General features: G+C 64.0%; 111 protein-coding genes and 5 tRNA genes (2 of these 116 only partly in view). 90 read left to right on the forward strand and 26 right to left on the reverse strand.

From position 1 onward, the window contains the following. The 12 genes from astD to mgtE form a co-directional block, all read left to right on the forward strand. Window positions 1-281, forward strand: partial view of a succinylglutamate-semialdehyde dehydrogenase gene (gene astD, locus ACSMEV_RS10250; protein WP_459205089.1) — the 3' portion only. 1,183 nt of this gene lie to the left of the window's left edge; the window shows 281 of its 1,464 coding nt (coding positions 1,184-1,464); the start codon falls outside the window, past its left edge; it ends in the stop codon at window positions 279-281. A gap of 22 nt (window positions 282-303) precedes the next feature. After that, the gene (gene astB / locus ACSMEV_RS10255) at window positions 304-1,653 is read left to right on the forward strand and encodes an N-succinylarginine dihydrolase (RefSeq protein WP_459205090.1); all 1,350 of its coding nucleotides are present in this window, start codon (window positions 304-306) and stop codon (window positions 1,651-1,653) included. A gap of 15 nt (window positions 1,654-1,668) precedes the next feature. Beyond that, a complete protein-coding gene (locus tag ACSMEV_RS10260) occupies window positions 1,669-1,959 on the forward strand; it encodes a topoisomerase II (RefSeq protein ID WP_459205091.1) in 291 nt (96 codons plus the stop codon). Window positions 1,960-1,972: 13 nt separating this feature from the next. Then, window positions 1,973-2,980 carry a succinylglutamate desuccinylase gene (gene astE / locus ACSMEV_RS10265; RefSeq protein ID WP_459205092.1) on the forward strand — a complete coding sequence of 336 codons (1,008 nt, stop codon included), beginning with the start codon at window positions 1,973-1,975 and terminating at the stop codon, window positions 2,978-2,980. 319 nt (window positions 2,981-3,299) lie between these two features. Next, the gene (alaS, locus tag ACSMEV_RS10270; RefSeq protein WP_459205093.1) at window positions 3,300-5,924 is read left to right on the forward strand and encodes an alanine--tRNA ligase; all 2,625 of its coding nucleotides are present in this window, start codon (window positions 3,300-3,302) and stop codon (window positions 5,922-5,924) included. 129 nt (window positions 5,925-6,053) lie between these two features. Then, the gene (locus tag ACSMEV_RS10275; protein ID WP_459205094.1) at window positions 6,054-7,289 is read left to right on the forward strand and encodes an aspartate kinase; all 1,236 of its coding nucleotides are present in this window, start codon (window positions 6,054-6,056) and stop codon (window positions 7,287-7,289) included. 165 nt (window positions 7,290-7,454) lie between these two features. After that, window positions 7,455-7,643, forward strand: coding sequence for a carbon storage regulator CsrA (csrA, locus tag ACSMEV_RS10280; RefSeq protein ID WP_028694590.1), 189 nt, complete (start codon window positions 7,455-7,457; stop codon window positions 7,641-7,643). A 72-nt stretch (window positions 7,644-7,715) separates the two neighbouring features. Further along, window positions 7,716-7,806: transfer RNA gene (locus ACSMEV_RS10285), tRNA-Ser, on the forward strand. A gap of 107 nt (window positions 7,807-7,913) precedes the next feature. After that, window positions 7,914-7,990 (forward strand) — tRNA-Arg (locus ACSMEV_RS10290). A 71-nt stretch (window positions 7,991-8,061) separates the two neighbouring features. Then, window positions 8,062-8,138, forward strand: a tRNA-Arg gene (locus ACSMEV_RS10295). Window positions 8,139-8,209: 71 nt separating this feature from the next. Continuing rightward, a tRNA-Arg gene (locus ACSMEV_RS10300) sits at window positions 8,210-8,286 on the forward strand. A 351-nt stretch (window positions 8,287-8,637) separates the two neighbouring features. Then, window positions 8,638-10,080, forward strand: coding sequence for a magnesium transporter (mgtE, locus tag ACSMEV_RS10305; RefSeq protein WP_413046702.1), 1,443 nt, complete (start codon window positions 8,638-8,640; stop codon window positions 10,078-10,080). Window positions 10,081-10,144: 64 nt separating this feature from the next. Here mgtE and ACSMEV_RS10310 read toward each other — a convergent pair whose 3' ends face one another. Continuing rightward, entirely contained in the window at window positions 10,145-10,471 is a 327-nt protein-coding gene (locus ACSMEV_RS10310; protein ID WP_413046703.1) for an Arc family DNA-binding protein, read from the reverse strand. Window positions 10,472-10,813: 342 nt separating this feature from the next. On the opposite strand from ACSMEV_RS10310, the gene phnN reads away from it, so the two are divergent. Together phnN and ACSMEV_RS10320 are read left to right on the forward strand one after the other, a co-directional pair. Then, window positions 10,814-11,422, forward strand: a complete 609-nt coding sequence (gene phnN / locus ACSMEV_RS10315; RefSeq protein ID WP_459205095.1) for a phosphonate metabolism protein/1,5-bisphosphokinase (PRPP-forming) PhnN — start codon at window positions 10,814-10,816, stop codon at window positions 11,420-11,422. Between the two features lie 103 nt (window positions 11,423-11,525). Then, window positions 11,526-11,602: transfer RNA gene (locus tag ACSMEV_RS10320), tRNA-Arg, on the forward strand. Between the two features lie 157 nt (window positions 11,603-11,759). Here the strand turns inward: ACSMEV_RS10320 and ACSMEV_RS10325 are convergent. From ACSMEV_RS10325 to ACSMEV_RS10335, 3 genes are all read right to left on the reverse strand, one after another. Further along, a complete protein-coding gene (locus ACSMEV_RS10325) occupies window positions 11,760-12,284 on the reverse strand; it encodes a hypothetical protein (protein WP_459205096.1) in 525 nt (174 codons plus the stop codon). A gap of 153 nt (window positions 12,285-12,437) precedes the next feature. Beyond that, window positions 12,438-13,331, reverse strand: coding sequence for a hypothetical protein (locus tag ACSMEV_RS10330; RefSeq protein WP_459205097.1), 894 nt, complete (start codon window positions 13,329-13,331; stop codon window positions 12,438-12,440). Next, window positions 13,324-13,653, reverse strand: a complete 330-nt coding sequence (locus tag ACSMEV_RS10335; RefSeq protein ID WP_459205098.1) for a 2OG-Fe(II) oxygenase — start codon at window positions 13,651-13,653, stop codon at window positions 13,324-13,326. The genes ACSMEV_RS10330 and ACSMEV_RS10335 overlap by 8 nt, the downstream gene beginning before the upstream one ends. Before the next feature lie 969 nt (window positions 13,654-14,622). Between ACSMEV_RS10335 and ACSMEV_RS10340 the strand changes: the two genes are divergently transcribed. Next, window positions 14,623-15,153, forward strand: a complete 531-nt coding sequence (locus ACSMEV_RS10340) for a hypothetical protein (protein WP_296264390.1) — start codon at window positions 14,623-14,625, stop codon at window positions 15,151-15,153. A gap of 44 nt (window positions 15,154-15,197) precedes the next feature. On the opposite strand, the gene ACSMEV_RS10345 is transcribed toward ACSMEV_RS10340, so the two are convergent. Then, a complete protein-coding gene (locus ACSMEV_RS10345; RefSeq protein ID WP_459205099.1) occupies window positions 15,198-15,890 on the reverse strand; it encodes a DUF421 domain-containing protein in 693 nt (230 codons plus the stop codon). Between the two features lie 309 nt (window positions 15,891-16,199). On the opposite strand from ACSMEV_RS10345, the gene ACSMEV_RS10350 reads away from it, so the two are divergent. The 4 genes from ACSMEV_RS10350 to ACSMEV_RS10365 all read left to right on the forward strand — a co-directional run bounded on the left by ACSMEV_RS10350 (window position 16,200) and on the right by ACSMEV_RS10365 (window position 20,313). Continuing rightward, window positions 16,200-17,081, forward strand: a complete 882-nt coding sequence (locus ACSMEV_RS10350; protein ID WP_314494625.1) for a manganese catalase family protein — start codon at window positions 16,200-16,202, stop codon at window positions 17,079-17,081. 102 nt (window positions 17,082-17,183) lie between these two features. Continuing rightward, window positions 17,184-17,681 carry a YciE/YciF ferroxidase family protein gene (locus tag ACSMEV_RS10355; RefSeq protein WP_459205100.1) on the forward strand — a complete coding sequence of 166 codons (498 nt, stop codon included), beginning with the start codon at window positions 17,184-17,186 and terminating at the stop codon, window positions 17,679-17,681. A gap of 303 nt (window positions 17,682-17,984) precedes the next feature. Further along, window positions 17,985-19,172 (forward strand): MFS transporter, encoded by a 1,188-nt coding sequence (locus tag ACSMEV_RS10360; RefSeq protein ID WP_459205101.1) that lies wholly within the window; start codon window positions 17,985-17,987, stop codon window positions 19,170-19,172. Window positions 19,173-19,308: 136 nt separating this feature from the next. Further along, window positions 19,309-20,313 carry a bile acid:sodium symporter family protein gene (locus tag ACSMEV_RS10365; protein WP_459205102.1) on the forward strand — a complete coding sequence of 335 codons (1,005 nt, stop codon included), beginning with the start codon at window positions 19,309-19,311 and terminating at the stop codon, window positions 20,311-20,313. A 6-nt stretch (window positions 20,314-20,319) separates the two neighbouring features. Here the strand turns inward: ACSMEV_RS10365 and ACSMEV_RS10370 are convergent, their stop codons facing one another. Next, window positions 20,320-21,024, reverse strand: a complete 705-nt coding sequence (locus ACSMEV_RS10370; protein WP_459205103.1) for a GNAT family N-acetyltransferase — start codon at window positions 21,022-21,024, stop codon at window positions 20,320-20,322. 211 nt (window positions 21,025-21,235) lie between these two features. On the opposite strand from ACSMEV_RS10370, the gene ACSMEV_RS10375 reads away from it, so the two are divergent. Beyond that, entirely contained in the window at window positions 21,236-21,544 is a 309-nt protein-coding gene (locus tag ACSMEV_RS10375; protein WP_296264376.1) for a DUF6555 family protein, read from the forward strand. Between the two features lie 135 nt (window positions 21,545-21,679). On the opposite strand, the gene lpdA is transcribed toward ACSMEV_RS10375, so the two are convergent. From lpdA to ACSMEV_RS10395, 4 genes are read right to left on the reverse strand one after another with little or no spacing between them, the layout of a single operon-like run. Beyond that, on the reverse strand, window positions 21,680-23,059 hold the full coding sequence (lpdA, locus tag ACSMEV_RS10380) for a dihydrolipoyl dehydrogenase (protein WP_459205104.1): 1,380 nt from the start codon (window positions 23,057-23,059) through the stop codon (window positions 21,680-21,682). 2 nt (window positions 23,060-23,061) lie between these two features. Continuing rightward, a complete protein-coding gene (locus tag ACSMEV_RS10385; RefSeq protein ID WP_459205105.1) occupies window positions 23,062-24,435 on the reverse strand; it encodes a dihydrolipoamide acetyltransferase family protein in 1,374 nt (457 codons plus the stop codon). Continuing rightward, a complete protein-coding gene (locus ACSMEV_RS10390) occupies window positions 24,436-25,473 on the reverse strand; it encodes an alpha-ketoacid dehydrogenase subunit beta (protein ID WP_459208324.1) in 1,038 nt (345 codons plus the stop codon). A 22-nt stretch (window positions 25,474-25,495) separates the two neighbouring features. After that, entirely contained in the window at window positions 25,496-26,728 is a 1,233-nt protein-coding gene (locus tag ACSMEV_RS10395; protein ID WP_296264370.1) for a 3-methyl-2-oxobutanoate dehydrogenase (2-methylpropanoyl-transferring) subunit alpha, read from the reverse strand. A gap of 302 nt (window positions 26,729-27,030) precedes the next feature. Between ACSMEV_RS10395 and bkdR the strand changes: the two genes are divergently transcribed. Then, window positions 27,031-27,516 (forward strand): Bkd operon transcriptional regulator BkdR, encoded by a 486-nt coding sequence (bkdR, locus tag ACSMEV_RS10400; RefSeq protein WP_459205106.1) that lies wholly within the window; start codon window positions 27,031-27,033, stop codon window positions 27,514-27,516. Window positions 27,517-27,889: 373 nt separating this feature from the next. Next, window positions 27,890-29,236, forward strand: a complete 1,347-nt coding sequence (locus ACSMEV_RS10405; RefSeq protein ID WP_459205107.1) for an MFS transporter — start codon at window positions 27,890-27,892, stop codon at window positions 29,234-29,236. Between the two features lie 459 nt (window positions 29,237-29,695). Here ACSMEV_RS10405 and ACSMEV_RS10410 read toward each other — a convergent pair whose 3' ends face one another. From ACSMEV_RS10410 to flgA, 4 genes are all read right to left on the reverse strand, one after another. Next, the gene (locus ACSMEV_RS10410; RefSeq protein WP_459205108.1) at window positions 29,696-30,439 is read right to left on the reverse strand and encodes a flagellar brake protein; all 744 of its coding nucleotides are present in this window, start codon (window positions 30,437-30,439) and stop codon (window positions 29,696-29,698) included. Between the two features lie 83 nt (window positions 30,440-30,522). Next, window positions 30,523-30,990, reverse strand: a complete 468-nt coding sequence (locus tag ACSMEV_RS10415) for a flagella synthesis protein FlgN (protein WP_459205109.1) — start codon at window positions 30,988-30,990, stop codon at window positions 30,523-30,525. 170 nt (window positions 30,991-31,160) lie between these two features. Beyond that, the gene (gene flgM / locus ACSMEV_RS10420; protein WP_459205110.1) at window positions 31,161-31,472 is read right to left on the reverse strand and encodes a flagellar biosynthesis anti-sigma factor FlgM; all 312 of its coding nucleotides are present in this window, start codon (window positions 31,470-31,472) and stop codon (window positions 31,161-31,163) included. Window positions 31,473-31,660: 188 nt separating this feature from the next. Beyond that, window positions 31,661-32,410, reverse strand: a complete 750-nt coding sequence (gene flgA, locus ACSMEV_RS10425; protein WP_459205111.1) for a flagellar basal body P-ring formation chaperone FlgA — start codon at window positions 32,408-32,410, stop codon at window positions 31,661-31,663. Between the two features lie 65 nt (window positions 32,411-32,475). Between flgA and ACSMEV_RS10430 the strand changes: the two genes are divergently transcribed. From ACSMEV_RS10430 to ACSMEV_RS10690, 53 genes are all read left to right on the forward strand, one after another. Further along, complete coding sequence (locus ACSMEV_RS10430) at window positions 32,476-33,405, forward strand: chemotaxis protein CheV (RefSeq protein WP_296264357.1); 930 nt, start codon at window positions 32,476-32,478, stop codon at window positions 33,403-33,405. A gap of 53 nt (window positions 33,406-33,458) precedes the next feature. Next, window positions 33,459-34,286, forward strand: coding sequence for a protein-glutamate O-methyltransferase CheR (gene cheR / locus ACSMEV_RS10435; protein WP_459205112.1), 828 nt, complete (start codon window positions 33,459-33,461; stop codon window positions 34,284-34,286). A 294-nt stretch (window positions 34,287-34,580) separates the two neighbouring features. Then, window positions 34,581-34,988, forward strand: coding sequence for a flagellar basal body rod protein FlgB (gene flgB, locus ACSMEV_RS10440; protein ID WP_459205113.1), 408 nt, complete (start codon window positions 34,581-34,583; stop codon window positions 34,986-34,988). Window positions 34,989-34,990: 2 nt separating this feature from the next. Then, the gene (gene flgC / locus ACSMEV_RS10445) at window positions 34,991-35,434 is read left to right on the forward strand and encodes a flagellar basal body rod protein FlgC (RefSeq protein WP_296264351.1); all 444 of its coding nucleotides are present in this window, start codon (window positions 34,991-34,993) and stop codon (window positions 35,432-35,434) included. Between the two features lie 13 nt (window positions 35,435-35,447). After that, a complete protein-coding gene (locus tag ACSMEV_RS10450) occupies window positions 35,448-36,143 on the forward strand; it encodes a flagellar hook assembly protein FlgD (protein ID WP_459205114.1) in 696 nt (231 codons plus the stop codon). Between the two features lie 29 nt (window positions 36,144-36,172). Further along, the gene (flgE, locus tag ACSMEV_RS10455) at window positions 36,173-37,492 is read left to right on the forward strand and encodes a flagellar hook protein FlgE (protein ID WP_459205115.1); all 1,320 of its coding nucleotides are present in this window, start codon (window positions 36,173-36,175) and stop codon (window positions 37,490-37,492) included. Window positions 37,493-37,795: 303 nt separating this feature from the next. Then, window positions 37,796-37,987 carry a hypothetical protein gene (locus ACSMEV_RS10460; RefSeq protein WP_314489366.1) on the forward strand — a complete coding sequence of 64 codons (192 nt, stop codon included), beginning with the start codon at window positions 37,796-37,798 and terminating at the stop codon, window positions 37,985-37,987. Between the two features lie 339 nt (window positions 37,988-38,326). After that, entirely contained in the window at window positions 38,327-39,067 is a 741-nt protein-coding gene (locus tag ACSMEV_RS10465; protein ID WP_296264343.1) for a flagellar basal body rod protein FlgF, read from the forward strand. A 46-nt stretch (window positions 39,068-39,113) separates the two neighbouring features. Then, window positions 39,114-39,899, forward strand: a complete 786-nt coding sequence (gene flgG, locus ACSMEV_RS10470) for a flagellar basal-body rod protein FlgG (RefSeq protein ID WP_296264340.1) — start codon at window positions 39,114-39,116, stop codon at window positions 39,897-39,899. Between the two features lie 44 nt (window positions 39,900-39,943). Then, window positions 39,944-40,639: a flagellar basal body L-ring protein FlgH gene (gene flgH, locus ACSMEV_RS10475; RefSeq protein ID WP_296264338.1), complete on the forward strand. Its 696-nt coding sequence runs from the start codon at window positions 39,944-39,946 to the stop codon at window positions 40,637-40,639. 11 nt (window positions 40,640-40,650) lie between these two features. Beyond that, window positions 40,651-41,760: a flagellar basal body P-ring protein FlgI gene (locus ACSMEV_RS10480; RefSeq protein WP_459205116.1), complete on the forward strand. Its 1,110-nt coding sequence runs from the start codon at window positions 40,651-40,653 to the stop codon at window positions 41,758-41,760. Between the two features lie 10 nt (window positions 41,761-41,770). After that, window positions 41,771-42,988: a flagellar assembly peptidoglycan hydrolase FlgJ gene (gene flgJ, locus ACSMEV_RS10485; protein WP_459205117.1), complete on the forward strand. Its 1,218-nt coding sequence runs from the start codon at window positions 41,771-41,773 to the stop codon at window positions 42,986-42,988. Window positions 42,989-42,998: 10 nt separating this feature from the next. Beyond that, on the forward strand, window positions 42,999-45,041 hold the full coding sequence (gene flgK / locus ACSMEV_RS10490) for a flagellar hook-associated protein FlgK (RefSeq protein WP_459205118.1): 2,043 nt from the start codon (window positions 42,999-43,001) through the stop codon (window positions 45,039-45,041). Between the two features lie 13 nt (window positions 45,042-45,054). Then, the gene (locus tag ACSMEV_RS10495) at window positions 45,055-46,617 is read left to right on the forward strand and encodes a flagellar hook-associated protein 3 (protein WP_459205119.1); all 1,563 of its coding nucleotides are present in this window, start codon (window positions 45,055-45,057) and stop codon (window positions 46,615-46,617) included. Window positions 46,618-47,181: 564 nt separating this feature from the next. Further along, the gene (locus ACSMEV_RS10500; RefSeq protein WP_459205120.1) at window positions 47,182-48,123 is read left to right on the forward strand and encodes a ketoacyl-ACP synthase III; all 942 of its coding nucleotides are present in this window, start codon (window positions 47,182-47,184) and stop codon (window positions 48,121-48,123) included. A gap of 245 nt (window positions 48,124-48,368) precedes the next feature. Further along, window positions 48,369-49,790: a flagellin N-terminal helical domain-containing protein gene (locus tag ACSMEV_RS10505; RefSeq protein ID WP_459205121.1), complete on the forward strand. Its 1,422-nt coding sequence runs from the start codon at window positions 48,369-48,371 to the stop codon at window positions 49,788-49,790. Between the two features lie 75 nt (window positions 49,791-49,865). Beyond that, window positions 49,866-50,228 carry a flagellar protein FlaG gene (locus tag ACSMEV_RS10510; RefSeq protein ID WP_459205122.1) on the forward strand — a complete coding sequence of 121 codons (363 nt, stop codon included), beginning with the start codon at window positions 49,866-49,868 and terminating at the stop codon, window positions 50,226-50,228. An 83-nt stretch (window positions 50,229-50,311) separates the two neighbouring features. Continuing rightward, entirely contained in the window at window positions 50,312-51,697 is a 1,386-nt protein-coding gene (gene fliD / locus ACSMEV_RS10515) for a flagellar filament capping protein FliD (RefSeq protein ID WP_459205123.1), read from the forward strand. A 79-nt stretch (window positions 51,698-51,776) separates the two neighbouring features. After that, entirely contained in the window at window positions 51,777-52,178 is a 402-nt protein-coding gene (gene fliS / locus ACSMEV_RS10520) for a flagellar export chaperone FliS (RefSeq protein WP_296264320.1), read from the forward strand. 18 nt (window positions 52,179-52,196) lie between these two features. Further along, a complete protein-coding gene (locus tag ACSMEV_RS10525; protein WP_459205124.1) occupies window positions 52,197-52,493 on the forward strand; it encodes a flagellar protein FliT in 297 nt (98 codons plus the stop codon). 166 nt (window positions 52,494-52,659) lie between these two features. Next, on the forward strand, window positions 52,660-54,135 hold the full coding sequence (locus tag ACSMEV_RS10530) for a sigma-54 dependent transcriptional regulator (RefSeq protein WP_459205125.1): 1,476 nt from the start codon (window positions 52,660-52,662) through the stop codon (window positions 54,133-54,135). A 222-nt stretch (window positions 54,136-54,357) separates the two neighbouring features. After that, window positions 54,358-55,578: a sensor histidine kinase gene (locus ACSMEV_RS10535; RefSeq protein ID WP_459205126.1), complete on the forward strand. Its 1,221-nt coding sequence runs from the start codon at window positions 54,358-54,360 to the stop codon at window positions 55,576-55,578. Continuing rightward, entirely contained in the window at window positions 55,575-56,936 is a 1,362-nt protein-coding gene (locus tag ACSMEV_RS10540; protein WP_459205127.1) for a sigma-54-dependent transcriptional regulator, read from the forward strand. Before ACSMEV_RS10535 ends, ACSMEV_RS10540 begins: the two co-directional genes overlap by 4 nt. 416 nt (window positions 56,937-57,352) lie before the next feature. Continuing rightward, on the forward strand, window positions 57,353-57,679 hold the full coding sequence (gene fliE, locus ACSMEV_RS10545) for a flagellar hook-basal body complex protein FliE (RefSeq protein ID WP_296264311.1): 327 nt from the start codon (window positions 57,353-57,355) through the stop codon (window positions 57,677-57,679). 11 nt (window positions 57,680-57,690) lie between these two features. Continuing rightward, complete coding sequence (gene fliF, locus ACSMEV_RS10550; RefSeq protein WP_459205128.1) at window positions 57,691-59,469, forward strand: flagellar basal-body MS-ring/collar protein FliF; 1,779 nt, start codon at window positions 57,691-57,693, stop codon at window positions 59,467-59,469. Next, the gene (fliG, locus tag ACSMEV_RS10555; RefSeq protein WP_296264307.1) at window positions 59,462-60,481 is read left to right on the forward strand and encodes a flagellar motor switch protein FliG; all 1,020 of its coding nucleotides are present in this window, start codon (window positions 59,462-59,464) and stop codon (window positions 60,479-60,481) included. The genes fliF and fliG overlap by 8 nt, the downstream gene beginning before the upstream one ends. Before the next feature lie 356 nt (window positions 60,482-60,837). Beyond that, a complete protein-coding gene (fliH, locus tag ACSMEV_RS10560) occupies window positions 60,838-61,626 on the forward strand; it encodes a flagellar assembly protein FliH (protein ID WP_459205129.1) in 789 nt (262 codons plus the stop codon). Next, a complete protein-coding gene (gene fliI, locus ACSMEV_RS10565) occupies window positions 61,616-62,977 on the forward strand; it encodes a flagellar protein export ATPase FliI (RefSeq protein ID WP_459205130.1) in 1,362 nt (453 codons plus the stop codon). The genes fliH and fliI overlap by 11 nt, the downstream gene beginning before the upstream one ends. 3 nt (window positions 62,978-62,980) lie before the next feature. Further along, window positions 62,981-63,433, forward strand: coding sequence for a flagellar export protein FliJ (fliJ, locus tag ACSMEV_RS10570; protein ID WP_313741192.1), 453 nt, complete (start codon window positions 62,981-62,983; stop codon window positions 63,431-63,433). Window positions 63,434-63,655: 222 nt separating this feature from the next. Beyond that, on the forward strand, window positions 63,656-64,003 hold the full coding sequence (locus ACSMEV_RS10575) for an Hpt domain-containing protein (protein ID WP_413046751.1): 348 nt from the start codon (window positions 63,656-63,658) through the stop codon (window positions 64,001-64,003). A 67-nt stretch (window positions 64,004-64,070) separates the two neighbouring features. Then, complete coding sequence (locus tag ACSMEV_RS10580; protein WP_459205131.1) at window positions 64,071-65,321, forward strand: flagellar hook-length control protein FliK; 1,251 nt, start codon at window positions 64,071-64,073, stop codon at window positions 65,319-65,321. Window positions 65,322-65,406: 85 nt separating this feature from the next. Beyond that, a complete protein-coding gene (fliL, locus tag ACSMEV_RS10585; protein WP_459205132.1) occupies window positions 65,407-65,907 on the forward strand; it encodes a flagellar basal body-associated protein FliL in 501 nt (166 codons plus the stop codon). A 9-nt stretch (window positions 65,908-65,916) separates the two neighbouring features. Then, a complete protein-coding gene (gene fliM, locus ACSMEV_RS10590) occupies window positions 65,917-66,885 on the forward strand; it encodes a flagellar motor switch protein FliM (protein ID WP_296264293.1) in 969 nt (322 codons plus the stop codon). A 48-nt stretch (window positions 66,886-66,933) separates the two neighbouring features. Next, a complete protein-coding gene (gene fliN, locus ACSMEV_RS10595; RefSeq protein ID WP_313731845.1) occupies window positions 66,934-67,392 on the forward strand; it encodes a flagellar motor switch protein FliN in 459 nt (152 codons plus the stop codon). A gap of 9 nt (window positions 67,393-67,401) precedes the next feature. Then, window positions 67,402-67,905, forward strand: coding sequence for a flagellar biosynthetic protein FliO (gene fliO, locus ACSMEV_RS10600; protein WP_459205133.1), 504 nt, complete (start codon window positions 67,402-67,404; stop codon window positions 67,903-67,905). Next, window positions 67,902-68,657: a flagellar type III secretion system pore protein FliP gene (gene fliP / locus ACSMEV_RS10605; protein ID WP_313741615.1), complete on the forward strand. Its 756-nt coding sequence runs from the start codon at window positions 67,902-67,904 to the stop codon at window positions 68,655-68,657. The genes fliO and fliP overlap by 4 nt, the downstream gene beginning before the upstream one ends. 19 nt (window positions 68,658-68,676) lie before the next feature. Then, a complete protein-coding gene (gene fliQ / locus ACSMEV_RS10610; RefSeq protein WP_296264287.1) occupies window positions 68,677-68,946 on the forward strand; it encodes a flagellar biosynthesis protein FliQ in 270 nt (89 codons plus the stop codon). A 7-nt stretch (window positions 68,947-68,953) separates the two neighbouring features. Continuing rightward, window positions 68,954-69,730 carry a flagellar biosynthetic protein FliR gene (fliR, locus tag ACSMEV_RS10615; RefSeq protein ID WP_459208325.1) on the forward strand — a complete coding sequence of 259 codons (777 nt, stop codon included), beginning with the start codon at window positions 68,954-68,956 and terminating at the stop codon, window positions 69,728-69,730. After that, on the forward strand, window positions 69,730-70,872 hold the full coding sequence (gene flhB, locus ACSMEV_RS10620; protein WP_459205134.1) for a flagellar biosynthesis protein FlhB: 1,143 nt from the start codon (window positions 69,730-69,732) through the stop codon (window positions 70,870-70,872). Before fliR ends, flhB begins: the two co-directional genes overlap by 1 nt. Window positions 70,873-71,159: 287 nt before the next feature. Then, the gene (flhA, locus tag ACSMEV_RS10625) at window positions 71,160-73,289 is read left to right on the forward strand and encodes a flagellar biosynthesis protein FlhA (RefSeq protein WP_314489431.1); all 2,130 of its coding nucleotides are present in this window, start codon (window positions 71,160-71,162) and stop codon (window positions 73,287-73,289) included. Between the two features lie 11 nt (window positions 73,290-73,300). Further along, the gene (gene flhF / locus ACSMEV_RS10630) at window positions 73,301-74,608 is read left to right on the forward strand and encodes a flagellar biosynthesis protein FlhF (RefSeq protein WP_459205135.1); all 1,308 of its coding nucleotides are present in this window, start codon (window positions 73,301-73,303) and stop codon (window positions 74,606-74,608) included. A gap of 91 nt (window positions 74,609-74,699) precedes the next feature. Further along, window positions 74,700-75,533: a flagellar synthesis regulator FleN gene (gene fleN / locus ACSMEV_RS10635; protein WP_296264272.1), complete on the forward strand. Its 834-nt coding sequence runs from the start codon at window positions 74,700-74,702 to the stop codon at window positions 75,531-75,533. Next, window positions 75,530-76,270 (forward strand): RNA polymerase sigma factor FliA, encoded by a 741-nt coding sequence (gene fliA, locus ACSMEV_RS10640; RefSeq protein WP_413046761.1) that lies wholly within the window; start codon window positions 75,530-75,532, stop codon window positions 76,268-76,270. Before fleN ends, fliA begins: the two co-directional genes overlap by 4 nt. Before the next feature lie 200 nt (window positions 76,271-76,470). Continuing rightward, window positions 76,471-76,845, forward strand: a complete 375-nt coding sequence (locus ACSMEV_RS10645) for a chemotaxis response regulator CheY (RefSeq protein ID WP_296264269.1) — start codon at window positions 76,471-76,473, stop codon at window positions 76,843-76,845. A gap of 16 nt (window positions 76,846-76,861) precedes the next feature. Next, a complete protein-coding gene (locus ACSMEV_RS10650) occupies window positions 76,862-77,650 on the forward strand; it encodes a protein phosphatase CheZ (RefSeq protein WP_296264267.1) in 789 nt (262 codons plus the stop codon). Window positions 77,651-77,662: 12 nt separating this feature from the next. After that, window positions 77,663-80,005 carry a chemotaxis protein CheA gene (locus tag ACSMEV_RS10655; protein WP_459205136.1) on the forward strand — a complete coding sequence of 781 codons (2,343 nt, stop codon included), beginning with the start codon at window positions 77,663-77,665 and terminating at the stop codon, window positions 80,003-80,005. A 45-nt stretch (window positions 80,006-80,050) separates the two neighbouring features. Continuing rightward, window positions 80,051-81,214, forward strand: a complete 1,164-nt coding sequence (locus ACSMEV_RS10660) for a protein-glutamate methylesterase/protein-glutamine glutaminase (protein WP_459205137.1) — start codon at window positions 80,051-80,053, stop codon at window positions 81,212-81,214. Then, complete coding sequence (locus ACSMEV_RS10665; protein ID WP_459205138.1) at window positions 81,214-81,954, forward strand: flagellar motor protein; 741 nt, start codon at window positions 81,214-81,216, stop codon at window positions 81,952-81,954. The genes ACSMEV_RS10660 and ACSMEV_RS10665 overlap by 1 nt, the downstream gene beginning before the upstream one ends. 2 nt (window positions 81,955-81,956) lie before the next feature. Further along, window positions 81,957-82,814 carry a flagellar motor protein MotD gene (gene motD / locus ACSMEV_RS10670; protein ID WP_459205139.1) on the forward strand — a complete coding sequence of 286 codons (858 nt, stop codon included), beginning with the start codon at window positions 81,957-81,959 and terminating at the stop codon, window positions 82,812-82,814. A gap of 78 nt (window positions 82,815-82,892) precedes the next feature. Next, window positions 82,893-83,681: a ParA family protein gene (locus ACSMEV_RS10675; RefSeq protein ID WP_459205140.1), complete on the forward strand. Its 789-nt coding sequence runs from the start codon at window positions 82,893-82,895 to the stop codon at window positions 83,679-83,681. Next, on the forward strand, window positions 83,681-84,574 hold the full coding sequence (locus ACSMEV_RS10680) for a CheW domain-containing protein (RefSeq protein WP_459205141.1): 894 nt from the start codon (window positions 83,681-83,683) through the stop codon (window positions 84,572-84,574). Before ACSMEV_RS10675 ends, ACSMEV_RS10680 begins: the two co-directional genes overlap by 1 nt. A 44-nt stretch (window positions 84,575-84,618) precedes the next feature. Further along, on the forward strand, window positions 84,619-85,098 hold the full coding sequence (locus tag ACSMEV_RS10685) for a chemotaxis protein CheW (protein ID WP_296264255.1): 480 nt from the start codon (window positions 84,619-84,621) through the stop codon (window positions 85,096-85,098). A gap of 1 nt (window position 85,099) precedes the next feature. Beyond that, window positions 85,100-85,495, forward strand: a complete 396-nt coding sequence (locus ACSMEV_RS10690; RefSeq protein WP_459205142.1) for a DUF2802 domain-containing protein — start codon at window positions 85,100-85,102, stop codon at window positions 85,493-85,495. Between the two features lie 128 nt (window positions 85,496-85,623). Here ACSMEV_RS10690 and ACSMEV_RS10695 read toward each other — a convergent pair whose 3' ends face one another. The 3 genes from ACSMEV_RS10695 to fliK all read right to left on the reverse strand — a co-directional run bounded on the left by ACSMEV_RS10695 (window position 85,624) and on the right by fliK (window position 90,373). Continuing rightward, on the reverse strand, window positions 85,624-88,362 hold the full coding sequence (locus tag ACSMEV_RS10695; RefSeq protein ID WP_459205143.1) for a dermonecrotic toxin domain-containing protein: 2,739 nt from the start codon (window positions 88,360-88,362) through the stop codon (window positions 85,624-85,626). 101 nt (window positions 88,363-88,463) lie between these two features. Beyond that, window positions 88,464-88,805 (reverse strand): EscU/YscU/HrcU family type III secretion system export apparatus switch protein, encoded by a 342-nt coding sequence (locus tag ACSMEV_RS10700; protein WP_459205144.1) that lies wholly within the window; start codon window positions 88,803-88,805, stop codon window positions 88,464-88,466. Beyond that, the gene (gene fliK / locus ACSMEV_RS10705; RefSeq protein ID WP_459205145.1) at window positions 88,802-90,373 is read right to left on the reverse strand and encodes a flagellar hook-length control protein FliK; all 1,572 of its coding nucleotides are present in this window, start codon (window positions 90,371-90,373) and stop codon (window positions 88,802-88,804) included. The genes ACSMEV_RS10700 and fliK overlap by 4 nt, the downstream gene beginning before the upstream one ends. A 207-nt stretch (window positions 90,374-90,580) precedes the next feature. Here fliK and ccmA point away from each other — a divergent pair, with 207 nt between their 5' ends. Genes ccmA through ACSMEV_RS10755 form a run of 10 tightly spaced genes read left to right on the forward strand, consistent with a single transcriptional unit; the run spans window position 90,581 to window position 97,916 of the window. Further along, complete coding sequence (gene ccmA / locus ACSMEV_RS10710) at window positions 90,581-91,213, forward strand: cytochrome c biogenesis heme-transporting ATPase CcmA (RefSeq protein WP_459205146.1); 633 nt, start codon at window positions 90,581-90,583, stop codon at window positions 91,211-91,213. After that, window positions 91,210-91,878, forward strand: a complete 669-nt coding sequence (ccmB, locus tag ACSMEV_RS10715) for a heme exporter protein CcmB (RefSeq protein WP_459205147.1) — start codon at window positions 91,210-91,212, stop codon at window positions 91,876-91,878. The genes ccmA and ccmB overlap by 4 nt, the downstream gene beginning before the upstream one ends. A 46-nt stretch (window positions 91,879-91,924) precedes the next feature. Then, entirely contained in the window at window positions 91,925-92,692 is a 768-nt protein-coding gene (locus ACSMEV_RS10720; RefSeq protein WP_459205148.1) for a heme ABC transporter permease, read from the forward strand. Then, complete coding sequence (gene ccmD / locus ACSMEV_RS10725; RefSeq protein ID WP_459205149.1) at window positions 92,689-92,865, forward strand: heme exporter protein CcmD; 177 nt, start codon at window positions 92,689-92,691, stop codon at window positions 92,863-92,865. The genes ACSMEV_RS10720 and ccmD overlap by 4 nt, the downstream gene beginning before the upstream one ends. Further along, entirely contained in the window at window positions 92,862-93,317 is a 456-nt protein-coding gene (ccmE, locus tag ACSMEV_RS10730; RefSeq protein WP_459205150.1) for a cytochrome c maturation protein CcmE, read from the forward strand. The genes ccmD and ccmE overlap by 4 nt, the downstream gene beginning before the upstream one ends. An 11-nt stretch (window positions 93,318-93,328) precedes the next feature. Next, a complete protein-coding gene (locus ACSMEV_RS10735; protein WP_459208326.1) occupies window positions 93,329-95,302 on the forward strand; it encodes a heme lyase CcmF/NrfE family subunit in 1,974 nt (657 codons plus the stop codon). After that, the gene (locus ACSMEV_RS10740) at window positions 95,299-95,835 is read left to right on the forward strand and encodes a DsbE family thiol:disulfide interchange protein (protein ID WP_459205151.1); all 537 of its coding nucleotides are present in this window, start codon (window positions 95,299-95,301) and stop codon (window positions 95,833-95,835) included. The genes ACSMEV_RS10735 and ACSMEV_RS10740 overlap by 4 nt, the downstream gene beginning before the upstream one ends. Beyond that, entirely contained in the window at window positions 95,832-96,308 is a 477-nt protein-coding gene (locus ACSMEV_RS10745) for a cytochrome c-type biogenesis protein (RefSeq protein ID WP_459205152.1), read from the forward strand. The genes ACSMEV_RS10740 and ACSMEV_RS10745 overlap by 4 nt, the downstream gene beginning before the upstream one ends. Continuing rightward, on the forward strand, window positions 96,301-97,485 hold the full coding sequence (gene ccmI, locus ACSMEV_RS10750; protein WP_459205153.1) for a c-type cytochrome biogenesis protein CcmI: 1,185 nt from the start codon (window positions 96,301-96,303) through the stop codon (window positions 97,483-97,485). Before ACSMEV_RS10745 ends, ccmI begins: the two co-directional genes overlap by 8 nt. 11 nt (window positions 97,486-97,496) lie before the next feature. Further along, window positions 97,497-97,916: a hypothetical protein gene (locus tag ACSMEV_RS10755; protein WP_459205154.1), complete on the forward strand. Its 420-nt coding sequence runs from the start codon at window positions 97,497-97,499 to the stop codon at window positions 97,914-97,916. A 238-nt stretch (window positions 97,917-98,154) separates the two neighbouring features. Here the strand turns inward: ACSMEV_RS10755 and dacB are convergent, their stop codons facing one another. Beyond that, window positions 98,155-99,618: a D-alanyl-D-alanine carboxypeptidase/D-alanyl-D-alanine endopeptidase gene (gene dacB / locus ACSMEV_RS10760; protein ID WP_459205155.1), complete on the reverse strand. Its 1,464-nt coding sequence runs from the start codon at window positions 99,616-99,618 to the stop codon at window positions 98,155-98,157. Window positions 99,619-99,802: 184 nt separating this feature from the next. Here dacB and ACSMEV_RS10765 point away from each other — a divergent pair, with 184 nt between their 5' ends. Beyond that, entirely contained in the window at window positions 99,803-100,147 is a 345-nt protein-coding gene (locus tag ACSMEV_RS10765) for a YggL family protein (RefSeq protein WP_296264224.1), read from the forward strand. A 39-nt stretch (window positions 100,148-100,186) separates the two neighbouring features. Here ACSMEV_RS10765 and ACSMEV_RS10770 read toward each other — a convergent pair whose 3' ends face one another. From ACSMEV_RS10770 to ACSMEV_RS10795, 6 genes are all read right to left on the reverse strand, one after another. Beyond that, window positions 100,187-103,801, reverse strand: a complete 3,615-nt coding sequence (locus ACSMEV_RS10770) for a transporter substrate-binding domain-containing protein (RefSeq protein ID WP_459205156.1) — start codon at window positions 103,799-103,801, stop codon at window positions 100,187-100,189. A 9-nt stretch (window positions 103,802-103,810) separates the two neighbouring features. Further along, window positions 103,811-104,431: a response regulator gene (locus ACSMEV_RS10775; protein ID WP_413046784.1), complete on the reverse strand. Its 621-nt coding sequence runs from the start codon at window positions 104,429-104,431 to the stop codon at window positions 103,811-103,813. Window positions 104,432-104,717: 286 nt separating this feature from the next. Further along, window positions 104,718-106,049, reverse strand: coding sequence for a deoxyguanosinetriphosphate triphosphohydrolase (locus ACSMEV_RS10780; RefSeq protein ID WP_296264219.1), 1,332 nt, complete (start codon window positions 106,047-106,049; stop codon window positions 104,718-104,720). Window positions 106,050-106,261: 212 nt separating this feature from the next. After that, window positions 106,262-106,588 (reverse strand): hypothetical protein, encoded by a 327-nt coding sequence (locus ACSMEV_RS10785; protein WP_296264217.1) that lies wholly within the window; start codon window positions 106,586-106,588, stop codon window positions 106,262-106,264. Beyond that, window positions 106,585-106,959: a phage holin family protein gene (locus tag ACSMEV_RS10790; protein ID WP_296264213.1), complete on the reverse strand. Its 375-nt coding sequence runs from the start codon at window positions 106,957-106,959 to the stop codon at window positions 106,585-106,587. The genes ACSMEV_RS10785 and ACSMEV_RS10790 overlap by 4 nt, the downstream gene beginning before the upstream one ends. 10 nt (window positions 106,960-106,969) lie before the next feature. Further along, the gene (locus ACSMEV_RS10795) at window positions 106,970-107,284 is read right to left on the reverse strand and encodes an ElaB/YgaM/YqjD family protein (RefSeq protein WP_296264211.1); all 315 of its coding nucleotides are present in this window, start codon (window positions 107,282-107,284) and stop codon (window positions 106,970-106,972) included. Between the two features lie 290 nt (window positions 107,285-107,574). On the opposite strand from ACSMEV_RS10795, the gene ACSMEV_RS10800 reads away from it, so the two are divergent. The 3 genes from ACSMEV_RS10800 to ACSMEV_RS10810 are packed head-to-tail and all read left to right on the forward strand — an operon-like array spanning window position 107,575 to window position 109,119. Next, window positions 107,575-107,823 (forward strand): glutaredoxin family protein, encoded by a 249-nt coding sequence (locus tag ACSMEV_RS10800; protein WP_459205157.1) that lies wholly within the window; start codon window positions 107,575-107,577, stop codon window positions 107,821-107,823. Window positions 107,824-107,876: 53 nt separating this feature from the next. After that, window positions 107,877-108,185, forward strand: a complete 309-nt coding sequence (locus ACSMEV_RS10805) for a transcriptional regulator (protein ID WP_459205158.1) — start codon at window positions 107,877-107,879, stop codon at window positions 108,183-108,185. A gap of 49 nt (window positions 108,186-108,234) precedes the next feature. Further along, entirely contained in the window at window positions 108,235-109,119 is an 885-nt protein-coding gene (locus ACSMEV_RS10810) for a pseudouridine synthase (protein WP_459205159.1), read from the forward strand. Between the two features lie 40 nt (window positions 109,120-109,159). Here ACSMEV_RS10810 and ACSMEV_RS10815 read toward each other — a convergent pair whose 3' ends face one another. Then, the gene (locus ACSMEV_RS10815; protein WP_459205160.1) at window positions 109,160-110,725 is read right to left on the reverse strand and encodes a methyl-accepting chemotaxis protein; all 1,566 of its coding nucleotides are present in this window, start codon (window positions 110,723-110,725) and stop codon (window positions 109,160-109,162) included. Window positions 110,726-110,895: 170 nt separating this feature from the next. Next, the gene (ppsR, locus tag ACSMEV_RS10820; protein ID WP_313740440.1) at window positions 110,896-111,714 is read right to left on the reverse strand and encodes a posphoenolpyruvate synthetase regulatory kinase/phosphorylase PpsR; all 819 of its coding nucleotides are present in this window, start codon (window positions 111,712-111,714) and stop codon (window positions 110,896-110,898) included. A gap of 180 nt (window positions 111,715-111,894) precedes the next feature. Between ppsR and ppsA the strand changes: the two genes are divergently transcribed. Beyond that, window positions 111,895-112,872: the beginning of a phosphoenolpyruvate synthase gene (gene ppsA, locus ACSMEV_RS10825; RefSeq protein ID WP_459205161.1), read on the forward strand. The gene runs 1,398 nt beyond the window's last position; only the first 978 of its 2,376 coding nucleotides appear in the window; it begins with the start codon at window positions 111,895-111,897; the stop codon falls past the right edge of the window.

A 112,872-nucleotide genomic window follows, 5' to 3' on the forward strand; every position in this document is an offset into this window, starting at 1 on the left:
CCCAGGCCAACGCCACCCGCTACGGTCTGGCCGCAGGCCTGCTGTCCGATTCCCAAGCGCGCTACGAGCAGTTCTGGCTGCACAGCCGCGCCGGCATCGTCAACTGGAACAAGCCGCTGACCGGTGCCGCCAGCAGCGCGCCGTTCGGTGGGGTGGGCGCCAGTGGCAACCACCGCGCCAGCGCCTACTACGCGGCCGATTACTGCGCCTACCCGGTGGCCTCCCTGGAGACCGCCAGCCTGGCCCTGCCGAGCACCCTGACGCCGGGCGTCAGCCTATGAGCCATCGACCTGGAGCCCTGTCATGAATGCGTTCGAAGTCAATTTCGACGGCTTGGTCGGCCCCACCCACAACTACGGCGGGCTGTCGTACGGCAACGTCGCTTCGCAAAGCAACGGCCAGCAGGGTTCGAACCCACGCGAAGCGGCACGTCAGGGCCTGGCGAAGATGAAGGCCTTGGCCGACCTGGGTTTCAAGCAGGGCGTGCTGGCGCCGCAGGAACGGCCGGACGTGGCCGGCCTGCGCCGCCTGGGCTTCACCGGCAGCGACGCCGAGGTCATTCTTCAGGCCGCCCGTGAGGCCATGCCGTTGTTGGTCGCCAGTTGCTCGGCCTCGAGCATGTGGGTGGCCAATGCCGCGACCGTCAGCCCCAGCGCCGATACCGCCGACGGCCGCGTGCACTTCACCGCCGCCAACCTCAATTGCAAATACCACCGCAGCATCGAGCACCCCACCACCAGCCGGGTGTTGCAGGCCATGTTCGACGACCCCCGTCATTTCGCCCACCACCCGGCACTGCCGGCGGTGATGCAGTTCGGCGACGAAGGCGCGGCCAACCACACACGGTTGTGCCGCGACCATGGCGCGGCCGGGGTGGAGTTCTTCGTCTATGGCCGCAGCGCCTTCGACAACCGTTTGCCGGCGCCGACCAAGTTCCCGGCGCGGCAGACCCTCGAAGCCTCCCAGGCCGTGGCCCGTCTGCACGGCCTGGGTGCCGATGGCGTGGTCTTCGCGCAGCAGAACCCGACGGTGATCGACCAGGGCGTGTTCCATAACGATGTGATCGCGGTGGGCAACGGCGAGGTGCTGTTCCACCACCAGGACGCTTTCTTGGACAGCGATGCCGTGCTGGACGAACTGCGCAGCAAGCTCGCCGCCAGGGGCGGGTGCTTGCAGGCCATCGGCGTGCCGCGCGCGCAGGTGTCGGTCGAGGACGCGGTGCGTTCCTACCTGTTCAACAGCCAGTTGCTCAGCCGCGCCGACGGTTCGATGCTGCTGGTGGTGCCCGAGGAGTGCCGCAACCATCCGCGCGTGTGGCATTACCTGCAGGAGCTGACCACCCGAGGCGAGCCGGTGCGCGAGGTCAAGGCCTTCGACCTCAAGCAGAGCATGCAGAACGGCGGTGGCCCGGCCTGTCTACGGCTGCGCGTGGCACTGAACGCGACCGAACTGGCGGCGGTGAACCCAGGAGTGCTGCTCGACGACGCGCTGCATGCCACGTTGTTGCAATGGGTCGAGCGGCATTATCGTGATCGCCTGACCGACGCGGACCTGGCCGACCCGCAACTGCTCGACGAGTCGCGCATCGCTCTCGACGAGCTGACCCGGATTCTAAAGTTGGGCGCGGTCTATCCGTTCCAACGCCAACCCTGAAAGAGAGAACCTGTAATGTCCGAAGCCTTGAGCCTGTTGCTGGAAGATGACGACGGTACCCAACTGCAAACCTCCTGCACCCGCTTTGCCGTGCTCTGGCAAGGCAAGGAAGTGTGGATCCAGCAGGATGGCCGCGGCCAGTTGCTGATCGGCGTCGACGTCGCCGAGGGCGACAGCGAATACGCCAACCTGTTGCTGCGCCCGATGGCCACCAACCTGGTGAGCCTGCAACTGGAAATGGAAGCCGCCGAACTCGACGACGAAGACGACCACGTGCACGGCCCCGACTGCGGCCACCACCACTAAAAGGACGCGCGCCATGCTCTCGCTCGGTAGATTGCTTGAACTGACCTTGGTCGGGCGTGAACCGGCCGACAAGACCCAAGTGACCGTCGAGGGCGTGCGCCTGCGTTGGCTCGGCGAGGGCGCGCTCGAAGTGCGTCCTCCCGAGGCCCTGGACAATGGTCTGGACCTGCTGCTGTCGGCAGGCATCCATGGCAACGAAACGGCCCCCATCGAACTGCTCGACGCGCTGATCGCCGCCATCGCCGGCGGCATCCTCAAGCCGCGCGCAAGGGTGCTGTTCCTGTTCGGCAATCCCCCGGCGATCCGTCGCGGCGAGCGCTATCTGGAACAGGACATCAACCGTCTGTTCAACGGTCGGCATGCCGCCGCCAGCGGGGCCGAGGCCCTGCGCGCGGCAGAGCTGGAGCAGTTCGCCCGGGTGTTCTTCAGCCTGCCGGGGCGGACCCGTCTGCATTACGACCTGCACACGGCCATTCGCGGCTCGAAGATCGAGCAGTTCGCCTTGTACCCCTTCAAGGCGGGGCGCCGGCATTCGCGCCGCGAGCTGGCCCGGCTGGAGGCCGCCGGGGTCGAGGCGGTGCTGTTGCAGCGCAAGCCGTCGACCACCTTCAGTGCCTTCACCTACGAGCAGCTCGAGGCCGAGGCCTTCACCCTGGAACTGGGCAAGGCCAGGCCTTTCGGGCACAACGGCCAGGTCAACCTCGATCGCCTGCGCCAGCGGCTGTGGCAGCTTGTCGAAGGCTGCGAACCCTCTCTGGACACTGCTCTGCAAGGCTTGCAGCTGTTCGGCGTGGCCCGTGAGATCATCAAGCACAGCGAGCATTTCCGCCTGCACCTGCCCGACGACATCGAGAACTTCGCCGAGCTGGCGCCCGGCTATCTGCTGGCCGAAGACCTGGCGCAGACGCGCTGGGTGGTGGAGGAGCAGGGCGCGCGCATCATCTTCCCCAACCCCCATGTGAAGAACGGCCTGCGCGCCGGTTTGCTGATCGTGCCGGAGGCGGGGGAGGGGCTCGAATAGGGCGCCATCGCGCGGCAACGGCTGCCGTGTGCGGCGAAGCGGGCTGTCGCAACGGCTGAATGAAAACCTTTTAACGGGCTTGCCGTCCTCTTTTCCCACAAGCTGCGTCGTCAATGGGCTTGCCAGTGGCGAGAAGCTGCATTTAGCATCCGGGCCAGTCGTTTTTGTCCGCATCCACTTCAAAAGCCGTGTCTGCGACGCTTGCTAACGCACAAAACACACTGCACCGAGCTTGCAGGACCGATATAATGCGGCCCTTTGCCGTCGTTTCGTCGACGCGTTTGCCCCCAAGCGGGCCGCCGTTTCCGTGGAAGAACCTATGAAAAGCGCAGAAATCCGTGAAGCCTTCCTTCGCTTCTTCGAAGAGCAGGGCCACACCCGAGTTGCCTCCAGCTCGTTGATCCCGGGCAATGACCCCACCTTGCTGTTCACCAACGCCGGTATGAACCAGTTCAAGGATTGCTTCCTCGGCCAGGAAAAGCGCGCCTATACCCGTGCTACCAGCAGCCAGAAATGCGTACGTGCCGGCGGCAAGCACAATGACCTGGAGAACGTCGGCTACACCGCGCGTCACCATACCTTCTTCGAGATGCTCGGCAACTTCAGCTTCGGTGACTACTTCAAGCGCGACGCCATCACCTTCGCCTGGACCTTCCTGACTTCGCCGCAGTGGCTGAACCTGCCCAAGGAAAAGCTCTGGGTCACCGTCTATGCCACCGACGACGAAGCCTACGACATCTGGACCCAGGAAGTCGGCGTGCCGGCCGAGCGCATGGTACGCATCGGCGACAACAAAGGCGCGCCTTACGCTTCCGACAACTTCTGGACCATGGGCGACACCGGCCCATGCGGTCCGTGCACCGAGATCTTCTACGACCACGGCGCCGACATCTGGGGCGGCCCACCCGGCTCCCCGGAAGAAGACGGCGACCGCTACATCGAGATCTGGAACAACGTCTTCATGCAGTTCAACCGCACCGCCGACGGCGTGCTGCATCCGTTGCCGGCACCGTCGGTGGACACCGGCATGGGCCTGGAACGGATCAGCGCCGTGCTGCAGCACGTGCACTCGAACTACGAGATCGACCTGTTCCAGAGCCTGCTCGACGCCTCCGCCAAGGCCATCGGCTGCAGCAACGAGGCCCAGGCCTCGCTCAAGGTGGTGGCCGACCACATTCGTTCCTGCGGCTTCCTCATCGCCGACGGCGTGCTGCCGTCCAACGAAGGCCGCGGCTACGTGCTGCGCCGCATCGTGCGTCGCGCCTGCCGCCACGGCAACAAGCTGGGCGCCAAGGGCAGCTTCTTCTACCAGATCGTCGCGGCCCTGGTGGCCGAGATGGGCGAGGCCTTCCCCGAACTGAAGAGCCAACAGGCGCACATCGAGCGCGTGCTCAAGGCCGAAGAGGAGCAGTTCGCCAAGACCCTGGAGCAGGGCTTGCGCATCCTCGAACAGGACCTGGCGCAGCTCGACGGCAACGTCGTGCCGGGCGACGTGGTGTTCAAGCTGTACGACACCTACGGCTTCCCCATGGACCTGACCGCCGACATCGCCCGTGAGCGCGAGCTGACCATCGACGAAGCCGGCTTCGAGCGCGAAATGAACGCCCAGCGCGAGCGCGCCCGTTCGGCCAGCGCCTTCGGCATGGACTACAACAGCCTGGTCAAGGTCGACACCGCCACCGAATTCCTCGGTTACGCCGCCACCGAAGGCGAGGCCAAGGTCGTGGCCCTGTACCGCGACGGCGTTGCGGTCGAGCACCTGGCCGAAGGGCATGAGGGTGTGGTCATCCTCGACCGCACGCCGTTCTATGGCGAGTCTGGCGGGCAGATCGGCGACGTCGGCGTGATCAAAGTCGACGGGGCGCGTTTCGAAGTGCAAGACACCACCAAGACCGGCGGCGCCTTCCTGCACCACGGCGTGATGGCCAGCGGCGCGCTGGAGCGCGGCGCCCAGGTCCAGGCGCGGGTCGAGGCCCAGGTGCAACAGGCCACCTCGCTGAACCACTCGGCCACCCACCTGCTGCACGAAGCGTTGCGCCAGGTGCTGGGCGAGCACGTGCAGCAGAAGGGCTCGCTGGTCGACAGCCAGCGCCTGCGTTTCGACTTCAGCCACTTCGAGGCGGTCAAGCCGGAGCAGATCAAGGCGCTGGAGGACATCGTCAACCGCGAGATCCGCCGCAACACCGAGATCCTCACCGAAGAGACCGACATCGAGACCGCCAAGCGCAAAGGCGCCATGGCGCTGTTCGGCGAGAAGTACGGCGAGACCGTGCGCGTGCTGAGCATGGGCGGCGATTTCTCGGTAGAGCTGTGCGGCGGCATCCATGCCAAGCGCACCGGCGACATCAGCCTGTTCAAGATCGTCAGCGAAGGCGGCGTGGCCTCCGGCGTGCGCCGCATCGAAGCGGTCACCGGCGCTGCGGCCCTGGCCTACCTGAACGCTGCCGAAGAGCAGGTCAAGGAAGTGGCCCAGCTGGTCAAGGGCAACCGCGACAACCTCATCGACAAGCTGGCGGCGGTGCTCGAGCGCAACCGTCAGCTGGAAAAACAACTGGAGCAGTTGCAGGCCAAGGCCGCCAGCGCCGCAGGGGACGATCTCTCCAGCGCGGCCGTTGAGGTCAAAGGCGCCAAGGTGCTCGCCGCCCGCCTGGATGGGCAGGATGGCAAGGCACTGCTGGCGCTGGTCGACCAGTTGAAGAACAAGCTCGGCCACGCAGTGATCCTGCTGGGCAGCGAGCATGAAGGCCGGGTCGTGCTGGTAGCCGGCGTGACCAAGGACCTCTCCAGCCAACTCAAGGCTGGCGACCTGATGAAGCAAGCCGCCGCGGCGGTAGGCGGCAAAGGCGGCGGTCGTCCGGACATGGCTCAGGGTGGCGGCATCGATGTCGCTGCCCTGGACAAGGCCCTGGCCCTGGCCGTGCCGTTCGCCGAGCAGGGACTTTGAGATGCCGCGGGCGGTGAATCGCTGAGCCCGGTCTGCCTGCCCGTCGAGGGAGGCGGGTCGGGCGGCGCTCCGCTCGCCGGCAGGATGGATTGTTTACTGGGGCCCCTCGGGGGCCGAGGCACCTTTGAAATGGCGTTGATCGTACAGAAATTTGGCGGCACCTCTGTCGGTTCCATCGAGCGGATCCAGCAGGTCGCCGACAAGGTCAAGAAATTCCGCGAGGCGGGCGATGATCTGGTGGTCGTGCTGTCGGCCATGAGCGGCGAAACCAACCGCCTGATCGAGCTGGCCAAGCAAATCAGCGACAAGCCCGATCCGCGCGAGCTGGACGTGATCGTGTCCACCGGCGAGCAGGTCACCATCGCTCTTTTGGTGATGGCCTTGCTCGAACGTGGCGTGCCGGCGGTGTCGTACACCGGCAATCAGGTGCGCATCCTTACCGATAGCGCGCACAACAAGGCGCGCATCCTGCAGATCGACGACCAGAAGATCCGCACCGACCTGCAAGCCGGTCGTGTCGTCGTGGTCGCCGGTTTCCAGGGCGTGGACGAGCACGGCAACATCACCACCCTCGGCCGCGGCGGCTCGGACACCACGGGCGTGGCCCTGGCGGCGGCGCTCAAAGCCGAGGAGTGCCAGATCTACACCGATGTGGATGGCGTCTACACCACCGATCCGCGCGTGGTGCCGCAAGCCCAGCGCCTGGAAAAGATCACCTTCGAGGAGATGCTGGAAATGGCCAGCCTCGGCTCCAAGGTGCTGCAGATCCGTTCGGTGGAGTTCGCCGGCAAGTACAACGTCCCGCTGCGCGTGCTGCACAGCTTCAAGGAGGGTCCGGGCACCCTCATCACCATTGACGAAGAGGAATCCATGGAACAGCCGATCATTTCCGGTATCGCGTTCAACCGCGATGAGGCCAAGCTGACCATTCGCGGCGTTCCGGACACCCCGGGCGTGGCGTTCAAGATCCTCGGCCCGATCAGCGCTTCGAACATCGAAGTGGACATGATCGTGCAGAATGTGGCGCACGATAACACCACCGATTTCACCTTCACCGTGCACCGCAACGAGTACGATCAGGCGCTGTCTGTGCTGCAGAACACGGCCCGCGAGATCGGTGCGCGCGAAGTCATCGGTGACATCAAGATCGCCAAGGTGTCCATCGTAGGTGTCGGCATGCGTTCCCACGCGGGCGTTGCCAGCCGTATGTTCGAAGCGCTGGCCAAGGAGAGCATCAACATCCAGATGATCTCCACCTCCGAGATCAAGGTTTCGGTGGTGCTGGAAGAGAAGTACCTGGAGCTGGCCGTGCGTGCGTTGCACACCGCGTTCGAGCTCGACGCGCCCGCGCGTCAGGGCGAGTAACACGCTGCAGGGAAGGGCGCGGCTTGCCGCGCCCTTTCGCGTTTCTGGCAATCGCGCACGCTCCTGTCCTTGCGAGCGCGGTCGCAAGGCTCTTCATGCAGAGCCTGGGGGCCATGGCCCCACCACTAGACTGTTATCCCTGATGAATTGTTTGAGGAGTAAATTATGTTGATTCTGACTCGTCGGTGCGCCGAGAGCCTGATCATTGGCGATGGTGAAATCACCGTCACGGTCCTGGGCGTCAAAGGCAATCAGGTGCGCATTGGTGTCAGCGCCCCTAAGGAAGTGGCCGTTCACCGCGAAGAAATCTACCTGCGGATCAAGAAAGAGAAGGACGACGAACCAAGCCTTTAATTTTTATCGAGTTTTTTTCAAAAAAAGGTTTGCAAACGGGGAGGGGTCTGGTTAATATACGCCCCGTGTTGCGGTGAGGTGGCCGAGTGGCCGAAGGCGCTCCCCTGCTAAGGGAGTATACCTCACAAGGGTATCGGGGGTTCGAATCCCCCCCTCACCGCCATTATTTCGCGATGTAGGTTGTTATCGCTCAAGTGGTTAAGTCGTTGAAATCTAACGAAAAATAACTTGGCAAACGTTTTAATCGACCTATAATGCGCTGCAAAACACGGACCCATAGCTCAGCTGGATAGAGTACTCGGCTACGAACCGAGCGGTCAGAGGTTCGAATCCTCTTGGGTCCGCCACTTTTGAAGTGGCTTTGTACATCAAGGCAGCTTCATCAGCCAGTGGTAATCTGGTCTAAAACTACCGTCACGGACCCATAGCTCAGCTGGATAGAGTACTCGGCTACGAACCGAGCGGTCAGAGGTTCGAATCCTCTTGGGTCCGCCACTTTTGAAGTGGCTTTGCATATCAAGGCAGCTTCATCAGCCAGTGGTAACCTGGCCTAAAACTACCATCCCGGACCCATAGCTCAGCTGGATAGAGTACTCGGCTACGAACCGAGCGGTCAGAGGTTCGAATCCTCTTGGGTCCGCCATATCAGGAAAGCCCGCTTTTAAAGCGGGCTTTTTGCTGTCTGCGATTCGCGAAACTCTCTAAATCAATTGCTCGTCCGTTCCTGCTCGAGACCGGCCAAGCCCAGCATCCTGCGGTCGCACGTAACCCTGCGCCCGTTGTCATAGACACATCGCGGCAACGTTCACCCTTGACAAAAATTTAAGCGAACCAATCGCTTGGGCAGTGTATGATTGCGCCCGTCAGCCCCGCCGGGGCTTGTGGAATGCCACCATGGACTTACCCAGTAGTTACTTATTCCTACGCTTGTTCAAGCTTGAACTGACCGATTGATTCCCCCGGCGTGCTCCGCTGCTGGGAGTGGAGTTCGCCTATGACCGAAATCGAAGTAAAGAAAAGCCAAGACAGCCTGCAGGACCGTCTGGCCCAGGTAATCGAGCTGCTGCAGCGTCAGCGTGTCGTCGAAGACCTCACCCATCGCCAAGAAGGTCAGCACCACGATCTGGTGGAGAATCTCGTCCACCGGCAGAACCTTGTCGAACTGCAACGCAAACTCGACGACCTGCACCCCGCCGATACCGCCTACATCCTAGAAGCCTTGCCGCTGGAAGACCGTCTTTCGGTCTGGCAGCTGGTGCGCTCGGACCGCGACGGCGACATCCTTCTCGAAGTCTCCGATGCCGTCCGCGAAACGCTCATCGCCGACATGGACGACCACGAGCTGCTGGCCGCCGCCAAGGAGATGGACGCCGACGAACTGGCCGACCTGGCGCCTGAGCTGCCCCGCGACGTCGTCCACGAGCTGATGGAAACCCTCGATGCCCAGCAGCGCGAGCGTGTGCGCTCCGCGCTGAGCTATGACGAGGAGCAGATCGGCGCGCTGATGGACTTCGAGATGGTCACCATCCGCGAAGACGTCAGCCTGGAAGTGGTGTTGCGCTATCTGCGCCGCCTCAAGGAGCTGCCCAACCACACAGACAAGCTGTTCGTGGTCGACAACGGCGGCATCCTCAAGGGTGTGCTGCCGATCAAGCGTCTGTTGGTCAACGACCCGGAGAAGCAGGTGGCGGAGGTCATGGCGACCGACCCCGTCAGCTTCCGTCCCGAGGAAGATGGCTACGACGCCGCCCAGGCCTTCGAGCGTTACGACTTGGTTTCGGCGCCGGTGGTGGACAAGAGCGATCGCCTGATCGGCCGTTTGACCATCGACGAGATGGTCGACCTGATTCGTGAGGAAAGCGAATCCGAAGTGCTCAACATGGCCGGTTTGCGCGAAGAGGAAGACATCTTCGCTTCGGTCTGGCGTTCGCTGCGCAACCGCTGGGCGTGGCTGGCGATCAACCTGATCACCGCGTTCCTGGCCTCGCGGGTGATCGGCCTGTTCGAAGGCTCCATCGAGAAACTGGTCGCCCTGGCCGCCCTCATGCCCATCGTGGCCGGCATTGGTGGCAACTCAGGCAACCAGACCATCACCATGATCGTGCGCGCCATGGCGTTGGACCAGGTGAGCCCTGGCAACACCGTGCGCTTGATGCGCAAGGAGCTGGCGGTTGCCTTGATCAATGGCCTGGTGTGGGGTGGGGTGATCGGCGCGGTTGCCTACTGGCTGTACGGCAGTTGGTCGTTGGGGGTGGTGATGACCGGCGCCATGACGCTCAACCTGCTGCTCGCGGCACTGATGGGGGTGCTGATCCCCATGACCTTGATGCGCATGGGCAGAGATCCAGCCATGGGCGCCAGCGTGATGATCACTGCCGTGACCGACAGCGGCGGCTTCTTCATCTTCCTCGGCCTGGCCACGTTGTTCCTGCTCTGATGGCGTGTGTTCAGCGCACAAAAAAGCCAGCGTAAGCTGGCTTTTTGCTGAGCGATTGGCCGGATCAGGAAGCGTCGGCAGCCATTTCCGCGTCGTGTGCGATCAGTGACACCAGCGCATTCTGCTGGCGGTGGGAGAGCTGGCGGAAACGTTGCAGCAGCTCGCGTTCGTGCAGGGTCAGCTCAGGGCTGTCCATGCGCATGCTCAGCTCGTCACCCAGGGCCCCTTCCTGGATCAGGGTCTGTTCGAGGCGAGCGATGATTTCGGAATTCATACTGCGGTGATGGTTGCGCGACACTTCGGCGATACGCTCACGCATGCCGTCTGGCAAGCGGACGACGAATTTGTCAGCGGTGCGGCTCGAGTAGATAGCCTGTTTCAATGGGCGCATATAAATTAACCGGTTCTTCTGGTTCAGGGGGAGCGGTTCGCAGATTGCCCGCACGGTGAAGGTACGACCGTTATTGCGGCAAAATGTTCAACCGCTGCTGTGACAAGGACCGTATATTGCCTGAGGGTAGTCGGTTCCTTGACGTCAAATCTGTGACAAATAGTGAGCTGGGTGAAGGCTTTTTGCCAGCACCGATTATCAGAAATGTGTACTGGTTTGAAAAGTGAGAGGCCGGCAGGGCATTTTCATCTGTAAAGAATGAGCCAAAGCCGGAATAGCACAGGTCTCAAGGTCTGAGTCGCCCTTGAGCACATCGTGCGCTTAATCGTCGAGGATCCTGACATGACCCTTGTGAACGCTCCGTCAAATGACCAGGGTCGGCTCATCCTGGTGATAGGCCCATCGGGCTCTGGCAAGGATTCGCTGTTGCAGGCGGCCCGACCCGTGCTGGAAGAGCAGGGCATGAGGATCGCCCGGCGTATCATTACCCGTTCGCCAGAGTCGATAGGGGAGGAGGCGCTTAGTGTGTCTGCGCAGACGTTCCAGCGTATGCAGGCGCAGGGCGAGTTCGCCCTACACTGGCAAGCCAATGGCTTGAGCTACGGCATTGCGCGGGAAATGGACGATTGGCTGGCAGCGGGTGAGTCGGTCATGGTCAACGGTTCGCGCGGCCATCTGGAGCAAGCGCGCACGTTGTACCCGGATCTGCTTGCCATCTGTCTCGACGTTGAGCCCAGAGTGCTGCGCGAACGCCTGCTTAGCCGGGGGCGAGAGAGCCCTGAGGAAGTGGAGCAACGTCTGGTGCGCAGTGCTCAACTAAGCGGCTCCCTGCCCAAGGATGTGCGGCATTTGGATAATTCAGGCGCTCTAGGGGAGACGGTCAGTGCGCTGTTGGCGGTTTTGGAGGAGGAAGGCATCATCTCAGCCGGTCGCCTTTCACAGCATCCGTAAACAAAGCCTGCGCTCGTATAGCCTGATTCCTACATGACAAACGGCCGAGCGCTGGTTAACATGCACGCCTTCCTTGCCGCCGGCGCCCGCCGACGGCCTCAGGGTCTCAGTAGCTCAATTGGATAGAGCATCCCCCTCCTAAGGGGAAGGTTGCAGGTTCAAATCCTGCCTGGGACGCCATACCTTTCAAAATCCCGAAGACGCCAATGCCTCAGAGATACTGATCCGTGGGTACGTATTTTATGCGCAGGTACATTGACCGGCTGCTGAGGGTTCTATGATGACCACGCCATATGGACTTGGACTCTGACGAAATCGATGCGCTATTTTGAATAGCTTATGGCGCGCTACGTTTGCAAGGCGATGCGTTGAATCGGTAATGCTGCCAATACATGAAGCAGGCTCCAATGAGGAAGCCGCTGCCCATTGTGCCGAAAATCGTCATGGCCGCTAATCCGAGTCGATCATTCTCGTCATGTATCATTTGCCTGATCGATGTGTCATAGAGGGTCTCGTTTTCAGTGTAAAGGCGCACGATCATGGGCTCGGATTGCAAGTAACCAACATCCACAAATAATTCCGTATTTTTATCGATCTGGGCAGTATCGAAAGTTATTTTATATGCATACGCCGAATGCCTCAACTTATTTCCTTTCGGGTCTCTGTAGGTCACATGGAACCGGTAAATCGAGCGATCTCGTTCCCACGTCTCGGTTTTGGATGTGATCACAGCGGGTACGCCAGTGGCTGCCACTGTGAGCGTGCTTAGGTCAGAGCTCGGTAATATGATGAAGATTGATGCGACTGCAATATTCAAAATGCCGGACCAAGCAAGCAGTCTGGCTGCTTCGATGGGTCTCATGCTTTGTATCAATAGGATGATGTCTCTCAGACTCATCATGACGTATGCCTATTTTCTTGCGGGGTACAGGGATTTATCATGAATTTTTCTTCTGCATGCATTGAATGGCCAGATTGGATCTGGCCTAGTCGTGAGGTATTACTTAAGCTCGGGCTAATTTTTATAGCTGTCCTGTGTGCCTCCACTTGAGCAGACATATTGATCTTGCTGGTTTCCTATGGGAACCGTTATCGTAGGCGGCGGCCCGGCGGGAGGTGTGCCATTGATGCTTTCTATACCAATCGTTACTGTCGCGCCTCCATTAGGGTGAGGCGGTAACGGGGTGATTGCAGGTGTATTGTAATTTTCAGGCGGTGAAGCGGGCTCAAGAAAATACGTAGGATTAGCCGGTATTGGATATATCAGAGGGTACAAAGGCAGGTGCTCAATCTTTATCTCGTCTGATGCAGGATGCCAAGTGAAAGCTAGTACCCGGCCTGCAAATAGTTGGTTTATCGAAGGCACATCCTTGATGGTCAAGTCTGGCGCTATGAACGACTCAGGTGGTTCTTGAGCGATGTCGTTTTTAACGAGCATTTCAAACAATGGTTTAATTTTTTCATTGATATCCTGTGCCAGTTGGGATTTGTAAGCCCCAAATAACGTAGCACCTAGAGCAATAGCGGTGAAAGCGGTAGCTGCTGCAGGAAAACCTGCTAGCACGACGAAACCAGCGACGATGCCTGCCACATTGCCGACAAGACTCACAATGTCCCCATGGTTTAATTTTTTGTCAGATTTGTATTCCGCCACTATTTTTAAAAAAGTCACGCTCCCTGCCAAGGTGTTCGTTGCGATGTTGATGAACGGCACTGCACCGTGAGTCATCTCCTCCACTGCTAACACAGCTGCAATCGCACCTGCAGTTTGTGACCCCTGCACGACCAAGGAAAAGCCCTGGTTGTCGATTTTGAATTGATCGTGTATCGCCGCCGCTGCCCCAGCTTGAAACCCGGGCTTCTCAACTTTGTTGACGATGGCCACGAAAATCTCGAATTTATTACTCATCTCTTATATCCTGATCTACTGTTTTGAACGCAATGGTCATGCGCAGGCGGTCGCAACTCATGAACGGCGAATTGGCACGGTGTGGAATGTTGCCGTTGAACACGACGACGCGATTGGGTTTAGGCAGTACGGTCGCAATGACGTCTGTCTTCATAGGGTTGAAAAAGGTGAGTTCTCCGCCCCATGCCATTGCCCAGTAATCGTTGCAGAACAGCACCGCAGTGCGTCCTGGCTCAAACAAATCGTTGTCTCGATGAATGGGACCATCCTGTCCTGCGGTCTGGCCGTTCGCATAAACGCCGATGAGTCTCGAGTTTTTCATGGACGAACTGCGTAGGCGTCTCCAGACATTTATGAGAAACCCCCACTGCTCATGATCGGCTAACTCCCGCTCACAGCAGTCCAAAGAGCTTCGCCCGCTTCCCGCGATGAAGATGTGCCAGCATGGGCGCGAAAATGGGTTTGGGTGTACTGGCCAACCATATCGCCAGTGGACTTCGGATAATGTTTCACTTAGTTGACACCGTTCTGCGTCGGTTAATACGTTTTCTACGATTTCCAAATCGTCAATCTTAGAATATTTTTCCATGGGTGCCCCCGTGTAATTGCGCTGTCCATATTCATTCAGGCTTAGGGTAAAACCGTCGAGAAAAAGATTGAGCGCTAATTGAAAACCAAGCTACGGGGTAAAGTTAACGTCCAGTGAAAGATTCTTCCGATCTATGTGTAATCTGTTTGCCGATGTCTGGTAGGAGATTTCTATTTGCAAATTATTGGCGCAAAATTTTCCCAGTAGGTTACCCACCATCAAGCAAAAATCTTATCGAAGGATTTATTCAAACTTGCGATTGTTGCGGTCACAATCTTTATCCTGTGCAGTCGAATAGGCGCCGATCGGTTCTCGAAACCAATGCAGCTGGGTGACAGAAAGGTGCAGCCGGACCTTGCCAAGTTAGGCTTGCTTACAAACGGAGATTTGCGATTCAGATGTTCGAATCAGCGAAGGCAGGGCCTCGCCTTTCCGATAATGGGCGTTGGCAGTTTTCCTGGAGACGGGTCGTTGCCTTCCATCCAGGCACAAGCCCATCGACCGAGTGGTCTGGGCTCCTCTACGGATATTGCGCGGGCTATTCAGGCACTGTCATGGCTGATTTTTGCACTATTACGGAATGAACATTCCTCTCTAGCCAACCTCGAATTTCTATTGATAGACGAAAAGCACATAAGCAGTCCTGCGACTTGGAACACGCTGAGGCATGCCTCATAAAGGCCACATTAAGAGGTAATGATGATGAAAATCGGTTGTTTGGCCTGGGGCTCGTTGATCTGGAAACCCGGCGATCTACAACTCGCCGGCCAATGGCATGCCGACGGGCCCGCAGTGCCGGTGGAGTTCTGCCGCGTAGCCGACGGCGGCGAGCTGTCCACCGCCATCTGCCTGGGCGCCAACTGCGTCGATGTGCTGTGGGCCCGTCTGGCTACACTGTCGCTCGAAGAGGCGTGCGCCCAATTGGCAGAGCGCGAGGCCATACCTGCCGGTCGCCACGATGGCGTGGGCACGCTGCTGGTGCATGAAGACGACGGCGTCGACGGCCTCAATCGCTGGGCGTTGCGCCAGGGCCTGGACGCGGTGATCTGGACCGCGTTGCCGCCGCGCTATCTGAACATCGAGAGCCGCATTCCCACGGCAGTGCAGGCCATCACCTACCTCGACGGACTCGAAGCGGACACCCGGACGCATGCGCGCGACTACATCCAGCAGGTACCGGCGCAAATCGCCACCGGATATCGCCCTTTGTTCGCAGACAAGCTGGGGTGGTGAGGTAACCGTGCAGGCCGTTCATGGGCGAACGGCCCGGTAAAGGTCTAGCGGCTGCGTGGCGTATCCAGCGCCGGCGACCAGACATGATGCCCGCAACGTTCGCAAACACTCTTCTCCTGCGCCTCGTGATAAGCCCCGAAACCGCAGCTCACGCAGCTGTACAGACCTGCAACCGGCGGCAGCGCGTATTCGGCGCGATGCTCGTCTGGCAGAACCGACAGGCCCGGGCGCGTGTTTTCCAGGTCATAGAAGTACAGGCTCAGATCGCCGTCGGTTTCCAATAGCCCCAACCGAACCTGACCCAGGTGCTCGACGCCTTGCTGACGCAGTTCCATGAACAGTTCGTTCGAAGAAATGTTCAAGTTACGCAGCGAGTGAATTTCATACATGCCGTCCTTGACCACGGTGATGGGCAGCCCGTCGATCCAGGCTTCGCAGGTCTTGCTGCGTTTCATGGCGTAGATCGTGCCGCGGTAGAGCAACAACAGGGTCACGAACACCAACAATACCGGCAAGATGGGCACGTCTTCGTAGAAAGTGACGTCGCCGGCGGCCGAGCCCAGCGTGAGGATGACCACCAGTTCGAAGCGCGACAGCTGCTTGATGCCCCGTCGGCCGCTGAACTTGAGGAAACAGAACACCGCCAGGAAAGCCACCAACACTCGGGCGGAGACTTCCCAGAGAAACGACAGGGGCAGTTCGCCGAGCAGCATGCGTTGTGCTTCAAACGCGACCATTTACAGATTCCTTGATAGTCGGCCTACAGCCGTTGATCGATGCCACGGGTATTCCTCTGCTTCAGCGTTGGGCCAACGTCGGATTCATCGCCCAAAGAAAGAACACCGATAGTACACCGCCCGTTAATGAGCACTCCAAGCATTGGCCATCCTTTATTTAAAGGCGGTTTATCTGAGTATTCATATTGTTTTCCATTCGTCAGGCAAGGCCTGATCCGTTCCAACCTTTCTCCGCGCACCTCACTCCCAATCATGGGCGGCGTCAACATACCTACATTCAGGCGCTCTCCCAACCGTGAGGAAACCGTCATGTTTATTCACAACAAGCGTTTGCAGTACACCGTGCGTGTTGCCCAGCCCAATCCCGGCCTGGCCAACCTGCTGTTGGAACAATTCGGTGGGGCGCAGGGCGAACTGGCAGCGGCCGGTCGCTACTTCACCCAGGCGCTGGCCGAAGACGATCCGGGCCGCAAAGACCTGCTGATGGACATCGCCACCGAAGAGTTGAGCCATCTGGAGATCGTCGGTTCGATCATCGTGATGCTCAACAAAGGCGCCAAAGGGCGTCTGGCCGAGGGCGTGGAGGAGGAGGGCGCGTTATATCGCTCCATCAACGGCGCCGGCAATGACTCGCACATCACCAGCATCCTGTACGGAGCTGGCGCGCCGCTGACCAATTCGGCGGGCGTGCCTTGGAGCGCTGCCTACATCGACACCATCGGTGAGCCGACCGCCGACTTCCGTTCCAACATCGCCGCCGAAGCGCGGGCGAAGATCGTGTATGAGCGATTGATGAACGTGACGGACGATCCTGGCGTCAAGGAAGCCCTAGGCTTCCTGATGACCCGCGAAATTGCGCACCAGTTGTCGTTCGAAAAAGCACTGCATTCGATCCAGCCCAACTTCCCCCAAGGCAAGTTGCCCGGCATGCCCGAGTTCACCAACAAGTACTTCAACATGTCGGGTGAACCCAATGTAAGGGGGCCCTGGAACGAAGGTGAGGAATGGGAATATGTCGAGCATCCCACGGCTGCCGTGGACGGCGGTGATGGCAGTGCCTCGGTGATGTTGTCCGCCGAAGAACTCCAAGTTGTCGAGGCCATGCGCCTGCGCACCCAGTCCAACCCGGCCAGCGACCCCGTCACCGGTGCCGATCTCGGCTCGGGCGTGGTCAACGATCTGGACAAGTGAGCGATCGAGCGCCGAGTGTCTCGCCTAACCAAGACCCAGGCCTCGGCGCTCACGCCCAAACTTTGAACAAGTATGTGTTTTCCTACCTTTGGAGAGATAGCGATGGCTCGCAAGACGCTCGAAGACCTGTTCATCCACGAACTGTCGGACATGTACAGCGCCGAGAAGCAAATCGCCAAAGCCCTGCCACGTTTGGCGAGGGCGGCCACCAATCCGCAGTTGGCCGAAGCCTTCAAGATCCATTTGGAAGAAACCCATGGTCAGATCGAGCGTATCGACCAGTTGGTGGAAGCTGAGGGTTTGAAACTCAAGCGCATGAAATGCGCGGCCATGGAAGGGCTGGTCGAAGAAGGCAAAGAGCTGCTGGACGAGATCGAGAAAGGCGAAGTGCTCGATGCGGGCATGATCGGCGCCAGCCAAAAGATCGAGCACTACGAAATCGCCGGTTATGGCACCCTGATTGCGCTGGCCAAGCACCTGGGCATGAAGACCGCCGCCAAGCTGTTGGCTGAAACCCTGAAGGAAGAAAAGGCGACCGATGAAAAGTTGTCGGCCATCGCCGAGCAGGGCGGCGATCAGGCTGCCACCCTGGAAAAATGAAGGTGCATGCCCGGCATCTCGTGTGCCGGGCGTCGCTCGCATGCTTCCCCCCGCATGTCTCCCTAGTCTTCTTGCCAAGCCTTGTCGCCTCACAAGACGCCTGGTGCTTCACAGCGCGCGCTTCGCTACTGCAAGGCGGCCAAGCGAATGCCCCACATAGGTGGAAGTTGCCCGCCTATGCAGTCTGAACGCGTATCCGACTGTCTTATCGGCGAGTATCCACGCAACCTCCCATCCCACAAGATTTGACCTGAAGGTCAAATCTGCCTAGGGTATCGCCCCCGTTTTTTGCTTGAGACCACCATGACCGACCGTGCTTCAATCCCCGTTGCCGTCTACCTACTGGGGTTGACGATCTTTTCCCTGGTCACCGCCGAATTCATGGTCGCCGGCATCATGCCTGCCTTGGCCGCGGAGTTTTCCGTGAGCCTGGCCCAGGTCGGCAACCTGATCGCGTTCTATGCCCTGGGCATGGCCCTTGGCGGCCCGCCAGTGACCATGCTGCTGATAGCCCGCGGCGTCAGCAACAAGCGTGCGCTGCTGGGGCTGTTGGCGGTGTACGTACTGGCCGGCGCCCTGGGAGCGGTGGCTACCGACTACTCGGTATTGCTCCTGGCCCGCGTGCTGATGGGTGTCACCAGTTCGGCCTGCCTAGGCCTGTGCATGACCCTCTGCGCAGGCCTTGTACCTGCCGCGCAGCGCGGACGGGCGATCGCCATCGTGCTGGCGGGGCTGATGATGTCGCCGGTCGCCGGTGTGCCGATGATCAACCTGGTCGAGCACAGCTTCGGCTGGCGCGCCAGCGCCTGGGCGATCGTGCTGCTGTCGCTGCTGTGCACGCTGCTGGTGGCGACGTGCCTGAAGCAGGACCCGGCCGACCGGCAACCGCCGCTGTCCCGGCAATGGGCGGCGTTGGGCAACCCCAGCCTGTGGGGCGCGTACCTCACCAGCGGCCTGATCATCGGCGCGACCTTCGCCGGCTTCAGCTACATCACACCGATCCTGATCGAGGAAGTAGGCGTACTGCCCAGCCATGTGGCGCCGCTGCTGGCGTTGTACGGCGTGGCCAACCTGCTCGGCAACATGCTGGTGGGGCGCGTCGCCGATCGGCATACCTTCGCCGCCTTGGGCTGGGGGCTGGTGCTGTTGACGGTGGCGATGGCCGGCTTTGCCATGGCCGGCCAGACGGTGTGGCTGAACCTGGCCTGCTTCCTGGCCATCGGCCTGACCGGCGTGGCGCTGAACCCGGCGATGGTGGCACGGGTGATGAAAGCAGCCGAACCCGGCGCGCTGGTCAATGCCCTGCACACCTCGGTGATCACCGCCGGCCTGGCGCTGGGCAGTTGGGCGGGCGGCGAAGCCATCGACGCCGGCTTCGGCCTGCGTGCGCCGTTGTGGGTCGGTTCGGCCATGGCGGCGGTGGGCCTGCTGAGCGTGGTGCGCCCGTGGCTCGCGCGTACGCCGGTGTCCTTGGCCAAACCCTGCGTCTAGCCCCAAGCCGGGCCGTGCGCAGACATTCGGTTACTTTCACCGGCTACGGCTGTGCGTGTATCGTCCGCTCTTGCGTTCGGGCTGCCGTGCTGGCGCCCGAACGCTGGTAACTCCGACAACAACAGGATGTCCTTCCATGGCCCGCTCGCGTTTCCTGCCCGACAACTTCACCCTCATGCTGGTCGCCGTGGTGCTGACCGCGACCCTGCTGCCGGCCGCAGGTCAGGTGGCGGTGGCCTTTGACTGGATCACCAACATCGCCATCGGCCTGCTGTTCTTCCTGCATGGCGCCAAGCTGTCGCGCGAGGCGATTCTGGCCGGGGCCGGGCACTGGCGGCTGCATGGGCTGGTGTTCATCTGCACCTTCGTGCTGTTCCCCTTGCTCGGCCTGGCCCTGCGCCCGCTGCTGCTGCCGCTGGTGGGCAAGGACCTGTACATGGGCTTTCTCTACCTGTGCACGCTGCCGGCCACGGTGCAGTCGGCCATCGCCTTCACCTCGCTGGCCCGTGGCAACGTGCCGGCGGCCATCTGCAGCGCGGCGGCGTCGAGCCTGATCGGCATCTTCATCACCCCGCTGCTGGTCACCTTGCTGATGGGCGTGCACGGCGACAGCGGCTCGACCCTCGAAGCGATCCGCAAGATCAGCCTGCAGCTGCTGGTGCCCTTCGTGGCCGGGCAGATCGCGCGGCGCTGGATCGGCGAGTGGGTAGGGCGCAACCGCAACTGGCTGAAGGTGGTCGACCAAGGCTCGATCCTGCTGGTGGTGTATTCGGCCTTCAGCGCGGCGGTGATTGGTGGCCTGTGGCAGCAAGTGCCGCCGCTGCTGCTCGGCTGGCTGGTGCTGGGCTGCTGCGTGCTGCTGGCGCTGTCGCTGGGCGTCACGGCGCTGCTGGGCCGGGTGCTGGGCTTCAGCGTCGAAGACCGCATCACCATCCTGTTCTGCGGCTCGAAGAAAAGCCTCGCCACCGGTGTGCCGATGGCCCAGGTGCTGTTCGCCGGCAGCACCATCGGCCTGCTGATCCTGCCGCTGATGCTGTTCCACCAGATCCAGCTGATGGTCTGCGCCGCCTTGGCGCAGCGCTATGCCCGTCGTCCGGAAGCGCCGTTGCCCGCTGTCGAGGTGGCCAAGGCCGCCAAGTGACCTTTTTCAGCCTCTGAACGCGCCCAGGGGCTGACGCTGGCGACCCTGTTCGTCGAAGTTGCTCGGCGCCAGCCAGGCGCCGAACGCCGCCTTGAGCACCGGCCATTGGCTGTCGATGATCGCGTACCAGGCCGTGTCGCGGCTGCGGCCCTTGTACAGCACCGCCTGACGGAACGTGCCCTCGTAGACGAACCCCAGCCGCTCGGCCGCCCGCCGCGATGGCAGGTTGAGATCGTCGCACTTCCATTCGTAACGCCGGTAACCGAGTGCGTCGAAGGCGTAGGCCATCAGCAGGTACTGCGCTTCGGTCGACAGCGCCGACTGCTGCAGCGCCGGTGAAAAGACCACGTACCCCACCTCGATCACGGCATTGGCGGGATCGATGCGCATCAGCGCCAAGGTGCCAACGGCCTTGCCGCTGGCCAGGTCGATCACCGCGAAGTGCAACGGGTCGCTGCTGCGCGCCGCCGCTTCGGCATGGGCCTGGTACTGCGCCAGTGTGTCGAAAGGCCCGATGGGCAGGTACGTCCAGTGGCGTGCGTCGCTGGCGGCGGCATAGGCAGCGTAAAGATCGGCGGCGTGCCGCGCGGCATCCAGCGGCTCCAGCCGGCAGTGGCGACCGGCCAGGGTGATGGCAGCGGGACGTGGTCGCGGCGAGCAGTCGGCGATTGCCGGGCCGATGGGTTGGGCGTACTCGTTGAGGCGGGTCATGGACGAAATTCCTGCGCGGAAGGGGTTAGCACTGTAGCGCGTCGGCGCTCTGACGAAAGGGCCATTGGCCCGTGTTTGCGGGGCACCAATCGCCTGCTTCGGCACAGGCCGCATACCGCGTGGCAGACGCTGTGCAAACAGCTGCCAATTGGAATGAATCTTTCCCGCGGCCCACCGCTCCCATAACCATGTAACGATCAGGGAGGCCGAAATGGCAGGTCAGCAGCTGTATGTAATCGAGTATGCGCTCCACGCGCAGCCGCGCACGTTCATCATCCGTCTAGAGCGCATGGACAACGCCCAAGCTTGGCATTGGGCCAGTTGCGATGCGGGTGTGGGGATCATTCCCCGGTTTGGTCAGCACCAAATCAAGCGGGTCAGCCGGCCCATGGCCGAGCGCTACGGCATCACCGAGGTTAAGTGGCGTCTGGCCGGGCAGGGTCCGGAATTCGTCGCGCCGCCGATCGACCTCAAAGGCATGGGTGATTCCGCCTCGCAGCGCTGCACCACCGGCGCGTGAAGGGTACAAAGGCCATCTCCGTGGAAGCACGGAGATGGCCTTTGTTGTGTGCGGAGCATCTTTGCCAGCCGTTAACGGCCTCTTAAGAGCAAAGTCCCAGTCCACAGCGGTTTGCAGGGTCCATGCACCGCGCCGCTAGATGTGCAACGCCCGTCCCAATGCTTTCAATGCCGCCTCCTGCACCGCCTCGCCCAATGTCGGGTGGGCGTGGATGGTGCCCGCCACATCCTCCAGGCACGCGCCCATTTCCAACGACTGGGCAAACGCCGTGGAAAGCTCGGAAACCCCCACACCCACCGCCTGCCAGCCCAGGATCAGGTGGTTGTCACGCCGCGCTACCACCCGCACGAAACCGCTGCGGCTTTCCAAGGTCATGGCCCGTCCGTTGGCGGCGAAGGGGAACTGCGCCACCAGGCAATCGAGGCCTTGGTCACGGGCCTGCTCGGGGGTAAGCCCCGCCACCACCAACTCCGGGTCGGTGAAACACACCGCCGCGATCGCCGCCGGCTGGAAGCGCCGGCTGTGACCGGCGACCAGCTCGGCGACCATTTCGCCCTGGGCCATGGCCCGGTGCGCCAGCATCGGTTCGCCGGTCAGGTCGCCGATGGCCCAGACGTTGCGCATGCTGGTCTGGCAACGCTCGTCGACCTTGACCGCCGCGCCGTGCATGGTCAGTTGCAGCGCCTCGAGATTGAAGCCCTCGCTGCGCGGGCGCCGACCGGCCGCCACCAGCACCCGGTCGCAGCCCAGGCGCAGCGCTTCCCCCTCAGGGGTGCGCACGTGCAGGCCTGCGGTATCGTGGCCCTCGACGCGATGACCCAGATAGAGCTCGATGCCCAGTGCCTTCATGGCCTCCAGTACTGGCGCGGTCAGTTCGGCGTCATAGCTGGGCAGCACGCGCTCGCGGGCTTCCACCACGCTGACCCGCGCGCCGAGCTTGCGGTAGGCGATGCCCAGCTCCAGGCCGATGTAACCGCCGCCGACTACCACCAGGTGCTGCGGCAGTGTCTGCGGCGACAAGGCCTCGGTCGACGACACCACTGCACCGCCCTGCGGCAGCATCGGCAACTCGACGCTGGTCGAACCGGTGGCTAGCAGCAGATGCTCGCAGCGGACGCGCTGCTCGCCGACCTGCACGGTCTTGCCGTCGACGATCTGCGCCCAGCCATGGACGACGGTGACCCGGTGCTTTTTCAGCAGGCCGGCCACGCCGCTGGTGAGGCGATCGACGATGCCGTCCTTCCACGCCACGCTGCGGCCGATGTCCAGGCTGGGCGCGCTGGTGCTGATGCCCAAACCGGCATCGCTGGCATGCTTGCCGGCCTGGTGGAACTGTTCGGCCACATGGATCAGCGCTTTGGACGGAATGCAGCCCACGTTCAAACAAGTGCCGCCCAGGGCCTGGCCCTCGACCAGCACCGTAGGGATGCCCAGTTGCCCGGCGCGAATGGCGGCGATGTAACCCCCGGGGCCGCCGCCCAGGATCAGCAGGGTGGTGTTCAAGGTTTCGGGCATGCTCACTCCACGAACAGGCAGGCGGGTTGTTCGAGCAGGCCGCGTACGGCCTGGATGAACAAGGCGGCGTCCATGCCATCGACCACACGATGGTCGAACGAGCTGGACAGGTTCATCATCTTGCGCACCACGATCTGGCCATCGACCACCACCGGCCGCTCGACCATGCGGTTGACGCCGACGATGGCCACTTCCGGGGTGTTGACCACCGGCGTGCTGGCGATACCGCCCAGGGCCCCGAGGCTGGTCAGGGTGATGGTCGAGCCCGACAGCTCTTCACGCGTGGCTTTGTTGCCGCGCGCGGCCTGGGCCAGGCGGGTGATCTCACGGGCGTTGTGCCACAGGCCGGCCGCTTCGGCATGGCGCAGCACCGGTACCATCAGGCCGTTGTCGCCCTGGGTGGCGATGCCCACGTGCACGGCGCCGTGGCGGGTGATCAGTTGCGCCTCGTCGTCGTAGGTGGCGTTGATCTGCGGGAAGTCGCGCAGCGCCACTACCAGGGCCCGTACCAGGAACGGCAGCAAGGTCAGCTTGCCGCGCTGCTCGCCATGCTGGCGGTTGAGTTGCTGGCGCAAGGCTTCGAGCTGGGTGACGTCGATTTCCTCGATGTAGCTGAAATGGGCGACGCGACGCTTGGCGTCCTGCATGCGCTGGGCGATCTTGCGGCGCAGGCCGATGACCGGGATTTGCTCGCTGTCGGTGCGCCGGGCCTGGCCGGTCGCTGCCGGTTCGCTGCGCTGCGGCGCCTGGAGGAAGGTGTCGAGGTCTTCGTGCAGGATGCGCCCGGCCGGGCCGCTGCCGTGTACGTAGCGCAGTTCGATGCCGGCATCCAGCGCACGCTTGCGCACGGCGGGGGAGGCCAGGGGCTTGTCGCCGGGCTGGCGCGGCACCAGGGGCGCGGCAGGCTGTTGGGCATGTGCCGATGGCCCAACGGGCGCGCCGTCGGCTTTGGCGCCATGTGCCGATTGTGCGGTGAGTGCGCCGTTGGCACTCGACGCCGAAGCGGTGTCGGCAGGTACCGTCGTCGGCGGCGGGGTCGGTGCGTTGGCGACCGGCGCCGTCGGCTCGGGCTGCGACGCGGCAGCATGCGACGCCGGCTTGGCGGCGTGCGCCACGTCGGTATGGTTGCCGCTGCCCTCGACCTCGATGCGGATCAGCTCGCTGCCCACGGCCATGACTTCACCGGGCTGCCCGCCCAGTGCGACCACGGTGCCGCTGACCGGCGACGGGATTTCCACCGTGGCCTTGTCGGTCATGACATCGGCCACCACCTGGTCTTCGCCGATCACATCGCCGACCTTGACGAACCACTCGACCAGCTCGACCTGGGCGATGCCCTCGCCGATGTCCGGCATCTTGATGACGTGCGTGCCCATTCAGACCTCCATGACCTGTTTCAATGCTGCGCCCACCCGGGACGGGCCAGGGAAATACGCCCATTCCTGGGCGTGCGGGTAAGGGGTGTCCCAGCCGGTGACGCGCTCGATGGGCGCCTCCAGGTGATGGAAGCAGTGCTCTTGCACAAGCGCGGTCAGCTCGGCGCCGAAGCCGCAGGTGCGCGTGGCTTCGTGCACCACCACGCAGCGCCCGGTCTTCTTCACCGAGGCGACGATGGTGTCCAGGTCCAGCGGCCACAGGCTGCGCAGGTCGATCACTTCGGCGTCGACGCCGGTTTCCTCGGCCGCCACCTGGGCCACGTACACCGTGGTGCCGTAGGTCAGCACCGTGACGTCGTTGCCCGGTCGAGTGATCACCGCCTTGTCCAGCGGCACTTGGTAATAGCCTTCCGGCACCGCGCTTTGCGGGTGTTGGGACCAAGGTGTCACCGGGCGGTCGTGGTGGCCGTCGAAAGGGCCGTTGTACAGGCGCTTGGGTTCGAGAAAGATCACCGGATCGTCGCACTCGATCGAGGCGATCAACAGGCCCTTGGCGTCGTAGGGGTTGGACGGCATCACCGTGCGCAGGCCGCAGACCTGGGTGAAGGTCGCTTCCGGGCTCTGGCTGTGGGTTTGGCCGCCGTAGATGCCGCCGCCGCAGGGCATGCGCAGGGTCAACGGCGAGATGAACTCGCCGGCCGAGCGATAGCGCAGGCGGGCCATCTCCGAAACGATCTGGTCGTAGGCCGGGTACACGTAGTCGGCGAACTGGATTTCCACCACCGGGCGCAGACCGTAGGCGCCCATGCCCACGGCGGTGCCGACGATGCCGCATTCGGAGATGGGCGCGTCGAACACCCGCGAGGTGCCGTACTTGCGTTGCAGGCCTTCGGTACAGCGGAACACGCCGCCGAAATAGCCGACGTCCTGGCCGTAGATGACCACGTCGTCGTCGCGCCCGAGCATGACGTCCATGGCCGAGCGCAGGGCCTGGATCATGGTCATGGTGGCGGTGGCCTGCGCAGTGTCGGTGTGCATGACGCTTGTCTGGTCGTTCATCTCAGACTCCCAGTTGCTGGCGCTGACGGCGCAGGTGGTCGGGCATGTCCTTGTACACGTCCTCGAACATCGAGGCGGCACTGGGGATGTGGCCGTTGGCGAGGGTGCCGTGCTGTTCGGCCTGTTTCTGGGCGGCGAGGATCTCGGCTTCCAGCTCGGCGCTGACGGCGGCGTGCTCCTCTTCGCTCCAGTGGCCGCTGGCGATCAGGTGCTGCTTGAGCCGGGCGATCGGATCGCCCAGAGGGAAGTGGCTCCAGTCGTCGGCAGGGCGGTACTTGGACGGATCGTCCGAGGTCGAGTGCGGACCGGCGCGGTAGGTCACCCACTCGATCAGGCTCGGTCCCAGGCCGCGGCGGGCGCGTTCGGCGGCCCAGCGCGAGGCGGCGTAGACCGCGACGAAGTCGTTGCCATCGACGCGCAGCGAAGCGATGCCGCAGCCCACGCCACGACCGGCGAAGGTGCTGGCCTCGCCGCCGGCGATGGCCTGGAAGGTGGAGATCGCCCACTGGTTGTTGACCACGTTGAGGATCACCGGCGCGCGGTAGACGTGGGCGAAGGTCAGGGCGTTATGGAAGTCGGACTCGGCGGTGGCGCCGTCGCCGATCCAGGCCGAAGCGATCTTGGTGTCGCCCTTGATCGCCGAGGCCATGGCCCAGCCCACGGCCTGCACGAATTGCGTGGCCAGGTTGCCGCTGATGGTGAAGAAGCCGGCTTCGCGCACCGAGTACATGATCGGCAGCTGGCGGCCCTTGAGCGGGTCGCGCTCGTTGGACAGCAGTTGGCAGATCATCTCCACCAGCGACACCTCGCGGGCCATGAGGATGCTCTGCTGGCGGTAGGTGGGGAAGCACATGTCGCTGCGGTTGAGCGCCAATGCTTGTGCGCTGCCGATGGCTTCCTCGCCCAGGCTCTGCATGTAGAACGACATCTTCTTCTGCCGTTGCGCGACCACCATGCGGCTGTCGAACAGGCGCGTCTTGAGCATTGCACGCATGCCGCGGCGCAGCACCTGTGGGTCGATGTCCTCGGCCCAGGGGCCGACGGCGTTGCCCTGGCCGTCGAGCACGCGCACCAGGCCCGTGCACAGGTCGGCGGTGTCGGCGGCCTCGACGTCGATGGGCGGTTTGCGCACCTGGCCGGCATCGCTCAGGTGCAGATAGGAAAAATCGGTCTGGCAGCCAGGCCGGCCGGTAGGCTCGGGCACGTGCAGGCGCAGGGGGGCGTAGTCGTTCATCGGGTTCACGCTCGCTCGGGTCATTGTTGTTGTGAGCTGGAAAGCGGGGGCGAAGGGGCGCGGTCCTGGCGTGATGCTGTTCGGTCGAGTCGGGTGTCATGCTCGTTGGTGCTGCGTTGCAGCCCTTCGCGACTGAAGTCGCTCCCACGACTGAGTGAACAGGATTACGGTTTGGCGGGCCGATCCGTCTTGCTAATAGGGTAGAAGGCTGGCCGGAGAATATTTCTCTGATGTTCGTTGCCTTTCGGCGGTGGCGCAGATAAACATTCTGCACAACCACAAAAAACCGGTGAATTTGTCTCATGCGCAAACTCGATCGCACCGATATCGGCATTCTCAACAGCCTTCAGGAAAACGCCCGTATCACCAACGCCGAACTGGCCCGCTCGGTGAACCTCTCGCCCACGCCCTGTTTCAACCGGGTACGGGCCATGGAAGAGTCGGGACTGATCCGTCGGCAGGTGACCCTGCTGTCACCGCAAGTGTTGGGGCTGGACGTCAACGTGTTCATCCATGTGAGCCTGGAGAAGCAGGTGGAGCAGTCGCTGCACGGTTTCGAGGACGCCATCGCCGAGCGCGCCGAGGTGATGGAGTGCTACCTGATGACCGGTGATCCGGACTACCTGCTGCGCGTGCTGCTGCCGAGCATCCAGGCCCTGGAACGCTTTCTCGACTACCTGACGCGGCTGCCGGGGGTGGCGAACATCCGCTCCAGCTTCGCCCTGAAGCAGGTGCGCTATAAGACCGCGCTGCCGCTGCCGGCCAATGGGCTGACCTTGCGCGAGTGAGAGGGGAGGCCAAAGACACGCCGTTCAACCGCCGCGGGCTGTGATCGCCAGCTACTGGAGCAAGGTCCGCTCATGCTCCGCTTCCATAGCTGCTACCGAAACCAATGCCCTGATCGCTTTCTACTTGCCTTTGCTTCCCGGGAACTGTCGGCTCCGCTGTCCATCGAACGCTGTGCCGCTGTCCAGCCCCGCTTGCCGAGCGCTTCATGCCCGCAGCCGGCTGAAGCAGGCGCGCTGTGGGTCGGACCGGCCCGACTACGACAACCTCTTGACTCGCTGCGCCGCCTTGGCACCTTTTCCTGGGGCCAAGTGGGGAAGCGGGTTTAAGCTTGCCAGCTGTACTCCACCAGACCAGGGAGCCCGCCCGGGACGTATGCGCCATATCTGGAAGTCTTTTCGCTCGTTGTACTTCGCCGCGCTGATGATGCTGATCGGCTCGGGTCTGCTCAGCACCTACCTGGCCTTGCGCCTGGCGGCCGACCAGGCCGATAGCCTGTGGGCCGGTGCGCTGATGGCGGCCAACTATTTCGGCCTGGCCCTGGGCGGCAAGGTGGGCCACCGGCTCATCGCCCGGGTCGGCCATATCCGCGCTTATGCCACTTGTGCCGGTATCGTCGGCGCCGCCGTGCTCGGCCACGGCCTGACCGACTGGCTACCGGCCTGGGTCGGGCTGCGGGTGGTGGTGGGTCTGGGCATGATGTGCCAGTACATGGTGCTGGAGAGCTGGCTCAACGAACAGGCCGACGCCAAGCAGCGCGGTGCGGTGTTCAGTTGCTACATGATCGCTTCCTACCTGGGCCTGGTACTCGGCCAGCTGATTCTAGTGGTGCACCCGCAACTGGGTCTGGAACTGTTGATGCTGGTCGCCATGTGCTTCGCCCTGTGCCTGGTGCCGGTGGCCATGACCCGGCGCATCCACCCGGCGCCCCTGCGCCCGGCACCGATGGACCCCTTGTTCTTCATCAAGCGCGTGCCGCAGTCGCTGTCGACCGTGCTCGGTGCGGGGCTGATCGTCGGCGCGTTCTATGGCCTGGCGCCGTTGTACGCCAGCAGCCAGGGTCTGAGCACCGAGCAGATCGGTCTGTTCATGGGCTGCTGCATCTTCGCCGGCTTAGTGGTGCAGTGGCCGCTGGGCTGGTTGTCCGACCGCTACGACCGCGCCGTATTGATCCGCAGTGTGGCGGTGGGCCTGGCGGTAGCGGCGTTGCCTTTGGCGATCTTCCCGGCGGTGCCGCTGGAGATCCTCTTCGGCATGGGCTTCTTGATCTCGTTGCTGCAGTTCGGCCTGTATCCGCTGGCGGTGGCGTTCTCCAACGACCACGTGGAAAGCGAGCGGCGCGTGTCGCTGACGGCCATGTTGCTGGTGACCTACGGCGTCGGCGCCAGTATCGGGCCGTTGGCTGCGGGCGTGCTGATCAAGCTGTTCGGGACGCAGATGCTCTATGCCTTCTTCGCCTTCTTCGCCCTGGTGCTGGTATGGCGCATTCGGCCGCAGGCGGTCACCGGGTTGCATCAGGTCGAAGATGCGCCGCTCAGCCACGTGGCCATGCCGGCAACCAGTTCGCCGCTGTCGGCGGCGCTCGATCCGCGGGTCGATGAGCAGACGGTGCAGGATGTGATGCAGGCGCCGGTGGCGGCGGAGGATACCGAGGAGGAAGAGGGCGCAGAGCAGGCGCAGGAAGCGCAGGGCGTGGAGGAAAAAGTCGCTGGTAAACCGTGAAGGGAGTGGTGAGGAGGCTTGCAGGGAACGACTGAGCCTGGGGCACGGCTGAATCGGCTGCTCGCTTCGAGGTGCGCGTACGCCCCAGGAGTGCACTGATCTGTGGGAGCGGCTTGAGCCGCGATCGCCGGCACCGCCGGCCCAATGACCACCATACCCATCGACAGGCAGAGCATGGCGTCTGACCCAGGGCAGCGTTACCGCCCGTCGCGGCTCCAACCTAGGCACCGCATCAATCCTGGGTAATTTTGGTCAGCGCCATTGGGCCGGCGTTGCCGGCCATCGCGACTCAAGTCGCTCCAACAGTGAAGGTGGCGTTGCCGACTATCGCGACTCGAGTCGCTCCAACAGTGAAGGTGGCGTTGCCGACCATCGCGACCGATCGGAGCACCGAACCGGCCGCTCCAACAGGGGAGGCGGCGCTGCGCCTGTCCAGGCAGCGTCCTCTGCGAACCGGACTCAGTAATCGTCTTTGTCGAACCGCCGCGCCTCGCGCTGCAGTTGGTACACGAAACTTTCCACCCGGCGCTGGCCCTGGCCGCTGAGGTTGTGGAAGCGCACGCCGGCAAAGGTGGTGTTGATGCGCTCTTCGAAATGCAGGTGGCGCAGCTCCACCATCGTTTCGGTCAGGCCCAGCGGGGCGCCGGCTTTCATACGCTCGTACACCTGACCAAGTTGCAGACGGCTTTCCACATCGCCTTCGAAGCGCAGCTTGCACCCGGTCGCGGAAATGTCCAGCAGCTTGCCGCGCAGCGGCCCGTCGCCCCGCAGGTGCTTACCGTCGAGCACGACATCCACCAGTTGTGACAGCTTCAGCGCGGCGCGGAAGGCATTGCGGCGCTGGTGGTAGGTGATTTCGCTAGGCAGAGGCCCACGGTAGCAACGATGGCCGTCGATCTCGGTGATGCTCAGGGGGTGGTTGCATTCCCACGCCACGCGCACGCCGTCATGGAAGCCCTCGACCCGGAACGGCTCGCCGTTCTCGATGTAGCGTTCGCCGTCGCGGGGCATCAGCTCGTCCAATGCCAACACATCGTTGTCCTTGTCGACGTGCACCACGTAGCTCTGGAAGCGCTGGTCGCGTTCGGGAAAGGTAAGAATCAGGGGGTCGTGGCTGTCGAGCAGTTGGCGCAGGTTGGCGTTGATCTCCAAAGGGGTGGCCAGCACTTTGGGTGGCTGTGGAGCATCGGCGTCATTGAACACGGGTTAACTATCTCCAGGCAAAAAGCGTCACATCCAGGTCGCGGCATTTTGCCAGTATGGAGGGCGGCTTGATAGGGGGCTGATCACACCTGGCTGAGCGGCCGGCGTCGAGCCATGGGCGAGGTGCCGCCACGGCTGTCGTACAGGGAGGGCGAGTCGCCACCCATGAGGATGCGTACTTGGTTGCTGGTGATGTGCTGCTGCACCTGGATGATCCGGCCGTTGGTCTGGTTGACCTCCTGGCAAGCGTCGAGCAGTTCGCCGAGCAGATCGAGCCGTTGCAGTATCACCTCGCCTTGGGCCGATTGCGCGGCCAAGGCCTGCACACCCTGGCGATCGGCCGACAGGCCCAGCTCGGCGAGCAGTTGCGTGCGGCGGCGGCCGTGCTGTTCGAGCAGTACGATCAGCGACTGCTTGCGCGCCAGGATCGTCTCCAGCACGGCCATGTCGCGCCCATGCAGGGCCACCGCTTCACCCTGCAACAGCTCGAGCAGTTCTTGGGCGGGGGCGATGTCGTCTTCGATGAGGTGCAGCAGGGTGGTGTCGTGCATGGCTAGGTCCTGTGTGAAATCGATCTCGCTCGAATCTGCCGCATCCGCGCGCGGTGCTGCCGGCACTGCTTGCGCCGAGGGTGCGCTCGCGTCGCTGCGTGCCGGAGCCGTCCAATGCAGCTCAGGTCAGGTGAAACACAGGCCATACCCTTCGAATCAGCGGAGTGGACTCAACGCTGGTTCTCGAGATCGAGCATCTTGCTGGCGACACGGCCCGCATCGACCTGATAGCTGCCATCGGCGATGGACTGCTTGAGCTGCGCTACGCGCGCGCTGTCCACCACGGGCTGATCGCGCAGCTTGTCGGTGATGGTCTTCAACTGTTGCGCCTCCTGGCTGAGATGGACCGCTTCGCCACTGGCGCTGCTGGCCTTGGCCTGGTCGGCGACCGCTGGTTTTTCGGCAGGACCGGTGGCGGCGGTGCTGCGGGTTCCGCCGGCCACGGCCGGCGGATTGTTCAAACGATTGAAATCAATGACCATGATCGAAAACCTCTGGGGATATGGACGCTTGCCTTGTTTTCGGCCACCCCTGGAAAAACTTTAGGCACCACTGCACGGCCGCCCATCGGCGAGCCCACGGTGTGCGGTGCCGCACAGTTTAAGAAAGGCCTCAGGCTAGCGCCAGCCCATTGGCCCTGGCGTCATCCCCACCGGTCCGATATCGCCACTTACATTGCCACTTCGACCTGCCCCGGCGCCGTCACCCGCGCCTTGATCACCCGTTTGGAATTGAGGTTGCGCACACGGATCTGTTCGGCCAGGCCGCCCTTGCTCAAAGCCTCGCCCGGCATGCGCACGCTCAAGGTGCCGCTGCGCGCGATGATCACCACATGGTCGCCCTTGCGAATCAATTCGGCCTGTTCCAAATGCTGCGGCGTCAACACCTGGTCGAGCACGGTGGGCCGCAACAGCTTCATGCCCACCACTTGGTCCAGTTCGGTGATGAAGCCCTGGCCGAGGCTGCCGACATCGCGCTCGCGCAGGGCCACGTCGCCTTCGCCCACCACGCTTTCGCGCTTGAGCGGGCGCACCATCACCACCACGTCGCGGAACAGCTTGACCGTGGCGGGCACGAACACCGTCCACGGACCGCCGCCGGCGCAGCTCACGCGCACGGTGACACGACCCATGGGTGTCGCCGGACTTTCCAGCGATGCGTCGAGGGCCTGGCTGCACTCGGGCATGCGCAAGCGCGGGTCGAGCGTGTTGACCGCCACCTCGTAGCGTCCGGGGGTTTGCGTGCTCGCAAGATAATCCTCGACCTTGAACTCAAGAAATCCCTGAGTCACGCCGATAAGTTGTTCAGGCGAGGTAAACGCCTGCGCCAGCACCCTGGCGCCGGGTGCCCACAGGCACAGAGCCGCCAGCAAGGTGGTCAGCCGCGTCAGTCGTCGGAAATTTGTCGTTTTCATAGGCATGACGCTCAAAAAAGCAAAGCCCGTGCCGACTTGGTATCAGGGCATCAGGTGTGAAGGAGTCGGGCATGGCGGGTGTAATGGATTCGGTCAACCAGCGCACGCAGCTGGTCGGGCAGAATCGTCTCGAGCTGCTGCTGTTTCGCCTCAACGGCGCACAGCTTTACGGGATCAACGTGTTCAAGGTGCGCGAGGTGCTGCAATGCCCGCCCTTGACGCTATTGCCCAGGTCGCATCCGGTGGTGCGTGGCGTGGCCAACATCCGCGGCGCCACCATCCCCATCCTTGACCTGTCGATGGCCACCGGCCTGCCGGGTCTGCAAGAAGAGCTGTGCAACAGCTTCGTGATCATCACCGAGTACAACACCAAGACCCAGGGCTTCCTCGTGCACTCGGTCGAGCGCATCGTCAACATGAACTGGGAAGAGATCCACCCGCCACCCCGCGGCACCGGTCGCGACCATTACCTGACCGCCGTGACCCGCGTGGACAACAAGATGGTCGAGATCATCGACGTGGAGAAGGTGCTGGCCGAAGTGGCGCCGACCTCCGAAGCGGTGTCGGAAGGTGTGATCGACGCCGAGGTGCAGGACAAGGCCGTGATGCTGCGGGTGCTTACCGTCGACGATTCGTCGGTGGCGCGCAAGCAGGTCAGCCGCTGCTTGCAGACGGTGGGCGTGGAAGTGATCGCGCTCAACGATGGCCGTCAGGCGCTGGACTATCTGCACAAGATGCTCGATGAGGGCAAGCATCCGGAAGAGGAGTTCCTGATGATGATCTCCGACATCGAAATGCCGGAAATGGACGGCTATACGCTGACCGCCGCCATCCGCAGCGATCCGCGCATGCAAAAGCTGCACATCGTCCTGCATACTTCGCTATCCGGCGTATTCAACCAGGCGATGGTGAAGAAGGTCGGTGCGGACGATTTCCTCGCCAAGTTCAGGCCTGACGACCTCGCCCAGCGGGTCGTCGACCGGATCAAGGCGACGCACTGAAACGACCGGGGGTCCGGCCCCCGGTGTCAAAGATTGAGAATGAGGCGGCGACAGTGTCTACGGCTACTACCGATTTCGAGCAATTCAGGGTTTTCCTGGAAAAAGCCTGTGGCATCTTGTTGGGCGACAACAAGCAATACCTGGTCTCCAGCCGCCTCAACAAACTGATGGAGCAGCAGGGCATCAAGTCGCTCAGCGAGCTGGTGCAGCGCATCCAGACCCAGCCGCGCAGTGGCTTGCGCGAGCAGGTGGTCGACGCCATGACCACCAACGAAACCCTGTGGTTTCGCGACACCTACCCCTTCGAGGTGATGAAGAACCGGGTCATCCCCGAGTTCATCAAGAACAACCCCGGCCAACGCCTGCGCATCTGGTCGGCGGCCTGCTCGTCGGGTCAGGAGCCGTACTCGCTGTCGATGACCCTCGACGAGTTCGAGCGCAGCAACCTCGGCCAGCTGAAGATGGGCGCGCAGATCGTCGCCACCGACCTCTCCAGCTTGATGCTGAACAACTGCCGCACCGGTGAGTACGACAGCCTGGCCATCGCTCGCGGTCTGTCGCCCGAGCGCCTGCAGCGCTATTTCGACAGCAAGGGGGCAGGGCGCTATGCGGTCAAGCCGGCGATCCGCAGCCGCGTGGAATTCCGTTCGTTCAACCTGCTCGACAGCTACGCGGCGTTGGGCAAGTTCGACGTGGTGTTCTGCCGCAACGTGCTGATCTACTTCTCCGCCCAGGTGAAGAAGGACATCCTCATGCGCATCCACGGCACGTTGAAGCCGGGCGGCTACCTGTTCCTCGGCGCTTCCGAAGCGCTCAACGGCCTGCCGGACCACTTCCAGATGGTGCAGTGCAGCCCAGGCATCATCTATCAGGCCAAGTAGCTAACCGCTTCATCTTCCAAGCCAGCGCCCATGCGCTGGCTTTTTCGTTGATGGGCGTTCGACCGCCAGCACGCCAGTCGATCGACGCCCCGTCAAAAAATTGATTTTCCCGCTGCAATCCCGCCGATTTGCCGCTGTTTGCCGCCAAGCCGGCAGCACTTTGCCGCTTTTCCCGCTGACGGTTCGTCCGCTGCTGGCATCGACCCCACGTACTTCAACGCTTTTGCCGATCTGGCACAACCCTTGCTATCTCAGTCTCAAACGATCTTCGGTCAACCCGCGCAGGTTCCAGACATGAGCATCAACTTCGACAAAGCGCTCGGCATCCACCAGCAGGCGATGAATTTCCGTGCCCAGCGCGCCGAGGTGCTGGCCAACAACATCACCAACGCCGACACGCCCAACTACAAGGCGCGCGACCTGGACTTCTCGTCGATGCTGGCGGCCGAAGCGAACAAGCAGAACAGCGGCGGCATCGCCCTGAACCGCACCAACGGTCGGCACATCGAGGCCGAAGGCCTGGCCAGCGCCGACGATTCGCTCAAGTATCGGATTCCGACCCAACCGTCGATCGACCAGAACACCGTCGACGCCCAGGTCGAGCAGTCCAACTACGCGCAGAACGCCCTCGACTTCCAGGCCAGCTTCACCCTGCTCAACAACAAATTCAAAGGGCTGGTGTCGGCCCTGCGCGGAGAGTGACCATGTCCCTTGCCAACGTCTTCAACATCGCCGGTAGCGGCATGAGCGCGCAGAACACGCGCCTCAACACCGTGGCCTCGAACATCGCCAACGCCGAAACCGTGTCGTCGAGCATCGACCAGACCTACCGCGCGCGGCATCCGGTGTTCGCCACCACCTTCGAACAGGCGCAAAGCGGCGCCGGGCAATCTTTGTTCGAGGACCAGGGCCAGGCCGGGCAGGGCGTGCAGGTCAGCGGCATCGTCGAAGACCAGAGCGAGTTGCAGGCCCGCTACGAACCCAACCACCCGGCGGCGAACAAGGACGGCTACGTCTATTACCCCAACGTCAACGTGGTGCAGGAGATGGCCGACATGATTTCCGCCAGCCGCTCGTTCCAGACCAACGCCGAGTTGATGAACACGGCCAAGACCATGATGCAGAAAGTGCTGACGCTGGGTCAGTAATTGGGATATCGACATGACGACCACGACCGCCACCACCGGCTCGGCTTACCTGACATCGCTGCAAAAGAGCACCGACGCCACCAACGGCAGCACGGGTGCGGCCGGCAGCGCGCTGGGCAAGGACGCGTTCCTCAAGCTGCTCGCCACACAAATGCAGAACCAGAACCCGCTCGACCCACAGGAGAACGGCGAGTTCGTCGCACAGCTGGCGCAGTTCAGCAGCCTGGAAGGCATGCAGACGCTCAATAGCTCCGTGAACAGCATTCTCCAGGGCTTCCAGTCCTCCACCGCATTGCAGGCCTCCTCCTTGGTGGGGCGCAACGTGGTGGTGCAGACCGACAAGGCCAATGTCGAAGCCGGCCAGTCGCTGACCGGCTCGGTCAACGTCACCGGCTCCAGCACCTCGGTGAAGGTCGACGTCTACAACGACAAGGGCGATGTGGTGCGCAGCATCGACCTGGGCAGCAAGGCCAGCGGCCTGGCCGACTTCACCTGGGACGGCCTCGACGATGCCGGCCAGGCCGTGGCCTCGGGTGTGTACAGCTTCAAGGCCACCGCCGACATCAAGGGCACGGCCACGGCCATGACCACCAACTTGCCGGCCAAGGTCAACAGCGTCACTACGGGCGTGAACGGCAGCGAAATGATGTTGAACCTGGCAGGGATGGGCAGCGTTGCCCTGTCGAAAGTACAAATGATCGGAATCTGAGGGCCGACCCCGTCGGCAGGAGTGAGTAAATGTCTTTCAATATTGGACTGAGCGGGCTGTACGCGGCCAACAAGGCCCTCAACGTCACCGGTAACAACATCGCCAACTCCGCCACCACCGGCTTCAAGGCCTCGCGTGCCGAATTCGCCGACCAGTACGCCTCTTCCGTGCGTGGCACCAGCGGCCGTACCCAGGTCGGCAGCGGCGTGCGCACCGACGCGGTGTCGCAGCAGTTCACCACCGGCAACATCGTCGGCACCGGCAAGAGCCTGGACTTGGCCATCGACGGCGACGGTTTCTTCGCCATGAGCGACAACGGCTCGCGCATCTATACCCGTGCCGGCGCTTTCTACAGCGACAAGGAAGGCAAGGTGGTCAACGCCTCCGGCGCGACCCTGCAGGGCTACCCGGTCGATGCCAACGGCCAGATCGTACGCGGCGCGCTGACCGATCTGAAGATCGACACCGGCAACCTGGCGCCCCGTGCCACGTCGAAAGTCAGCGAAACCCTGAACCTCAACTCCACGGAAGCTGCGCCTGCGCTCACGCCGTTCGACCCGTCCGACGTCAAGACCTACAACTACACGTTCAACACCGACCTGTACGACAGCCAGGGCAACCTGCACCAGCTGAACCAGTACTTCGTGCGCGACACGGTCAACAACGCCTGGACCATGTACACCACGGTCAACGGTCGCAATCCGGCCGATCCGACCAACACCACGCCGCTGGTCAACACCCTGCCGTTCAAGTCCGACGGCTCGCTCGACACCGCTTCGATGGCCGCCGGCCCGGTCGCGGGCGGCATGAGCATCGCTACCGACAAGACGTTCAAGATGGACAACTGGGTACCGGCCGCGAAGAACGCTGCTGGCGCCTGGGCCAGCAACGGCGCTGTCGCCAATGACGGCGGCGTCGGCCTGGACATGCTCGCCACCACGCAGTACAACGCGGCCTCGGCGACCACCGCCAAGGATCAAGATGGCTATTCCACCGGTGAGCTGACCGGCCTGACGGTCGATCAGAGCGGCAACCTGTTCGCCAACTTCACCAACGGTCGTGACAAAGTCATCGGCCAGGTCGCCGTCGCCACCTTCGCCAACATGCAAGGGCTGACCCCGGTCGGTGGCACGGCGTGGCGCGAGTCGTACAACTCGGGCGTGGCGGTGGTCGGTGAGCCGGACACCGGCACCTTCGGCAAGATCGCCGGCGGCTCGCTGGAAGACTCCAACGTCGACCTGACCGGTGAGCTGGTCAATCTGATCAAGGCGCAGAGCAACTACCAGGCCAACGCCAAGACCATCTCGACCGAAAGCACTGTGTTGCAGACCATCATCCAGATGACCTGATGGGTGGGTGAGGGGTGAGGCGCATGGCCTTGTTTCTGTGGGCCAACGCCTCGTCCCGGTCCTACGCTGGCAGCACGGTTTCCTGGCCGATCGCGGTAGCTGGGATGGGCCGGCGTTGCCGGCCATCGCGGCTAAAGCCGCTCCCACGGTAAGGCGCTCCTGTAGTGAGTCGCTTCTGCAGTGGGTCGCTTCTGTAGTGCACCGTTCCCGTGTAGGAGCGGCTTTAGCCGCGATCCAAGGCGCAAGCCTTGGTGGCTGCCAATGAACCCTCTTCAGGCAAACACCCACCCGAGCCCCATGCCAATGTCGAAACGCTTTACCTTCACTGCGCTTCTTCTGCTGTTGGCCCACACTTGTGTACAGGCCGCCCCCGCGCCGTTCTTCCTCTGGCAAAGCAAACTCACCGGCCGCTACATGTGCAGCCAGCACAAGCCCGGCGACGGTTGGATCTGGCACGCCGGGCCGTTCAACAACGCCGGTTGCCGCGCGCGGTAGCGTTGGCGATCGCTGCATGGCAGGCGGTGACGGAGCCCCACGATACGAAGCATCGAGCGACGAACCCCAAGCACCGAGCATGGGTGCTGAGGCATGACCCTCATGCCTCCAGCGCCATGACCCTCTCCACTTGCCTCCACACCTGACGCCACCCTTCGATGCCGGACAATCTCCCCTCCCGGCAATTCCCTTCCGGCAAACCTTTGCCGACAAACTGACGCCATCGCACAGCCATCCTCGTCAAATCCCAGTAAACACGGGCTTTGGCAAACCTGGTTCGATAATTGCTAAGGCTTGCACGAGGCGACAACGTTTCGCTACGCGCACAGAGGATTCCCCGTGGACAAGATGCTTTACGTGGCCATGACCGGTGCCAGCCAGAACGCCCTGGCGCAACAGGCCCACGCCAACAACCTGGCGAACATTTCCACCACTGGCTTCCAGCGCGATCTGGAGCAGGCGCGCTCGATGCCGGTGTTCGGCGACAGCTTTCCGTCGCGCGCCTATGCCATGACCGAGCGCCCGGCCACTGACTTCAGCGCCGGTGCCATGATCGAGACCGGCCGTGATCTGGACGTCAGCGTCTCCGGCCCCGGCTTCATGGCCGTCCAGGCTCCCGACGGTAGCGAAGCCTATGTGCGCACCGGCAGCCTCAACGTCGATGCCTTGGGCGTGCTGCGCGCCGGCAACGGCATGGCGGTGATGGGCAATGGCGGGCCGATCGCGGTGCCGCCCGAGCAGAAGATCGAAGTGGGCGAAGACGGCACCATCAGCATCCGCGGCATGGGCGAAGACCCGCGCGTGCTGGCGGTGGTCGACCGCCTGAAGCTGGTCAACCCCGACACCAAAGGCATGGTCAAGGGCACCGATGGCCTGATCCACACCAGCAGCGGGCAAGCGGCCGACGCCGACGTCAACGTCAAGGTGGTGTCGGGCTTTCTCGAGGCGAGCAACGTCAATGCCGTCGAGGAGATGACCTCGGTGCTGGCGCTGTCCCGGCAATTCGAGCTGCACATCAAGATGATGAACACGGCCAAAGAAGGCGATGAAGCCATGGCGCGTGTTTTGCAAATAGGCTGATAACACTTGAACGGGTGCCGAAAATCCGGCGCACGAGGAGAACGAGATGCTTCCAGCACTGTGGGTCGCCAAGACCGGTCTGTCTGCCCAAGACACCAATTTGGCCGTGGTATCGAACAACCTGGCCAACGTGTCCACCACCGGTTTCAAGCGCGACCGCGCCGAATTCCAGGACTTGCTGTACCAGGTCAAACGCCAGCCCGGCGCGCAATCGACCCAGGACAGCGAGCTGCCTTCGGGCTTGCAGGTCGGTACCGGTGTGCGCGTGGTCGGCACGCAGAAGAGCTTCACCGCCGGCAGCCTGCAAACCACCGAAAACCCCTTGGACATGGCGGTCAACGGTCGCGGCTTCTTCCAGGTGTTGCAGCCCGACGGTACGGTGTCGTACACCCGTGACGGCACCTTCCACCTGAACTCCGACGGCCAGATCGTCACCGCCAGCGGCTTCGCCCTGGAGCCTGCGGTGGTCGTGCCCAACGACGCACAGACCTTCACCGTGGGCCAGGACGGCACCGTGTCGATCACCACCGCCGGCAACCCGGCCTCGCAGGTGATCGGCAACATCCAGACCGCCGACTTCATCAACCCGGCCGGCCTGCAGGCCATCGGCAGCAACCTGTTCCTCGAAACCGCCGCCAGCGGCGCGCCGCAGGTGGGTACGCCGGGCCTCAACGGCCTGGGCACCACCCAGCAGATGACTCTGGAGAACTCCAACGTCAGCACCGTGGAAGAGCTGGTCAACATGATCACCACCCAGCGCGCCTACGAGATGAACTCCAAGGTCATCTCCACCGCCGACCAGATGCTTTCGTTCGTCACCCAGCAGCTTTGATCACCGATCCGTTCCCGCGCCCGATACACCGTGAGGTAAGCGTCATGAGTCGTCTGTTGTCCGTGTTCGCCCTGGGGGGCGTGGTCCTGCTGTCCGGGTGCGTGGCGCCCGCGGCCAAGCCCAACGATCCGTACTACGCCCCGGTGCTGCCGCGCACCCCGTTGCCGGCCGCCGCCAACAACGGCTCGATCTATCAGGCCGGGTTCGAGCAGAACCTCTACACCGACCGCAAAGCCTTCCGCGTGGGCGACATCATCACCATCACCCTCAACGAACGCACCTCGGCCAGCAAGAACGCCGGTTCCCAGCTCACCAAGAACAGCAAGGCCAACCTCGGTCTGACGTCGCTGTTCGGCGGCTCGGGCACTACCAACAACCCGTTCGGCGGCGGCGACCTGTCGCTCAACGCCGGCTACAACGGCGACCGCACCACCAAGGGCGACAGCAAGGCCAACCAGGGCAACACCCTGACCGGTTCGGTGACGGTGACGGTGGCCGACGTGCTGCCCAACGGCATCATCTCGGTACGCGGCGAGAAATGGCTGACGCTCAACACCGGCGACGAGCTGGTGCGCATCGCCGGGCTGATCCGCGCCGACGACATCGCCACCGACAACACCGTGCCGTCCACGCGGGTCGCCGATGCGCGCATCACCTATTCGGGCACCGGCTCCTTCGCCGATGCCAGCCAGCCGGGATGGCTGGACCGCTTCTTCCTCAGCCCGCTCTGGCCCTTCTGAGAACGATGACCATGCTCAACCCAAGGCAGCTGCTCGCCGCGACCCTTCTGCTGTGCTGTGCGTTCGCCGCGCAGGCCGAGCGTCTGAAGGACATCGCCAGCATTTCCGGCGTGCGCAGCAACCAGCTGATCGGCTACGGCCTGGTCGTGGGCCTGAACGGCACGGGTGACCAGACCACCCAGACGCCGTTCACCCTGCAGACTTTCAACAACATGCTGGCCCAGTTCGGTATCAAGGTGCCGCCAGGGTCGGGCAACGTGCAGTTGAAGAATGTCGCCGCGGTGTCGGTGCATGCCGACCTGCCGCCGTTCGCCAAGCCGGGGCAGATGGTCGACATCACCGTGTCGTCCATCGGCAACTCCAAGAGCCTGCGCGGCGGCAGCCTGTTGATGACGCCGCTCAAGGGCATCGACGGCAACGTCTACGCCATCGCCCAGGGCAACCTGGTGGTCGGCGGCTTCGACGCCGAAGGCCGCGACGGCTCGCGCATCACCGTTAACGTACCGTCGGCCGGGCGCATCCCGGGCGGCGCTTCGGTCGAACGCACCGTGCCGAGCGGCTTCAACCAGGGCAACAGCCTGACGTTGAACCTCAACCGGCCGGACTTCACCACCGCCAAACACATCGTCGACAAGGTCAACGAGCTGCTCGGCCCCGGTGTGGCCCAGGCGCTGGACGGCGGGTCGGTGCAGGTCACCGCGCCCATGGACCCGAGCCAGCGCGTCGACTACCTGTCGATCCTGGAAAACCTGGAGATCGATCCAGGCCAGGCGGTGGCCAAGGTCATCATCAACTCGCGTACTGGCACCATCGTCATCGGCCAGAACGTCAAGGTCTCGCCGGCGGCGGTCACCCACGGCAGCCTGACCGTGACCATCACCGAAGACCCGGTGGTCAGCCAGCCCGGCGCCTTCTCCAACGGCCAGACCGCCGTGGTACCGCGCTCGCGGGTGAATGCCGAACAGGAAGCCAAGCCGATGTTCAAGTTCGGCCCAGGCACCACATTGGATGAGATCGTGCGTGCGGTGAACCAGGTGGGCGCGGCCCCCGGCGACCTGATGGCGATCCTCGAAGCCCTGAAGCAGGCCGGTGCGTTGCAGGCCGACCTGATCGTCATCTGAGGCCCCGACCATGACGCCCAAGAGCCTGGTATCGACCACTCCCGACAGTGGTGCGTACACCGACCTTACCCGCCTCAGCTCGCTCAAGCATGGCGATCGCGACAGCGATGCCAACGTGCGCAAGGTGGCCCAGGAGTTCGAGTCGCTGTTCATCGGCGAAATGCTCAAGGCCTCGCGCAAGGCGAGCAACGTCATGGCCGACGACAACCCGATGAACACCGAGACGGTCAAGCAGTACCAGGACATGTACGACCAGCAGATGTCGGTGAGCATGTCGCGCGAAGGCGGCGGCATCGGCTTGCAGGACGTGCTGGTGCGCCAGTTGTCGCAGAAGAAGGCCAGCGCCGCTGCGGCCGCCAGTGCCGCCAGCGCCCATGCGCCGGCCCTGTGGGGCGCACGGGTGGCGGCGACGGCGGCGGGCGAGGGCGGTGCCACCAGCTCGCGCAACGACGTCGCCCTGCTCAATGCCCGGCGCCTGGCGCTGCCCGGCAAGCTGACCGACCGTCTGCTGGCCGGCATCGTGCCGTCGGCGAGCGGCACCTCCGCCAGCGGCACTTCGACGAATGGCGCCTCCGCGAACGCTCCGGCGCTGGCCACCGCCAGTCCTGCGCTGGTCAAGCTGGACCGGTCCAAAGTCCAGTCCGCCACTGCCGTAGGTACCACTGCGGGCGCCGCCACGCAGATCCTCGGTCGCGCCGTTGCCCAGCCGCCGCTGGCGCCGCAAAAAGCCTTCTCGGGCAGCGACGAGTTCGTCAACACCATGCTGCCGATGGCCGAAAAAGCCGCCAAACGCATCGGCATCGACCCACGCTATCTGGTGGCCCAGGCCGCGCTGGAGACCGGTTGGGGTAAGTCGGTGATGCGCAATCCCGATGGCAGCAGCAGCCACAACCTGTTCGGCATCAAGGCCACCGGCAAGTGGCAGGGCGGGGAAGCCAGCGCCATCACCAGCGAGTTCCGCGAGGGCAAGTTCGTCAAGGAGCGTGCGGCGTTCCGCTCGTACGACTCCTATGAAGACAGCTTCCACGACCTGGTCAGCCTGTTGCAGGACAACGGCCGCTATAAAGATGCCGTGGCCTCTGCCGATAAACCGGAACAGTTCGCCAGAGAGCTGCAAAAGGCCGGCTATGCCACCGATCCGGACTATGCCCGCAAGATCATCAGCATCGCCCGACAGCTGCAACCCACTTCCCAATACGCCATGGCCGGCTCTGCAACGACTCTATAAGGATTGACGCATGACGAATCTGATCTCGATCGGCCTGAGCGGCCTGAGCGCCAGCCAGGCGGCGTTGTCGGTCACCTCCAACAACATCGCCAACGCTGCGACCTCGGGCTACTCGCGCCAGCAGACGATCCAGACCGCCAGCCCCTCGCAGAACATCGGCGTGGGCTTTCTCGGCACCGGCACCACCCTGTCGGAAGTGCGCCGCATCTACAGCGCGTACCTGGACAACCAGTTGCAGTCGGCGACCTCGCTGCAAGCCGACGCGACCGCGTTCCAAGAGCAGATCACCGGCATGGACAAGTTGCTGGCCGACCGCGACACCGGCATCAGCTCGGTGCTCACCGCCTTCTTCTCGTCGTTGCAAACGGCGGCGGCCTCGCCCTCGGACGTGGCGTCGCGGCAGCTGCTGCTGACCCAGGCGCAGACCCTGAGCAACCGCTTCAACGCCGTGGCCGGGCAGATGAACCAGCAGAATACGCAGATCAATTCGCAGCTGCAGACCCTCGCCGGGCAGGTGAACAAGCTCACCACCAACATCGCCGACTACAACCGCCAGATCGTGCAGTTATCGGCGGCGGGCACCTCGCCCAACAGCCTGCTCGATGCGCGCAGCGAAGCGGTGCGCCAGCTCAACGAATTGGTCGGCGTCACGGTGCAGGAACGCGACGGCAACTTCGACGTGTCGCTTGGCACCGGTCAGGCGCTGGTCACCGGCATCCACGCCAATCCTTTGTCGGTCGAGCCCGGCATCGCGGACAAGAGCCAGGCGAGCCTGAAGATCGAGTACGCCAACTTCAGCTCCGACGTGACCTCGGTGACCACCGGCGGGCAGATCGGCGGCCTGTTGCGCTACCGCAACGAGGTGCTGACTCCGGCCATGAACGACCTGGGCCGCGTCGCCCTAGTGGTGGCCGACAGCATCAACTCGCAGTTGGGCCAGGGCCTGGACGTCAACGGCCAGTTCGGCGCCGATCTGTTCACCAGCATCAACAGCGCCACGGCGATTTCCCAGCGCAGCCTGGCGTCGTCGGCCAACAGTGCAGGATCGGGCAACCTCGACGTGACCATCCGCAACAGCGGCGCGCTGAGCACCTACGACTACGAAGTCAAGTTCACCAGCGGCACGCAGTACAGCGTACGCCGTTCCGACGGCACCGAGATGGGCAGCTTCGACCTCAATGCCGACCCGGCACCGGTGATCGACGGCTTCAGCCTGGCGCTCAAGGGCGGTGCGCTTGCCGCAGGCGACAGCTTCAAGGTGATCCCCACGCGCACGGCTGCCGCCGACATCGGCACCGTGACCCAGGACGCCAACAAGCTGGCATTCGCCGCGCCGGTCACCGCGGCGGCCAGTGGCGGCAACGGCGGCACCGGGACCATCACCCAGCCGACCCTGACCGAGCGTCTGGACATCTACGGCGGCAGCGACACAGCGGTGGCACGCGACGCCATGCGCACCTCGATGCCGGTGCGGGTGGTGTTCCAGGCGGCCAGCGGTGGCGCCCAGAGCTACACCGTGTTCGACGCCAAGGGCACCTCCATCGGCACCGGCAGCATCGTGCCTGGGCAGGACAACAAGCTCACCATCGCCGTGCCGATGCGCGATGCCAGCGGCGCGCCGATCCTCGATGGCGACGGCAAGCCGCGCAGCTTCAGCCTCGACACCAGCATTGGTGGCAGTCCCAACGTCAACGACAGTTTCACCCTGTCGTTCAACACCGATGGCAAGTCCGACAACCGCAATGCCAGCCAATTGCTGGCGTTGCAGACCAAGGCGACCGTGGCCACCGGTTCGGGCGGTGGCATCAGCTTCACTTCGGCCTATGCTTCCCTGGTGGAGCAGGTCGGCGCCAAGGCCAGTCAGGCCACCATCGACAGCACCGCCACCGATGCCGTGCTCAAGTCGGCCAAGGAAAGCCGCAGCTCGGTGTCCGGGGTCAACCTCGACGACGAGGCGGCCAACCTGGTGAAGTTCCAGCATTACTACACGGCGTCGTCGCAGATCATCAAGGCGGCGCAGGAAACCTTCCAGACCTTGATCAACGCACTCTAAGGGAGAGCTGACCATGCGCATTTCCACCGCTCAGTTCTACGACGCCAGTGCCAGCAGCTACACGAAGAACTTTTCCGACCTGAACAAGACCCGCGAACAGGTCGATTCGGGCGTGCGTATCCAAAGCGCCGGTGACGATCCGGTCGGCGCCGCGCGTTTGCTGGTGCTGCAACAGCAGCAGGCGCTGCTGGGCCAGTACAACAGCAACATGTCCACCGTGAACAACGCGCTGTTGCAGGAAGAGAGCGTGCTGTCGACCATCACCGAGGCCTTGCAGCGCGCCAGTGACCTGGCCGTACGCGCTGGCGGTGCGGGCCTGACCGATGCCGACCGTACCTCCATCAGCAGCGAACTGAAGGAAATCGAGGCCAACGTGTTCGGCCTGCTCAATTCGCGCGACGCCAACGGCAACTACATGTTCGGCGGCGCCAAGAGCACCACTCAGCCCTATGTGCGCAATGCCGACGGCACCTACAGCTTCCAGGGCGACCAGACCCAGTTGAGCCTGCAGGTGTCCGACACCTTGAGCCTGGCCACCAACGATTCGGGCTTCAGCGTCTTCGACCAGGCGACCAACAAGGAGCGCACCCAGTCGACCCTGACCGCGCCAGCGACCAACGACGGCAAGGTCTCGCTGTCCCAGGGCCTGATGACTTCGACGCCGACCTACAACAGCCGCTTCGCCTCGGGCCAGCCGTACTCGCTGAACTTCACCAGTTCCACCGAGTTCACCATCACCGATGCCAGCGGCAAGGACATCACCGCCGAAACCACGACCAACGGCAAGTTCGACGCCGACACCGAGGGTGGCAACGTCGTCACGCTGCGTGGCGTGGAGTTCCGCATCGACGTCGCCCTGAGCGAAGGCGAAGATGCCGACGCCGCCGTGGCGGGGCACACCTTCCGCCTGGAGATCCGCCCCGACACCCTCACCGCCACCCGCGGTGCCGGCAACGCCTCGACGGCGCAGATCACCAGCAGCACCATCAGCAACGCGGCCGACTACCACAGCACTTTCCCCAGCGGCGGTGCGGCGATCAAGTTCACCAGCGACAGCGAGTACGAGCTGTATGCGCAGCCGATGACCGACGGCGCCCAGCCCGTCGCCAAAGGCACCGTCACCGGGGGCGCCTTCACCGTGGCGGGCGTGACCTACCAGCTCAGCGATGCGCCCAAGGCCGGTGACCAGTTCACCGTGAGCGCCAACACCCACCAGACGCAGAACCCGCTGCAAACCCTGGCCAAGCTGCGCGCAGTGCTCGACGCGCCCATCGACGACAAGAACGCCAACGTCGACCTGCGCAACGCCGTGGCCTCGGCCGTGGCCAACCTGGCCAGCGGTCGCGAACGCATCGACATCACCCGTGGCTCGATTGGCGCGCGGGGCAACTCGCTGGAGATCCAGCGCCAGGAAAACACCAGCCTAGGCCTGGCCAACACCACCACGCAGAGCGCGATCGGCAATACCGACATGTCCCAGGCGGTCATCACCCTGACCTTGCAGCAGGCCATGCTGGAAGCCTCGCAGCTGGCCTTCTCGCGGGTCTCGCAGTTGAGTTTGTTCAACAAGCTCTAAGCCAGCGGCATCCTCATCTCGATTGGAGGCAGAGCATTCACACGCTGTCGGGCCCGCTCTGCGGGCCATCGCGGCTGAAGCCGCTCCTACAGGGGTTCTGCTCTGCGGGCCATCGCGGCTGATCGGAGCGTCGAGCCGGATGCTCCAGCAGGGCTTTGAGCTTCGGCCTGGCCTGGGACATCCATCCACTTCTAGAAACTCAGCTCATATCCTCCTGTAGGAGCGGACGGTTCGGCGCTCCGATTAGCCGCGATGGGCCGCGAAGCGGCCCCAACCCAGCCGCCCAGGCCATTTCAGGTAAACCATTTACGCGCCCTTAAGCCCGCTTTGCGGGCCATCGCGGCTAAAGCCGCTCCTACAATTCGGCGCGGTACATGTGACCAATGAGTCAAAACCTGCATCTTCCCTGTATCCTATTGGCGGTCGTCGCATTTTGTTGCCCTTTATCTCTCGGCATACAGGCAACGAATGCGTGCGCGTCGTGTCTGCACGCGCTGAACCCCTCCTCATGGCGCCCTCATCCGATGAGCGGCGGACTTTGGCTGTTTTGATTGGGAAGCCAGAATGATTGGCATTAAAAGCATCGCCAGCTACGTGCCGGCCCAGGGCGTGGACAACTACGCCCAAGGTGCGCGTTTCGAAAAGAACGAAGATTTCATCCTCGGCAAGATCGGCTCGGCTTTCCTGCCGCGCAAAGAGGCCACGCAGGAAACCTCCGACCTCGCCGTTGAAGCGGCCCGTGCGCTGTTCGTCAACAACCCCAGCCTCGACCCGCAGTCGATCGACGCGCTCATCGTGGTCACCCAGAACGGTGACGAAGAGGGCCTGCCGCACACCTCGGCCATCGTCCAGGACAAGCTGGGCCTGAGCACTTCGGTCGCCGCCTTCGACGTTTCGCTCGGTTGCTCGGGCTACGTCTACGGGCTGTACGCGATCAAGGGCTTCATGGAAGCGGCCGGGCTGAAGAATGGCCTGCTGATCACCGCCGACCCCTATTCGAAGATCGTCGACCCCGAAGACCGCAACACCACCATGCTGTTCGGTGACGCCGCCACCGCCACCTGGATGGGCGAGGGCGCCGACTGGCAGCTCGGCCAGGCGCGTTTCGGCACCGACGGCGCCGGCGCTGCGCACTTGAAGGTCAGCGACGGCACCTTCTTCATGAACGGCCGCCAGGTGTTCAACTTCGCCTTGCTCAAGGTGCCCGCGCACCTGCGCGAGCTGCTCGAAGCGAGCGACTTGCAGTCCTCCGACATCGACGCCTTCTGCATCCACCAGGGCAGCGCCGCCATCGTCGACGCCGTGGCACGGCGTTTCGAGGAAGAGCTGGAGCACAAACGTCCGGAGAAATTCGTCAAGGACATGCTGGAAACCGGCAACACGGTGTCATCGAGCATTCCGCTGCTGCTGGAAAAGCACATGTTCGGCGGCACCTGGCGCCGTGTGGCGATCAGTGGCTTCGGCGTCGGCCTTTCGTGGGGCTCGGCGATCCTTCAGCGAAGCTGATCGACAGGTCATGAAAAAGCGCCGGCAGGCTTGGCCCCGGCGCTTTTTTCATGCCCGTTCATCGCCATTGGCCGGCGGTAAACCCTTGATTTGCAAAAAGATGGCCGTGTAATGGCAATTTTTTTTGCAAATCGCCCTCAAGCCAGGGCCACTCCCGACGATAACCATTACGAAGGTTCTCTAGGCCACACCCGGCGGTTGCCAAGGCCGGAAGCCGCAGTAACTCATCCAACGAGGATTTCGTCATGGCTTTAACCGTTAACACCAACATTGCTTCGATCACCACTCAGAGCAACCTGACCAAGGCCAGCAACGCCCAGACGACTTCGATGCAGCGTCTGTCGTCCGGCCTGCGGATCAACAGCGCCAAGGATGACGCGGCCGGCCTGCAGATCTCCAACCGTCTGACCAGCCAGATCAACGGCCTGGGCCAGGCAGTGAAGAACGCCAACGACGGTATCTCCATCGCCCAGACCGCTGAAGGCGCGATGCAGGCCTCGACCGACATCCTGCAGAAGATGCGTACTCTGGCACTGTCTTCGTCCACCGGCTCGCTCAGCGCCGATGACCGTAAGTCGAACAACGACGAATACCAGGCTCTGACCGCGGAACTGACCCGTATCTCGCAGACCACCACCTTCGGTGGCCAGAAACTGCTGGACGGTTCGTACGGCACCAAGGCCATCCAGGTCGGCGCCAACGCCAACGAGACCATCAACCTGTCCCTGGACAACGTTGCGGCCAACAACATCGGTTCCCAGCAGGTCAAGAGCCTGACTGCCGACCCTAAAGCCAACGGCCTGGCTGGCGGCCCTATCACCGTCACCGGTAACGGTCAGAGCGAAACCTACACCGCTGCTGCCGGCGCTTCGGCCAAAGAGATCGCAAAGGGCATGAGCGGCCTGATCGGCGGCCTGACCGCTACCGCCAGCACCGAAGTCAGCTTCGCTGTCGACAAAGCGGCTGCCACCACCACGCCTGTGAGCTTCACCCTGCAGGTCGGTGACCAGAAAGTCGATATCAAGGGCGTGACCGACACTGCCGGCCTGGCCGACCAGTTGAAATCCAACTCCGCCAAACTGGGTATCAGCGTCAACTTCGACGAAACCAGCGGCAAGCTGTCGGTCAAATCCGACACCGGTGAGAACGTTTCCTTTAGCGGCACCACCGGCGGCGCTGCGGTCACCGTCGCCAGCAAAGGCGCTGACGGCAAGTTCTCGACTGGCGTCGCCGTCGCCGACGACCTGGTCGCCACTGGCGCAGTGTCCCTGGATTCGGCCAAAGGCTACTCGTTGAGCGGCACTGGCGCAGAAGAAGTGTTCGGTACCGGTACCGCACTGACTTCGACCAAGACCACCATCTCGCAGACCGATGTCACCGATTCGACCAACGCCCAGAACGCGCTGGCCGTGATCGACAAGGCCATCGGCTCGATCGACAGCGTCCGTTCCGGCCTGGGTGCTACTCAGAACCGTCTGCAGACCACTGTAGACAACCTGCAAAACATCCAGAAGAACTCCACCGCTGCCCGTTCGACCGTGCAGGATGTGGACTTCGCGGCCGAAACCGCCGAGCTGACCAAGCAGCAAACCCTGCAACAGGCATCCACCGCGATCCTGTCCCAGGCCAACCAGCTGCCGTCCTCGGTACTGAAACTGCTTCAGTAATCGCGCTGGCAGGCTAGCAACGAAAGGGCGCGTTCTACGTGCCCTTTTGCCGTTCTGACGTGAGGAGTTTCACCCATGGACATGAGTGTGAAAGTGAACCAGGTCTACACGCCGCCGCTGGCGCCGGTGGTCGCCGTCGCGCCCGCCGACGCCGCCAGTCTGGCCAAGGCGCCGGATGCGGCAGCGCCGCCTGCCGCGGCAAGCGAGCCGGCGAGCCGTGAGGATCTGGAGAAAGCGCTCGGGGAAATCCGCGACTTCGCGCGTGACAACCACCGTAATCTGGATTTTTCCATCGACGAGGACAGCGGCAGGGTAGTGGTGAAAGTCATCGCCACCGATTCGGGCCTGGTGATTCGTCAGATTCCTTCCGAGGCCGCGCTGAAGCTGGCGCAGAACCTCAACGACGCCAACAGTCTGCTGTTCAAGGATGAAGTGTAGGTTGGCATGAAACTTGTTGCTGCAGCCGTTTGCGAGCGTGATCGTCAAGCCGTTGGCAGCCACTGAGACACAGGGAGACAACGATGGCAGGTTCAACAGTCAGCGGTATCGGTTCGAATATCGACACCCAGGCAATTGTCAAAGCTCTGGTGGACGCGCAGAAGGCGCCGAAACAGGCTCAGATCAATACCCAGACCTTGAAGGCGACCACGACGTTGTCTTCCATCGGCAAGGTCCAAGCCGCCCTCGATGCGTTCCGCGGGGCCATGGAGAACATGTCCAGCACCAACGTGTTCACCGGGCTGAGTGTGAAGTCCAGCGACGAGAAGGTCGCTACCATCAAGGCGGGCAATGGTGCTTCCAATGGCACCTTCGCGTTGAAAGTAGAAAGTTTGGCCCAGGCTTCGAAGATCTCCACGCCGGTGTATGCCAACGGCGCCAGCTCCGTGGTCAACAAGACCAGCACCGCCACGACGTTGAGCATCAGCCAGTCCGGCAAGACTTACGACCTCAGCGTGCCGGCCGGCGCTACCCTGCAGCAGGTGCGCGACAGCATCAACAGCCAGTTCGGCACTCAGGGCTTGAGCGCCAACGTGCTCACCGACGCCAACGGTTCGCGCCTGGTGCTGACCTCGACCAAGATGGGCGAGGGATCGGACATCACCCTGGGCGGTAACTCGGGCATCGACACCGGGTATACCGTGATCGACAAGCCTGCCAACGCCAAGTACATGCTCGACGGCATCAGCATGACGTCCAAGAGCAACGAAATCTCCGACGCCGTCAGCGGTTTGAGCATCACCTTGACGGGGGTGTCGTCAAAAAATGATAGTGGCGAGTTTTCGCCGACCATTCTTTCGTTGACCACCAACGCCAGCACACTCAAATCCGGTGTGCAGGGCTTTGTTGATACCTACAATGCCCTGATCACGGCCATCAACGCCGAAACCAAGGTCACCACGGGCGCCGACGGTACGCCGACCGCTGGTGCGCTGACCGGTGACGCGACGATGCGTGGCCTGGTGTCGTCTATTCGCAACGAGCTCAGCCAATTGTCGGGCAACGGTGCGTTCAAGTCCCTGGCGCAGTTCGGCGTCACCACGTCCCAGGACGGCGGCCTGCTGAGCATCGACGACAAGAAGTGGAGCGCTGCGGCGGCCACCAACATCGCCGACCTCTCGAGCATCTTCACCGGCAAGGACGGCCTGCTTGCGCGCATGCAGAACGCCACTGAAAGCTACGCCAAGGCCAGCACCGGCACCTTCGCCGAGCGCACCAAGACGCTGACCGACAACCTCAACAAGCTCAAGACCGAGCAGACCACCCTCGACGATCGCATGACCGCGTTGCAGAAGAGCCTGCAGGACAAATACAACGCCATGGACACCCTGGTGGCCCAGTTGCGCGCGCAGAGCGACAGCGTGATGACCACGCTGAACGCCTTGAACAAGTCCAACAGCGACAGCTGATCGGCGCTTAAGTTATCCACGGCTCGGCCGACATAACTGTCATCGAGCCGTTATCTTTTTTCTGTCACGAGGTTGCACGATGAACCCCATGAGAGCCCTTCGCCAATACCAGAAGGTCAATTCCCATGCACAGATCTCCGAAGCTACGCCCCATCGGTTGGTGCAGATGCTGATGGAAGGCGGGCTGGATCGCATGGCCCAGGCCAAGGGCGCGATGGCGCGCGGCGACGTGGCGGAAAAGGGCCTGCTGATCGGCAAGGCGATCGACATCATCATCGGCCTGCGCGATGGTCTGGATGCCGAAAAGAGCGAGAACCCCGAGAGCATCGAGCAACTCGCCAGCCTGTACGTATATATGACCAATCGCCTGATGCAGGCGAACATCGCCAACGATGCCGGCATGATCGACGAAGTCGCCCGGCTGCTGATCACCGTCAAGAGCGGTTGGGATCAGATCCCACCCGCGCAACAAGCCGGCTGAGCCCGCGAGGAGCGTGTCGTGAACACTGCCATCCAACGATTCGACGAAACCCGTGACGCTTTGCTCGATGCCCTGGACGAGCGCGACTGGGAGGCTATCGGCAGGCTCGACGAAGCCTGCCGGGTGTGCATCGACGACATGCTGACGGCAAGCGTGGTGGACGAGGCCCAGGTCAAGGCCAAGTTGGAAGATCTGCTGGGGGTCTACCGCGATTTGCTGGAAGCGACAATGGGCGAACGCCAAGCCATCGCCGAGCAAATGTCGCAGATCAATCAGGCAAAATCGGCGGCAAAGGTTTACCATCTGTTCAGCTGAGGTAAATAGATAACGCCTGTCCGGCGCCATAAATTTGACTGGTTCTACGTTTTTTACTTTACTAGTGGCTGTTTTCGAATTTCAGACGTCTCATTGCTGACCGTACGTCAGGGCGACGTCGAATTCGCCTCCCCGGCACCGATATGACTAGGGAAGTTGCTATTGCATGTGGCGTGAAACCAAGATTCTGCTGATCGATGACGACAGCGAGCGCCGCCGCGATATGGCGGTGGTCCTGAATTTCCTGGGCGAAGACAACCTGCCTTGCTCGAGCCAGAACTGGCAGCAGGCCGTGGAGTCTTTGCAGTCGAGCCGCGAAGTATTGTGCGTGCTCATGGGTACCGTGGCATCGCCTGGCACGGTACTCGGGCAGCTTAAGACCGTGACAGGGTGGGATGAGTTCCTTCCTGTCCTGCTTCTTGGTGAAATTTCTTCTGCCGAGTTCCCCGACGACTTGCGCCGCCGGGTACTGTCCAACTTGCAGATGCCCCCCAGCTATAGCCAATTGCTCGATTCCCTGCACCGTGCCCAGGTCTATCGCGAGATGTACGACCAGGCACGCGAGCGCGGTCGTCAGCGCGAGCCCAACCTGTTCCGCAGCCTGGTCGGCACCAGCCGAGCAATCCAGCACGTGCGGCAGATGATGCAGCAGGTAGCCGACACCGACGCCAGTGTGTTGATCCTCGGTGAGTCGGGAACGGGCAAGGAAGTGGTGGCGCGCAACCTGCACTACCATTCCAAGCGCCGCGACGCGCCGTTCGTGCCGGTCAACTGCGGCGCCATCCCGGCAGAGCTGCTGGAAAGCGAGCTGTTCGGCCATGAGAAGGGCGCATTCACCGGTGCCATCACTACCCGCGCCGGGCGTTTCGAACTCGCCAACGGTGGCACGCTGTTCCTCGACGAGATCGGCGACATGCCGCTGCCGATGCAGGTCAAGCTGCTGCGTGTGTTGCAGGAACGCACCTTCGAGCGGGTCGGCAGCAACAAGACCCAGAGCGTCGACGTGCGCATCATCGCGGCCACGCACAAGAACCTCGAAACCATGATCGAAGCGGGCTCGTTCCGCGAAGACCTGTACTACCGGCTCAACGTCTTCCCCATCGAAATGGCGCCCCTGCGCGAGCGCGTCGAAGACATCCCGCTGTTGATGAACGAGCTGATCTCGCGCATGGAGCACGAGAAGCGCGGCTCGATCCGCTTCAATTCGGCCGCGATCATGTCGCTGTGCCGCCACGGCTGGCCGGGCAACGTGCGTGAGCTGGCCAACCTGGTGGAACGTATGGCGATCATGCACCCCTATGGTGTGATCGGTGTCGCCGAGCTGCCGAAGAAATTCCGTTATGTCGAAGACGAAGACGAGCAGTTGGTCGACAGCCTGCGCAGCGACCTGGAAGAGCGCGTGGCGATCAACGGACACACGCCGAACTTCGCCAGCCAGGCCATGTTGCCGCCCGAAGGTCTGGACCTCAAAGACTACCTCGGCGGCCTGGAGCAGGGCTTGATTCAACAGGCGCTGGACGATGCCAATGGCATCGTGGCCCGCGCGGCGGAGCGTCTGCGCATCCGCCGCACTACCTTGGTGGAGAAGATGCGTAAATACGGGATGAGTCGCCGCGACGGCGAAGAGGCCGCTGAAGAGTAGGCGCCATCGAGGGCGTTGTGGGGCAACCTGCAACACGCTGTTGGCGTGTGATCGCATCCTTTTTGGAAGAACAGGGCACTGTGCTCGACATGGCCCGCGCTGCCACGCGGGTAACATGCGTTAACCAACTAGCCCCTTGCGTATCCCATCTCCCGGCACGCCCCTTGCTACAACCTCGCCAACAGGTCGTTTTTATGACGGTCAGCCACGCGAGAATGTCCGATGCCTCAGATTGCCTCCCTCTCCCGAGCCCCCGATCCGCAACGCCGCAACCCTGCCGAGCAACAGAGCCGCGAAAGCCTGGAGCAGGCCTTCGCGCTATTCGGCCAGGTGTCCAGCCAGCTGCACGCGTCCTACGGCATGCTCGAGGCGCGGGTCAGCGAGCTCAAAGGCGAGTTGGCGGTGGTCAGTGCCCAGCGCATGGCCGAACTGGCCGAAAAGGAGCGCTTGGCCAATCGCCTGCAAAGCCTGCTCGATGTGTTGCCCGGCGGTGTGGTGGTGCTCGATGGTCGGGGCGTGGTGGTCGAAGCCAACCCTGCCGCGGCGGAGCTTCTGGGGGAGCCATTGCTGGGCGAGTTGTGGCGCGAGCTGATCGTACAGCGCTTCGCGCCGCGCGACGACGATGGCCATGAAGTCTCGCTGCGCGATGGCCGCCGCGTGTCGATCGCCACCCGCTCGCTGGGCGCAGAGCCTGGGCAGTTGCTGCTGCTCACCGACCTGACCGAAACAAGGCGCTTGCAAGACCAGCTGGCGCGTCATGAGCGCTTGTCCAGCCTGGGGCGCATGGTCGCCTCACTGGCCCATCAGATCCGCACGCCGTTGTCGGCCGCCATGCTCTACGCCGGGCATCTCGCCGACCCGGCGCATACCCTGCCCGACGACACCCGGCAACGCTTCGCCGGTCAGCTCAAAGAGCGCCTGCATGAGCTCGAGCACCAGGTGCGCGACATGCTGGTATTCGCACGTGGCGAGTTGCCGCTGACCGATCGCCTGTCGCCCAAGGGTTTGTTCCAGGCCCTGCAACAGGCCGCCCACAGCCATGTCGAGAGCCATGCCGTGCGCTGGCAGTGCGATACCCGTCTGGGCGAAGTGCTGTGCAACCGCGACACCCTGGTCGGCGCCTTGCTCAACCTGATCAACAACGCCTTGCAAGCGAGCCAGGGCCCAGCGCGTCTGAAGGTACACCTGATGCGCCGTGGGCAGCAGGTCGCACTGTGCATCAGCGATGCCGGTGGCGGCATCGATGCCGCCCTGCTGGCGCGCCTGGGCGAACCCTTCCTCACCACCAAGACCAATGGTACGGGCCTGGGCCTGGCCGTGGTCAATGCCGTGGTGCGCGCCCATCAAGGCCAGGTGCGGATCCGCTCGCGCGTGGGTCGTGGCACCTGTGTGACGGTCACGCTGCCGCTGCTGGGTGTGGCGGGAGGGGAGGGCAGCGCATGACGCACAAGGTGCTGCTGGTCGAGGACGACCGCAACCTGCGCCAGGCCTTGGCCGATACCCTGGAAGTGGGCGGCTTCGCCTGGCGCGCGGTGGGTTCGGCGGAGCTCGCCTTGCAGGCCGTGGGCGAAGAAGCTTTCAGCCTGGTGGTCAGCGACGTCAACATGCCCGGCATGGACGGCCATCAGTTGCTGGGCGAATTGCGCCAGCGCCAGCCGCAACTGCCGGTGTTGCTGATGACGGCCCATGCTGCGGTGGAAAGCGCCGTGCAAGCCATGCGCCAGGGCGCGGTGGACTACCTGGTCAAGCCCTTCGAGCCGCGCGCCTTGCTCAGCCTGGTCGAGCGCCATGCGGCCCATCGTCTGCTGGCCGACGACGGCCCGGTGGCCTGCGCGCCCAGCAGCCGGCAGTTGCTGGCGCTGGCGGCGCGGGTCGCGCGCAGCGACTCGACGGTGATGATCTGCGGCGAGTCGGGCACCGGCAAGGAAGTGCTGGCGCGGTATATCCACCAGCAATCGACCCGCGCCGAGGGGCCGTTCGTGGCCATCAACTGCGCGGCGATCCCCGACAACATGCTCGAAGCCACCTTGTTCGGCCACGAAAAGGGCGCGTTCACCGGCGCCATCGCCGCCCAGCCCGGCAAGTTCGAGCAGGCCGACGGCGGCACCTTGCTGCTCGACGAAATCTCCGAAATGCCCCTGGCCTTGCAGGCCAAGCTGCTGCGGGTGTTGCAGGAGCGCGAGGTGGAGCGGGTCGGCGGGCGCAAGCCGATCCCGCTCGACATCCGCGTGCTGGCCACCAGCAACCGCGACCTGGCCGCGCAGGTGGCGGCAGGCGCGTTTCGCGAAGACCTCTATTACCGCTTGTCGGTGTTCCCCCTGGCCTGGCAACCCCTGCGCGAGCGCCGCGACGACATTCTGCCGCTGGCCGAGCGTCTGCTCGCCCGCCATGCCGGCAAGCTGCGCCTCGGCGCGGTTCGCCTGTCGCCCGAAGCCCGCGAGTGTCTACGCGAACATGCCTGGCCCGGCAACGTGCGCGAGCTGGACAATGCCGTGCAGCGCGCTTTGATCCTGCAACAGGGCGGGGTGATCGAAGCGGCGGATTTCTGTCTGCCGGGGTTGGCAACGGGGGCTGCGTCACGACCGGCCGCGCCTTTGGGTATCGAGCGCGAGATTGCCGAGCCAGCGGTACTGGGCGACGACCTGCGTCGCCATGAATTCCAGATGATCCTCGACGCCTTGCGCAGCGAGCGCGGGCGACGCAAGGAGGCGGCCGAGCGGCTGGGCATCAGCCCACGCACATTGCGCTACAAGCTGGCACAGATGCGCGAAGCCGGAATGGACGCCGAAATCGATGGCTGATGGGGTGGGGGCTGACTGTCGCCCTGGGTATAGGGCAGCGGGTGGTCGATCGGCTGGAGCGGGGTCGGGATGCGATTACCTGTCGACAGGTGCCGTAGCTGCTGGGCCGGCGGTGCCGGCCATCGCGGCTAAAGCCGCTCCCACAGGATGAGCGCCATCGCGGCTGAAGCCGCCCCAACAGGATATTCGTAGGGCCGCTGAAGCCGCTCCAGCAGCATGAGCGCAATCCTGTGGGAACGGCCGGTTCGGCGCTCCGATCAGCCGCGATGGGCCGCGACGCGGCCCTGAACCAAGCCGACAGATCCGGCTCCAGCCTTTTCCTGCTCCCATTCACCACCCTGGCATTCTTGTTGCTAGTTCCCCTGTACCCGCCGCATGAGTGTCAAAAAAAATGCGGCCGTCGCAGAGAGAAGTCCATGACCCAAGGTGTTCAATTCAACCGTCTGATGCTGGACATGCGCGCCATGCAAGCCGACGCCATGTCCCAGCCCAAAGCCGTGGCCGCGCCAGAGCTAGGGCAGAACTCGTTCGCCGACATGCTTGGCCAGGCGATCGGCAAGGTCAATGAAACCCAGCAGTCATCCAATGCCCTGGCCAATGCCTTCGAAATCGGCAAGGGCAATGTCGACCTGACCGACGTCATGGTGGCCTCGCAAAAGGCCTCGGTGTCGTTCCAGGCACTCACGCAGGTGCGCAACAAGTTGGTCCAGGCGTACCAGGACATCATGCAGATGCCAGTTTGAGGGCTGACTAAGTGGCCGATGCCGTCGACACTCCACCCGCCACCACCGGTGCCAAGCCTGCGTCCAAGCTGGCGCTGCCGGGGCTGGGTTTCCTGGAAAACATCTCGCGCATGCCTGCGCTGCGCCAGGTCGGCCTGTTGGTCGGGCTGGCCGCCAGCGTGGCGGTGGGCTTTGCCGTGGTGCTCTGGTCGCAGCAGCCGGACTACCGTCCGCTGTACGGCAGCCTGGCCGGGATGGACACCAAGCAGGTCATCGACACCCTCGGTGCCTCCGACATCGAATACCGCGTCGAGCCCAACTCCGGCGCACTGCTGGTCAAGGCCGACGACCTTTCCCGCGCGCGCCTGAAACTCGCCGCTGCGGGCATCACCGCCAACGACGGCAACGTCGGCTTCGAAATTCTCGACAAGGACCAGGGCCTGGGCACCAGCCAGTTCATGGAAGCCACCCGCTACCGCCGCGGCCTGGAAGGCGAGTTGGCGCGCACCGTGTCGAGCCTGAACAACGTCAAAGGCGCCCGCGTGCACCTGGCGATTCCGAAAAGCTCGGTGTTCGTGCGTGACGAACGCAAGCCCAGCGCCTCGGTGCTGGTCGAAATGTACCCGGGCCGGACCTTGGAAAGCGGCCAGGTCATGGCCATCGTCAACTTGGTGGCGACCAGCGTGCCGGAACTGGACAAGTCTCAGGTCACCGTGGTCGACCAGAAAGGCAACCTGCTCTCCGAGCAGTTGCAGGACACTGCACTGACCATGGCCGGCAAGCAGTACGACTACAGCCGGCGCATGGAAAGCCTGCTCACCCAGCGCGTGCAGAACATCCTGCAACCGGTGCTGGGCAACGACCGCTACAAGGCCGAGGTGTCGGCCGACGTGGATTTCAGCGCGGTCGAGTCGACCTCCGAGCAGTTCAACCCCGAGCAACCGGCGCTGCGTAGCGAACAGTCGGTCGATGAGCAGCGCTCCAGCAGCCAAGGTCCGCAGGGCGTGCCGGGCGCGCTGAGCAACCAGCCACCGGGCGCCGCCAGCGCACCGCAAACGGCCACGGCCGGCGCGGCCGGTGCCGGTGCGATCCAGCCCGGCCAACCGCTGCTCGATGCCAACGGCCAGCAGATCATGGACCCGGCCACCGGCCAGCCGATGCTCGCGCCGTACCCCAGCGACAAGCGCCAGCAGAGCACCAAGAACTTCGAGCTGGACCGCTCGATCAGCCACACCCGCCAGCAACAGGGCCGTCTGACCCGCCTGTCGGTGGCCGTGGTGGTGGACGACCAGGTCAAGGTCGACGCGGCCAGCGGCGAAACCACGCGCACGCCCTGGACCAGCGAAGACCTGGCACGCTTCACCCGCCTGGTGCAGGACGCGGTAGGCTTCGACGCCAGCCGCGGCGACAGCGTCAGCGTGGTCAACGTGCCGTTCTCCGCCGACCGTGGCGAAGTGTTGGTCGACATTCCGTTCTACTCGCAGCCCTGGTTCTGGGACATCGTCAAACAGGCCCTGGGCGTGCTGTTCATCCTGGTGTTGGTGTTCGGCGTGCTGCGTCCGGTGCTGAACAACATCACCCGTGGCGGCAAGGACGTCGGCGTGGCAGGCGACACGGAGCTGGGCGGGATGATCGGGATGGATGGCGACCTCGCCAACGACCGCGTCACCCTCGGTGGCCCGCAAAGCATCCTGCTGCCCAGCCCCACCGAGGGTTACGAGGCGCAGCTCAACGCAATCAAGGGCCTGGTGGCCGAAGACCCGGGCCGTGTAGCTCAGGTCGTCAAGGACTGGATCAACGCCGATGAGTGATAACCGCGCCGTGAACGCCAAACTCAGCCGTGTCGACAAGGCTGCCATCCTCCTGCTGTCGCTGGGCGAGACCGACGCCGCCCAGGTGCTGCGCCACATGGGCCCCAAGGAAGTGCAGCGGGTCGGTGTGGCCATGGCGCAGATGGGCAACATCCACCGCGAGCAGGTCGAGCAGGTGATGAGCGAGTTCGTCGAGACCGTCGGCGACCAGACCAGCCTGGGCGTAGGCTCGGACGGCTACATCCGCAAGATGCTCAATCAGGCCTTGGGTGAGGACAAGGCCAATGGCCTGATCGACCGCATTCTGCTGGGCGGCAACACCAGCGGCCTGGACAGCTTGAAGTGGATGGAGCCGCGCGCCGTGGCCGACGTGATCCGCTACGAGCACCCGCAGATCCAGGCCATCGTGGTCGCCTACCTCGACCCCGACCAGGCCGGTGAGGTGCTGAGCAACTTCGATCACAAAGTGCGACTGGACATCATCCTGCGCGTGTCGTCGCTGAACACCGTGCAACCGGCGGCGCTCAAGGAGCTGAACCAGATTCTCGAGAAGCAGTTCTCCGGCAACTCCAATGCCGCGCGGACCACCCTGGGTGGCATCAAACGTGCGGCTGACATCATGAACTTCCTCGACAGCTCCGTGGAAGGCCAGCTGATGGACTCGATCCGCGAGGTCGACGGCGACCTGTCCGAGCAGATCGAAGACCTGATGTTCGTCTTCAACAACCTGGCCGACGTCGACGACCGCGGGATCCAGTCGCTGCTGCGCGAAGTCGCCTCGGACGTGCTGGTGGTGGCGCTCAAGGGTGCCGACGACCGGGTCAAGGACAAAGTCTTCAAGAACATGTCCAAACGTGCGTCGGAGCTGCTGCGCGACGACCTCGAGGCCAAAGGGCCGGTGCGCGTCAGCGACGTCGAGGGCGCGCAGAAGGAAATCCTCACCGTGGCCCGACGCATGGCCGATGCCGGCGAGATCGTGCTGGGCGGCAAAGGTGGCGAGGAGATGATCTAGGCCCGCGTATGGCCAGGCGAGCGGAGCATCATGGGTCCAGCCCGATCATGCTGGAGGCCGTTGTGCCGGCTGCGCCGGCCATCGCGGCTAAAGCCGCTCCCACACACACAAAAAAAAAGGCACGGTTACTCAAAAGGGTAATGACCTGTTGGAGCGGCTTCAGCCGCGATGGCCGGCATCGCCGCCCCAGTCCCGGCGACATCATTCCCTGTAACTGGACTGGCCCCTATGCGGCCTTGCGCGAATGAACCGCAGTGCCGACCGCCCGCTCCTATGAAAGGCCAGATCGGCTGACAGGCAGTGCCATATCTATCTCAGGCGAGAGCGCCTGACCCTGGTTTCGAGAGCCCGATTGCATGTCCAGTAAAGACCAACACGCCAGCGACCTGATCCGCGCCCGTGACCTAGAGGGTGTGGACGTGTGGGCATTGCCCAGTTTCGATCCCGCACCGCGCTTCGTCGCGGAACCCGAACCCGAGGCGACGCCCGAGGTGGTCGAGGACGAGGTCGCCGAAGTGCCCATCGAAGACGTCCAGCCGATCACCCTCGAAGAGCTCGAAGCCATTCGCCAGGAGGCCTACAACGAAGGCTTCGCCACGGGCGAGCGGGACGGCTTCCACAGTGCCCAGCTCAAGGTGCGCCAGGAAGCCGACGCGGCCCTGGCGGCCAAACTGGCGAGCCTGGAACAGCTGATGCGACACCTGCTCGACCCCATCGCCGAGCAGGACACGCAGATCGAGCGCGGCCTTGTGCACTTGGTCGGCCACATGGCCCGGCAGGTGATCGGCCGCGAACTGCGCGGCGATTCCAGCCAGATCACCCAGGTACTGCGCGAGGCGCTGAAACTGCTGCCGATGGGCGCCGACAACATCCGCATCCACCTCAATCCCCAGGACTTCGAAGCCGTCAAGGCCTTGCGCGAGCGCCACGAAGAACACTGGAAACTGCTCGAAGACGAGGCGCTGCTGCCCGGCGGTTGCCGCATCGAAACCGCCCACAGCCGCATCGACGCGAGCATGGAGACGCGCTTGGAAAAAGCCGTGGCGCAGTTGTTCGACCAGCTCCACGAGCAGGCCCTGCACCCGGCTCCGGCCGACCTGTCCATCGACCTGACCCAGCCACGCGAGGCCGACGATGCGCCTTGACCGCACCAGCTTCGCCAAGCGCCTGGGCAGCTACGCCGAGGCCATCGCCCTGCCGGCACAGCCGGTGGCCGAAGGCCGGCTGCTGCGCATGGTCGGGCTGACGCTGGAAGCCGAGGGTCTGCGCGCGGCGGTGGGCAGCCGCTGCCGGGTGATCAACGACGACGGCTACCACGCCGTCGAGGTGGAAGCCGAAGTCATGGGCTTCTCCGGCAGCAAGGTGTTCCTCATGCCAGTGGGCAGCGTGGCCGGCATCGCGCCCGGCGCGCGCGTGGTGCCGCTGGACGACAGCGGTCGCCTGCCCATGGGCATGAGCATGCTCGGCCGGGTGCTGGACGGCGCCGGTCGCGCTCTGGACGGCAAGGGCGGCATGAAGGCCGAAGACTGGGTGCCCATGGAAGGCCCGACCATCAACCCGCTCAACCGTGAGCCGATCAGCCAGCCGCTGGACGTGGGCATCCGCAGCATCAACGGCCTGCTGACCGTGGGCCGGGGGCAGCGCCTGGGCCTGTTCGCCGGTACCGGCGTCGGTAAGTCGGTGCTGCTGGGCATGATGACGCGCTTCACCGAAGCCGAGATCATCGTGGTCGGCTTGATCGGCGAACGGGGCCGCGAGGTGAAGGAATTCATCGAGCACATCCTCGGCGAGGAGGGCATCAAACGCTCGGTGGTGGTGGCCTCGCCCGCGGACGATGCCCCCTTGATGCGTCTGCGCGCGGCCATGTACTGCACGCGCATCGCTGAATACTTCCGCGACAAGGGCAAGAACGTCCTGCTGCTGATGGATTCGCTGACCCGTTTCGCCCAGGCCCAGCGGGAAATCGCCCTGGCCATCGGCGAGCCGCCGGCGACCCGTGGCTATCCGCCTTCGGTGTTCGCCAAGCTGCCCAAACTGGTGGAGCGCGCCGGTAACGGCGAAGCCGGCGGGGGATCGATCACCGCGTTCTATACCGTGCTGTCCGAAGGCGACGACCAGCAGGACCCGATCGCCGACTCGGCGCGCGGCGTGCTCGACGGCCACTTCGTGCTGTCGCGGCGTCTGGCCGAGGAAGGGCACTATCCGGCCATCGACATCGAGGCCTCGATCAGCCGGGTGATGCCGCAAGTGGTGGACATCGACCACCTGCGCCAGGCGCAGAAATTCAAGCAGCTGTGGTCGCGCCTGTCGCAGAGCCGCGACTTGATCAGCGTGGGCGCCTATGTGCCGGGGGGCGATCCGGAAACCGACATGGCCATTGCCTTGCAGGGCAAGCTGGTGTCGTACCTGCGCCAAGGCCTGGACGAAAACGTAAGTCTGGCCCAGGGCCGCGCGGAACTGGCGGCGGTGTTCGCCAGCCCCGCCAATGGAGGCTAAGCCATGAGTGTGCCCAGCCGTGCCGCGCGTCTGTTGCCGGTGGTGGAAATGGCCGAGGACGCCGAGCGCAAGGCCGCCCAGCGCCTGGGCCAGTTCCAGCAGCAGGTGAACGTCGCCCAGGCCAAGCTCAGCGAACTGGAGCAGTTCCGCGGCGATTACCAGCAGCAATGGCTCAACCGTGGCGGCCAAGGCGTCGATGGCGCCTGGCTGGTCAACTACCAGCGCTTTCTCGGGCAGCTGGAAACCGCCATGGGCCAGCAGCGCCAGAGCCTGACCTGGCATCAGAACAACCTGAACAATGCGCGCAAGGGCTGGCAAGAGGCTTATGCGCGGGTGGAGGGGCTGCGCAAGCTGGTGCAGCGCTACCTCGACGAGGCTCGCCGCGCCGACGACAAGCGCGAGCAGAAGCTGCTCGACGAGTTGTCGCAACGTCTACCGCGTCACGCGTTTCCGTAACAGGCCGTCGGCGGCTTCGACGCCGCTGTGGGATGGGCTACACTTCGACCACCTCGCGGAACCCGAAGCGGTGTTGGGCGTCTGATCTTCGCTGCTCGATGGGTTCGGCAAGGGGCGCCACGCAAGGCTGCGGCGCAACGTCAAGGATGAAGCGGAACACAAGCGGCTGACCGACCGACAGGCGCCCAGCCAGGCAATCGAGCTTGATCAAGGAGTGAGCAAGTGATGGACATGCATATCGACTACACCGTATTGAGCGACCTGCGCGACGTCATGGAAGACGGCTATCCGCAATTGCTGCAAACCTTCCTGGAAGACTCCGAGCGGCGCCTGAGCCAGTTGCACGAGGCCAAGGATGCCAGCGAGCTGGGGCTGGCCGCACACAGTTTCAAAGGCAGCAGCAGCGACATGGGCGCCGTGGGCCTGGCCGAGCTGTGCCGCCAACTCGAAGAGCGCGTGCGCCAGCCGCCGCTGTTCGGCATCGAAGACCTGATCAACCGCATCGACCTGGAATACCGCGAGGTGCAGCAGTTCTACCGCGGCGAACAGGATCGGCTGATCGCACCCTGAGCGACTTGGCGCGACTTTTGCTGTAACGGCTTCATGCTGTTCAGCCCTTTGGCGCGGAGACCGCTCAATGCCTGTCGCACCCAACCCGTTATTGCAAGTCAGTCGCGCACCGTCCGCGCCGAACCTGGGCGCGTCTGCGGCCGAAAAGCCGCGCCAGCCGGGCGCCGGCGGCTTCGACAAGGTCCTGGCCGGGCAGTCGCGCAACGTGCCGACCAAGGCCGACAAGGACGCGCCGTCCGCACCCGACGTCGGTGACGCCAAAGTCCCTGGCAGCGGGGCGCTTGCCGCAGACGGCAAAACCTTGCCGGCCAAGGCCGATACGCCTGCCGACAGCGACACCGTCGAACAGGATGCCGGCACCTTGCGCGACGCCAGTCTGGTGGCCGGCCAGGTCACCGATGCCGCACCGGGTGCGCAGCTGATCCAGGCCCAGGCCCAGGTCGTGGCGCCCATCCTGCAAGCGGCTGCCGCAGACGGCGATGGCAATGGCGAGGGCGAAGCTTTCGACCCCGAAGCCGACCCCCTGGCCGGCATGCCCACCCTGCGCCTGGCGCTGGAGCAGAATGCCAAGGCCCAGGGCGGAACCTCCGCCCACGCGCAAGACCCCGACGCCGAGATCAGCGAAGGTCGTATGGCCGTCAATCCGTTGGCGGAGAAGATCGCGGCACTGGAGGGCGACGAACAGAGCGGCGCTGCGGGCGGAAAGGCCTTCGGCGCCTTGCTCGACGACGGCCTGAAAGACCTGAAAGCGGCCAGCAGCGACACGCGCGTCGACGATTTCGCCAACCGCCTGGCCGCGCTGACCCAGGCCGCCACGCCCAAGACCGCCAATGCCGTCGCGCCCAATCCGCTGCAGCAGCCCTTGCCGATGAACCAGAACGCCTGGACCGAAGGCTTGGTCAACCGCGTCATGTACCTGTCCAGCCAGAACCTCAAATCCGCCGACATCCAACTCGAACCGGCCGAACTCGGGCGCCTGGACATCCGCGTCAACGTCGCCAGCGACCAGCCCGCGCAGATCACTTTCATCAGCGGTCACGTGGGTGTGCGCGACGCCCTCGACAGCCAGGTACATCGCCTGCGCGAGCTGTTCTCCCAGCAAGGCCTGCAGCAGCCGGACGTCAGCGTCGCCGACTTCTCGCGCCAGCAACAGCAGCAGCAACAGCAGCAAGGTCAGGCCAATGCCGACGGCCTGTCGGGCGTGGCCTCGCGGCGCGCGGCGGCAGGCGAGGGCGAAGGCGGCGCACGCATCGAGCCTGGCCAAGGGCAGGCCCAGCAGGTGGTGATCGGCGACAGCGCGGTCGACTACTACGCCTGATCGCCGCATCAGGGCAACCTGGCATAACCCTTGCTCAATTCCCGTCATCTACCCTGCAACCCCTGACGGATGACGGATTATTGGCATGGCCAAGAGCGACGTAGAAAAAGACCCGGCGAAAAAAGGCAAACTCAAGCTCATCATCCTGGCGGTGGTCGGTCTGCTCCTGGCGGTCGGCCTGTCGGTGGGCGCCACCTGGTTCATCATGCACAAGAACGAACCGGCGGCGGCCGCCGAGGCCAGCGAAGGCGGCAACGCCAAGCCCAAGGCCATCTACGAGGCACTCACGCCGGCCTTCGTGGTCAACTTCAACCAGAACGGTCGCCAGCGCTACATGCAGGTCAGCATCAGCCTGCAAGCGCGCAACCAGGCCGACCTGGACGCGCTAAAGGTGCACATGCCGGTGATCCGCAACAACCTGGTGATGATGTTCTCCGGTCAGGGCTTCGATGCCTTGGCCAGCAGCTCCGTGGGCCAGGAAATGCTGCGTCAGAAGGCCACTGCGGTGGTGCAGGAAGTGGCGCAGAAAGAAGTCGGCAAACCGGTCATCGACCAGTTGCTGTTCACCAACTTCGTATTGCAGTAGGAGCGCCCGATGGCTGTGCAGGACCTGCTCTCCCAGGACGAGATCGATGCCCTGTTGCACGGGGTCGACGATGGTCTGGTGCAGACCGACAGCGCTGCCGAGCCCGGCGGCGTCAAGAGCTACGACCTCACCAGCCAGGACCGGATCGTGCGCGGGCGCATGCCGACCCTGGAAATGATCAACGAGCGTTTCGCCCGCTACACCCGCATCAGCATGTTCAATCTGCTGCGCCGCTCGGCCGACGTGGCGGTGGGCGGCGTGCAGGTGATGAAGTTCGGCGAATATGTGCATTCGCTGTACGTGCCCACCAGCCTCAACCTGGTCAAGATCAAGCCCCTGCGCGGCACCGCGCTGTTCATCCTCGACGCCAAATTGGTGTTCAAGCTGGTGGACAACTTCTTCGGCGGCGACGGCCGCCACGCCAAGATCGAGGGGCGTGAGTTCACCCCCACCGAGCTGCGCGTGGTGCGCATGGTGCTGGACCAGGCCTTCATCGACCTCAAGGAAGCCTGGCAGGCGATCATGCCGGTCAACTTCGAGTACATGAACTCGGAGGTCAACCCGGCCATGGCCAACATCGTCGGGCCGAGCGAGGCGGTGGTGGTGTCGACCTTCCACATCGAGCTCGACGGCGGCGGCGGCGACCTGCACGTGACCATGCCGTACTCGATGATCGAGCCGGTGCGCGAGATGCTCGACGCCGGTTTCCAATCGGACCTGGACGACCAGGACGAGCGCTGGATCAAGGCCCTGCGCGAAGACGTGCTGGACGTCGCCGTGCCGCTCACCGCCACCGTCGCCCGGCGCCAGTTGAAGCTGCGCGACATCCTGCACATGCAACCCGGCGACGTGATCCCGGTCGAGCTGCCCGAGCACCTGGTGCTGCGCGCCAATGGCGTGCCGTCGTTCAAGGCGCGCCTGGGCTCGCACAAGGGCAACCTGGCCTTGCAGATCATCGATCCGATCGGGCGCCGCTGACCGCGCTGCGCCCGCATTCCACCGCATTCAACGTCTGTCGAGGACACTATGGCGAACGAAAACGAAATCACCTCTGCCGAGGACCAGGCCCTGGCCGACGAGTGGGCCGCGGCCCTGGAAGAGACCGGCGACGCCGGCCAGGCCGACATCGACGCGCTGCTCAACGGCCAGTCCAGCGGCCCTGGCCGCATGCCCATGGAAGAGTTCGCCAGCTCGCCACGGCCGAACGAGAACGTCAGCCTGGAAGGGCCAAACCTGGACGTGATCCTGGACATCCCGGTGAACATCTCCATGGAAGTGGGCAGCACCGAGATCAACATCCGCAACCTGCTGCAGCTCAACCAGGGCTCGGTGATCGAACTCGACCGCCTGGCCGGCGAGCCGCTCGACGTGCTGGTCAACGGCACGCTGATCGCCCATGGCGAAGTGGTGGTGGTCAACGAGAAGTTCGGCATCCGCCTGACCGACGTGATCAGCCCCAGCGAACGCATCAAGAAGCTGCGCTGAATGGGGCGCATGAGTCAGCCCGCCGCTGCGGCGGCCGGGCGGATAGGGCAGCGGCGGCTGGGGCTGTTCGCGCTCCGCGCCCTCGCCAGCGTGACCGTGCTCGCGGCCAGCACGGCCGTCCTGGCCGCCGAGCCGACTGCCGCGGCTGCGGTCGGCTCCACGCCGGCCGGCCTTGGCGGCCAAGTGCTGCAATTGGTACTGGGGCTGCTGCTGGTGGTGGGGCTGATCTTCTTGCTTGCCTGGCTGCTGCGCCGGGTACAGGGCGTAGGGCCGGGCAACGGCCAGGTGATCGAAGTGCTCGGCAGCCGCGCCATCGGCCCGCGCGACCGGCTGCTGCTGGTGCAGGTCGGCAAGGAACAGATCCTGCTCGGCCACAGCCCGGGCGACATCAAGGCGCTGCACGTGCTCGCCGAGCCGGTCGCCGCGCCCACCGGCAGCCGCCCGGCCACGCCCGAATTCGCCCAGCGCTTGCTCGAGCTGATGGGCAAGGACCAGAAGGACAAGCCCCGATGAGTGGCGCCATGCGCATGCTGTTGACCCTGGCGTTGCTGCTGGCCGCGCCCCTGGCCCTGGCCGCCGACCCGCTGTCGATCCCGGCCATCACCCTGTCGAACGGCACCGATGGGCAGCAGGAGTATTCGGTCAGCTTGCAGATTCTGCTGATCATGACCGCGCTGAGCTTCATTCCGGCGTTCGTCATCCTCATGACCAGCTTCACCCGCATCATCATCGTGTTTTCCATCCTGCGCCAGGCCCTGGGCCTGCAACAGACGCCGTCCAACCAGATCCTCACCGGCATGGCGCTGTTCCTGACGCTGTTCATCATGGCGCCGGTGTTCGACCGGGTGAACGAGTCGGCCATCCAGCCGTACCTGAACGAGCAGTTGAACGCGCAACAGGCCATCGACAAGGCCCAGGGCCCGATCAAGGACTTCATGCTCGCGCAGACCCGGCAGAACGACCTCGACCTGTTCATGCGCCTGTCCAAGCGCACCGACATCGCCACCCCCGACCAGGCACCCTTGACCATCCTGGTGCCGGCGTTCGTCACCTCGGAGCTCAAGACCGCGTTCCAGATCGGCTTCATGATCTTCATCCCGTTCCTGGTCATCGACCTGGTGGTGGCCAGTGTGCTGATGGCCATGGGCATGATGATGCTCTCGCCGCTGATCATCTCGCTGCCGTTCAAGATCATGCTGTTCGTGCTGGTCGACGGTTGGTCGCTGATCATGGGCACCTTGGCCAGCAGTTTCGGCGGCGTCTAGCGCCCAGGAGAGTTCCCCCATGACACCCGAAGTGGCCGTCGACCTGTTCCGCGAAGCGCTGTGGCTGACCACCGTGATGGTGGCGGTTCTGGTGGTGCCCAGCCTGTTGATCGGCTTGGTAGTGGCGATGTTCCAGGCCGCCACGCAGATCAACGAACAGACCCTGAGCTTTCTGCCGCGCCTGCTGGTGATGCTGGTGACCCTGATCGTCGCCGGCCCCTGGCTGGTGCAGAAGTTCATGGAGTACATCACCACCCTCTACACCAACATCCCGCAGCTGATCGGCTGACATGGCCATGCTGGAGCTGACCGACGCGCAGATCTCGACCTGGGTCGCCACCTTCGTGCTGCCCCTGTTCCGCGTGGGTGCGGTGCTGATGACCATGCCGATCATCGGCACGCGCATGCTGCCGATGCGCGTACGCTTGTACGTGGCGGTGGCCATCACCTTCGTCATCGTGCCGGGGCTGCCGCCGCTGCCGGAAGTCAACCCGCTGAGCCTGCAAGGGCTGATGCTGTGCGCCGAGCAGTTGATCGTCGGCGCCTTGTTCGGCCTGGCCTTGCAGATGCTGTTCCAGGCCTTCGTGATCGCCGGGCAGATCGTCGCGGTGCAGATGGGCATGGCCTTCTCCTCGATGGTCGACCCGGCCAACGGCGTCAACGTCACCGTGGTCAGCCAGTTCATGACCATGCTGGTGAGCATCCTGTTCCTGCTGATGAACGGCCACCTGGTGGTGTTCGAGGTGCTGACCGAAAGCTTCACCACCTTGCCGGTGGGTAGCGCCCTGCGGGTCGACCAGTTCTGGTCCCTGGCCGGGCGCATGAGCTGGGTGCTGGGCGCAGGGCTGTTGCTGATCCTGCCGGCCATCGCCGCCTTACTGGTGGTCAACATCGCTTTCGGCGTGATGACCCGCGCCGCGCCGCAGTTGAACATCTTCTCCATTGGTTTCCCGCTGACCCTGGTGATGGGCATGGTGATCTTCTGGGTGAGCCTGGCCGACATCCTTTCGCACTACCAAAGCCTGGCCAGCGAAACCCTGCAATGGCTGCGTGAATTGGCGAGGGCGCGCTGATGTCCGAGAGCGAGAGCGGTCAGGACAAGACCGAGGAACCCACCGAGAAGAAAAAACGCGACGCACGCGAGAAGGGCGAGACCGCCCGTTCCAAGGAACTCAACACCGTCGCCGTGACCCTGGGCGGCGCCATCGCGCTGCTGATGTTCGGCGGCTACCTGGCGCAGACCCTGATGGAGCTGATGCGCCTGAACTTCAGCCTGCCGCGCGAGGCGCTGGTGGACGAGCGGGCCATGGGCATCTACCTGCTGACCTCGGGCAAGATGGCCATCTGGGCGACCCAGCCGGTGCTGGTATTGCTATTCGCGGTGTCGTTGATCGCGCCCATCGCCCTGGGCGGTTTCCTGTTTTCCGGCAGCCTGTTGCAACCCAAGTTCAGCCGCATGAACCCCTTGTCGGGGATCAAGCGCATGTTCTCGATGAACGCCCTGACCGAGCTGATCAAGGCCATCGCCAAGTTCCTCGTGATTCTGGTGGTGGCGCTAATGGTGCTCGCCAACGATCGCCAGGCCCTGCTCGCCATCGCCAACGAGCCGCTCGACCAGGCGATCATGCACAGCTTGCAGGTGGTCGGTTGGAGCGCCGTGTGGATGGCGGCGGGGTTGCTGCTGATCGCTGCGGTGGATGTGCCGATCCAGCTGTTCCAGGCGCACAAGAAGCTGAAGATGACCAAACAGGAAGTGCGCGACGAATACAAGGACAGCGAGGGCAAGCCCGAGGTCAAGCAACGCATCCGCCAGGTGCAGCGCGAGGTGTCCCAGCGGCGGATGATGGCGGCGGTGCCCGAGGCCGACGTGATCATCACCAACCCCACGCACTATGCCGTGGCCTTGAAGTACGACCCGGAGAAGGCGGCGGGGGCGCCGTTGCTGCTGGCCAAGGGCACGGACTTCATCGCCTTGAAGATTCGCGAGATCGGCAACGAGCACCAAGTGCAGGTGCTGGAGTCGGCGGCATTGGCGCGGGCGATCTATTACTCCACGGAGATCGAACAGGAGATCCCGGCGGGGTTGTATCTGGCGGTGGCGCAGGTGTTGGCGTATGTGTTCCAGATCCGGCAGTACCGCAACGGGCGGGGGAAAGCGCCTGAGCCTTTGAAGAAGGATTTGCCGATTCCGACGGATTTGCGGCGGGATGAGTGAAGGGACCAGGCTCAAATGGTCAAACCCGCGTTCGTCGGAATCGATCGCAGCCTAGAAGCAAATCCCGTGTAGGATCGGCCGGTTCGGCGCTCCGATCAGTCGCGAAAGCCTGCGAGGCAGGCCCCATCCACCCACTGCGATTCGGCAGGAGAAAACCTGGGGCCTGGACGGCCCGCCATTGCCTTCAAGCCCCTCCTGTACCCCGTCCGCTGAAGTTGGACAGCTTCTTGCAAAGCACCCGCCAAGCGCCGCATTGGCGTCAAAGTTTTGCTGCAAGAGGACGCCCGGTGGATCGCTCGCATCTAATCAGTCATGCCCGCAACAACCTCGCCGGTCTCGGTCGAGGGAGCCTGGGCGTGCCGCTGCTGTTGCTGGTCATGTTGGCAATGATGATGTTGCCGATTCCGCCCTTTCTGCTCGACGTGTTCTTCACCTTCAACATCGCGCTGTCGATCGTGGTCCTGCTGGTGTGCGTGTACGCGCTGCGGCCGCTGGATTTCGCCGCCTTCCCGACCATCCTGCTGGTGGCCACGCTGTTGCGTCTGGCGCTGAACGTCGCGTCCACCCGTGTAGTGATGCTGCACGGCCAGGAAGGGCATGGCGCGGCCGGTAAGGTGATCCAGGCCTTCGGCGAGGTGGTGATCGGCGGCAACTACGTGGTCGGTGCGGTGGTGTTCGCCATCCTCATGATCATCAACTTCGTGGTGGTGACCAAAGGTGCCGGGCGTATCTCCGAGGTGAGCGCGCGTTTCACCCTCGACGCCATGCCCGGCAAGCAGATGGCCATCGACGCCGACCTCAACGCCGGCCTGATCGACCAGAACCAGGCCAAGCTGCGCCGCGCCGAAGTGGCCGGCGAAGCCGAGTTCTACGGCTCGATGGACGGTGCCAGCAAGTTCGTGCGCGGCGACGCCATCGCCGGCCTGCTGATCCTGTTCATCAACCTCATCGGCGGCATGCTCATCGGCATGCTGCAACACGGCATGCCGTTCAGCGAGGCGGGCAAGGTCTACGCCTTGCTGACCATCGGTGACGGTTTGGTGGCGCAGCTGCCGTCGCTGCTGCTGTCCACCGCGGCCGCGATCATGGTCACCCGGGCTTCCAGCTCCGAAGACATGGGCAAGCTGATCAACCGGCAGATGTTCGATTCGCCCAAGGCCTTGGGCGTGTCGGCCGCGCTGATGATCGTCATGGGCCTGGTGCCAGGCATGCCCCACGTGGCTTTCATCGGCCTGGGGCTGCTCGCCGGTGGCGGTGCCTACCTGGTGTGGCGCAAGAAGCAGCAGGCCGAAGCCGTGGCCCTGGCCGAAGTGCAGCGCCAGCAAGACCTGCTGCCCTCGCCGCAGCGCGCTCAGGAAACCAAGGAACTGGGCTGGGACGACGTCACTCCCATCGACATGATCGGTCTGGAAGTGGGCTACCGGCTGATTCCGCTGGTGGACCGCAACCAGGGTGGGCAATTGCTGGCGCGGATCAAGGGCGTGCGCAAGAAGCTGTCCCAGGACCTTGGTTTCCTCATGCCCACCGTGCACATCCGCGACAACCTCGACCTGCAACCCAGCGCCTACCGCCTGACGCTGATGGGCGTGATTCTCGCCGAAGCCGAGATCTACCCGGACCGCGAGCTTGCGATCAACCCCGGCCAGGTGTTCGGCACCCTCAACGGCATCGCCGCGCGCGACCCGGCATTTGGTTTGGAAGCGGTGTGGATCGACGTCGGTCAGCGCTCCCAGGCGCAATCTTTGGGCTATACCGTGGTCGATGCCAGTACGGTAGTGGCCACTCACCTCAACCAGATCCTGCAGAAGCACTGCCACGAGCTGATCGGTCACGAGGAAGTGCAGCAGTTGTTGCAGGTGCTGGCCAAGGCGTCGCCCAAGCTGGCCGAGGAGCTGGTGCCGGGCGTCATTTCCTTGTCGGGGCTGCTCAAGGTCTTGCAGGCGCTGCTCAGCGAGCAGGTGCCGGTGCGCGATATCCGCAGTATTGCGGAATCGATCGCCAACAACGCGGGCAGGAGTCAAGATACCGCCGCGCTGGTGGCCAACGTGCGCGTCGGATTGTGTCGCGCCATCGTGCAAAGCATTGTCGGCGTTGAGTCCGAGCTGCCCGTGATCACCTTGGAGCCAAGGTTGGAACAGATTTTGCTCAATAGTCTGCAACGGGCCGGACAAGGTCAGGAAGACGGTGTACTGCTCGAGCCCAGCATGGCCGAGAAGTTGCAACGCTCCCTGATCGAAGCCGCCCAGCGTCAGGAAATGCAAGGCCAGCCGGCGATCCTGCTGGTGGCAGGTCCCATCCGCGCGATGCTCTCGCGCTTCGGGCGCCTGGCAGTGCCCAACCTGCACGTGCTGGCGTACCAGGAAATACCGGACAACAAGCAGGTCACCATCGTTGCCACTGTGGGCCCTAACGGCTGAGGTAGTGGGTTATGCAAGTTAAGCGTTTTTTCGCCGCCGATATGCGACAGGCCATGAAGCTGGTCCGAGATGAGCTGGGCTCCGATGCCGCCATCATCGGCAACCGGCGCATTGCCGGCGGCGTGGAACTGACTGCCGCGCTCGACTACAAGCCTTCGGTGCTGGCGCCGCGGGTGCCCAACGCCGAGCTCGAAGAAGAACTGCGCAAGACCCAGACCCGTATCGTCACGGCCCAGGCCGAGCTGTCCAGCCGCCATGAAGGCGACGAAGGCAGCCAGCTGTTCGCCGGCCAGTCGCTGACCGCTGCCGAGCCGCTGATCGACCTCCATGCCCACGCGCCAGCCAGCGCCGCGCCTGCCGCGCCGGCGGCGGTCGATCCACGGCTGTTCGACGCCATGCGCGCCGAACTCTCGGGCCTGCGCGAACTGCTCGAAGTGCAGCTCGGCTCGCTGGCCTGGAACCAGCTGCAAGGCAGCAAGCCGCAGCAGGCCAACGCCTGGCGCCGCTTGCAGCGCATCGGCCTGAGCGGTGCCCTGGCCCGCGACCTGCTGGAGCTGACCGCCGAAATCGAAGACCCGCGCCACGCCTGGCGCATGGTCCTGGCGCACCTGGCGCGGCGCATCCAGGTGCCCGACGTCGAGCCGATCGAGCAGGGCGGGGTGATCGCCCTGGTCGGCCCGGCCGGCATGGGCAAGACCACCACCCTGGCCAAGCTGGCCGCTCGCTACGTGCTCAAGTACGGCGCCGGCAGCCTGGCGCTGGTGAGCATGGACAGTTTCCGCATCGGTGCCCAGGAGCAACTCAAGACCTTGGGCCGCATCCTCAACGTGCCGGTGACCTACGTGAACCCGGGCGAGTCGCTGGCCCAGGCCCTGGAGCCGCTGCTGCGCAAGCGCGTGGTGCTGATCGACACCGCCGGCCTGCAAGCCAGCGATCCGGCCCTGCGCATGCAGCTGGAGACGCTCGCCGGGCGCGGCATCGCTTCGAAGAATTATCTGGTGCTGGCCACCACAAGCCAGAAGCAGGTGCTGTCGGCCGCCTACCACAGCTACAAACGCTGTGGCCTGGCCGGCTGCATCCTGAGCAAGCTCGACGAAACGGCCAGCCTGGGCGAAGTGCTCAGCCTGACCATCGGTCACGAATTGCCGATCGCCTATCTCACCGATGGGCCGCGCATTCCTGACGACCTGCACCTGCCGCGCAAGCACCAGTTGGTGAGCCGTGCGGTCAGCGTGCAGATGCAGGACGAACCCAGCGAAGAGGCCATGGCCGACATGTTCGCTGATCTGTACCACCACCCAGGCAAGCGGGTGGGTTGAGAGATGTGCTGCGAAAAGTACCTACAGAACGGGGCGGGCAGTTGGCCTCCACTGTGGCATGGGTCCAAGCGAGACAAGGTAAACAACAGACATGGGTAGCATGCATCCCGTACAGGTCATCGCCGTGACCGGTGGCAAAGGCGGCGTCGGTAAGACCAACGTTTCAGTGAACCTGTCCCTGGCGCTCGCCGAGCTCGGGCGCAGGGTCATGCTGCTCGACGCCGACCTTGGCCTTGCCAACGTCGATGTGCTGCTGGGGCTGACGCCCAAGCGCACCCTGGCCGACGTCATCGAAGGCCGCTGCGAGCTGCGCGACGTGCTGCTGCAAGGCCCGGGGGGCGTGCGCATCGTGCCGGCAGCCTCCGGCACGCAAACCATGGTGCACCTGCAGCCTGCGCAACATGCCGGCTTGATCCAGGCCTTCAGCGAAATCGGCGACAACCTCGACGTGCTGGTCATCGACACCGCAGCCGGCATCGGCGACTCGGTGGTGAGCTTCGTGCGCGCCGCCCAGGAAGTGCTGCTGGTGGTGTGCGACGAACCCACCTCGATCACCGACGCCTACGCGCTGATCAAGCTGCTCAACCGCGACTACGGCATGAACCGCTTCCGTGTGCTGGCCAACATGGCGCAGAGCCCGCAGGAAGGGCGCAACCTGTTCGCCAAGCTGACCAAGGTCACCGACCGCTTCCTCGATGTGGCGCTACAGTACGTCGGCGCCGTGCCCTACGACGAGTCGGTGCGCAAGGCCGTGCAGAAGCAGCGCGCGGTGTACGAAGCCTTTCCCCGTTCCAAATGCGCCCTGGCCTTCAAGGCCATCGCGCAGAAGGTCGACAGCTGGCCGCTGCCAGCCAATCCTCGCGGCCACCTGGAGTTCTTCGTAGAGCGCCTGGTGCAGCCGACCAGCGCAGGGCCGGTGCTATGAGTGCGAGCGGATTCAAGATGTACAGCCGTGCGTCCAAGGACGCTCAGTACGAACTGATCGAGCGCTATGCGCCGCTGGTCAAGCGCATCGCCTACCACTTGCTGGCGCGCCTGCCGGCCAACGTGCAGGTCGAAGACCTGATCCAGGCCGGAATGATCGGTCTCCTGGAAGTGGCCAACAAATACGACGCCAGCAAGGGCGCCAGCTTCGAGACCTATGCCGGCATCCGCATCCGCGGCGCCATGCTCGACGAGGTGCGCAAGGGCGATTGGGCCCCGCGTTCGGTGCACCGCAACACGCGCATGGTCAGCGAGGCGATGCGCGCCGTGGAAGCGAGAACCGGACGTGACGCTAAAGATCATGAAGTCGCTGCCGAACTTAAGATGGAGCTGGATGACTATTACGGCATCCTCAACGATACATTGGGCAGCCGCCTGTTCAGTTTCGACGATCTGTTGCAGGACGGCGAGCACGAAGGGTTGCACGAAGACGGCGCCAGCGGCTCGCCGGAACCGGGTCGTGGCCTCGAAGACGAACGCTTCCAGGCAGCCCTGACTGACGCCATCGCCAACCTGCCGGAACGCGAGCGTCTGGTCCTGGCGCTGTACTACGACGAAGAGCTGAACCTCAAGGAAATCGGCGAAGTGCTGGGGGTCAGCGAGTCGCGGGTCAGCCAGTTGCACAGCCAATGTGCGGCGCGCCTGCGCAGTCGCCTGGGGGAATGGCGCGCCCGATAGGGCGGCCGGCTACGAGTTGCAAGTGGCAAGTGGTAGGTAAGAGCGGATCGCGGTGGCTTCACAAAGCGCGTAACTGTTTGGCAACGCCGCATCGCTTGCTCCTCGAGGCGTGCACTTTGCCGCTTTAAGAACGAATGACGCACGCGCTCGGCGCCGGGCGCGTGATGAGACTGCTTGGAGATCTCTAATTGAACAAAGACATGAAAATCCTCATCGTTGACGATTTCTCGACGATGCGGCGGATCATCAAGAACCTGCTGCGCGATCTGGGATTCACCAACACCGACGAGGCCGACGACGGCACCACGGCGTTGCCGATGCTGGAAAAGGGCCATTACGACTTCCTCGTCACCGACTGGAACATGCCCGGCATGTCCGGCATCGACCTGCTGCGCAAGGTCCGCGCCCACGACACGCTCAAGGGCATGCCGGTGCTGATGGTCACCGCCGAAGCCAAGCGCGACCAGATCATCGAAGCGGCCCAGGCCGGGGTCAACGGTTATGTGGTCAAGCCTTTCACCGCCCAGGTGCTGAAAGAAAAGATCGAAAAGATCTTCGAGCGCGTGAACGGCTAAGCCGCCAGGGGGCGCAATGGAATCTATCGATACCTCTCTGGGTGAGTTCGAAGGCACCCTGAAAAAGCATGCTCGCGAGCTGGTCGAGAGCCTCGAACGAGGCCGTTTCGGCGACGCCGTGCAGCTGATCCACCAGCTCAACCAGACCCGCGACCTGGGCCTGTACAACGAGGTCGGCAAGCTGACCCGCGAGCTGCACAGCGCCATCGTCAGTTTCCAGATCGACCCGCGCATGCCGCAGGCCGAAGAAGTCTCGCAGATCACCGATGCCACCGAGCGGCTGGGCTATGTGGTCAAACTGACCGAGAACGCTGCCAACCGCACCATGGACCTGGTCGAAGAAAGCACGCCCGTACTCAACGACATGGCCGAGCAGGCCTCGGCCCTGAGTGGCGATTGGCAACGTTTCATGCGCCGCGAAGTCTCGGCCACCGAGTTCCGTGACCTGGCGCGCCGCGTCGACGGATTCTTGACGAGCAGCGCCGAAGGCAACCGCAAGGTCGCCGGGCACATGAACGACATTTTGCTGGCCCAGGACTACCAGGACCTGACCGGCCAGGTCATCAAGCGCGTCACTGCGCTGGTGACGGAAGTCGAAAGCAATCTGCTCAAGTTGGTGTTGATGGCCAGTCAGGTCGACCGCTTCGCCGGTATCGAACATGACCATCAGCAGCTGCGCGATGAAAAAGACCAAGAAAAACATCCGACTCGAGGTGAAGGTCCGCAGATTCATGCCGATAAGCGTGAGGACGTCGTGTCCGGTCAGGACGATGTAGACGATTTGCTATCCAGCCTTGGTTTTTAAGGAGCACGTTCAATGAGCTTCGGCGCCGATGAAGAAATCCTCCAGGATTTCCTGGTTGAGGCCGGCGAAATTCTCGAGCTGTTGTCCGAACAGCTGGTCGAGCTGGAAAGCCGACCCGATGACGCGGACCTGCTCAATGCGATTTTTCGCGGGTTTCATACCGTAAAAGGGGGCGCCGGCTTCCTCCAGCTCAATGAGCTGGTTGAGTGTTGCCACATTGCCGAGAACGTCTTCGACATCCTGCGCAAGGGCGAACGCCGCGTGGATGCCGAACTGATGGACGTGGTGCTGGAAGCGCTGGATGCGGTCAACGGCATGTTCGGCCAGGTGCGCGAGCGGACCGAGGTGACCCCGGCCACGCCCGAGCTGCTGGCCGCGCTGGCACGCCTGGCCGAGCCGGCCGGTGCCGAAGTGCCGGGCGTCGCAACGCCGGCCGCGCCGGAGCCGGCGGCACCGGTCGCCGTCGCGACTCCGGCTGCACCGGCTGCGGCTGACGTGACTGCGCCAGCGGCCGACGACAGCGACATCACCGACGACGAGTTCGAGCGTCTGCTCGATTCGCTCGACGCGGTCAAGGCCGAAGCTGCCGCCGCTGCGCAGCCGCCAGTCGTTCCGGCCAGCGTCGAAGCGACGCCGGCCGAGCCGATCGGTGGCGAAAGCGACGAAATCACCGACGCTGAATTCGAATCCTTGCTCGACCAGTTGCACGGCAAAGGCCAGTTCTCGGCCAAGGCCACGCCAGCGGCGGCCGAGACGCCGGCACCGGCTGCGGCCAGCGACGAGATCACCGACGACGAGTTCGAAGCCTTGCTCGACCAGTTGCATGGCAAGGGCAGCTTCACCACCGACGCCTTGCCGGGCGCCGCCGCGTCGGGCGCCGCTGCGTCGGGCGCCGTAGCGCCGGGCGCCGTAGCGCAAACCGCGGCACCTGCCGCAACAGCGCCTGCCGGCAACGACGAGCACATTTCCGAGAACGAATTCGAAGCCCTGCTCGACGAGCTGCACGGCAAGGGCAAGTTCGCCGCCGAGCGCGTCGCGCCCGTAGCCGAAACCGCCACGGCCTCCGCGGTCGCCACCCCGGCGCCTGTGGCCAAGCCTGCCCCGGCACCGGCCGCTGCCAAGCCGGCAGCCCCGGCTCCGGCACGTGCGCCAGCCGCGCCACCGGCGGAGAAGCACGCCAGCGAAGCCGAGACCACCGTGCGCGTCGACACCGCGCGGTTGGACGAGATCATGAACATGGTCGGCGAACTGGTGCTGGTGCGTAACCGTCTGGTGCGCCTGGGCCTCAACAGCGGCGACGAGGCCATGTCCAAGGCCGTGTCCAACCTCGACGTGGTCACCGCCGACCTGCAGACCGCGGTGATGAAAACCCGCATGCAGCCGATCAAGAAGGTCTTCGGCCGCTTCCCGCGCCTGGTCCGCGACCTGGCGCGCCAGTTGAAGAAAGACATCAACCTGGAGCTGGTCGGCGAAGAGACCGACCTGGACAAGAACCTGGTCGAAGCCCTGGCCGATCCGCTGGTGCACTTGGTGCGCAACGCGGTCGACCACGGCATCGAGATGCCCGAAGAACGCGAAGCCTCGGGCAAGGCGCGCACCGGACGCGTGGTGCTGTCGGCCGAGCAGGAGGGCGACCACATCCTCTTGTCGATCTCCGACGACGGCAAGGGCATGGACCCAGCCATCCTGCGTGCCAAGGCCGTGGAAAAAGGCCTGATGGACAAGGACGCCGCCGACCGCCTGAGCGAATCGGACTGCTACAACCTGATCTTCGCCCCGGGCTTTTCGACCAAGACCGAGATTTCCGACGTCTCCGGCCGTGGCGTGGGCATGGATGTGGTCAAGACCAAGATTTCCCAGCTCAACGGCTCCATCAGCATCAACTCGGTCAAGGGCCAGGGCTCGAAGATCATCATCAAGGTGCCGCTGACCCTGGCGATCATGCCGACCCTGATGGTGATGCTGGCCAACCAGGCCTTCGCTTTCCCGCTGGTCAACGTCAACGAGATCTTCCACCTCGACCTGTCGCGCACCAACGTGGTCGACGGCCAGGAAGTGGTGATCGTGCGCGACAAGGCCTTGCCGCTGTTCTACCTCAAGCGCTGGCTGGTGCAGGGCCAGGCCCACGAGGAGCAGCCCGAAGGCCACGTGGTGATCCTGTCGGTCGGCACCCAGCGCATCGGTTTCGTGGTCGACCAGCTGGTGGGCCAGGAAGAGGTGGTCATCAAGCCGCTGGGCAAGATGCTGCAAGGCACCCCCGGCATGTCGGGAGCGACCATCACCGGTGACGGCCGCATCGCGCTGATTCTGGATGTGCCGAGCATGCTCAAGCGTTACGCCGCGCGGCGTATCTGATCGCGTCGGCGCGCCTGCGAGGGCACGCCGTCTAACGGAGTGTTTATGGTAGTCAAAGTCCTGGTGGTGGATGATTCGGGTTTCTTCCGCCGCCGTGTCTCTGAAATCCTCGCCGGCGACCCGGCGATCAAGGTCGTCGGCACCGCGACCAATGGCAAGGAAGCCATCGACCAGGCGCTGGCGCTCAAGCCCGATGTCATCACCATGGACTACGAGATGCCGATGATGGACGGCATCACGGCGGTTCGGCACATCATGCAGCGCTGCCCGACCCCGGTGTTGATGTTCTCCTCGCTGACCCACGAAGGCGCCCGGGTCACCCTCGATGCGCTGGATGCCGGTGCGGTCGATTACCTGCCGAAGAATTTCGAAGACATCTCGCGCAATCCGGACAAGGTCCGGCAGATGCTGTGCGAGAAGGTCCACACGCTGTCGCGCAGCAACCGCCGGTTCGGCAGCTACGCCAGCCCAAGTTCGAGCCCTGCGCCCGCGCCGTCCGCGCCCAGCCCTGTGCCTGCCCATGCCCCCAGCGCCGGCACGCCTGCCAGCCACGCGCCACATCCGGCCACCGCGCGCAGCCCAATGCCGTCGCGCACTGCCGCACCCACGGCAGCTGCGCCGGCCAGCTCGCCCGCGCCGCGGCGCAAGGCCTACAAGTTAGTCGCCATCGGCACCTCCACAGGCGGGCCGGTGGCCCTGCAACGGGTGCTGACGCAACTGCCCGCGCAGTTTCCGGCGCCCATCGTGCTCATCCAGCACATGCCGGCGGCCTTCACCAAGGCCTTCGCCGAGCGCCTCGACAAGCTATGCCGCATCAGTGTCAAGGAAGCCGAAGACGGCGACATCCTGCGCCCTGGCCTGGCGCTGCTCGCGCCTGGCGGCAAGCAGATGATGGTCGATGCCCGCGGTGCGGTGAAAATCCTGCCCGGCGACGAGCGCCTGAACTACAAGCCGTGCGTGGACATCACCTTCGGCTCGGCGGCCAAGTCCTACGGCGACAAGGTGCTCTCGGTGGTGCTCACCGGTATGGGCGCCGACGGCCGCGAAGGCGCGCGCCTGCTCAAGCAGTGCGGCAGCACGGTATGGGCGCAGGACGAGGCCAGCTGCGTGATCTACGGCATGCCCATGGCCATCGTCAAAGCCAATCTGGCCGATGCGGTGTACAGCCTGGACGAGATCGGCAAGCACCTGGTCGAGGCCTGCCACTGATGGATGTGCTCAGCCTGATCGGTCTCATCCTGGCTTTCGTCGCCATCGTCGGCGGCAATTTCCTGGAAGGCGGCCATGCCGGTGCGCTGATCAACGGCCCGGCAGCACTGATCGTACTGGGCGGTACCCTGGCGGCCGCGCTGTTGCAGTCGCCGCTGTCGTCGTTCAAGCGGGCGTTGCAGATCCTGCGCTGGATCATCTTTCCGCCGCGCGTCGACCTGGCCGGTGGCATCGACCGGGTGGTGAACTGGAGCCTGACGGCGCGCAAGGAAGGCCTGCTGGGCCTGGAAAGCGTGGCCGACCTGGAGCCGGATCCTTATGCCCGCAAAGGTCTGCAACTGCTGGTCGACGGCGCCGAGCCCGAGTCGGTGCGCAGCATCCTCGAGGTGGATTTCCTCACCCAGGAAAACCGCGACCTGCAAGCGGCCAAGGTGTTCGAGTGCATGGGCGGCTACGCGCCGACCATCGGCATCATCGGTGCGGTGATGGGCCTGATCCACGTGATGGGCAACCTGGCCGACCCCGCGCAACTGGGCAGCGGCATCGCCGTGGCCTTCGTCGCCACCATCTACGGCGTGGCCAGCGCCAACCTGATCCTCCTGCCGGTGGCCAACAAGCTGAAGGCGCTGGTGCTGCGCCAGTCGCGCTACCGGGAAATGCTCCTCGAAGGTCTGCTGTCGATCGCCGAAGGGGAGAATCCACGCTCGATCGAGCTGAAGCTGCAAGGCTTCATGGAGTAGGCATGCGTCGTCGTCGTCACGTGGAAGAGCCCGAAAACCATGAACGTTGGCTGGTGTCCTACGCCGACTTCATCACACTGCTGTTCGCCTTCTTCGTGGTGATGTATTCGATTTCCTCGGTCAACGAGGGCAAATACAAGGTGGTGTCCGAGGCGTTGCTGGGCGTGTTCAACGACCCGGAGCGCAGCACGCGGCCGATCCCCATCGGTGAGGAGCGGCCGCTCAGCACGCGCCCGGCGCAGCCATTGATCAAGGACAGTGAGCAAACCGACGCGGGCCTGGGGCAGACCGCCAACGATCCGCTCAAGACCATCACCGACGAAGTCACCGCCGCCTTCGGCGACTTGATCGCAGGCAAGCAGATGACCGTGCGTGGCAACGAGCTGTGGGTGGAGATCGAGCTCAACTCGTCGCTGTTGTTCGGCAGTGGCGACGCCATGCCCAGCGACGCGGCCTTTTCCATCATCGACCGCGTGGCGGGGATTTTGAAACCCTTCGCCAACCCGGTGCACGTCGAGGGTTTTACCGACGACCAGCCGATTCGCACCGCGCAATACCCGACCAACTGGGAGCTGTCGTCGGCACGCGCCGCGAGCATCGTGCGCCTGTTGGCGCTCGACGGTGTGGACCCTGCGCGCATGGCCTCGGTGGGTTACGGCCAATACCAGCCGGTGGCCAGCAACGCCACCGCCGCAGGCCGCTCGCAAAACCGGCGTGTGGTGCTGGTGATCTCGCGCAACCTCGAAGTGCGCCGCAGCCTGACCGCCACCGGTTCGGCCAACGCCACGCCAGACGCAGCATTGCGCCGGGCTGGCACACAAAGTGCACCAGCGAGCGGAGCGGCGGCGAATGACAGCTGATCCCGTCAATTCTCCGTCACCGAATCCAAAAACCGTTCCCGGCAAGGCTGTCGGCCGTCCGGGAGGAATCAAGGCACCATGAGAGTCTGGGCAGTCGCCAATCAAAAAGGTGGGGTCGGCAAGACCACCACGACCATCGCACTCGCGGGCCTGCTGGCCGAGGCGGGCAAGCGCGTGATCGTCGTCGACCTCGATCCGCACGGCTCGATGACCAGTTATTTCGGGCACAACCCCGATGCCCTCGAACACAGTTGCTACGACCTGTTCCAGCACAAGGGCGCAGTCCCCGAGGGGCTGCCGGGCCAATTGCTGCTGCCGACCAGCGACGAGCGCATCTCGCTGTTGCCGTCGAGCACCGCGCTGGCGGTGCTGGAGCGCCAGTCACCGGGGCAGAACGGCCTCGGGCTGGTGATCGCCAAGAGCCTGGCGCAGCTATGGCAGGATTTCGATTTCGCCTTGATCGACAGCCCACCGTTGCTCGGCGTGTTGATGGTCAACGCCCTGGCCGCGAGCCAACAACTGGTGATTCCGGTGCAGACCGAGTTTCTCGCCGTCAAAGGCCTGGAGCGCATGGTCAGCACCCTGACCATGATCAACCGTTCGCGCAAACAGGCCCTGCCGTACCAGATCGTGCCGACCTTGTTCGACCGCCGCACGCAGGCGTCGATGGGCACCCTCAAGCTGCTGCGCGACAGTTACCCCGAACAGGTCTGGCAGGGCTACATCCCGGTCGACACACGCCTGCGCGATGCCAGCCGCGCTGGCGTCACTCCCAGCCAGCACGATGCCAAGAGCCGCGGCCTGATCGCCTACCGCGCGCTGCTCAAGCACCTGTTGACCTACCGTAACGCTTTGCAGGTGGCCTGATGAACGCACCCCGACCGCTTGCCAGCAAGCCGCAACTGGCCTTGCAGTCCTACCTTGACGGGTTGCTGCAGGAGGCCACCGAGTTGCCGGATGCGCCCGTCGCCGAGGCGCACGGCGACGCCGACGATTTCGCCCAGGCCGTGCGCGAAGAGCAGCAGCGCGATGCCCGTCGCCAGCCGGTAACGCTGGTCAGCGTACCGTCGCGGCCATTCGCCGAACCGACGCCGCCGGTACTGCCCAGCGTGCTCACGCTGCCCGAGGCGGTCCCGACCGTGGCCGACGAGCAGGTGCCGACAGAGATCCCTGTGTCGGCGTCGAGCGAGCCGGTCGTCGAGCTCGATGTCGAGCCGCTGGCGCCGGTGGCCGACGTGCACCGGCCTGCCGTGCTGCCGCCGCAGCCGCCGGCCAACGATACCGGCCGCCCAGCCTGGGCGGCCGAGCCGTTCGAGTGCCTGCTGTTCGACGTCGCCGGGCTGACCCTGGCCGTGCCGTTGGTCTGCCTGGGCTCGATCTATCCGCTGGCGGGCCAGGAGCTGACACCGCTGTTCGGCCAGCCCGACTGGTTCCTCGGCATCCTCACGTGCCAGGCCGGCAACCTCAAAGTGCTCGACACCGCGCGCTGGGTGATGCCCGACCGCTACCGCGACGACTTCCGCCAGGGCCTGCAATACGTGATCTCGGTGCAGGGCTACGAGTGGGGGCTGGCTGTGCATCAGGTCAGCCGCTCGTTGCGCCTGGACCCGGACGAAATCAAATGGCGCAGCCAACGGGGCCAACGCCCGTGGCTGGCCGGCACCGTGATCGAACACATGTGCGCCTTGCTCGACGTCGCCGAACTGGCGGAACTGATCGCCAGTGGCGCCGTCAAGCAGATGCACGCCAAACACCAATGACACAGCCGCACACACCGCCACTGGCGGATTTCGAGGGTAGGGGAATGAAAAAATCGTCTGCGCAGGGCTCCGAAGACCCGATTCTGCAATGGGTAACCTTCCGCCTGGACAATGAGTCCTATGGCATCAACGTCATGCAGGTCCAGGAAGTCCTGCGGTACACCGAGATCGCGCCGGTACCGGGGGCGCCCAGCTACGTGCTGGGCATCATCAACCTGCGCGGCAACGTGGTCACCGTGATCGACACGCGCCAGCGCTTTGGCCTGATGCCCACCGAAGTGACCGACAACACCCGTGTGGTGATCATCGAGGCGGACAAGCAAGTGGTCGGCATCCTGGTCGACAGCGTCGCCGAAGTGGTCTACCTGCGCCAGTCCGAGATCGAAACCGCGCCCAACGTCGGTAACGACGAATCGGCCAAGTTCATCCAGGGCGTGTGCAACAAGAACGGCGAGCTGCTGATCCTGGTCGAGCTGGACAAGATGATGACCGAGGAAGAATGGTCGGAACTGGAGAACATCTGAGGTGATCTTCGAGGTGGCGGTGCTGTTCCTGGCGTTGCTATGGGCCGTGAGCCTGTGGTTGTTCCTCAACTACAGCAAGCGCCAGCGCCAGGTGCTGGCCGAGCAGGCGGTGGGCGATGCGCTGCGCGATCAGCGCATCAAGGACCTGGCCAAGCGCCTGGACGACTACCAGAACGTCACCGTGCGCATGGGAGACGCCCTCCATGAGCTGCGCAGCGTGGTGGCGCCGCTGCCCGACAAGTTGTTGCAGCTCGAACAGCGCGACCCCAACGACATGACGTTCTCCCAGGCCGCCAAGCTGGTGGGCATGGGCGCCAGCATCGAAGAACTGACCCAGACCTGCGGCCTGACCCAGGCCGAGGCGCAGTTGATGAGCAAACTGCACCGCGCGCCCTAAGGCAGACTGCCTTCAGGGCGACGCCCCGTTGCGAGCGGGCGGTGCCGCCCTGCGGCGTCCCTTTCCAATCCACCCACGACTCGGCCCTTGCGAGGCGCCGAGCCGTATGGCCTTGCTTCTACCTTCTTTCAGGCCCACGAGTGCAGATGGCCGATCCTGGCCACGCGCATCAGCGGCAAACGTGCCTCACGCACGGCGTTCAGGGCGTTCAGGTCGACGAATTGATAGCTGTTGAGGCGCGGAATCATGTACAGATGCGCGAGCTGGCGCAACCTGTACAGATCCGGCGATAGGCGGTCCACCACGTCGGTCAGCAGCCCCGGTCCGCTGAGCCAGCTCACTTGTGTGGCGTAGCGTTTGAACAGCACCGGGTTGGTATTGCGGTTAGGGCGGATCGGGTAAGGCTCCACCGCGCTCATGTAACGGCTGCGCATCTCCTGGCTGATCGACAACAGCGTCGGATTGCCGGCGTGGCTGCCGATCATGCTGTTGTTGTACACCGAGTTCAGCCCCATGATTTCGTTCTGCACAGGCACGTTCAGCAGCAGGCCATCGGGCGTCGCTTCCAGCTTCACGTTGTCGAGCATGGCCTTGCCGGTGTCGGGATCGACGATCAGAGCGTCGTCGACGTCCATGTACAAGCCGCCTTCGCTGTGCAGCATCGGGTAGCGCAGCACATCGGCGGCCGAAGCGAAATTGCTCGCCGCGCCACCGTTGCCGATCGCCGCCTGGTACTGGGCGTAATTGCCGCTCTGTTGAAAGCCTTGATAGAAGCCTTGCTCCTCCAAGGTCAACACCTGCAGACCAGGCACGCGGGCATTGAGCTGCGCCACGTTGTGGGCGAACACCTCGGTGCTGCTGTTGGACAGCATCAGGCGGTATTGGTAGGCGCTGTCCGTCAGGGCTTGAGCATTGTGCGCAAGATTGTCCAGCACCTTCTCGTCGATGCGTTTGTTGCCGACCCACAGCGCAGTGATCTGCTGGGGGATGGGGGTTGCGCCTTCAGGCGCGAGCGGTGGTAGCTCGACGGGCAGCGGCAGGTCGATGCCCAGGGCGCGCAACGTCGCCACGCGCATGGCGTCGGTGACCTGGGGGTTGGTGGCGCTGGCCTTGCGCATGTTGCCGGTGCCTGGCTCGGGCTCGAAATACTGCGGCTCGACCTCGTTGAGGTCTTCCTCGCGCAGGAACAGGTTGTTTTCCATGTCATACACCAGATTGAGCGATTCGACATAGCCCTCGACCGGTTCGTAATAGCCGCGCAGCGAGTCGAGGTTGCCATCGTAGCGCGGGTAGCGCGAGACCGCTTGGGCCACTACGTCGTCGCCATTGGCCAAGGGTTCGATGCGCAATGGTCGATGGAAGTAGGGTGCGACTTCCAGGTCGGGCAGGCGCGGCGGGTCGATCGGGCTCAAGGGGTAGCCGATCTGATCGTTCAGCCGGGTCGGCACCACGAAGCCTTCACGCCAGGTCTGGAACAGCGCGTCTGCGGCCTTGTCGGCGACTACCAGCACACCGGGCACGGCGTTGAACAGGCCATAGGCGATGTTGCCGACGCCATCGAGCTTGTCCTCGAGGGTCTTGCCGTTGATCGCCTGGTCCAGACCGAACCCCAGCTGCACGATGCCGCCGACCGCGAGCAGGGGGGCGAGGCCGGGCACTACGAAGGACAACGGCAGGAGCAGGGTCAGGGCATTGGTCAGGTAGTGGCGCCAGCGCTGCTTGCGCACCTCTTCGCTGCTGGTGATGAGGAAGTCGGCGTCGTCCAGGCTGCGCTGGCGCTGGCGCTCGGCCAGGGCCTGGAACAGGTCGCCTTCGAGGGCCGGGCTGTAGGTGTCGGGGCGGTAATTGACGTAGGTCCGTGGCGGCCACTTGCCGTCGTCGTTGAAAAAGCCATGTTCCGGGGGCAGGGTGTGGCTTTCCGGATAGGCGGCCAGGCCTTCCAAGGCGGTGTCCAGGCCGCTGAAATCGATGCCCTGCGGGCCGTCGGCCAGGCGGAAGTGGCGCTTGAGGTGCAGGCGTTTGGTTGCGTCCTTGCACTGATCGCCGATCCAGTCCTTGAGCTGGTCGTGGCTGGCGAACTCGAGCAGCGGTGAGCTGTTGCCGGGCATGTACAGAACCGTGAGGTCGCTGTGGGTATCGTGCAGGCAGAGCAGGTCGGTGGCGGCATAGCCATAGATGTTCAGCAGACTGGCGCGCAAGGCAGCGCTGCGCGGCAGCAGCGCCGCGGCCTGCCAGGCCAGCCCGCGCGCCGCTTCGCTGAGGCTGCCTTCGGCGGACTGCTTGTTGCAGGCGGCGACGAAGTTGAGCTTGCAGCACAGGCGATGCTCGTCCAGGTGAGCCTCCCAATAGGTGTGCAGCTGGCCCTTGTAGCGGGTGTGGAAATCCAGGCCCTCGATATGGCTCTGCAAGGTCTCGGCGGCAATGTCGATCAGCGTCGAGGTGTCGAACAGAGCAGGCTCCCGGCGACGGAACAGACCGTTGAACACACGGTGCTGATATTGGCTCGGCACTTCGGGGAGGTGCTCGAGCTGCTCGACGACATCAATTTCGCCGTCGCGGGGGAAGTGCCCGGCCCAAGGCGCGCCGACCAGTGCATTGAAGACGTCGTTGGCCGATTCGCCTTGCCAGTTGGTCAGCACCGCCTGCGCCAGACTGATCCGCTGCACGATTTGTGCGTGATAGCGGCCTGAGGCCTGAGGCTGTATGTGCAAGGTCACCACGTCGATCTCATCCGGATCGAGGCTGACGCCTTGGCTGCGCAACCAACTGCCGATGGCCTTTTGCGCTTCACGGTCGGGCCGTGGCAGTCGAGCCAGGTGGTCGCGTACGCGTTGCACGCCTTGAACGTTGATACCAGTGCGAGTCATGGGGGGTTCTCCAGTACGGGAAGCCCGGAAGATTCGACCCCATGGGCGCGCAAAACGCGGTAGTTAATGCTGGCACCGCGACTGGAGAGGCCAGGCTGCCCTCAACGCGCAGGCGTATCGGGTGGCGGCAGACGGGGCAGGTCGGGGGTCACATCGCGCTCGCGGGCCGTGGGTTCGAAGTCGGCCGGCACCTTGCCGCGCAGTTGCCAGGCGAAGGCGATGATCTCGGCGATGGTCAGGTACAGCGCTTCGGGAATCTGCTCGCCCAGCTCCAGGCGCGCCAGCAGTCGCACCAGTTCGGCGTTCTCGTAGATCGGCACTTCGTGCTCGCGGGCCAGGGCCAGGATGGCGTCGGCCAGTTCGTCGTCGCCCTTGGCGCTCAGGGTCGGCGCCTGTTCGCCGTCGTAGGACAGGGCGATGGCTTGGCGGGGAGGGCGGTTCATGCGTTTTCGTCTACCCAACGTTGTTCGAGGCGGGTGCGCGGGCCTTGCGGCGGCGTGCCGGCGTGGCAGTGCAAGTCGCCGACGTCCAATCCGCAACCGAGCAGGCGTTCGCGCAGGGCGCCCAGTTGGCTGTCGAGCAGGCGCGCGGTAGTCGGCCGTTCGGCCCATAGCTGGCCTGACAGACGGCCTTGGCTCAGTTGCGCCTGCACTTGCAGGGGGCCGAGCGGGTGCAGGTCGAAGGCCAGTTCGATGCGCCATGAGGAGTCGCCCGGTTCGCCATTGGCCGTTCGGCGGTCGGTTTGAGGGTCGGCGGCGTCCTCGCGGTCCTCGCGCTGCAGTTTGATCTGCAACGGGACGAATTCCTGACCGTGGCGCAACGGAATCTCCGTCTGCCAGGTGCTTTGCAACGTGCCGTCTTCGGTCATACCGGTCTGTTGCAGGCTGCTCAGTTGATGGCTTTGCAGGCGCGAGACGGCGCCGGCCGCCAGGCGCAGCAGTTGTTCCAGATCGCCTTCGGCTTCCAGGTTTTGCAGCAGCCGCGAGGGGAGGGGGAAAGCGCCGGGCTGCGGGCGGGGCGAGGCATTGCCGAGCATCCCCAAGGCGGCTCGGGTGGAGCCGGGTAGCAGCGGTGCCAGGGCCGCGCCAGTGGGTGGCGTGAACGCCGGAGCGCCGCTGGCCTGGCTGACTTGCGCCATCAGCCGCAGCAGGTTGGCCTTGAGGTCGGTGGCCAGCGCCGCCGTCTGCCCTCCGGTGAGCTTGGCCTCGAGAAAACCGCCGCTGTTGGCCAGGGCCTGGGCCAAGCCTTTGCCGTCGCTCAGTTGGCGCACATCGGGCAGGCTGTTGAGCAGGCGCTCGGCGCTGCTGCGCAGTTGCGCACTGGCATCGGGGTCGTCGGCCAGGTTCTGCAGGCTGCCGAGCACCCCGCTCAGGTCGGCCTGCCGGCCTTGTTGGGTCAGCAACTGCTGGGCGACGGCCAGCTGCTCCTGGCGCCCGCTCAACGGCACGAAACGCAGCGACTGGTCGCCCGTCACCTGAGCGCTGAGCAGGCTGCCCAACGGTAACGGGCGAGGGCTGTCGATGGTCAGCGTGGTACCGGCCTGGGTGCCGCCGAACAGGCTCACCAGCGAGCGATAGAGGGCCGCCTGACCGGCCACGGCGGGCAAAATCTGAGTGGTCAGCACCTTGCCTTGCAACAGGCTGCCTACCGGCGTCTCGCGGGTGTCCAGACGGGTCAGCGCCGCTTGGGGGTTGCTCGCCGCCGATTGCAGCACCACGGCCAGTTGGCTGCCCTGGGGCTGGCTGACCGTCAGTTGGCTGCCCAGTGGCAGGGGCTGGTTGGCGCTGGCCTGCACTTGTGTTTGCAGGCCGTTGGCCAGGGTCAGGCGCAACATCATCTGGAACGCCTGGCCCACCTGACGCAGGCTGAGCACTTCGGCCTGGGCGGTGGTACCGGGTGGCAGCATGCCTTCCCGGGCATCGGCCAGGCGCAAGACCTCACCGCTCGTCGCCGGTCGGGCGCTGGACGGCGGCGAAGCCGCTTGCGGGGGAAGACTATTGATCTCGGTCATGATTGTATACAACCTGCTTAACCTGACCGTCGGGACAGGCGCGGTCTATGTATAATGCCGGCCGCGCGGCGACCCACCCGGTGCGGGTCATTGCCATTGTAACGGCAGCGGCCCTGCCGACTTGAGGCGGCGCAGGGGCATCATTCGCGCTTCGAGCCCGAGCGAACCCGCAGTTCCTGGGATGACACCACAGCATAAGGCGGTACCGTGACCTTCCACCTCCAGGCCATCGGCCTTGCCTGCGAACGCGACGGGCGCCTGCTTTTCGAGCGCTTGGACCTCGACCTGCGCGCGGGCGACCTGCTGCAGGTCAGCGGCCCCAACGGCAGTGGCAAGACCAGCCTGCTGCGCTTGCTCGCTGGGCTGATGCAGCCGAGTGCCGGGCAGTTGCTGGTCGAGGGTGCGCCGCTCGCTGACCGGCGTCGCGCGCAGCAGGCGGGGCTGCTGTGGATCGGCCACAGTGCCGGCATCAAGGACAGGCTCACCGCCCAGGAGAACCTGACCTGGCTGTGCGCCCTGCACCAGCCTGCCGATGCCGCGGCCATCGACCGGGCGCTCACCGCCGTCGGCCTGCGCGGGTTCGAAGACGTGCCGTGCCATACGCTGTCCGCCGGGCAACAGCGCCGTGTCGCCCTGGCTCGGCTGCACCTGCCGGGGCCGGCCTTGTGGATTCTCGACGAACCCTTCACCGCGCTCGACAAGCACGGCGTGGACCAGCTCGAGCGGCACTTGGCCGCCCATTGCAAGACGGGCGGCACCGTGGTGCTCACCACCCACCACGAACTGCGCGAGCGCCCGCCTGGCTATCGCGAGTTGCACCTGGGGCAGGGCGTAGCATGAGCGTGTTCATCTTATTGCTGCGCCGCGAAGCGCGTCTGCTATGCCGCCGCCCGGCCGAACTGGCCAACCCGCTGGTGTTCTTCGCCATCGTGGTGGCCATGTTTCCGCTGGCCGTGGGCCCCGAATCGAAACAGTTGCAGACGCTGTCGCCGGGTCTGATCTGGGTCGCGGCGCTCTTGGCGGTACTGCTGTCGCTCGACGGCCTGTTCCGCAGCGATTTCGAAGACGGCTCGCTGGAGCAATGGGTACTGTCGCCGCATCCACTACCGATGCTGGTGCTGGCCAAGGTTCTAGCGCACTGGACCTTTTCCGGGCTGGCGCTGGTATTGTTGGCGCCGCTGCTGGCCCTGATGCTCGGCCTGCCCAGCGCCTGCTTGCCGGTGCTGCTGGCGTCCCTGCTGCTGGGCACACCCGTGTTGAGCCTGCTGGGCGCGGTGGGCGCAGCGTTGACGGTAGGGCTCAAGCGCGGCGGCCTGTTGCTGGCTCTGCTGATCCTGCCGCTGTACATACCGGTATTGATCCTGGGCAGTGGCGCGCTGCAAGCGGCGCTGCACACTATGCCCGCCACTGGCCAGCTGCTGTGGCTGGCGAGTCTGGCGGCCCTGACAGTGACCCTGGCCCCCTTTGCGATTGCCGCCGGGCTGAAGATCAGCGTCGGCGAATAACGAGCACCGGGCACGGAAAGCCCGGCACACATTTGGATGCACCCTGATGAAAATGAGCTGGACGTGGTTCCACAAACTCGGATCGCCCAAATGGTTCTATGCCATCAGCGGCCGTCTGCTGCCCTGGCTGGCCATCGCCGCGGCGCTGCTGCTGGGCATCGGTATGGTCTGGGGCCTGGCCTTTGCGCCCGAGGACTACCAGCAGGGCAACAGTTTCCGCATCATCTACATCCATGTGCCGGCAGCCATGCTGGCGCAGTCCTGCTACGTCATGCTGGCGGTCGCCGGCGCCGTGGGGCTGGTCTGGAAGATGAAGCTGGCCGACGTCGCGCTGCAATGCGCCGCACCCATCGGCGCTTGGATGACCGCTCTGGCGCTGGTCACCGGGGCGATCTGGGGCAAGCCGACCTGGGGCAGCTGGTGGGTGTGGGATGCCCGCCTGACGTCGATGCTGATCCTGCTGTTTCTGTACTTCGGCCTCATCGCGCTGGGCCAGGCGATCGGCAATCGTGACAGCGCCGCCAAGGCCTGCGCAGTGCTGGCCATCGTTGGCGTGGTGAACATTCCGATCATCAAGTATTCGGTCGAGTGGTGGAACACCTTGCACCAGGGCGCCACCTTCACCCTCACGGAAAAGCCGGCGATGCCCATGGAGATGTGGCTGCCGCTGCTGTTCACCGCGCTGGGCTTCTACTGCCTGTTCGGCGCGTTGCTGCTGCTGCGCATGCGCCTGGAAGTGCTCAAGCGCGAAGCGCGGGCCAGTTGGGTCAGGGACGAAGTCTGCAGAGCCCTGGGTCGGGAGGCGCACCGATGAGTTTCGCTTCGTTCCCTGAGTTCATCGCCATGGGCCACCATGGCCTGTATGTGTGGTCGGCCTACGGCTTCTGCCTGCTGGTACTGGCCATCAACGTCGTCGCGCCCTGGCGCGCCCGGCGGCGTTACCTGCAAGAAGAGGCGCGTCGTCTGCGCCGGGAGAGCACGTCGTGAATCCGCAGCGCAAGAAACGTCTTTTCATCATCCTTGCCTTGGTGGCCGGCGTGGCCCTGGCCGTGGGTTTCGCCCTGAGTGCCCTGCAGCAGAACATCAACCTGTTCTACACCCCAACCCAGATCGCCAACGGCGAAGCACCGCGCGATACCCGCATCCGCGCCGGCGGCATGGTCGAGCAGGGCTCGGTGCAGCGCTCCGGTGACTCGCTCGACGTGCGCTTCGTGGTCACCGATTTCAACAAGTCGGTGCCCATCACCTACCGCGGCATTCTTCCCGACCTGTTCCGCGAAGGACAGGGCATCGTCGCTCTCGGCAAGCTCGACGCCAACGGCGTGGTGGTGGCCGACGAAGTGCTGGCCAAGCACGACGAGAAGTACATGCCGCCGGAAGTGACCAAAGCGCTCAAGGAAAACGGCCAAGCCGGCACCGACCCGCAGGCTCGCCCATGAACGCGGCCCTGTTGATACCCGAGCTGGGCCAGTTGGCGATGATCCTGGCGATCTGCTTCGCCGCGGTGCAGGCCAGCGTACCGCTGGTCGGCGCCTGGCGCGGCGACCGCCTGTGGATGGGCCTGGCGCGTCCGGCCGCCTGGGGGCAGTTCGCCTTCCTGGTGCTGGCCTTCGCCTGCCTGACCCACGCCTTCATGACCGACAACTTCTCGGTCGCCTACGTCGCCAGCAACTCCAACACCGCCTTGCCCTGGTACTACAAGTTCAGTGCCGTATGGGGCGCCCACGAAGGCTCGCTGCTGCTCTGGGCTTTGATCCTGGGCGGCTGGACTTTCGCCGTGTCGGTCTGCTCACGGCACCTGCCGCAGGTCATGCTGGCGCGGGTGCTGGCGGTGATGGGCATGATCAGCGTGGGCTTCCTGAGCTTTCTGATCGTCACCTCCAACCCCTTCCAGCGCTTGTTGCCGCAAGTGCCAAGCAATGGCCGTGACCTGAACCCGTTGTTGCAGGACATCGGCCTGATCGTCCATCCGCCGATGCTGTACATGGGCTATGTCGGTTTTTCGGTGGCCTTCGCCTTCGCCATCGCTGCGCTGCTCGGCGGGCGGCTGGACGCGGCCTGGGCGCGCTGGTCGCGGCCCTGGACGCTGGTGGCCTGGGCGTTCCTGGGCGTGGGCATCACCCTGGGTTCGTGGTGGGCCTATTACGAACTGGGCTGGGGCGGTTGGTGGTTCTGGGACCCGGTGGAAAACGCTTCCTTCATGCCCTGGCTGGTGGGCACGGCGCTGCTGCATTCGCTGGCGGTGACGGAAAAGCGTGGCGTGTTCAAGAGCTGGACCGTGCTGTTGGCCATCGCCGCCTTCTCGCTAAGCCTGCTGGGGACGTTCCTGGTCCGTTCCGGGGTGCTGACTTCGGTACACGCTTTCGCCGCCGATCCGGCGCGCGGGGTGTTCATCCTGATCTTCCTGCTGCTCGTGGTGGGCAGTTCGCTGGCCTTGTTCGCTTGGCGCGCGCCGGTGGTCAAGAGCCAGGTGGGCTTTGCCCTGTGGTCGCGCGAAACGCTGCTGCTGGCCAACAATCTGGTGCTGGTGGTGGCCGCTTCGATGATTCTGCTCGGCACCCTGTATCCGCTGATCCTCGATGCCCTGACCGGCGCCAAGCTGTCGGTCGGCCCGCCGTATTTCGATGCCCTGTTCCTGCCGCTGATGGCGCTGCTGATGCTGGTGCTCGGCGTCGGCGTGCTGGTGCGCTGGAAAGACACCCCCGGCCGCTGGCTGGCGAGCATGCTCACGCCGGTGCTGGTCGGCACGGTGGTGGCCGCGCCGCTGGCGGGGTGGCTGGTGGAGGATTTCGACTGGCCGGTGCTGGCGACCTTCGCCCTGGCTGCCTGGGTGGTGCTGGCCGGGCTACGCGACGTGTTCGACAAGACCCGCCATCGCGGTCTGTTCAAAGGCCTGGGCGGCTTGGGGCGCAGCTACTGGGGCATGCAGCTCGCCCATCTGGGTCTGGTGGTGTGCGCCTTGGGCGTGGTGTTGTCGAGCCACAACAGCGCCGAGCGCGACCTGCGCATGGCGCCGGGCGAGAGCATCGAACTGGGTGGTTACCGCTTCCTGTTCGAAGGTGCGCGACATTTCGAAGGGCCCAACTTCATCTCCGACAAGGGGACCGTGCGTGTGTCCCGTGAGGGGCGCGAGGTGTCGGTGCTGCACCCGGAAAAACGCCTGTACACCGTGCAGCGCTCGATGATGACCGAAGCCGGCATCGACGCAGGCTTTACCCGCGACCTGTACGTGGCCCTGGGCGAGCCTTTGGAAAACGGTGCCTGGGCCGTGCGCGTGCACATCAAGCCCTACGTGCGCTGGATCTGGCTGGGTGGCCTGTTGACCGGGCTCGGCGGTGTGCTGGCGGCGCTGGACCGACGTTACCGATTGAAAGTCAAAGCGCGGGTGCGCGACGTGTTGGGTGTGGCGGGAGCGAACGCATGAAACGCTGGATGATGCTGTTGCCTCTGGCGGCTTTTCTGCTGCTGGCGGTGTTTCTCTATAAAGGGCTGTTCTTGAAGCCCGACGAATTGCCTTCGGCGATGATCGGCAAGGCGTTTCCGGCCTTCTCGCTCAAGGCGGTGCAGGGCGGGCGCACCTTGACCGAGGCCGACGTGCGGGGGCGTCCGGCGCTGGTCAACGTCTGGGGCACCTGGTGCCCGTCGTGCAAGGTCGAACATCCCTACCTGAATCAGTTGGCCGAGCAGGGCGTGGTCATCCATGGCATCAACTACAAGGACGACAACGCCGCAGCGCAGAAATGGCTGGCCGAGTTCCACAACCCGTACCAGCTCGACATCGACGATGCCCAAGGCACCCTGGGCCTGGACCTTGGCGTGTACGGCGCGCCGGAGACCTTCCTGATCGATGCCCAGGGCATCATCCGCTACAAGCATGTGGGGGTGGTGGACGCCAGTGTCTGGCGCGAGCAGCTTGCCCCGCGCTACCAGCAACTGCTGGACGGGACCACGCCATGAAGCGCCGCATGAGCGCATTGGTGCTTGGTGTGGTGCTGAGCGCCGGCGCCCAGGCCGCCATCGACACTTATCAGTTCCGCGATCAGGCCGAACGCGAGCGCTATCAGCAGCTCACCAAGGAACTGCGTTGCCCGAAATGCCAGAACCAGGACATCGCCGATTCCAATGCGCCAATCGCCGCCGACCTGCGCCGGGAGATCTTCCGCATGCTGGGCGAGGGCCTGAGCAACCGGCAGATCGTCGATTTCATGGTCGATCGCTATGGCGATTTCGTGCGCTACAAGCCGGCCCTGAATGCCCGCACCTGGTTGCTGTGGTTCGGCCCTGGCGTATTGCTGGTGGGCGGCTTGGGTGTATTGGCATTGATCGTGCGACGCCGCCGTGTCAGCGACCAAGGCGCTGCCGCCGACCTTTCCCCCAGCGAGCACGCGCGGCTGGCCACACTGTTGAAACAAGACCCTTCCCATGACTGAACTCTGGTTTGCTGCCGGGTTGCTGCTGCTGGCGGCGCTCGGTTTTCTGCTGATTCCGATTCTGCGCGGCCACCGCCAGCAACGGGAACAGGACCGCACCGCGCTCAATGTCGCGCTCTACCAGGAACGCGTCGCCGAGCTGGCCGGCCAGGCCGAGGCGGGATTGCTCGACGCCGAGCAGTTGCAGCGCGGCCGCGCCGAGGCCGCCCGCGAACTGCTGGCCGACACCGAGTCGGCGGAGCCGGGCGGGCATCGCAAGCTCGGTGTCGCCTTGCCGGTGGCGCTGGCAATAGCGTTGCCGCTGGCGGCCATGGGGCTGTACCTGCATTTCGGCGCCGTCGAGCAGATCCGCCTGACCCAGGAGTTCGCCCAGCCGCCCGCGTCCCTGGCCGAGATGACCTCGCGCCTGGAACGCGCGGTCGAGGCGCAACCCGACTCGGCCGAGAGTCTGTACTTCCTCGGTCGTGCCTACATGGCCGAGCAGCGTCCAGCCGAGGCGGCCGCCGTGTACGCCCGTGCCGTGGCACTGGCCGGGCGCCAGCCAGACGTGCTCGGCCAGTGGGCGCAGGCGTTGTACTTCGCCAACGACAAACACTGGACGGCGCAGATTCAGGCGCTCACCGCCGAGGCCTTGCAGGGCGATCCCCACGAAGTGACCAGCCTGGGTCTGCTGGGCATCGCCGCGTTCGAAGGTGAGCGTTACCAGGAAGCGATCGGTTACTGGCAGCGTCTTCTGGCGCAACTGCCGGCCGAAGACAGCTCGCGCACGGCGCTGCAAGGCGGCATCGACCGCGCGGCCGAAAAATTGCGCGCCGCAGGCGGGGCGCCGGCCACGCAAGCGCGTTTGAAGGTCCGTGTGGAATTGGCCGCAGCGCTCAAGGACAAGGTACGTGGCGACGACACGGTGTTCGTCTTCGCCCGAGCGGCCAGTGGTCCTGGCGCACCTTTGGCGGCCAAGCGCCTGACCGTGGCGCAGTTGCCCACTGAGGTGGAATTGTCCGATGCCGATGCCATGCTGGCGTCGATGAAACTGTCCGGGGCCGGCCAAGTCAAACTGGTTGCCCGCATTTCCCGTAGCGGGCAGCCCATGCAGGGCGAATGGATCGGGCAGAGCGCGCCGTTGGCGAGCGACACCCAGGCCACCACGCACCTGATCATCGACAGCCCCGATTCGTGAGACATCGCACCATGCACAGTATCGCCCGCCTGACCGTCATCGCCCTGGCCCTGGGGCTCGGCGCCTGTACGGTCCATCGCCCGGTCGAGCGCCCGACGCCGCCCATCGAAACCGCACCACCGCCCAAAGGCCCCGTGGTCCAGCCGCTGCCAGGTGCCAAGCCCGGCGCGCCCAAGCCAGGCCAACCCGCGGCGCCCAAGCCAATGCCGCGCACATCCGCCAGCTTCGCGCCGCCACCAGGTGGCGCCAGTCACTGGGACCCGAAAATGGGCGTGTACGTGTTGGAGAAGCAACCCAATACCTTCTATCGCCAGCGCACTTACTACCGTTGGAACAACGGCTGGAGCTGGTCGGTGAACCCTGAAGGACCATGGCAGGATATCGACAGCAGCGGTGTGCCGGGCGGCCTGGGCAAAGCCTTCGCGCAGTGAGCCGTTGCGGCTAAAGCCGCTCCCACGCAATTCCTGTGTGAGCGGCCGGTTCGGCGCTCCAATCAGTCGCGATGGCCGGTGCAGCTGGCCCAACTGCTACGATCGGTTCCCCTCGGGAGTTCAGCGATGGCTTAAACAGGGCGGCCGTGCCGCCCATCGCGGCTAAAGCCGCTCCCACACAAAACCCGTGGGGCGGCCGGTTCGGCGCTCCGATGAGTCGCGATGGGCGGCGCAGCGATCAGGGCGCCAAGGTCGCGGTAGTGTTGGCCAGTTTGGGTTGCTGGTACACGTCGAGCAGGATCTGGTCGAGGATCGACGCCGCGCCCCAGGGTTTCGGGTCGTTGAGGATGGCCGAGACCGCCCAGGTCTTGCCATTGCTGTCGCGGGTGAAGCCGGCGATGGCGCGCACGGTGTTGAGGGTGCCGGTCTTGATGTGGCCCTCGCCGCGCAAGGCAGTTGTCTTCAAGCGCTTGCGCATGGTGCCGTCCATCCCCACCAACGGCATTGAACTCATGAACTCGGCCGCGTATGGGCTTTTCCAGGCTGCTTGCAGCAACATGGCCATCTCTCGGGTGCTGACCCGCTCGGCACGCGACAGGCCCGACCCGTTTTCCATTACCAAGTGTGGCGAGGTGATGCCTTTCTTGGCCATCCACTGACGGATCACCCGTTGTGCGGCGCGGGCATCGTCGCCGTCGGCGTCGGTGCGGAAACGTGCGCCGATGCTCAGGAACAACTGCTGGGCCATGGTGTTGTTGCTGTACTTGTTGATGTCGCGAATCACTTCTGCCAAATCGGGCGAGAAGGCGCGCGCCAGCAGGCGTGCGTTCTTGGGCACGGTCTCGACGCGGTCGCGGCCCTGAATGCTGCCGCCCAGCTCGTTCCAGATGGCGCGCACGGCGCCCGCAGCGTAGGTGGGGTGGTCGAGCAACGACAGGTACGTCTGCGAGTTGCAGCCATCGCCCAGTTGGCCGCTGACCACCACGCTCATGCCGTCTGGCCCCGATACTGGGTTGTAGCGCACATCGCCGCTGCACTGCTTGGACGCCACGGCCTTGACCTGATTGTCGATGCGGATGCTGGCGATCGGCGGCTCGACCGCGACGGTGACCTTGCCGCCATCGTTGCGCGCCACGAAGCGCAACGCTTTGAGGTTGACCAGCAGGGAATCGGGCTTGACCAGGAAAGGCTTGTTGACGTCGCCGCCGTCGTCGTCGAACGCCGGCAGGTTGGGTTGCACGAAATGGCTACGGTCCAGTACCAGGTCGCCGGTGATGGTGCGCACACCGTTGGCGCGCAGGTCGCGCATCAGCAGCCAGAGCTTTTCCATGTTCAATTTCGGGTCGCCGCCACCCTTGAGGTAAAGGTTGCCGTTGAGCACACCGTTGCTCAGCGTGCCATCGGTGTAGAACTCGGTCTTCCACTGATAGGTCGGGCCCAGCAGCTCCAGCGCGGCGTAGGTGGTGACCAGCTTCATGGTCGAAGCAGGGTTGACCGACACGTCGGCGTTGAACACGGTCGGGGTGCCTTGTCCGTCGAGCGGCAGCAGCACCAGGGAGAGGGCGGAGTCCTGCAGTTTGTTGGTGGCCAAGGCTTTCTGCACCTTGGGCGACAGCGTGGTGTTGACCGGTGCGGCATGGCTGGGAAGGGCCAGGGGTAGGAGCAGGCCGGCGAGCAATAGAGGGCGGAGCGTTTTGATCATGGGAGAGAAGATCCTGCGCAGAAAAGGTGAAAGCAGGGGGGCTGTATAAGATGAAGGCCCCGCGAAACAGCGGTTCGCATTATGCCCCAAGCGTAGGCGACATGAAGCAGATTTGAGACAAAAGCGGTCTTGGCGCATGGAAGCTGGTACAGTGCCGCGCGTTACTACTCAAGAGGATTGTTTCATGGCCACTAACCGTTCCCGTCGTCTGCGCAAAAAACTGTGCGTGGATGAATTCCAGGAGTTGGGTTTCGAACTGAACCTGGGCTTCAAGGAAGACCTGTCCGAAGAGGCCATCGACGCTTTCCTCGATGCCTTCCTGACCCAGGCGATGGATGCCAATGGTCTGGACTATGTCGGTGGCGATGACTTCGGTCTGGTCTGCCTGGCCGAGCGTGGCTCGGTCAGCGAAGAACAGCGCGCCGCTGTCGAAGCCTGGCTCAAAGGCCGCAGCGAACTGACCAAGGTCGAGGTCAGCCCGCTGCTCGATGCATGGTATCCGGAAAAGCCGATCAATTCGGCGTCCTGATCCTCGTAGAACGGCCACCTCGCGGTGGCCGTTTTCGTTTCAACCCTGCGCCCCGTCGGACAACTCCTTGTCCAACGCCTTCTCCACCCGCCGCATGTGTCGCGCCAGGCACTGGCGCTTGCGCCTCAACAGGTCGGGCCCATCGCACACTTGTACCGCTTCGCAAGCGGCCATCAATGACTGCGCTTCGAGCATGCGCGCGGCGCTGAGGATCTTGTGTGCCTGGTCGGCCAACGCTTGCGGCGCATGCGCCGGGTCGATCTGCATGAGTAGGTGCAGGTCCTGTTGCAGGCTGAGCCGCAAGGTGTCCAGCAGGCGCCTGCGGTCGGCCGCGCTGTCGCCCACCACACTGCTCAGGCCTTCCAGATCGAACGGCATGGCACGGGGTTGCGGCGAGGTTTCCGTGTATCGAATGCTGGACAAACGTTGGCGCAGCGTAGACAGGGAGATGGGCTTGAGCAGGCAGTCGTCCATACCGGCCTCCAGACAATGTTGGCGTGCTTCGGGTTGGGCGTTGGCGGTGTAGCCGATGATGGTGCAGGGCGTACGGCTGTGCAACTGCTCTTCGGCCCGCACGATCCGCGCCAGTTGGTAGCCGTTCATGTGCGGCATGTTGCAGTCCAGGATCAGCACGTCGAACTGACCGTCACGCCATTTGCGCAGCGCTTCGCGACCGTCGCAGGCGCGTTGGTGGCGCAGACCCAGCACGCTCAGCTGTTTCGCCATGAGCATCAGGTTGGCGGGGTGGTCGTCGATGACCAGGACTTGCAGGCGCTGATCCAGCGGCGGGCAGCGCTCCTCGCATACCGCTGGGGCCGGTGCGGGGGCGGTCAATTGCAACGGCATCTGCAGCCGCACCCGGGTGCCTACGCCATGCAAGCTTTCCAAGGTCAGGCTGCCGCCCATCATCTGGCACAGGTTGCGACTGATGACCAGGCCCAGACCCGTGCCATTGCGCGCCTGCCGGCTGTCCGGGTTGACCTGGCCGAACGGGCTGAACAAGCGCGCCAGGTCGTCTTCGCTGATGCCGATGCCAGTGTCCTGGACTTCGAGGTCCAGCGTGGCCGCGTCGGCGACGCGCTCGCGCAGGGCCACGCTAATGCGGACCTGGCCTTGCTCGGTGAATTTGATGGCATTGCTCACCAGGTTGGACAGCACCTGCTTGAACCGTAGCGGGTCGAGGCGGGCATGACAGGCGGCGTCGGGGGCGATGTCCACGCGCAATGTCAGGCCCTTTTCCCGAGCCAGACCGTCGAATACCCGGCCCACCGATTCAACCAGGTCGATGGGGTTGACCACTTCGGGCTTGAGCGACAGATGGCCCGACTCGATGCGCACCACGTCGAGGATGTCGCCGATCAATCCGAGCAAGTCCTTGGCCGACTGATGCGCCACTTCGATGGCGGGGCGGTCCAATTCGCCCTCGTCAGCGCGGCGCAGGGCCAGTTCGAGCATGCCGATCACGGCATTCATCGGGGTGCGGATTTCATGGCTGATGGTGGCCAGGAAAGTGCTCTTGGCGCGGTTGGCGTCGTCGGCCTGCTGCTTGGCCAGGCGCAGGTCCAGCACCAGCTTGCGGCGATCGCTGATGTCGATCCAGCCACCGATGATGCCTTGCACCTCGCCCAGCGAGTCGCGGTAGGGCAGCATCCAGTGGTACAGGGTCAGTTCTTCTTCGTGGACTCGCATGGAGCGGTCGAGGATCAGCGGCGTGCCCTGTTGCATGACCGTCTGGTAATCGGCCTCGATCTGTCGCGAATAGGGGCAGTCTTTCATCGCGCTGTCTTCAAGGCGCTTGCCCAGCACGGCCTCGGTGGTGGTGTCGAGCGCCTGCAGGTAGCTGGCGTTGCAGCTTTGCAGGCGGCCCTCGCGGTCGCGCACGTACATGGGATGTGGGGTACCGTTGAGCAGCGCGCCCATGAACTCCAACTGGTCGTTGAGCGCCCGCTCGGCTATCTGCCGCTGTTTGATCTGGCGTCTTAGCCGGGCGTTCCAGAGTAGCGCCAGCATCAGCAAGGCGGCCGTGGCGGCGATGACCAGCAGAATGATGCGGCGATACATGGGCCAGCGTGCGTCATCGAACAGGCTGTAGCTGCGCCAGCGACTGTGGATGACGCCCAACTCTTCGGGGGTGATGCTCAGCAGTGCCTTGTCGAGAATCGACGCCAACTCACTGGCGCCTGGCGCCGTGGCCATCGCGAAGCTGGCCGGTTCGCTGCCGACGGTGGAGCGGATGACCAGCTTGTCGTTGCCTGTCAGGGCGTGGTTGGCATCGATCAGCGTGGTGACAATGGCGTCGACCGCACCGCTGTGCAGCAATGCGACCGAATGCGCCGGGCTTTTGCTCGGCACCAGAACGATCTGCGGATAGCGGCTGGCGAGGCTCTTGGCGATGCTGCCGTGGTTGGACAGGGCCACGCGTCTGCCGCGCAATTGCGCGAGCGTGGTCCACGGCTCGGCATCCTTGCGCGTGACCAGAACGTGTGACGTTTCCAGATAAGGTCGGCTGATGCTCAGGCCCGTACCCTCGTCTTCGTCCGTGGCGAAGGTGGCGATGATGTCGGTCTGGCCTTTGTGCAGCTCATTGACCATGTCGCCGAGGTCGCCGCCGCGTTGCACCTTGAATCGCAAACCGGTGCGCAGGCGGATCAGTTCCAGCAGGTCCGCCGTGATTCCCCGCAGGCGCCCGTTGTTGTCGAGAAACGACAGCGGCGCTGCGTTCTCGTTGACCGATACGCGCATCTCGGGGTGGTCGCGCAACCATTGCGCCTCGCGCTTGGACAATTGCAGCTTGCGGTCGGTGAGCAGGTTGTCGTAGCCCGCGCTCCAGCGTCTGGAGATCTCGCCGCGAGTGGCTTGCGGCACGTGCTCCAGAATCGCGTTGACCAGCTCCAGCAGTTGGGTGTCGCTCTGCCGCATGGCGAAACTGAAACCGACCATCTCGTGCTTGCCGAAGTTGGCCATGCGCAGATGCGGCAGGTGACCCTGATTGATCTGGTAGTGCGTCGAAATGACGTCGCCGATGAACACGTCGGCCTGCTCGAAGGCGACGGCGTTGAGCGCCTCGGTGGTGGACTCGTACATTTGCACCTGGGCACCGGGGTAGGCCGCTTTGATCTCCGAAGCGGGCAGGTAATGATAGAGCGCGCTCAGGCGCATGCCTTCGAGGTCCATGTCCAATGGCCGGGTTTCGTCCTCGCGGGTGACCAGTACCGTCTGATCGATGGCATAGGGCCTGGACAGCACCAGCCCGGCAGCGTCCGCTTCGTAGCGGTTGGCACTGCCGAGCAGATCGATCTGGCCGCGCTTGAGCGCTTCTATCGCGGCCTGACGCGTGGGCAGGCGAAGAATTTCCACCGGCAACCCCAGGGCGCTGCTGATGAGGCCGATGTAGTCGGCGGTCAGGCCCTGGTATTCGCGTCCGCCCAGCGTGATGTCGAATGGCGGGTTGTCGGGCGCGGTGGTGCCTACTATCAATCGCTGGCGGCTGCCGATCCACTGGCGTTGGCGTGGAGTCAGGGGCAGGTCGGTGGCCTGGGTGCTGGCACGGCTCAATAACAGGTAGCTATGCGCCGTGGGAGCGGCTTCCCTGGCGTAGCTGGCGAGCGCGGTGAGAACGAGTACTAGGAGCATACCGGCAACGAACTTGCTCATGCCCAACCCTTAGACCAACGCGTTACGCTTGGCGATGTCGATCAACTCGACGAGGGTTTCGACCTGCAGCTTTTGCATCAGGCGTTTTTTGTAGGTGCTGACGGTCTTGTTACTCAGAAACATGCCACGCGCGATGTCCTTGTTACTGCGGCCTTGAGCGAATAACTGCAATACCATCAACTCTCGATCGTTGATCAAACGGAAGCGTTCCAAGTCGCTGTTCTCTTCGGGGGCGGTCTGGTTGAGCGCCTGGTTGGGGAAGTAGTTGTAACCGGAAAGTACCGCTTTGATCGCGCTCAATAGTTCGCCCAAGTCTTCCTGCTTGCAGACGTAACCCGAGGCACCGGACTGCATGCAGCGCAACGCGAACAAGGCAGGCGACTGCGCCGTGAGCACCAGCACCTTGAGCGGCAGGCCCATGCTTTGCAGGCGTGAGAGCACTTCGAGACCGTCGAGCTTGGGGATGCTGATGTCGAGGATGACCAGATCGGGTTTGGCCTCACGGATCATTTGCATGGCGTCCACGCCATTGTCCGATTCGCCGACGATCTTGTAGTTCTGGTTTTCCAGCAACATGCGAACGGCCAAACGAATGACTGGATGATCGTCCACGATAAATACAGAGTGCATAATCGGCTTTCCGTGCAACAAGAAGAGAGGCAGCCGGCACCTTAGCCTAGTTGTTGATGGCCGCACATGGCGGTTGGGCCATTCATGCAGATATAGGAAATTACTTACAAACAACTCGAAGTGTAGCTACACGCAGATTATGAAATTGGCCGTGTCAATGGCTGGATCGTTGCTAGCCATGTTCGGATTCGGCGGATGTTTAGCGGTTTTGTTTACGGCGTAAGCCTAGTCCTAGGCTTCGTGGGAAAAGGGCTGACCGGGCATGGTCGGCCCAGGCGTCCCTGGCTCATGCCGGGCTGGAGCGCCCGGTCATCTCGCGTGCCATTTCGCTGGCGAAACTGTCGGTCATGCCGGCGATGAAATCGATCATGCGCAGGAAGGCGCTGTGCAGCGAGGTGTTGGGGTCGGGTGCGTGGTTGCCGAGCAGGTCCAGCACACGGCGGCTCTTGAAGGAAGGCGCGCGCCCACCGTGCTGTTCGAGCGCGGCAGTGCAGAACGCATTGAGCAGGATCTCCAAGGTGGTATAGGCGCCGATCTCGTGCAGGGTCTTGCGTTTGTCCTGGAAGATCTTCTTGCGGGCCATGTCCTTGGCGTGCAGCACGCAACGTTTCGCCGGCCCGTGCATGTGTTCGACCAGATCGCCGTGCAGGCCCGTACCTAGTAGAGCGTGCTGCTGTTCGACGAAGGCGTCAGCGGCCGCGTTGGTCAGGTGCTCGATGGCTTTGCCGCGCAGAATCGCCAGTTTGCGCCGCCGCGAATCGTCCGGCCCCAGTTGCCGGTAGGTGTCGGGCAGGTCGTCGCCGACCAGATCCAACAGCAACGCCTCGACTTCGGCGTATTGCAGCAGGTCCATTTCCAGACCGTCCTCCAGGTCGATCAGGGCGTAACAGATGTCGTCGGCGGCTTCCATCAGGTAGACCAGCGGATGGCGACCCCAGCGCTGCTCGTCGAGCTGCGGCAAGCCCAGCTTGCCGGCGATCTGCTGCAACAGCGGCAGCTCGCTCTGGTAGCAGCCCATCTTGTGCTTCTTGTAGCCCAGGGCGTCGGCATGGCGAGCGCTCCAGGGGTATTTCAGGTAGGTGCCCAACGTCGCGTAGGTCAGGCGCATGCCACCATCGAACTGGTGGTATTCGAGCTGGGTCAGGACCCGGAAGCCTTGGGCGTTGCCTTCGAAATTGAGGAAGTCGGCGCGCTGGTCGTCGTTCATGTCGTCCAGCCAGCCGCGCCCGGCCGCTTGCTGGAACCAGTAGCGAATGGCGTCTTCGCCCGAATGGCCGAAAGGCGGGTTGCCGATGTCGTGGGCCAGGCATGCCGACTGCACGATCATGCCCAGGTCGTTCGGCTCGCACCAGTCAGGCAGTTGCGGGCGCAGGGTCTCGCCGACGCGCATGCCCAGCGAACGGCCGACGCAGCTCACTTCCAGCGAGTGGGTAAGGCGCGTGTGGATGTGGTCGTTGCTGTAGGGCGGATGGACTTGCGTCTTGCGCCCCAGGCGCCGGAATGCGCCCGAGAAGATGACGCGGTCGTGGTCCTTGTGGAACGGGCTGCGGCCCATCTCTTGCGGGCTCGAGTGGGCCTTGCCCAGGCGTTCGCGGTTCAGCAACGTATGCCAGTCCAAGGACAGGTACTCCATCAAGTGGGCGTGTGGCCCCGAAGGGTAGGGGTGACCATGGTCGGCGGTGGCACCATGGGTCGGCAAGCACTGGAAGACCGAGACCAACGAAAAACCGGCCGGTGCGCTGTGTCGACTGATATCGATAACGCACCTGGCCGGTCTTCGAGGCCTGAATCGCACGGTCTTGCGCCAGACGCTAGCGCCTGGCTGGGCGGTCAGCGCCGACGGCTCTCCAGCACGGCCTTGACCAGCGGCACCACACTGGTACCCAAGCCCATCAGACGGCTCAATCCGCCGCCGCGTACGCCTTTGCCCGTGACGAAGCCCATGGCGACGACGGCGGCAAGGTTCCAGAACGACAGGCGACGACCGTCCAACCCGTGTTGCACGGAGCTGCCCATGTTGCGCAGGCGCCGTACCGGGTCGAACAGGTGCGAGGCTTCCAGGCGCATTTCCTGGCGGTGCATTTCCATGCGCAGGCGCAGCAACGCCTTGCGCATTTCACGCGGGTCTCGGCTGGTAGGCATTTGAGGCAGGCTCATGGCAACAGGCGCTCCCGATCCTTGGCCAGCTCTTCGAGCGTGGCGCTGAAAGGTGATGATTCGTCGAATACTGCGGCCTTGAGGCGCAGCGCGCAGAATACGGCGGCCAGCGCATAGACTGCGCACAAGCCGAGGATGCCGGCCAGGCGGTAGGTATCCCACACCAGCACCAGCAGCAGACCCGACAGTGCGGTCAGCAGCATCAGGCCGAAGACCAGCGCGAAGCCTGCGAACAGCAACAGACGCAAGCTGCGGGCTTTCTGTTCCTGCAATTCGATGCCGAGGAGCTCGACGTGACTGTGCAACAGCCCAAGCACGGCCGCGCTCAGGCGCTTACCCGTGGCGACGGTGCCGATGGCGTCCTTATCCATGAACTATTCCTCAGCGGCGGTTGGCCAACAGGCCAATCAACAAGCCTACACCGGCAGCGATGCCTACGGCATGCCAAGGTTTTTCCAGCACGTACAGCTCGACGCTGTCGCGGGCTTCCTGACTGCGCTCACGCACTGCATCCTGGGTCTGTTGCAGGCTGTCACGGGCCTGCAGCAAGCGTGTACGGACCTGCTCGCGCAGTTCGTCGGCCTGCTCGCCTGCCAGGTTGGCGGTATCTGCCAGCAGTTTTTCGGTGTCGCGCACCAGTGCCTGGAAGTCAGCCGCGAGGATGTCTTGTGCAGTCTTTGCCGAGTTGCTAGCCATGTTGGCTCTCCCTGGTAAGTGTTCGTGGCTATTTCGAGTAACCGCCGTGTCGGAAGGTTCAGTACCTGTAGCGGATGGTCGATCCCCGCTGGATGAGCGAGGGCGATTTGAGAGCGTAGCGTGGATTTGCGCGGGAGAGGTGACGATTCGCAGGCACTCACTCCAAGGTTGAAGGGGCAGGGGGTCGCGGCTTCGATCGTTCCGTGCCTCGGCTCTGGCGTGGCGCAGGTGCAAGGTGGCCTGCGCAGTTCTAGACTGGACGCTCGATCCTCTTACGACAGGAACCCTCCATGCTCCCGGAATGCCAGTTGTTCGGCACCCTTGGGTGCCATCTATGCGAAGTCGCCGAAGCCATGCTCATGCCCTTGGTGGACCATGGCCTGATGGTGGAGCTGATCGACATCGCCGACCCTCCACTCGACTACCAACGCCTGGCCCTGCGCATACCGGTGCTACGCCGCGCGGATACGGGCGCCGAGCTGGACTGGCCGTTCGATACCGAACAGGTGGTGGCTTTTCTGGCGCAGCCCGGCGATTGACGACACGGGGCCGCATTCGTATGCTGTATGGAAATACAGTGTTCAGGTGGCCCATGCTCAACGTCGAGCAACTCAAATCCAGCGTCAACCGCATGCCGGTCGAGCAGGTCAGTGCCGCGGCCTTGGCGCTGCACGTCGATGGCCTGGTGCTCGACGAGCATACGCCGTTCGGCAAGACCCACTTCAACACCTGCTTTGCCGAAGTCGAGGCCCTGTTCCAGCGCGCGGGTTACCACCGCGCTTTGGACGTGGTCGGTTACCAGGGCCTGACCTATGCGCTGTACGACCCGACGCGCTGGGAACCGGTGCAGGTGCTGCGCTGGCTCAAGGCGCGCTGCGAGCCTATCGACGAGGCTGGTTGAAGCGCGTGGCCTGGCCGATAATGCCGCGTTTGAGCCACGGGCATTTGTCATGACGTCTTCTTTCGATCCGGCCCGCGTGCAGGCCAGCACCTTCTGCCTACCGCCCGGTAACTGGGCCACCGTGCTCGATTGCCTGTGCGAGCGCTTCAAGGCCATCAGCCGTGAGCAATGGCTCGACCGGTTCGCCCGTGGCCGCGTGCTGGATGCGCAGGGCCAGCCGCTGGCAGTCGGGCAGCGCTATCGCTGCGGCTTGCGCATCCACTATTTCCGCGAAGTGCCGGACGAGAAACCTATTCCCGTACAGGAGCACATCCTGTACCAGGACGAGCACCTGGTGGTGGCCGACAAACCGCATTTCCTGCCCGTCACGCCGTCGGGCGAATACGTCGAACAGACCCTGCTGCGGCGGCTCATCCGCCGCCTCGACAATCCGCACCTGGTGCCCTTGCACCGCATCGACCGGCACACTGCCGGGCTGGTGTTGTTTTCCGCCAATCCCGAAAGCCGTGGCCTGTACCAGCGTCTGTTCCCGGAGCGGCGTATCGACAAGGGTTACCAGGCGATCGCCGCAGCCCTGCCCGAGCGCGAGTTTCCGCTGGTGCACCGCAGCCGTCTGGAACATGGCGAGCCGTTTTTCCGCATGCACGAGGTGCCCGGTGCGGCGAACAGCGAGACCCATGCCCAGGTGCTGGAGCGCAATGGGGCGTGGTGGCGCTACGGCTTGTCGCCGGTGACCGGCAAGACGCACCAGCTGCGCGTGCACATGGCAGCGCTGGGTGCGCCGATTCGGCACGATCCTTTCTATCCGCACCTGAGCGACGATCAGGACGACTATGGGAATCCGCTGAAGCTGCTGGCCCATACCTTGCGTTTCGACGATCCGCTCGGGGCCGGCGAGCGACGTTTCCAGAGCCGGATCGTGCTCGAATGGTGAGGCGTGCGCCTAGGCCCCGCTTGCGTGGGGCCAGGATCGCTTAGCGGTTGAAGCGCTCCACCAGCGAGTATTGGGTGCCTGCCGTGGTGGTCAGCTCTTCGCTGAGCAGCGCCGAGCGCTGGGCTTGGCCGGAGGTTTCGTCGGCCAGGTCGGCGATGGTGCTGATGTTGCGGCTGATCTCATCGGCCACCGCGGTCTGCTCTTCGGTGGCGGCGGCGATCTGCGTGGTCATGTCGGTGATGTTGGCCACCGCCTCGCTGATACCGACCAAGGCTTCATCGGCCTGCATGACCCGCTCGACCCCTTCCTGAGCCTGGCGATGGCCACTTTCCATGGTCTGCACGGCGTTGCTGGCGGTCTGCTGCAATTTGGCGATCAGCCCATGGATCTGCCCGGTGGACTCGGCCGTACGTTGGGCCAACTGGCGCACCTCGTCGGCCACCACGGCAAAGCCACGGCCCATTTCCCCCGCGCGCGCCGCTTCGATGGCAGCATTCAAAGCCAGCAGGTTGGTCTGGTCGGCGATGCCTTTGATCACGTCGACCACGCCGCCGATCTCGTTGCTGTCCTGAGCCAGTTGCGTGACCGTGCGCCCGGTCTCGCCCACGGCGCTCGACAGGCGCTCGATGGCTTCGCGGGTTTCGCCAGCGATGGTGCGGCCCTGGCTGGTCAGGCGATTGGCCTGCTGCGTGGCGTCGGCGGTGCGTTGCACGTGGCTGGCGACTTCCTGGGTGGTGCTGGCCATCTGGTTGACGGCGGCCGCGACCTGTTCGGTTTCCACGCGTTGACGTTCCAGCCCTGCCGAGCTCTGATGCGCCAAGGTGTCGGACTGGCGCGCCTGGTCGCTCAGGTGTTCGGCGCTGTCCTGCAGACGGGTCAGGCAGGTTTTCATGCGCGCATCCTGGCTGAGCATGGCCATTTCCAGGCGGGCCTGCACGCCGCGGCTGTCGGTATACATCTGCGCGATCAGCGGGTCGGAGGTGGTCTGCTCGGCCAGGCGCAGCAGCCGCTTGAGGCCGCGCTGCTGCCAGCTCAGGCCAAGCAGGCCGAGCGGCACGGACAGCACGGCGGCAAGGGCGAAACCTGCGCCATGGCCCAACAGCGAGCCGATGACGAAGCCGATCTGGCTGATGAGGATGAACGGCAGCCAGGCCTGCACCACCGGCACCCAGGTATCGCGGCGCGGCACGGCGGTCTTGCCCTGGTTCAGGCGCAGGTACAGCGCCTCGGCGCGCCGTACCTGCTCGGCGCTGGGCTTGATGCGCACCGACTCGTAGCCCACCACCTGGTTGTTCTCGAAGATCGGCGTGACATAGGCGTTGACCCAATAGAAGTCGCCGTTCTGGCAGCGGTTCTTGACGATGCCCATCCACGGCAGGCCTTGCTTGAGGGTCTGCCACATGTGCGCGAACACGGCGGTGGGCACGTCCGGGTGGCGCACCAGGTTATGCGGCGCGCCTACCAGCTGGTCGTGGGCGAAGCCACTGATTTCGACGAAGGCGTCGTTGCAGTAGGTGATCACGCCCTTGGCGTTGGTGGTGGAAATCAACCGCTGCTGTGCAGGGAAAGTCCGTTCTCTCTGGGTGATCGGTTGGTTGTTGCGCATGTCAGCTCATTCCGCGAGGTTTCCCCAGCTATCGGCATGTGTGACATTTTATTGAGGTTTTTTTACGCTTCGTGACTGAGGGGTCAGTGCGTCGGCGCACGCCCTGCCGCGGCGGTTGCGCCGCGCAGGCAAGGTCGGGCAGGGCAGGGCGCTGTGGCGTTCGGCGCAGGCTACTTGAAGCGCCGTTCGACGCCTTTTTCCACCAGGATCTTGGCCGAGATCTCTTCGACCGAAAAATGCGTGGAATTGATGTGGGCGATATTTTCGCGGCGGAACAGCCCCTCCACTTCGCGTACCTCGAATTCGCACTGCGCAAAGCTCGAATAGCGGCTGTTGGGTTTGCGCTCGTGGCGAATCGCGGTCAAGCGGTCGGGATCGATGGTCAGGCCGAACAGCTTGCTGTGATGCTTCTTCAGCACCGCCGGCAATTGCAGGCGCTCCATGTCGTCTTCGGTGAACGGATAGTTGGCCGCGCGAATGCCGAACTGCATGGCCATATAAAGGCAGGTGGGCGTCTTGCCGCAGCGCGACACGCCGACCAGGATCAGGTCGGCCTTGTCGTAGTAGTGCGTGCGCGCGCCGTCGTCGTTGTCCAGAGCGAAGTTCACCGCTTCGATGCGCTCCATGTAATTGGAGTTGCCGCCGATCGAATGCGACTTGCCCACCGAATAGGACGAATGCGCGGTGAGTTCCTGCTCCAGGGGCGAGAGGAACGAGGAAAAGATGTCGATCATGAAGCCGTTGGACGTCGCCAGGATCTCGCGGATGTCCTGGTTGACGATCGTGTCGAAGATGATCGGGCGCATGCCGTCGCGCTCGGCGGCCAGGTTTATTTGCTGGACCATGGCGCGGGCTTTGTCGGGCGTGTCGATATAAGGACGGGTAAATTTGTTGAAAGGGATAGTATCGAACTGAGCCAGCAGGCTTTGCCCCAAGGTTTCAGCCGTGATGCCGGTACCGTCGGAAATGAAGAACGCGGTTCGTTTCATGAGCGCCTGGAGCCTTAAGCTGCTGAATGTGTGCGGATATGGTAGGTTCGGTTCGCCGAACACGATGTCCGGCATTCTTACTCATTTTGCAAGTCCAGGCCACAAGCGCCCGGGCCAGTTGCAAGCGACTGGCGGCGCCTCTTTGAGCTTTTCCCAAACACCGTTAGTGGAGAGATCACCTTGGTAGAGTACGTAGTTTCCCTCGATAAGCTCGGCGTCCATGATGTGGAGCACGTAGGGGGCAAGAACGCCTCCCTGGGCGAGATGATCAGCAACCTCGCAGGTGCCGGTGTTTCCGTGCCTGGCGGCTTTGCTACTACGGCTCAGGCGTACCGCGACTTCCTCGAGCAGAGCGGCCTGAACGAACGCATCCATGCCGCCCTCGATGCGCTGGACGTGGACGACATCGCCGCCCTGACCCAGACCGGTGCACAGATCCGCCAATGGGTCATGGACGCCGAGTTCCCGGCACGCCTGGACAGCGAAATCCGCACCGCCTTCGCCGAAATGGCCCAGGGCAACGACAACATGGCCGTGGCCGTGCGTTCCTCGGCCACCGCCGAAGACCTGCCCGACGCGTCCTTCGCCGGCCAGCAGGAAACCTTCCTCAACATCCGCGGCGTCGACAACGTGATCCGCGCGGCCAAGGAAGTGTTCGCCTCGCTGTTCAACGACCGCGCCATCGCCTACCGCGTGCACCAGGGCTTCGACCACAAGCTGGTCGCCCTGTCCGCCGGCGTGCAGCGCATGGTGCGTTCGGAAACCGGCACCGCCGGCGTCATGTTCACCCTCGACACCGAATCGGGCTTCCGCGACGTGGTGTTCATCACCGGTGCCTACGGACTGGGCGAAACCGTGGTCCAGGGCGCGGTCAACCCTGACGAATTCTACGTGCACAAGCACACCCTGCAGGCCGGCCGCCCGGCCATCCTGCGCCGCAACCTGGGCAGCAAGGCGATCAAGATGGTCTACGGCGACGAGGCCAAGGCCGGTCGCTCGGTCAAGACCGTCGACGTCGACCGTGCCGAACGCGCGCGTTTCTGCCTGACCGACGCCGAAGTGGCCGAGCTGGCCAAGCAGGCGATGATCATCGAGCAGCACTACCAGCGCCCCATGGACATCGAGTGGGCCAAGGACGGTGACGACGGCCGGTTGTAC

The sequence above is a fragment of the Pseudomonas sp. MLB6B genome, from assembly GCF_054508135.1.

Coding starts and splice junctions, on each gene's coding strand:
- astB (WP_459205090.1), top strand. CDS start 304: ATGAATGCGTTCGAAGTCAATTTCGACGGCTTGGTCGGCCCCACCCAC.
- ACSMEV_RS10260 (WP_459205091.1), top strand. CDS start 1,669: ATGTCCGAAGCCTTGAGCCTGTTGCTGGAAGATGACGACGGTACCCAA.
- astE (WP_459205092.1), top strand. CDS start 1,973: ATGCTCTCGCTCGGTAGATTGCTTGAACTGACCTTGGTCGGGCGTGAA.
- alaS (WP_459205093.1), top strand. CDS start 3,300: ATGAAAAGCGCAGAAATCCGTGAAGCCTTCCTTCGCTTCTTCGAAGAG.
- ACSMEV_RS10275 (WP_459205094.1), top strand. CDS start 6,054: ATGGCGTTGATCGTACAGAAATTTGGCGGCACCTCTGTCGGTTCCATC.
- csrA (WP_028694590.1), top strand. CDS start 7,455: ATGTTGATTCTGACTCGTCGGTGCGCCGAGAGCCTGATCATTGGCGAT.
- mgtE (WP_413046702.1), top strand. CDS start 8,638: ATGACCGAAATCGAAGTAAAGAAAAGCCAAGACAGCCTGCAGGACCGT.
- ACSMEV_RS10310 (WP_413046703.1), bottom strand. CDS start 10,471: ATGCGCCCATTGAAACAGGCTATCTACTCGAGCCGCACCGCTGACAAA.
- phnN (WP_459205095.1), top strand. CDS start 10,814: ATGACCCTTGTGAACGCTCCGTCAAATGACCAGGGTCGGCTCATCCTG.
- ACSMEV_RS10325 (WP_459205096.1), bottom strand. CDS start 12,284: ATGAGACCCATCGAAGCAGCCAGACTGCTTGCTTGGTCCGGCATTTTG.
- ACSMEV_RS10330 (WP_459205097.1), bottom strand. CDS start 13,331: ATGAGTAATAAATTCGAGATTTTCGTGGCCATCGTCAACAAAGTTGAG.
- ACSMEV_RS10335 (WP_459205098.1), bottom strand. CDS start 13,653: ATGAAAAACTCGAGACTCATCGGCGTTTATGCGAACGGCCAGACCGCA.
- ACSMEV_RS10340 (WP_296264390.1), top strand. CDS start 14,623: ATGAAAATCGGTTGTTTGGCCTGGGGCTCGTTGATCTGGAAACCCGGC.
- ACSMEV_RS10345 (WP_459205099.1), bottom strand. CDS start 15,890: ATGGTCGCGTTTGAAGCACAACGCATGCTGCTCGGCGAACTGCCCCTG.
- ACSMEV_RS10350 (WP_314494625.1), top strand. CDS start 16,200: ATGTTTATTCACAACAAGCGTTTGCAGTACACCGTGCGTGTTGCCCAG.
- ACSMEV_RS10355 (WP_459205100.1), top strand. CDS start 17,184: ATGGCTCGCAAGACGCTCGAAGACCTGTTCATCCACGAACTGTCGGAC.
- ACSMEV_RS10360 (WP_459205101.1), top strand. CDS start 17,985: ATGACCGACCGTGCTTCAATCCCCGTTGCCGTCTACCTACTGGGGTTG.
- ACSMEV_RS10365 (WP_459205102.1), top strand. CDS start 19,309: ATGGCCCGCTCGCGTTTCCTGCCCGACAACTTCACCCTCATGCTGGTC.
- ACSMEV_RS10370 (WP_459205103.1), bottom strand. CDS start 21,024: ATGACCCGCCTCAACGAGTACGCCCAACCCATCGGCCCGGCAATCGCC.
- ACSMEV_RS10375 (WP_296264376.1), top strand. CDS start 21,236: ATGGCAGGTCAGCAGCTGTATGTAATCGAGTATGCGCTCCACGCGCAG.
- lpdA (WP_459205104.1), bottom strand. CDS start 23,059: ATGCCCGAAACCTTGAACACCACCCTGCTGATCCTGGGCGGCGGCCCC.
- ACSMEV_RS10385 (WP_459205105.1), bottom strand. CDS start 24,435: ATGGGCACGCACGTCATCAAGATGCCGGACATCGGCGAGGGCATCGCC.
- ACSMEV_RS10390 (WP_459208324.1), bottom strand. CDS start 25,473: ATGCACACCGACACTGCGCAGGCCACCGCCACCATGACCATGATCCAG.
- ACSMEV_RS10395 (WP_296264370.1), bottom strand. CDS start 26,728: ATGAACGACTACGCCCCCCTGCGCCTGCACGTGCCCGAGCCTACCGGC.
- bkdR (WP_459205106.1), top strand. CDS start 27,031: ATGCGCAAACTCGATCGCACCGATATCGGCATTCTCAACAGCCTTCAG.
- ACSMEV_RS10405 (WP_459205107.1), top strand. CDS start 27,890: ATGCGCCATATCTGGAAGTCTTTTCGCTCGTTGTACTTCGCCGCGCTG.
- ACSMEV_RS10415 (WP_459205109.1), bottom strand. CDS start 30,990: ATGCACGACACCACCCTGCTGCACCTCATCGAAGACGACATCGCCCCC.
- flgM (WP_459205110.1), bottom strand. CDS start 31,472: ATGGTCATTGATTTCAATCGTTTGAACAATCCGCCGGCCGTGGCCGGC.
- flgA (WP_459205111.1), bottom strand. CDS start 32,410: ATGCCTATGAAAACGACAAATTTCCGACGACTGACGCGGCTGACCACC.
- ACSMEV_RS10430 (WP_296264357.1), top strand. CDS start 32,476: ATGGCGGGTGTAATGGATTCGGTCAACCAGCGCACGCAGCTGGTCGGG.
- flgB (WP_459205113.1), top strand. CDS start 34,581: ATGAGCATCAACTTCGACAAAGCGCTCGGCATCCACCAGCAGGCGATG.
- flgC (WP_296264351.1), top strand. CDS start 34,991: ATGTCCCTTGCCAACGTCTTCAACATCGCCGGTAGCGGCATGAGCGCG.
- ACSMEV_RS10450 (WP_459205114.1), top strand. CDS start 35,448: ATGACGACCACGACCGCCACCACCGGCTCGGCTTACCTGACATCGCTG.
- flgE (WP_459205115.1), top strand. CDS start 36,173: ATGTCTTTCAATATTGGACTGAGCGGGCTGTACGCGGCCAACAAGGCC.
- ACSMEV_RS10460 (WP_314489366.1), top strand. CDS start 37,796: ATGTCGAAACGCTTTACCTTCACTGCGCTTCTTCTGCTGTTGGCCCAC.
- flgG (WP_296264340.1), top strand. CDS start 39,114: ATGCTTCCAGCACTGTGGGTCGCCAAGACCGGTCTGTCTGCCCAAGAC.
- flgH (WP_296264338.1), top strand. CDS start 39,944: ATGAGTCGTCTGTTGTCCGTGTTCGCCCTGGGGGGCGTGGTCCTGCTG.
- ACSMEV_RS10480 (WP_459205116.1), top strand. CDS start 40,651: ATGCTCAACCCAAGGCAGCTGCTCGCCGCGACCCTTCTGCTGTGCTGT.
- flgJ (WP_459205117.1), top strand. CDS start 41,771: ATGACGCCCAAGAGCCTGGTATCGACCACTCCCGACAGTGGTGCGTAC.
- flgK (WP_459205118.1), top strand. CDS start 42,999: ATGACGAATCTGATCTCGATCGGCCTGAGCGGCCTGAGCGCCAGCCAG.
- ACSMEV_RS10495 (WP_459205119.1), top strand. CDS start 45,055: ATGCGCATTTCCACCGCTCAGTTCTACGACGCCAGTGCCAGCAGCTAC.
- ACSMEV_RS10500 (WP_459205120.1), top strand. CDS start 47,182: ATGATTGGCATTAAAAGCATCGCCAGCTACGTGCCGGCCCAGGGCGTG.
- ACSMEV_RS10505 (WP_459205121.1), top strand. CDS start 48,369: ATGGCTTTAACCGTTAACACCAACATTGCTTCGATCACCACTCAGAGC.
- ACSMEV_RS10510 (WP_459205122.1), top strand. CDS start 49,866: ATGGACATGAGTGTGAAAGTGAACCAGGTCTACACGCCGCCGCTGGCG.
- fliD (WP_459205123.1), top strand. CDS start 50,312: ATGGCAGGTTCAACAGTCAGCGGTATCGGTTCGAATATCGACACCCAG.
- fliS (WP_296264320.1), top strand. CDS start 51,777: ATGAACCCCATGAGAGCCCTTCGCCAATACCAGAAGGTCAATTCCCAT.
- ACSMEV_RS10530 (WP_459205125.1), top strand. CDS start 52,660: ATGTGGCGTGAAACCAAGATTCTGCTGATCGATGACGACAGCGAGCGC.
- ACSMEV_RS10535 (WP_459205126.1), top strand. CDS start 54,358: ATGCCTCAGATTGCCTCCCTCTCCCGAGCCCCCGATCCGCAACGCCGC.
- ACSMEV_RS10540 (WP_459205127.1), top strand. CDS start 55,575: ATGACGCACAAGGTGCTGCTGGTCGAGGACGACCGCAACCTGCGCCAG.
- fliE (WP_296264311.1), top strand. CDS start 57,353: ATGACCCAAGGTGTTCAATTCAACCGTCTGATGCTGGACATGCGCGCC.
- fliG (WP_296264307.1), top strand. CDS start 59,462: ATGAGTGATAACCGCGCCGTGAACGCCAAACTCAGCCGTGTCGACAAG.
- fliH (WP_459205129.1), top strand. CDS start 60,838: ATGTCCAGTAAAGACCAACACGCCAGCGACCTGATCCGCGCCCGTGAC.
- fliI (WP_459205130.1), top strand. CDS start 61,616: ATGCGCCTTGACCGCACCAGCTTCGCCAAGCGCCTGGGCAGCTACGCC.
- fliJ (WP_313741192.1), top strand. CDS start 62,981: ATGAGTGTGCCCAGCCGTGCCGCGCGTCTGTTGCCGGTGGTGGAAATG.
- ACSMEV_RS10580 (WP_459205131.1), top strand. CDS start 64,071: ATGCCTGTCGCACCCAACCCGTTATTGCAAGTCAGTCGCGCACCGTCC.
- fliL (WP_459205132.1), top strand. CDS start 65,407: ATGGCCAAGAGCGACGTAGAAAAAGACCCGGCGAAAAAAGGCAAACTC.
- fliM (WP_296264293.1), top strand. CDS start 65,917: ATGGCTGTGCAGGACCTGCTCTCCCAGGACGAGATCGATGCCCTGTTG.
- fliN (WP_313731845.1), top strand. CDS start 66,934: ATGGCGAACGAAAACGAAATCACCTCTGCCGAGGACCAGGCCCTGGCC.
- fliO (WP_459205133.1), top strand. CDS start 67,402: ATGAGTCAGCCCGCCGCTGCGGCGGCCGGGCGGATAGGGCAGCGGCGG.
- fliP (WP_313741615.1), top strand. CDS start 67,902: ATGAGTGGCGCCATGCGCATGCTGTTGACCCTGGCGTTGCTGCTGGCC.
- fliQ (WP_296264287.1), top strand. CDS start 68,677: ATGACACCCGAAGTGGCCGTCGACCTGTTCCGCGAAGCGCTGTGGCTG.
- fliR (WP_459208325.1), top strand. CDS start 68,954: ATGCTGGAGCTGACCGACGCGCAGATCTCGACCTGGGTCGCCACCTTC.
- flhB (WP_459205134.1), top strand. CDS start 69,730: ATGTCCGAGAGCGAGAGCGGTCAGGACAAGACCGAGGAACCCACCGAG.
- flhF (WP_459205135.1), top strand. CDS start 73,301: ATGCAAGTTAAGCGTTTTTTCGCCGCCGATATGCGACAGGCCATGAAG.
- fleN (WP_296264272.1), top strand. CDS start 74,700: ATGGGTAGCATGCATCCCGTACAGGTCATCGCCGTGACCGGTGGCAAA.
- fliA (WP_413046761.1), top strand. CDS start 75,530: ATGAGTGCGAGCGGATTCAAGATGTACAGCCGTGCGTCCAAGGACGCT.
- ACSMEV_RS10645 (WP_296264269.1), top strand. CDS start 76,471: ATGAAAATCCTCATCGTTGACGATTTCTCGACGATGCGGCGGATCATC.
- ACSMEV_RS10650 (WP_296264267.1), top strand. CDS start 76,862: ATGGAATCTATCGATACCTCTCTGGGTGAGTTCGAAGGCACCCTGAAA.
- ACSMEV_RS10655 (WP_459205136.1), top strand. CDS start 77,663: ATGAGCTTCGGCGCCGATGAAGAAATCCTCCAGGATTTCCTGGTTGAG.
- ACSMEV_RS10660 (WP_459205137.1), top strand. CDS start 80,051: ATGGTAGTCAAAGTCCTGGTGGTGGATGATTCGGGTTTCTTCCGCCGC.
- ACSMEV_RS10665 (WP_459205138.1), top strand. CDS start 81,214: ATGGATGTGCTCAGCCTGATCGGTCTCATCCTGGCTTTCGTCGCCATC.
- motD (WP_459205139.1), top strand. CDS start 81,957: ATGCGTCGTCGTCGTCACGTGGAAGAGCCCGAAAACCATGAACGTTGG.
- ACSMEV_RS10675 (WP_459205140.1), top strand. CDS start 82,893: ATGAGAGTCTGGGCAGTCGCCAATCAAAAAGGTGGGGTCGGCAAGACC.
- ACSMEV_RS10680 (WP_459205141.1), top strand. CDS start 83,681: ATGAACGCACCCCGACCGCTTGCCAGCAAGCCGCAACTGGCCTTGCAG.
- ACSMEV_RS10685 (WP_296264255.1), top strand. CDS start 84,619: ATGAAAAAATCGTCTGCGCAGGGCTCCGAAGACCCGATTCTGCAATGG.
- ACSMEV_RS10695 (WP_459205143.1), bottom strand. CDS start 88,362: ATGACTCGCACTGGTATCAACGTTCAAGGCGTGCAACGCGTACGCGAC.
- ACSMEV_RS10700 (WP_459205144.1), bottom strand. CDS start 88,805: ATGAACCGCCCTCCCCGCCAAGCCATCGCCCTGTCCTACGACGGCGAA.
- fliK (WP_459205145.1), bottom strand. CDS start 90,373: ATGACCGAGATCAATAGTCTTCCCCCGCAAGCGGCTTCGCCGCCGTCC.
- ccmB (WP_459205147.1), top strand. CDS start 91,210: ATGAGCGTGTTCATCTTATTGCTGCGCCGCGAAGCGCGTCTGCTATGC.
- ACSMEV_RS10720 (WP_459205148.1), top strand. CDS start 91,925: ATGAAAATGAGCTGGACGTGGTTCCACAAACTCGGATCGCCCAAATGG.
- ccmD (WP_459205149.1), top strand. CDS start 92,689: ATGAGTTTCGCTTCGTTCCCTGAGTTCATCGCCATGGGCCACCATGGC.
- ACSMEV_RS10740 (WP_459205151.1), top strand. CDS start 95,299: ATGAAACGCTGGATGATGCTGTTGCCTCTGGCGGCTTTTCTGCTGCTG.
- ACSMEV_RS10745 (WP_459205152.1), top strand. CDS start 95,832: ATGAAGCGCCGCATGAGCGCATTGGTGCTTGGTGTGGTGCTGAGCGCC.
- ccmI (WP_459205153.1), top strand. CDS start 96,301: ATGACTGAACTCTGGTTTGCTGCCGGGTTGCTGCTGCTGGCGGCGCTC.
- ACSMEV_RS10755 (WP_459205154.1), top strand. CDS start 97,497: ATGCACAGTATCGCCCGCCTGACCGTCATCGCCCTGGCCCTGGGGCTC.
- dacB (WP_459205155.1), bottom strand. CDS start 99,618: ATGATCAAAACGCTCCGCCCTCTATTGCTCGCCGGCCTGCTCCTACCC.
- ACSMEV_RS10765 (WP_296264224.1), top strand. CDS start 99,803: ATGGCCACTAACCGTTCCCGTCGTCTGCGCAAAAAACTGTGCGTGGAT.
- ACSMEV_RS10770 (WP_459205156.1), bottom strand. CDS start 103,801: ATGAGCAAGTTCGTTGCCGGTATGCTCCTAGTACTCGTTCTCACCGCG.
- ACSMEV_RS10775 (WP_413046784.1), bottom strand. CDS start 104,431: ATGCACTCTGTATTTATCGTGGACGATCATCCAGTCATTCGTTTGGCC.
- ACSMEV_RS10785 (WP_296264217.1), bottom strand. CDS start 106,588: ATGAGCCTGCCTCAAATGCCTACCAGCCGAGACCCGCGTGAAATGCGC.
- ACSMEV_RS10790 (WP_296264213.1), bottom strand. CDS start 106,959: ATGGATAAGGACGCCATCGGCACCGTCGCCACGGGTAAGCGCCTGAGC.
- ACSMEV_RS10795 (WP_296264211.1), bottom strand. CDS start 107,284: ATGGCTAGCAACTCGGCAAAGACTGCACAAGACATCCTCGCGGCTGAC.
- ACSMEV_RS10800 (WP_459205157.1), top strand. CDS start 107,575: ATGCTCCCGGAATGCCAGTTGTTCGGCACCCTTGGGTGCCATCTATGC.
- ACSMEV_RS10805 (WP_459205158.1), top strand. CDS start 107,877: ATGCTCAACGTCGAGCAACTCAAATCCAGCGTCAACCGCATGCCGGTC.
- ACSMEV_RS10810 (WP_459205159.1), top strand. CDS start 108,235: ATGACGTCTTCTTTCGATCCGGCCCGCGTGCAGGCCAGCACCTTCTGC.
- ACSMEV_RS10815 (WP_459205160.1), bottom strand. CDS start 110,725: ATGCGCAACAACCAACCGATCACCCAGAGAGAACGGACTTTCCCTGCA.
- ppsR (WP_313740440.1), bottom strand. CDS start 111,714: ATGAAACGAACCGCGTTCTTCATTTCCGACGGTACCGGCATCACGGCT.